The organism is Salinibacterium amurskyense, assembly GCF_002797685.1.
Taxonomy (GTDB): domain Bacteria; phylum Actinomycetota; class Actinomycetes; order Actinomycetales; family Microbacteriaceae; genus Rhodoglobus; species Rhodoglobus amurskyensis.
The window spans coordinates 1-114,233 of the sequence record NZ_PGFH01000002.1 but is presented as its reverse complement, the minus strand read 5'-3'; the positions used below and the strand labels follow the sequence as shown (position 1 = coordinate 114,233).

The 114,233-nt window shown below is 62.4% G+C and carries 114 protein-coding genes, 3 tRNA genes, 1 rRNA gene and 1 riboswitch (1 of these 119 running past the window's edge); of the genes, 48 read left to right on the top strand and 70 right to left on the bottom strand.

The genetic code is table 11. The annotated features are described in order from the left end of the window. The 11 genes from CLV85_RS09670 to CLV85_RS09620 form a co-directional block, all read right to left on the bottom strand. Positions 1–942, bottom strand: partial view of a polysaccharide pyruvyl transferase family protein gene (locus tag CLV85_RS09670; protein WP_100389430.1) — the 5' portion only. Its footprint begins 294 nt before the window's first position; only the first 942 of its 1,236 coding nucleotides appear in the window; its start codon is at positions 940–942; its stop codon lies off the left edge, out of view. Further along, positions 939–1,892: a glycosyltransferase family 2 protein gene (locus CLV85_RS09665; RefSeq protein WP_308430453.1), complete on the bottom strand. Its 954-nt coding sequence runs from the start codon at positions 1,890–1,892 to the stop codon at positions 939–941. Before CLV85_RS09665 ends, CLV85_RS09670 begins: the two co-directional genes overlap by 4 nt. 110 nt (positions 1,893–2,002) lie before the next feature. Next, positions 2,003–2,986 (bottom strand): lysylphosphatidylglycerol synthase domain-containing protein, encoded by a 984-nt coding sequence (locus CLV85_RS09660; protein WP_100389429.1) that lies wholly within the window; start codon positions 2,984–2,986, stop codon positions 2,003–2,005. Beyond that, positions 2,983–4,065, bottom strand: a complete 1,083-nt coding sequence (locus tag CLV85_RS09655) for a nitroreductase family protein (protein ID WP_100389428.1) — start codon at positions 4,063–4,065, stop codon at positions 2,983–2,985. The genes CLV85_RS09660 and CLV85_RS09655 overlap by 4 nt, the downstream gene beginning before the upstream one ends. A gap of 85 nt (positions 4,066–4,150) precedes the next feature. Next, positions 4,151–5,614 carry a hypothetical protein gene (locus CLV85_RS09650; RefSeq protein WP_100389427.1) on the bottom strand — a complete coding sequence of 488 codons (1,464 nt, stop codon included), beginning with the start codon at positions 5,612–5,614 and terminating at the stop codon, positions 4,151–4,153. Continuing rightward, positions 5,611–6,165: a hypothetical protein gene (locus CLV85_RS09645; RefSeq protein ID WP_147433365.1), complete on the bottom strand. Its 555-nt coding sequence runs from the start codon at positions 6,163–6,165 to the stop codon at positions 5,611–5,613. The genes CLV85_RS09650 and CLV85_RS09645 overlap by 4 nt, the downstream gene beginning before the upstream one ends. Before the next feature lie 31 nt (positions 6,166–6,196). After that, positions 6,197–7,999, bottom strand: coding sequence for a dipeptide ABC transporter ATP-binding protein (locus CLV85_RS09640; RefSeq protein WP_100389425.1), 1,803 nt, complete (start codon positions 7,997–7,999; stop codon positions 6,197–6,199). Next, entirely contained in the window at positions 7,996–8,793 is a 798-nt protein-coding gene (locus CLV85_RS09635; protein ID WP_100389424.1) for an ABC transporter permease, read from the bottom strand. The genes CLV85_RS09640 and CLV85_RS09635 overlap by 4 nt, the downstream gene beginning before the upstream one ends. Next, complete coding sequence (locus tag CLV85_RS09630) at positions 8,790–9,785, bottom strand: ABC transporter permease (RefSeq protein WP_147433364.1); 996 nt, start codon at positions 9,783–9,785, stop codon at positions 8,790–8,792. The genes CLV85_RS09635 and CLV85_RS09630 overlap by 4 nt, the downstream gene beginning before the upstream one ends. A 41-nt stretch (positions 9,786–9,826) precedes the next feature. Then, a complete protein-coding gene (locus tag CLV85_RS09625) occupies positions 9,827–11,413 on the bottom strand; it encodes an ABC transporter substrate-binding protein (RefSeq protein ID WP_100389422.1) in 1,587 nt (528 codons plus the stop codon). 143 nt (positions 11,414–11,556) lie between these two features. Beyond that, positions 11,557–12,789: a metal-dependent hydrolase family protein gene (locus CLV85_RS09620; RefSeq protein WP_157847490.1), complete on the bottom strand. Its 1,233-nt coding sequence runs from the start codon at positions 12,787–12,789 to the stop codon at positions 11,557–11,559. A gap of 158 nt (positions 12,790–12,947) precedes the next feature. Between CLV85_RS09620 and tdh the strand changes: the two genes are divergently transcribed. The 4 genes from tdh (at position 12,948) to CLV85_RS09600 (ending at position 17,118) form a co-directional block, all read left to right on the top strand. Then, positions 12,948–13,973 carry an L-threonine 3-dehydrogenase gene (gene tdh, locus CLV85_RS09615; RefSeq protein ID WP_100389420.1) on the top strand — a complete coding sequence of 342 codons (1,026 nt, stop codon included), beginning with the start codon at positions 12,948–12,950 and terminating at the stop codon, positions 13,971–13,973. A gap of 50 nt (positions 13,974–14,023) precedes the next feature. Then, positions 14,024–15,205 (top strand): glycine C-acetyltransferase, encoded by a 1,182-nt coding sequence (locus tag CLV85_RS09610; RefSeq protein WP_100389419.1) that lies wholly within the window; start codon positions 14,024–14,026, stop codon positions 15,203–15,205. A gap of 8 nt (positions 15,206–15,213) precedes the next feature. After that, positions 15,214–15,990 carry a GntR family transcriptional regulator gene (locus CLV85_RS09605; protein ID WP_100389418.1) on the top strand — a complete coding sequence of 259 codons (777 nt, stop codon included), beginning with the start codon at positions 15,214–15,216 and terminating at the stop codon, positions 15,988–15,990. A 96-nt stretch (positions 15,991–16,086) separates the two neighbouring features. Next, positions 16,087–17,118, top strand: a complete 1,032-nt coding sequence (locus CLV85_RS09600) for an NADPH:quinone reductase (protein WP_100389417.1) — start codon at positions 16,087–16,089, stop codon at positions 17,116–17,118. On the opposite strand, the gene CLV85_RS09595 is transcribed toward CLV85_RS09600, so the two are convergent. Beyond that, entirely contained in the window at positions 17,105–18,682 is a 1,578-nt protein-coding gene (locus tag CLV85_RS09595) for a hypothetical protein (protein ID WP_229820565.1), read from the bottom strand. The two genes, CLV85_RS09600 and CLV85_RS09595, sit on opposite strands and share 14 nt — an antisense overlap. Positions 18,683–18,776: 94 nt before the next feature. On the opposite strand from CLV85_RS09595, the gene CLV85_RS09590 reads away from it, so the two are divergent. Beyond that, on the top strand, positions 18,777–19,745 hold the full coding sequence (locus CLV85_RS09590) for an NAD-dependent epimerase/dehydratase family protein (protein ID WP_100389416.1): 969 nt from the start codon (positions 18,777–18,779) through the stop codon (positions 19,743–19,745). A 35-nt stretch (positions 19,746–19,780) separates the two neighbouring features. Here the strand turns inward: CLV85_RS09590 and CLV85_RS09585 are convergent, their stop codons facing one another. From CLV85_RS09585 to CLV85_RS09570, 4 genes are all read right to left on the bottom strand, one after another. Continuing rightward, complete coding sequence (locus CLV85_RS09585) at positions 19,781–21,748, bottom strand: glycoside hydrolase family 13 protein (protein WP_100389415.1); 1,968 nt, start codon at positions 21,746–21,748, stop codon at positions 19,781–19,783. Beyond that, positions 21,748–22,677: a sugar ABC transporter permease gene (locus CLV85_RS09580; RefSeq protein WP_100389414.1), complete on the bottom strand. Its 930-nt coding sequence runs from the start codon at positions 22,675–22,677 to the stop codon at positions 21,748–21,750. The genes CLV85_RS09585 and CLV85_RS09580 overlap by 1 nt, the downstream gene beginning before the upstream one ends. 1 nt (position 22,678) lies before the next feature. Next, a complete protein-coding gene (locus tag CLV85_RS09575) occupies positions 22,679–24,292 on the bottom strand; it encodes an ABC transporter permease subunit (RefSeq protein ID WP_100389413.1) in 1,614 nt (537 codons plus the stop codon). 98 nt (positions 24,293–24,390) lie between these two features. Next, positions 24,391–25,623 (bottom strand): sugar ABC transporter substrate-binding protein, encoded by a 1,233-nt coding sequence (locus CLV85_RS09570; protein WP_100389412.1) that lies wholly within the window; start codon positions 25,621–25,623, stop codon positions 24,391–24,393. Between the two features lie 179 nt (positions 25,624–25,802). On the opposite strand from CLV85_RS09570, the gene CLV85_RS09565 reads away from it, so the two are divergent. Together CLV85_RS09565 and CLV85_RS09560 are read left to right on the top strand one after the other, a co-directional pair. Continuing rightward, entirely contained in the window at positions 25,803–27,473 is a 1,671-nt protein-coding gene (locus CLV85_RS09565) for a glycoside hydrolase family 13 protein (protein ID WP_100389867.1), read from the top strand. A 110-nt stretch (positions 27,474–27,583) separates the two neighbouring features. Next, positions 27,584–28,600, top strand: a complete 1,017-nt coding sequence (locus tag CLV85_RS09560; RefSeq protein ID WP_100389411.1) for a LacI family DNA-binding transcriptional regulator — start codon at positions 27,584–27,586, stop codon at positions 28,598–28,600. Between the two features lie 45 nt (positions 28,601–28,645). On the opposite strand, the gene CLV85_RS09555 is transcribed toward CLV85_RS09560, so the two are convergent. Beyond that, complete coding sequence (locus tag CLV85_RS09555) at positions 28,646–29,251, bottom strand: TetR/AcrR family transcriptional regulator (protein ID WP_100389410.1); 606 nt, start codon at positions 29,249–29,251, stop codon at positions 28,646–28,648. A gap of 106 nt (positions 29,252–29,357) precedes the next feature. Here CLV85_RS09555 and CLV85_RS09550 point away from each other — a divergent pair, with 106 nt between their 5' ends. Both CLV85_RS09550 and CLV85_RS09545 read left to right on the top strand, forming a co-directional pair. Further along, positions 29,358–30,062, top strand: a complete 705-nt coding sequence (locus tag CLV85_RS09550) for a type 1 glutamine amidotransferase domain-containing protein (protein WP_100389409.1) — start codon at positions 29,358–29,360, stop codon at positions 30,060–30,062. Between the two features lie 52 nt (positions 30,063–30,114). Continuing rightward, positions 30,115–31,113, top strand: coding sequence for an NADP-dependent oxidoreductase (locus CLV85_RS09545; protein WP_100389408.1), 999 nt, complete (start codon positions 30,115–30,117; stop codon positions 31,111–31,113). A gap of 106 nt (positions 31,114–31,219) precedes the next feature. On the opposite strand, the gene CLV85_RS09540 is transcribed toward CLV85_RS09545, so the two are convergent. The 10 genes from CLV85_RS09540 to CLV85_RS09495 all read right to left on the bottom strand — a co-directional run bounded on the left by CLV85_RS09540 (position 31,220) and on the right by CLV85_RS09495 (position 39,167). Beyond that, complete coding sequence (locus CLV85_RS09540; protein ID WP_169925812.1) at positions 31,220–32,461, bottom strand: leucine-rich repeat protein; 1,242 nt, start codon at positions 32,459–32,461, stop codon at positions 31,220–31,222. Between the two features lie 154 nt (positions 32,462–32,615). Next, on the bottom strand, positions 32,616–33,419 hold the full coding sequence (gene heR, locus CLV85_RS09535) for a heliorhodopsin HeR (RefSeq protein WP_100389406.1): 804 nt from the start codon (positions 33,417–33,419) through the stop codon (positions 32,616–32,618). A 73-nt stretch (positions 33,420–33,492) separates the two neighbouring features. Continuing rightward, positions 33,493–34,059 carry a GNAT family N-acetyltransferase gene (locus CLV85_RS09530; protein WP_100389405.1) on the bottom strand — a complete coding sequence of 189 codons (567 nt, stop codon included), beginning with the start codon at positions 34,057–34,059 and terminating at the stop codon, positions 33,493–33,495. 168 nt (positions 34,060–34,227) lie between these two features. Further along, entirely contained in the window at positions 34,228–34,752 is a 525-nt protein-coding gene (locus CLV85_RS09525; RefSeq protein WP_211283032.1) for a GNAT family N-acetyltransferase, read from the bottom strand. 334 nt (positions 34,753–35,086) lie between these two features. Continuing rightward, positions 35,087–35,160 (bottom strand) — tRNA-Met (locus tag CLV85_RS09520). Positions 35,161–35,182: 22 nt separating this feature from the next. Next, positions 35,183–35,254: transfer RNA gene (locus tag CLV85_RS09515), tRNA-Thr, on the bottom strand. Positions 35,255–35,353: 99 nt separating this feature from the next. Next, positions 35,354–36,898, bottom strand: coding sequence for a peptidoglycan DD-metalloendopeptidase family protein (locus tag CLV85_RS09510; protein WP_205030368.1), 1,545 nt, complete (start codon positions 36,896–36,898; stop codon positions 35,354–35,356). 206 nt (positions 36,899–37,104) lie between these two features. Continuing rightward, on the bottom strand, positions 37,105–37,905 hold the full coding sequence (locus CLV85_RS09505) for an inositol monophosphatase family protein (RefSeq protein WP_100389403.1): 801 nt from the start codon (positions 37,903–37,905) through the stop codon (positions 37,105–37,107). A 9-nt stretch (positions 37,906–37,914) separates the two neighbouring features. Further along, entirely contained in the window at positions 37,915–39,027 is a 1,113-nt protein-coding gene (locus CLV85_RS09500; protein WP_205030367.1) for an ion transporter, read from the bottom strand. 55 nt (positions 39,028–39,082) lie between these two features. Beyond that, positions 39,083–39,167: transfer RNA gene (locus CLV85_RS09495), tRNA-Tyr, on the bottom strand. 134 nt (positions 39,168–39,301) lie between these two features. Between CLV85_RS09495 and CLV85_RS09490 the strand changes: the two genes are divergently transcribed. Beyond that, on the top strand, positions 39,302–39,790 hold the full coding sequence (locus tag CLV85_RS09490) for a YajQ family cyclic di-GMP-binding protein (protein WP_100389401.1): 489 nt from the start codon (positions 39,302–39,304) through the stop codon (positions 39,788–39,790). A gap of 60 nt (positions 39,791–39,850) precedes the next feature. Beyond that, positions 39,851–41,326, top strand: a complete 1,476-nt coding sequence (gene cls / locus CLV85_RS09485; protein ID WP_100389400.1) for a cardiolipin synthase — start codon at positions 39,851–39,853, stop codon at positions 41,324–41,326. A 71-nt stretch (positions 41,327–41,397) separates the two neighbouring features. On the opposite strand, the gene CLV85_RS09480 is transcribed toward cls, so the two are convergent. From CLV85_RS09480 to ubiE, 3 genes are read right to left on the bottom strand one after another with little or no spacing between them, the layout of a single operon-like run. Further along, positions 41,398–42,756: an FAD-dependent oxidoreductase gene (locus CLV85_RS09480; protein WP_100389399.1), complete on the bottom strand. Its 1,359-nt coding sequence runs from the start codon at positions 42,754–42,756 to the stop codon at positions 41,398–41,400. A 54-nt stretch (positions 42,757–42,810) separates the two neighbouring features. Continuing rightward, on the bottom strand, positions 42,811–43,887 hold the full coding sequence (locus tag CLV85_RS09475) for a polyprenyl synthetase family protein (protein WP_100389398.1): 1,077 nt from the start codon (positions 43,885–43,887) through the stop codon (positions 42,811–42,813). 27 nt (positions 43,888–43,914) lie between these two features. After that, positions 43,915–44,715 (bottom strand): bifunctional demethylmenaquinone methyltransferase/2-methoxy-6-polyprenyl-1,4-benzoquinol methylase UbiE, encoded by an 801-nt coding sequence (gene ubiE, locus CLV85_RS09470; RefSeq protein WP_229820567.1) that lies wholly within the window; start codon positions 44,713–44,715, stop codon positions 43,915–43,917. A 128-nt stretch (positions 44,716–44,843) separates the two neighbouring features. On the opposite strand from ubiE, the gene CLV85_RS09465 reads away from it, so the two are divergent. Then, positions 44,844–46,097 (top strand): isochorismate synthase, encoded by a 1,254-nt coding sequence (locus CLV85_RS09465; RefSeq protein WP_100389397.1) that lies wholly within the window; start codon positions 44,844–44,846, stop codon positions 46,095–46,097. 24 nt (positions 46,098–46,121) lie between these two features. Here CLV85_RS09465 and CLV85_RS09460 read toward each other — a convergent pair whose 3' ends face one another. From CLV85_RS09460 to CLV85_RS09445, 4 genes are all read right to left on the bottom strand, one after another. Next, entirely contained in the window at positions 46,122–46,766 is a 645-nt protein-coding gene (locus tag CLV85_RS09460; RefSeq protein ID WP_100389396.1) for an arsenate reductase ArsC, read from the bottom strand. A 127-nt stretch (positions 46,767–46,893) separates the two neighbouring features. Continuing rightward, on the bottom strand, positions 46,894–47,718 hold the full coding sequence (locus CLV85_RS09455; protein WP_100389395.1) for a PPK2 family polyphosphate kinase: 825 nt from the start codon (positions 47,716–47,718) through the stop codon (positions 46,894–46,896). A 45-nt stretch (positions 47,719–47,763) separates the two neighbouring features. Beyond that, the gene (gene menD, locus CLV85_RS09450; protein ID WP_100389394.1) at positions 47,764–49,482 is read right to left on the bottom strand and encodes a 2-succinyl-5-enolpyruvyl-6-hydroxy-3-cyclohexene-1-carboxylic-acid synthase; all 1,719 of its coding nucleotides are present in this window, start codon (positions 49,480–49,482) and stop codon (positions 47,764–47,766) included. After that, entirely contained in the window at positions 49,463–49,795 is a 333-nt protein-coding gene (locus CLV85_RS09445; RefSeq protein ID WP_100389393.1) for a PLD nuclease N-terminal domain-containing protein, read from the bottom strand. Before CLV85_RS09445 ends, menD begins: the two co-directional genes overlap by 20 nt. Positions 49,796–49,849: 54 nt before the next feature. Between CLV85_RS09445 and CLV85_RS09440 the strand changes: the two genes are divergently transcribed. After that, entirely contained in the window at positions 49,850–50,206 is a 357-nt protein-coding gene (locus CLV85_RS09440; RefSeq protein WP_100389392.1) for a DUF4229 domain-containing protein, read from the top strand. Here CLV85_RS09440 and CLV85_RS09435 read toward each other — a convergent pair. The 4 genes from CLV85_RS09435 to CLV85_RS09420 form a co-directional block, all read right to left on the bottom strand. After that, entirely contained in the window at positions 50,141–51,193 is a 1,053-nt protein-coding gene (locus tag CLV85_RS09435; RefSeq protein ID WP_100389391.1) for a 1,4-dihydroxy-2-naphthoate polyprenyltransferase, read from the bottom strand. The two genes, CLV85_RS09440 and CLV85_RS09435, sit on opposite strands and share 66 nt — an antisense overlap. Before the next feature lie 9 nt (positions 51,194–51,202). Then, positions 51,203–52,333, bottom strand: coding sequence for an AMP-binding protein (locus CLV85_RS09430; protein ID WP_100389390.1), 1,131 nt, complete (start codon positions 52,331–52,333; stop codon positions 51,203–51,205). A gap of 83 nt (positions 52,334–52,416) precedes the next feature. After that, positions 52,417–53,388: a 1,4-dihydroxy-2-naphthoyl-CoA synthase gene (locus tag CLV85_RS09425; protein WP_100389389.1), complete on the bottom strand. Its 972-nt coding sequence runs from the start codon at positions 53,386–53,388 to the stop codon at positions 52,417–52,419. Between the two features lie 81 nt (positions 53,389–53,469). After that, on the bottom strand, positions 53,470–53,895 hold the full coding sequence (locus CLV85_RS09420; RefSeq protein WP_100389388.1) for a 1,4-dihydroxy-6-naphthoate synthase: 426 nt from the start codon (positions 53,893–53,895) through the stop codon (positions 53,470–53,472). Positions 53,896–53,937: 42 nt separating this feature from the next. Here CLV85_RS09420 and CLV85_RS09415 point away from each other — a divergent pair, with 42 nt between their 5' ends. Both CLV85_RS09415 and CLV85_RS09410 read left to right on the top strand, forming a co-directional pair. Then, positions 53,938–54,930 carry an o-succinylbenzoate synthase gene (locus tag CLV85_RS09415; protein ID WP_100389387.1) on the top strand — a complete coding sequence of 331 codons (993 nt, stop codon included), beginning with the start codon at positions 53,938–53,940 and terminating at the stop codon, positions 54,928–54,930. A 66-nt stretch (positions 54,931–54,996) separates the two neighbouring features. Further along, a complete protein-coding gene (locus CLV85_RS09410; protein WP_100389386.1) occupies positions 54,997–55,611 on the top strand; it encodes a hypothetical protein in 615 nt (204 codons plus the stop codon). Between the two features lie 171 nt (positions 55,612–55,782). Here the strand turns inward: CLV85_RS09410 and ccsB are convergent, their stop codons facing one another. The 5 genes from ccsB to CLV85_RS09385 are packed head-to-tail and all read right to left on the bottom strand — an operon-like array spanning position 55,783 to position 60,392. After that, entirely contained in the window at positions 55,783–56,784 is a 1,002-nt protein-coding gene (ccsB, locus tag CLV85_RS09405; RefSeq protein ID WP_229820570.1) for a c-type cytochrome biogenesis protein CcsB, read from the bottom strand. Continuing rightward, positions 56,781–58,391, bottom strand: coding sequence for a cytochrome c biogenesis protein ResB (gene resB / locus CLV85_RS09400; RefSeq protein ID WP_169925811.1), 1,611 nt, complete (start codon positions 58,389–58,391; stop codon positions 56,781–56,783). The genes ccsB and resB overlap by 4 nt, the downstream gene beginning before the upstream one ends. A 34-nt stretch (positions 58,392–58,425) precedes the next feature. Beyond that, positions 58,426–59,169, bottom strand: a complete 744-nt coding sequence (locus CLV85_RS09395) for a cytochrome c biogenesis CcdA family protein (RefSeq protein WP_100389385.1) — start codon at positions 59,167–59,169, stop codon at positions 58,426–58,428. Continuing rightward, positions 59,170–59,760 (bottom strand): TlpA family protein disulfide reductase, encoded by a 591-nt coding sequence (locus tag CLV85_RS09390; protein WP_100389384.1) that lies wholly within the window; start codon positions 59,758–59,760, stop codon positions 59,170–59,172. It abuts the gene before it with no gap. Continuing rightward, the gene (locus CLV85_RS09385) at positions 59,757–60,392 is read right to left on the bottom strand and encodes a histidine phosphatase family protein (RefSeq protein WP_100389383.1); all 636 of its coding nucleotides are present in this window, start codon (positions 60,390–60,392) and stop codon (positions 59,757–59,759) included. Before CLV85_RS09385 ends, CLV85_RS09390 begins: the two co-directional genes overlap by 4 nt. A gap of 67 nt (positions 60,393–60,459) precedes the next feature. Here CLV85_RS09385 and aspS point away from each other — a divergent pair, with 67 nt between their 5' ends. After that, positions 60,460–61,788: an aspartate--tRNA(Asn) ligase gene (aspS, locus tag CLV85_RS09380; protein ID WP_100389382.1), complete on the top strand. Its 1,329-nt coding sequence runs from the start codon at positions 60,460–60,462 to the stop codon at positions 61,786–61,788. Between the two features lie 85 nt (positions 61,789–61,873). Next, a complete protein-coding gene (locus CLV85_RS09375) occupies positions 61,874–62,164 on the top strand; it encodes a hypothetical protein (protein ID WP_100389381.1) in 291 nt (96 codons plus the stop codon). A 5-nt stretch (positions 62,165–62,169) separates the two neighbouring features. Here the strand turns inward: CLV85_RS09375 and CLV85_RS09370 are convergent, their stop codons facing one another. The 3 genes from CLV85_RS09370 to CLV85_RS09360 all read right to left on the bottom strand — a co-directional run bounded on the left by CLV85_RS09370 (position 62,170) and on the right by CLV85_RS09360 (position 62,986). Beyond that, a complete protein-coding gene (locus CLV85_RS09370) occupies positions 62,170–62,349 on the bottom strand; it encodes a YegP family protein (RefSeq protein ID WP_100389380.1) in 180 nt (59 codons plus the stop codon). 77 nt (positions 62,350–62,426) lie between these two features. After that, the gene (locus CLV85_RS09365; protein WP_100389379.1) at positions 62,427–62,726 is read right to left on the bottom strand and encodes a Dabb family protein; all 300 of its coding nucleotides are present in this window, start codon (positions 62,724–62,726) and stop codon (positions 62,427–62,429) included. Next, the gene (locus CLV85_RS09360) at positions 62,723–62,986 is read right to left on the bottom strand and encodes a glutaredoxin family protein (RefSeq protein WP_229820571.1); all 264 of its coding nucleotides are present in this window, start codon (positions 62,984–62,986) and stop codon (positions 62,723–62,725) included. The genes CLV85_RS09365 and CLV85_RS09360 overlap by 4 nt, the downstream gene beginning before the upstream one ends. A gap of 18 nt (positions 62,987–63,004) precedes the next feature. On the opposite strand from CLV85_RS09360, the gene CLV85_RS09355 reads away from it, so the two are divergent. Further along, the gene (locus CLV85_RS09355; RefSeq protein ID WP_100389377.1) at positions 63,005–63,769 is read left to right on the top strand and encodes an HAD family hydrolase; all 765 of its coding nucleotides are present in this window, start codon (positions 63,005–63,007) and stop codon (positions 63,767–63,769) included. An 86-nt stretch (positions 63,770–63,855) separates the two neighbouring features. Here CLV85_RS09355 and CLV85_RS09350 read toward each other — a convergent pair whose 3' ends face one another. The 3 genes from CLV85_RS09350 to CLV85_RS09340 all read right to left on the bottom strand — a co-directional run bounded on the left by CLV85_RS09350 (position 63,856) and on the right by CLV85_RS09340 (position 64,938). Continuing rightward, positions 63,856–63,954, bottom strand: coding sequence for a 30S ribosomal protein bS22 (locus CLV85_RS09350; protein WP_003792170.1), 99 nt, complete (start codon positions 63,952–63,954; stop codon positions 63,856–63,858). Positions 63,955–64,092: 138 nt separating this feature from the next. Continuing rightward, a complete protein-coding gene (locus tag CLV85_RS09345; protein WP_100389376.1) occupies positions 64,093–64,287 on the bottom strand; it encodes a helix-turn-helix domain-containing protein in 195 nt (64 codons plus the stop codon). A 168-nt stretch (positions 64,288–64,455) separates the two neighbouring features. Continuing rightward, entirely contained in the window at positions 64,456–64,938 is a 483-nt protein-coding gene (locus tag CLV85_RS09340) for an ArsR/SmtB family transcription factor (RefSeq protein ID WP_100389375.1), read from the bottom strand. Between the two features lie 65 nt (positions 64,939–65,003). Between CLV85_RS09340 and CLV85_RS09335 the strand changes: the two genes are divergently transcribed. From CLV85_RS09335 to CLV85_RS09310, 6 genes are all read left to right on the top strand, one after another. Next, positions 65,004–66,443, top strand: a complete 1,440-nt coding sequence (locus tag CLV85_RS09335) for a TrkH family potassium uptake protein (RefSeq protein ID WP_100389374.1) — start codon at positions 65,004–65,006, stop codon at positions 66,441–66,443. Next, on the top strand, positions 66,436–67,107 hold the full coding sequence (locus CLV85_RS09330) for a potassium channel family protein (protein WP_100389373.1): 672 nt from the start codon (positions 66,436–66,438) through the stop codon (positions 67,105–67,107). Before CLV85_RS09335 ends, CLV85_RS09330 begins: the two co-directional genes overlap by 8 nt. Positions 67,108–67,157: 50 nt before the next feature. Then, positions 67,158–68,366, top strand: coding sequence for an ROK family transcriptional regulator (locus tag CLV85_RS09325; protein ID WP_100389372.1), 1,209 nt, complete (start codon positions 67,158–67,160; stop codon positions 68,364–68,366). Continuing rightward, positions 68,363–69,439 (top strand): ABC transporter substrate-binding protein, encoded by a 1,077-nt coding sequence (locus CLV85_RS09320; RefSeq protein WP_100389371.1) that lies wholly within the window; start codon positions 68,363–68,365, stop codon positions 69,437–69,439. The genes CLV85_RS09325 and CLV85_RS09320 overlap by 4 nt, the downstream gene beginning before the upstream one ends. 91 nt (positions 69,440–69,530) lie before the next feature. Beyond that, positions 69,531–70,355: an ATP-binding cassette domain-containing protein gene (locus CLV85_RS09315; RefSeq protein ID WP_100389370.1), complete on the top strand. Its 825-nt coding sequence runs from the start codon at positions 69,531–69,533 to the stop codon at positions 70,353–70,355. Further along, positions 70,352–71,599 (top strand): sugar ABC transporter permease, encoded by a 1,248-nt coding sequence (locus tag CLV85_RS09310; protein WP_100389369.1) that lies wholly within the window; start codon positions 70,352–70,354, stop codon positions 71,597–71,599. Before CLV85_RS09315 ends, CLV85_RS09310 begins: the two co-directional genes overlap by 4 nt. 43 nt (positions 71,600–71,642) lie before the next feature. Here CLV85_RS09310 and proC read toward each other — a convergent pair whose 3' ends face one another. Further along, on the bottom strand, positions 71,643–72,470 hold the full coding sequence (gene proC, locus CLV85_RS09305; RefSeq protein WP_100389368.1) for a pyrroline-5-carboxylate reductase: 828 nt from the start codon (positions 72,468–72,470) through the stop codon (positions 71,643–71,645). Positions 72,471–72,493: 23 nt separating this feature from the next. On the opposite strand from proC, the gene CLV85_RS09300 reads away from it, so the two are divergent. Together CLV85_RS09300 and CLV85_RS09295 are read left to right on the top strand one after the other, a co-directional pair. Beyond that, positions 72,494–73,456, top strand: a complete 963-nt coding sequence (locus CLV85_RS09300) for a cation diffusion facilitator family transporter (protein ID WP_100389367.1) — start codon at positions 72,494–72,496, stop codon at positions 73,454–73,456. Positions 73,457–73,471: 15 nt separating this feature from the next. Beyond that, a complete protein-coding gene (locus tag CLV85_RS09295) occupies positions 73,472–73,855 on the top strand; it encodes a hypothetical protein (RefSeq protein ID WP_100389366.1) in 384 nt (127 codons plus the stop codon). Positions 73,856–73,891: 36 nt separating this feature from the next. Here CLV85_RS09295 and CLV85_RS09290 read toward each other — a convergent pair whose 3' ends face one another. Further along, positions 73,892–74,344, bottom strand: coding sequence for a nucleoside deaminase (locus CLV85_RS09290; protein WP_373296762.1), 453 nt, complete (start codon positions 74,342–74,344; stop codon positions 73,892–73,894). Positions 74,345–74,387: 43 nt separating this feature from the next. Here CLV85_RS09290 and upp point away from each other — a divergent pair, with 43 nt between their 5' ends. Continuing rightward, on the top strand, positions 74,388–75,020 hold the full coding sequence (gene upp / locus CLV85_RS09285; RefSeq protein ID WP_100389364.1) for a uracil phosphoribosyltransferase: 633 nt from the start codon (positions 74,388–74,390) through the stop codon (positions 75,018–75,020). Between the two features lie 333 nt (positions 75,021–75,353). Next, positions 75,354–76,148, top strand: coding sequence for a winged helix-turn-helix domain-containing protein (locus tag CLV85_RS09280; RefSeq protein ID WP_100389363.1), 795 nt, complete (start codon positions 75,354–75,356; stop codon positions 76,146–76,148). 61 nt (positions 76,149–76,209) lie between these two features. Here the strand turns inward: CLV85_RS09280 and CLV85_RS09275 are convergent, their stop codons facing one another. Together CLV85_RS09275 and CLV85_RS09270 are read right to left on the bottom strand one after the other, a co-directional pair. Continuing rightward, complete coding sequence (locus tag CLV85_RS09275; protein WP_100389362.1) at positions 76,210–76,608, bottom strand: hypothetical protein; 399 nt, start codon at positions 76,606–76,608, stop codon at positions 76,210–76,212. Further along, a complete protein-coding gene (locus CLV85_RS09270; RefSeq protein ID WP_100389361.1) occupies positions 76,592–76,792 on the bottom strand; it encodes a helix-turn-helix transcriptional regulator in 201 nt (66 codons plus the stop codon). The genes CLV85_RS09275 and CLV85_RS09270 overlap by 17 nt, the downstream gene beginning before the upstream one ends. A gap of 97 nt (positions 76,793–76,889) precedes the next feature. Between CLV85_RS09270 and CLV85_RS09265 the strand changes: the two genes are divergently transcribed. Beyond that, positions 76,890–77,516, top strand: coding sequence for a pyridoxamine 5'-phosphate oxidase family protein (locus CLV85_RS09265; RefSeq protein WP_229820573.1), 627 nt, complete (start codon positions 76,890–76,892; stop codon positions 77,514–77,516). A 77-nt stretch (positions 77,517–77,593) separates the two neighbouring features. On the opposite strand, the gene CLV85_RS09260 is transcribed toward CLV85_RS09265, so the two are convergent. The 5 genes from CLV85_RS09260 to CLV85_RS09240 all read right to left on the bottom strand — a co-directional run bounded on the left by CLV85_RS09260 (position 77,594) and on the right by CLV85_RS09240 (position 82,035). Further along, entirely contained in the window at positions 77,594–78,286 is a 693-nt protein-coding gene (locus CLV85_RS09260) for a hypothetical protein (RefSeq protein ID WP_100389359.1), read from the bottom strand. 149 nt (positions 78,287–78,435) lie between these two features. Beyond that, positions 78,436–79,926, bottom strand: coding sequence for a PTS ascorbate transporter subunit IIC (locus tag CLV85_RS09255; RefSeq protein WP_100389358.1), 1,491 nt, complete (start codon positions 79,924–79,926; stop codon positions 78,436–78,438). A gap of 44 nt (positions 79,927–79,970) precedes the next feature. Further along, a complete protein-coding gene (locus CLV85_RS09250) occupies positions 79,971–80,246 on the bottom strand; it encodes a PTS sugar transporter subunit IIB (protein WP_100389357.1) in 276 nt (91 codons plus the stop codon). Between the two features lie 28 nt (positions 80,247–80,274). Beyond that, positions 80,275–80,727 carry a PTS sugar transporter subunit IIA gene (locus CLV85_RS09245; protein WP_100389356.1) on the bottom strand — a complete coding sequence of 151 codons (453 nt, stop codon included), beginning with the start codon at positions 80,725–80,727 and terminating at the stop codon, positions 80,275–80,277. 111 nt (positions 80,728–80,838) lie between these two features. Beyond that, positions 80,839–82,035, bottom strand: a complete 1,197-nt coding sequence (locus CLV85_RS09240; RefSeq protein ID WP_100389355.1) for an ROK family protein — start codon at positions 82,033–82,035, stop codon at positions 80,839–80,841. Between the two features lie 109 nt (positions 82,036–82,144). On the opposite strand from CLV85_RS09240, the gene CLV85_RS09235 reads away from it, so the two are divergent. The 7 genes from CLV85_RS09235 to CLV85_RS09205 all read left to right on the top strand — a co-directional run bounded on the left by CLV85_RS09235 (position 82,145) and on the right by CLV85_RS09205 (position 89,700). Continuing rightward, on the top strand, positions 82,145–84,175 hold the full coding sequence (locus tag CLV85_RS09235; protein WP_100389354.1) for a transketolase family protein: 2,031 nt from the start codon (positions 82,145–82,147) through the stop codon (positions 84,173–84,175). An 80-nt stretch (positions 84,176–84,255) separates the two neighbouring features. Next, positions 84,256–84,320: riboswitch (guanidine-III (ykkC-III) riboswitch) on the top strand. A gap of 9 nt (positions 84,321–84,329) precedes the next feature. After that, entirely contained in the window at positions 84,330–84,653 is a 324-nt protein-coding gene (locus CLV85_RS09230) for a DMT family transporter (protein ID WP_100389353.1), read from the top strand. Between the two features lie 163 nt (positions 84,654–84,816). Further along, a complete protein-coding gene (locus CLV85_RS09225) occupies positions 84,817–85,656 on the top strand; it encodes a hypothetical protein (protein WP_121626137.1) in 840 nt (279 codons plus the stop codon). 363 nt (positions 85,657–86,019) lie between these two features. Beyond that, the gene (locus CLV85_RS09220) at positions 86,020–86,475 is read left to right on the top strand and encodes a MepB family protein (RefSeq protein WP_100389862.1); all 456 of its coding nucleotides are present in this window, start codon (positions 86,020–86,022) and stop codon (positions 86,473–86,475) included. A 30-nt stretch (positions 86,476–86,505) separates the two neighbouring features. Continuing rightward, entirely contained in the window at positions 86,506–87,975 is a 1,470-nt protein-coding gene (locus CLV85_RS09215; protein WP_100389351.1) for a cryptochrome/photolyase family protein, read from the top strand. A gap of 334 nt (positions 87,976–88,309) precedes the next feature. Next, entirely contained in the window at positions 88,310–88,852 is a 543-nt protein-coding gene (locus tag CLV85_RS09210; protein WP_100389350.1) for a hypothetical protein, read from the top strand. A gap of 101 nt (positions 88,853–88,953) precedes the next feature. After that, a complete protein-coding gene (locus tag CLV85_RS09205; RefSeq protein ID WP_100389349.1) occupies positions 88,954–89,700 on the top strand; it encodes a metal-dependent transcriptional regulator in 747 nt (248 codons plus the stop codon). A 47-nt stretch (positions 89,701–89,747) separates the two neighbouring features. Here CLV85_RS09205 and CLV85_RS09200 read toward each other — a convergent pair whose 3' ends face one another. From CLV85_RS09200 to CLV85_RS09190, 3 genes are read right to left on the bottom strand one after another with little or no spacing between them, the layout of a single operon-like run. Beyond that, positions 89,748–90,620 carry a metal ABC transporter permease gene (locus CLV85_RS09200; RefSeq protein ID WP_100389348.1) on the bottom strand — a complete coding sequence of 291 codons (873 nt, stop codon included), beginning with the start codon at positions 90,618–90,620 and terminating at the stop codon, positions 89,748–89,750. Further along, on the bottom strand, positions 90,617–91,357 hold the full coding sequence (locus CLV85_RS09195) for a metal ABC transporter ATP-binding protein (protein WP_100389347.1): 741 nt from the start codon (positions 91,355–91,357) through the stop codon (positions 90,617–90,619). Before CLV85_RS09195 ends, CLV85_RS09200 begins: the two co-directional genes overlap by 4 nt. Then, on the bottom strand, positions 91,354–92,316 hold the full coding sequence (locus CLV85_RS09190) for a metal ABC transporter substrate-binding protein (protein ID WP_100389346.1): 963 nt from the start codon (positions 92,314–92,316) through the stop codon (positions 91,354–91,356). Before CLV85_RS09190 ends, CLV85_RS09195 begins: the two co-directional genes overlap by 4 nt. A 306-nt stretch (positions 92,317–92,622) precedes the next feature. Between CLV85_RS09190 and CLV85_RS13365 the strand changes: the two genes are divergently transcribed. Continuing rightward, positions 92,623–92,772, top strand: a complete 150-nt coding sequence (locus CLV85_RS13365; protein WP_157847489.1) for a hypothetical protein — start codon at positions 92,623–92,625, stop codon at positions 92,770–92,772. Between the two features lie 294 nt (positions 92,773–93,066). Here the strand turns inward: CLV85_RS13365 and CLV85_RS09185 are convergent, their stop codons facing one another. Further along, entirely contained in the window at positions 93,067–93,357 is a 291-nt protein-coding gene (locus CLV85_RS09185; protein ID WP_100389345.1) for a hypothetical protein, read from the bottom strand. A gap of 367 nt (positions 93,358–93,724) precedes the next feature. On the opposite strand from CLV85_RS09185, the gene CLV85_RS09180 reads away from it, so the two are divergent. Continuing rightward, entirely contained in the window at positions 93,725–95,092 is a 1,368-nt protein-coding gene (locus CLV85_RS09180; protein ID WP_100389344.1) for a flavin monoamine oxidase family protein, read from the top strand. A 28-nt stretch (positions 95,093–95,120) separates the two neighbouring features. Here the strand turns inward: CLV85_RS09180 and CLV85_RS09175 are convergent, their stop codons facing one another. Continuing rightward, a complete protein-coding gene (locus CLV85_RS09175) occupies positions 95,121–96,158 on the bottom strand; it encodes a LacI family DNA-binding transcriptional regulator (protein ID WP_100389343.1) in 1,038 nt (345 codons plus the stop codon). 134 nt (positions 96,159–96,292) lie between these two features. Between CLV85_RS09175 and CLV85_RS09170 the strand changes: the two genes are divergently transcribed. The 8 genes from CLV85_RS09170 (at position 96,293) to CLV85_RS13360 (ending at position 104,359) form a co-directional block, all read left to right on the top strand. Then, a complete protein-coding gene (locus CLV85_RS09170) occupies positions 96,293–97,927 on the top strand; it encodes an ABC transporter substrate-binding protein (RefSeq protein WP_100389342.1) in 1,635 nt (544 codons plus the stop codon). Between the two features lie 69 nt (positions 97,928–97,996). After that, complete coding sequence (locus tag CLV85_RS09165) at positions 97,997–98,938, top strand: ABC transporter permease (RefSeq protein WP_100389341.1); 942 nt, start codon at positions 97,997–97,999, stop codon at positions 98,936–98,938. Continuing rightward, positions 98,935–99,762 (top strand): ABC transporter permease, encoded by an 828-nt coding sequence (locus CLV85_RS09160; protein WP_100389340.1) that lies wholly within the window; start codon positions 98,935–98,937, stop codon positions 99,760–99,762. The genes CLV85_RS09165 and CLV85_RS09160 overlap by 4 nt, the downstream gene beginning before the upstream one ends. After that, positions 99,762–100,559: an ABC transporter ATP-binding protein gene (locus CLV85_RS09155; protein WP_100389339.1), complete on the top strand. Its 798-nt coding sequence runs from the start codon at positions 99,762–99,764 to the stop codon at positions 100,557–100,559. The genes CLV85_RS09160 and CLV85_RS09155 overlap by 1 nt, the downstream gene beginning before the upstream one ends. Then, positions 100,556–101,383, top strand: a complete 828-nt coding sequence (locus tag CLV85_RS09150; RefSeq protein ID WP_100389338.1) for an ABC transporter ATP-binding protein — start codon at positions 100,556–100,558, stop codon at positions 101,381–101,383. The genes CLV85_RS09155 and CLV85_RS09150 overlap by 4 nt, the downstream gene beginning before the upstream one ends. Further along, on the top strand, positions 101,380–102,456 hold the full coding sequence (locus CLV85_RS09145) for a C45 family autoproteolytic acyltransferase/hydrolase (RefSeq protein ID WP_100389337.1): 1,077 nt from the start codon (positions 101,380–101,382) through the stop codon (positions 102,454–102,456). Before CLV85_RS09150 ends, CLV85_RS09145 begins: the two co-directional genes overlap by 4 nt. 179 nt (positions 102,457–102,635) lie before the next feature. Beyond that, positions 102,636–104,219: a sodium-dependent transporter gene (locus CLV85_RS09140; protein WP_100389336.1), complete on the top strand. Its 1,584-nt coding sequence runs from the start codon at positions 102,636–102,638 to the stop codon at positions 104,217–104,219. Further along, complete coding sequence (locus CLV85_RS13360; protein WP_121626136.1) at positions 104,216–104,359, top strand: MetS family NSS transporter small subunit; 144 nt, start codon at positions 104,216–104,218, stop codon at positions 104,357–104,359. The genes CLV85_RS09140 and CLV85_RS13360 overlap by 4 nt, the downstream gene beginning before the upstream one ends. Positions 104,360–104,471: 112 nt before the next feature. On the opposite strand, the gene CLV85_RS09135 is transcribed toward CLV85_RS13360, so the two are convergent. From CLV85_RS09135 to CLV85_RS09115, 5 genes are all read right to left on the bottom strand, one after another. Then, the gene (locus CLV85_RS09135; protein ID WP_100389335.1) at positions 104,472–105,929 is read right to left on the bottom strand and encodes an SPFH domain-containing protein; all 1,458 of its coding nucleotides are present in this window, start codon (positions 105,927–105,929) and stop codon (positions 104,472–104,474) included. 47 nt (positions 105,930–105,976) lie between these two features. Next, a complete protein-coding gene (locus CLV85_RS09130; protein WP_100389334.1) occupies positions 105,977–107,437 on the bottom strand; it encodes an aminopeptidase P family protein in 1,461 nt (486 codons plus the stop codon). A gap of 111 nt (positions 107,438–107,548) precedes the next feature. Then, on the bottom strand, positions 107,549–108,703 hold the full coding sequence (locus CLV85_RS09125; RefSeq protein ID WP_147433363.1) for a HupE/UreJ family protein: 1,155 nt from the start codon (positions 108,701–108,703) through the stop codon (positions 107,549–107,551). Between the two features lie 4 nt (positions 108,704–108,707). Next, positions 108,708–109,784: a YHYH protein gene (locus tag CLV85_RS09120; RefSeq protein WP_100389332.1), complete on the bottom strand. Its 1,077-nt coding sequence runs from the start codon at positions 109,782–109,784 to the stop codon at positions 108,708–108,710. A 54-nt stretch (positions 109,785–109,838) separates the two neighbouring features. Continuing rightward, positions 109,839–110,906 carry a YHYH protein gene (locus tag CLV85_RS09115; protein WP_100389331.1) on the bottom strand — a complete coding sequence of 356 codons (1,068 nt, stop codon included), beginning with the start codon at positions 110,904–110,906 and terminating at the stop codon, positions 109,839–109,841. Between the two features lie 84 nt (positions 110,907–110,990). Between CLV85_RS09115 and CLV85_RS09110 the strand changes: the two genes are divergently transcribed. Together CLV85_RS09110 and CLV85_RS09105 are read left to right on the top strand one after the other, a co-directional pair. Then, the gene (locus CLV85_RS09110) at positions 110,991–111,695 is read left to right on the top strand and encodes a response regulator transcription factor (RefSeq protein WP_100389330.1); all 705 of its coding nucleotides are present in this window, start codon (positions 110,991–110,993) and stop codon (positions 111,693–111,695) included. After that, complete coding sequence (locus CLV85_RS09105) at positions 111,692–113,131, top strand: sensor histidine kinase (RefSeq protein ID WP_147433362.1); 1,440 nt, start codon at positions 111,692–111,694, stop codon at positions 113,129–113,131. Before CLV85_RS09110 ends, CLV85_RS09105 begins: the two co-directional genes overlap by 4 nt. 17 nt (positions 113,132–113,148) lie before the next feature. Here CLV85_RS09105 and CLV85_RS09100 read toward each other — a convergent pair whose 3' ends face one another. Together CLV85_RS09100 and rrf are read right to left on the bottom strand one after the other, a co-directional pair. Beyond that, positions 113,149–114,066, bottom strand: coding sequence for a class I SAM-dependent methyltransferase (locus CLV85_RS09100; protein ID WP_100389328.1), 918 nt, complete (start codon positions 114,064–114,066; stop codon positions 113,149–113,151). A gap of 83 nt (positions 114,067–114,149) precedes the next feature. Next, positions 114,150–114,233: ribosomal RNA gene (gene rrf, locus CLV85_RS09095) — 5S ribosomal RNA — on the bottom strand; the annotation flags it as partial.

The following is a 114,233-nucleotide window of genomic DNA, read 5'->3' as shown; positions in this document are numbered from 1 at the left end:
GAGATCGCATTCGCCGATGATGTAGCGAAGCTGCTGCGAAGGCAACTCTTTATCGATGAAGAGAAGGTTCTCGTTGGCGCCTACGCGTTCGAAAACTTCACGACACAGCGGCAAGTCGTTGTTGTGGGTCTTCGTGGAACCCTCGCGGGCGCTGTGTGGCAGGAGAACAACCTTGCGGCCAGACTCCAGCAAGTGCTTGACGAAGTCGGCTGTCTGCCCGATGTAGTCACCATCGCGAGCATCGACCTTCTTCTGCAGGACAACACTCGGCGACAAGCCAACGACGGTGCCCGACTCGAAGAACGACATGTCGAACTGCTTCGAAACCTCGTCACGCTCAGTGCCGTCGAGTTCCAACGAGAAAGCGTAATCGGCGCCCGCGAAGAGATTCGTGAGACCGAGACCCTCAGCGAACTCGTGCGTCTTAGCTCCGCGCGTGACAATCGTGTGCACCTTGGGCAAGAAGAAGCGTGCTGCCCGACGGTTGACCGGATTCGTGAACGGGCCGATAGCCTGCGCGCACTTGAACACGGGAGTCTTGACGAACATCGCCGGAAGAATGGATGCCACGTTGTAGAGCAAAAATTTCTCACGGCCATCGGTGAAGGTGATGCCACCCTGATCGAGAAGAACCTGCGACTTCGCCAAGGCGCCAATCGCCTTCGAGCGTTGGCGGAGCAACGGGCGAAGGGGCGGAAGGATGCGGTACAGCAGTGCCAGCGAGTTGATCGTCACGCCGAGCTGACGCGGCTGGGCCGCCACAATCTCGAGGTTCTCGTACACGTTCTGGGCGCGATCCTCTTCGGGATACATGCTGAGAAGAGTGAAACTAACACCGGGCACGCGCGGGCTCAGCGTTTGAATCGCACTTTCGAGCATCGCCGAAGCGCCTTTGTTGCCCGCGAGAGCGGAGCCAATGATGGTGATGTGGGGAGCGGTCATTTGTTCGACTGGCCCTTCAGTTTCATTGCCGTGTAGCCAGGACCAAACTCGATTCGCTTGGTGCGCTCCATCGAGTCTTCGAGCAAGATGCGATTGATCCGCATGAGGTCAGCGAGCAGGCCGAGCGCAAAGCTCAGCAGTCCGCCCACGAGTAGCGCTGCACCCAGAATGAGCGACTGAATGTGGTCGCCCGATGTGCCCGAGAGCCACAGGATCAAGTAGCGAACGAATGGAATCAGCGACGCGACCGTAAGCCCCGTGCCCAGCGGCAAGAAGAACGCCAGCGGGCGGAACATGAGATAGCTGCGGATGATCGCTCGAGCGGACTCTCCCACGTGTTGCCACATGGAGGAGAACAGTCGTGACTCGCGAGTCTTGGCATTCGTCTCGACGGGAACGCTCGCGAGACGCATGCGCTTGTGACCGGCCTGGATAATCGTTTCCATGCAGTAGCTGAACTCGGTAACGACATTGAGTCGCAACAGCGACTCACGCGAGTACGCTCGGAATCCGCTCGCTGCATCCGGAACGTCAGTGCCGGCGGCCATGTTGACAACGCGGCTACCGAAACGCTGAAGCAAACGCTTGAACGGCGAGAAGTGCGCAATGGTGGCCGTTTGGCGGTCACCGATCGCGATATCGGCAGAACCATTCATCAGCGGTGCGATGAGGTCGGGGATGCGATCTTGAGGGTACTGATTGTCACCATCAGTGTTGACGACGATGTCGGCACCCTGCGCAAGCGCGTAGCTCACCCCATCAGAGAAGGAACGAGCGAGCCCGCGGTTGCCCGAGTGGCGCACGAAGTGGGTGACGCCGTGCGCTTTCGCGACCTCAATAGTGCGGTCGGTCGAACCGTCGTCGATCACGAGGATGTGCAGTTCATCTACACCGGGGATCTCGCGAGGGATCGACTCGAGCACCATCGGAAGAGTCGTCTCTTCATTCAAGCAAGGAATTTGAACAAAAACTTTCACGAGAAAATCAGCTCCAGAAACGAAAAGGTTGCGGTGCAAACCTTAAATTGCGGTGGCGAACAAACAAAGTTGATGGGGGCACGTTAAGCACCCTGACTGAGCTTAGGCGGTTGGCGCTTGAGCCACAGAGTCAGCATTCCATAAAACAACGCAACAACGGCATCCGCAACAGTGCTGAGCAGTCGAGACAAGAGTGAGAGGATCACGGCCTGGGCCGGAGTCATGTATTGCAGGGCGAAGACGAAAATGACTGCTTCGCGCACACCCAGCCCGCTCGGAACGAATACCGCGAGAATGCCGATCGCGCCGGCAAGCACATAGGTTGCTGCCAAGGGAAGCCACGCGCTTGGCTCCACATTGAGGAAAGACAACGCCACGACGACGAAGCCCACGCCGTTAATGATGCGCGGGGCCACGAACGCAACAAGGTAGCCACTGACCGCTTTCGGCGGTAAGAAGTACTCTCGCGGAAGCTCCTGCTTGAGGATCCGCTTTGCTCCGAAGTTGAGCACCGGGTGGAAGAGCCGGCGATCGAGAACCATGAGCAGTGGAACGAGCGCCAGAATCGGCAGCAACACCGTGACGGGGTTGTCTTGGAAGATGACGAGGCCAACACTCACGAGCAAAATCGCGGCGCTGGGCACGATCGACGACACCTGAAGGAACACGTTCTCGTAGATAAACGAGATCACCATGATGCTGCGGCTAATGCCACGCTTCTTGCCCCAGATCACCTTGTTGAGCAACGAGCCGACTTGGCCGGGAACGTACTTGAGAAGCCAGGATGCGGAGTGCACCGCCATTGCTTCGCGCGGCGTGACCGTGGTCGCCGGACTGAGGCGATTGACGATGGCGCCCCACAGCAAACCAGAGACAGGAACCGCCACGGCAAAGAGAACCACCGCAAGAACCATGAGCCAGTTGAACTGCAGATTTTGCGCCTGAACCTCGGTCCAGTTGTCGGCGAGTGCTCGCCAGAATAGAACGGCCACCAAGGACAGCACCACGACGGTGAGTACCCAGCGCAGCAGGCGCTTACGCACGCCCGAGGAGGATGGCGAGGTCATCGCAACTGGTTGTACGAGCGGAACGTATCAAGTTCCTTCTTTTGCGAGTACGGCACCAGGCCATCCGGGTTGGCGTATCCCACAGCGATCAACATGATCACACGGTCGGTCACATCGAGACCAAGGGTCTTCTGCATCTTCGCTTCGAGCGGCTCGAAGTCTGGCCAGTTGATAACGCTGGAGCTGAGGCCCAGAGTCTCGAGGCCGTACATGAACGACATTGCCGCCAACGACGAATCAATGTAGATCGCGTGGCGGTCACGGGGGCTGAAGTAGCTCTCGAGCTTGCCGACAACAACGATGATGGTCGGGATGTTCTGGGCGTAGCCAGCAGCACCAAACGGCAGCCCCGCAACGGTCTTGACCATCTCCGGGTCATCGAAAACGCGGAACTCGTAGGGCAGACGATTGCAAGCAGTCGGCGCTTGACGACCAATGATGAGGGCCTTGTCGACCAGCTCGCGCGGTACAGCCTTCTGCTCGAACCAACGCACAGAACGACGCTGCATCGACAGCTCATGAAGCTGCTCGTAGCTGATGTCCGAGAGGTTCTTCTTTGCGTACGGCACCTTGTCCATCGTGGCGGGCGCGTAGGTGAGTTCGGAGAAACGCTTGCGTGCAGCATCCACGACAGGATCGGAGCTGGTGCTCACGCGGAAGTACTCGGTGAGCACGTTGTGGGCCCATTCGACTTCGCTAGTTTCGAGCGAGTTGGGGTCAGTAGAGCATTGGCGGGCGGCCAGCTCGTAGAACTCCACCGTCTCGGTGATGTAGTCGCGTGCGAAAACGTCGCGACGCGGCATCATGATGATGCCCTTTTCTAGACGGTGGATGTTGCGACGAAGCTCCACCCGTGAGGTGCGGTCTTGGTTCTTGTTGCGGTAGTAGTTGCGTCGCCCACGGAGCACTCCCGCTTGCTCACGGTTGAACGCCAGAAACGCGAACATGAAGAAGAAGTGCGCCAGGATTCGACTCGAGCCAAATGTCTCAAGGAATACGCGGTTGACGAGTTCGTAGGTCTTTCGAATCCACGTGATCGCCAACAGATTTGTCGCGATAGTTTTGAGCTTCTTGAGCAAGTTCTCTCCGCACTTCAGAACGTAAAAAGGCGTCGTGCCCGCTCAGCTGAGAGCAGGCGCGTCAACGCCGTAGTAACTATATCTGCTATGCCTCGTTAGCGACTGACGATGGCTTGGCGTGAGAAACCGCGGATGAGCGCCGCCACTGCCCCACGCCGAGCGCGATAAGCACATAGAACAAGGCGACCGGAACGAGCTGGATCCACATTCTGTTGAGCGAGTCGCCGTCGCCGACCCGGTAGGCCGCATCCCTCAAGTACGCCAGCAAAAAACCAAGCGGAACGAAACTGGTGAGCGGAAAGCGGAGATTCACGCTGTGTGGCACCGCAACGAACGAAGCGACGACCAGAAGCACTACGAGCAAAATTAGAGAGACTCCCCACGAACCCGCGCCCATCACGACGTTCTGGAACGTCGCGGAAAGACTCTCACGAAGAATCAAGGGTTCCCGAAGTGCCAGCACGATCAGCGCCACCCACAAGAGAACCTCGGCGAGAAGCAACAACACACGGCCGCGCTTCATCAGAAGGTTCCACCGAAGCAGCGGGATCGCCGCGAGCATCAGCACGCCGAAAGCCAACAACCCCCACACCGAGAATTCAACCGCCAACCCGTCGGCACGATACACAGCCGCCATAAACATCTGCCAGGCGATCGTCGCAGCACCCAGAACTGCAAGGAGGATCGACTTGTGGAGCAGGCTCACCGAGCGGTCAACGATCACCGGCAGAAGCACCAAGAACACCAAAATCGGTGACTCAGCGCGAACAAAAACAACCGCACCGATCGACAACGCCATCGCAGTGATGAGGGCCGGCTTGCTGACAGATTCAGTGGAGACGAGCATCCAGCCACCACCGACAATGACGAGCATCAGCAACGCAAAGAGAAGGTGCCCGTTGAGATAAAACGCATGAAAAACGAAACGGTTCATCGAGACGAGAAAGAGCGCTCCCCCGACGATGAGCAACAAGAGCGCACGCTTGTTGAGTCGCGTCGCCAACGACTCCCACAACATCCACGACAGCAAAGCCAACACCAGCACTGAGATCAACGGCGTGATCGACTGCACGTAGTACTCGCCGCCAAGGTTGGCCGCGGCGTGCAGCTCGGGAACACCAATGAGTCGTTTGGGCAGCAGGCCGCTCGTCGCAATAGTGATGCTGTTGTTCGCGATGAGTGAGCCGTTCAGGAGGTACTGCAGGCTGTCGTAGGACCAGGCAACTTGAGGCAAGGCGCGAAACAGTGCAACCGCGGCAACGACGCCGGCGACGATGATTCCCGCCCACAGCGGTCGCACCGGCAGCACTGCTCCACGGAATCGACGCCACGACCAGAGCGCGCTGGGAATCGCAGCGGTGAGGATCATCGTGAGCAACGGAGTGGTCGTGATCGGGGTCAGCACTTGGAGAGCACCGATGCAGAGGTACAGAGCTAGCCCGGCTACCGCGCCAAGGACGGGAACCCCTAGCCCACGCGCGCCAGCGACCTGGATGAGGGCAGAACCACCCAACACCATCGACAGCAGAAAGACGACTTCGAGAATCATTCGCTCAGCCCACCGTTCGGCAACAAGCAGCTATCGACGAAAACCAAAGCGTGATCTGTCTCGTCCATCAGATGACCGATGACGAGCTCGGAAGGGCCATCGTGGGAGCACTCGCCACGAATGTAGTGCCAATTCTCTTCACTGTGCCCGTGGCCAGACGCTAGCCCTGTAGTTGTCGCGTAGACCGCTGGGCTAGCGAGCAATTCGTCGAGGCTCGTGACGTCGGCTAGCGATTCAGAGGCAAGAGAGAAAGAGTCAGCCCTGCCGTAACCCATCACAACAAATTGCAGCAGAGGGAAGATTTCAGCGTCGTCCGCAGAGAGCTGGATAACGGCATCCGGCTGGTGCTCGGAGAGAGCCCAGTATGGTCCGTAAATGTTCTTGACCGCGGTATCTTGGCTCACAATCTCGACGATGTTAGAGCTGATATTGCGGTTCACCGCCTGATAGTTCTGCGGAGCGACGGAGTCGATCGATTGAAACTGCACGACGTTCGCAAGGATCGCAATCGCGAGCACGCCGACCAGCGTCATCCGTGCAGTACCCATCACCGGTTCAGTATATAGAGCGCATATCCGAGGGTTAGACCGCGCGCTGCCCGGGGATCGCCGCGAGCAGCTCGCGCGTGTACTCGTGCTGCGGGTTCGACATCACGTCGCCGGCGGTGCCCGCTTCGAGCACCTTTCCGAAGCGCATCACGGCAATGTGGTCAGAGATCTGGCGGATCACCCCGAGGTCATGCGAGATAAAGAGGTAGCTGAGCCCGAACTGAACCTGAAGGTCGACCAACAGTTGCAGAATTTGCTCTTGCACCGAGACATCCAGAGCGGAGACTGGCTCGTCGAGCACGATCAACTCGGGCCCGATGGCGAGTGAACGTGCGATGGCGACGCGCTGGCGCTGACCGCCCGACAACTCGGTAGGGCGCCGCTGGGCAAGCGAGGGGCTGAGGCTCACGTGCTCGAGCAGTTCGCGAGCGACTTCGGCGCGGTGGGTGCGGTCGCCCACCCGGAAGGCGCGCAGCGGCTCAGCAATGATCTTCTCGATCGACATTTTGGGGTCAAGCGAGCCGAAAGGGTTTTGATAAACAACCTGCACGCGGCGGCGCAGTTGGCGAAGTGCTTCGCCCGAGAGCGAAGTGACATCGGTGCCGTCGAAGGTCACGGTGCCCGAATCGGCCGAGGCAATACGAGCCGCAATGCGCGCGGTCGTCGTCTTGCCCGAACCCGACTCCCCCACGATCGAGAACGTCGATCCGCGCGGGACTACGAACGAGACATCGTCCACGGCGCGCAACACTTGCGAGCCACCACCCTGGCGGCGCAGAGCGAACGTCTTGACCAGGTTCGAGACTTCAAGAATGTTGGTGGCTTCAGCGGAATCCGCCCCGTTGCTGGCGGCGGAAGCAGCAACCCCGGATGCCGCGGCCAAGCCCGCAGGCTGCGCCCGGCGGGTGTGGGTGAATAGCTTTCCCGCGCTCGATTGTTGTTGTTCGCCGAGAGCCGTCAATGACGGGGTGAGGCGTCTGCTCGCCAACCCCGGAGCGGATTCCACGAGTTTCTTCGTGTACTCGTGGGTGGGCGACGAGAGAACTTGCTCGGTAGTGCCCTGTTCGACAATTTCGCCATTGCTCATGACGGCGACATAGTCGGCACGGTCGGCGGCGACGGCAAGGTCGTGGGTGACGAGAACGACGGAGGTGTTGTGGCGGCGCACGAGTTCGTCGATGTTGTCGAGCACGTGGCGTTGCACGGTTACGTCGAGGGCACTCGTCGGCTCGTCCGCAATAACGAGTTGGGGGTTGCAGGCCCACGCGATTCCGATGAGCACTCGCTGGCGCATGCCGCCCGACAGTTCGTGCGGAAACTGGGTGGCGCGAGCATCCGGATCGGGCAACCCGACCTCGTCGAGGATGCGCACGGCTTCCGTAGCGGCTGCTGCCTTGTCGAGTTTCAGGTGCAGGCGCAGCGCTTCGGCAATCTGATCGCCGACGCGCATGAGCGGGTTGAGTGACTTGCTGGGGTCTTGCGGAACGAAGCCAATACGACCACCACGAATGGAGCGCAGCTCGCGCTCCGACATCGGGCCGAGATCGCGCCCTTCGAACTCGATGGAGCCGCTGTCGATGCGACCACCGGATGCCAACCGCCGAATCAGCGCTTGCGAGGTCGTGCTTTTGCCCGAGCCCGATTCGCCCACAATCGCGACGATCTTGCCGCGCGGAACGACGAAGCTGATGCCGCGCACCGCCGCCACGGACCCCGAGCGGGTCGCGTAGGAGACGTAGAGGTCACGCACAACGAGAATGTTGTCGTCCGCGTCGCTGGTGGCTGCCGGCGCTTTCGCACCAGACCCTGCTTTCGCGCCAGAACCGTGCTCGATCATTCGTCGCCTCCGATCGCTCGCGCGACCCGGTTTACGGCAAGCACGACCACAAGAATTACGGCACCCGGAATGATGCTGAGGCCGGGGTTAGTTGCCACGTAGTCGCGGCCCGCCGAGACGAGTGCGCCCCACTCGGGAGCGGGCGGCGGAGCGCCGAAGCCCAAGAAGGTCAGAGCCGAAACCGAGAGAATCGCGGTGCCCATTTCGAGCGCCGCCATCGCGATCACGGGGCGGGCCGCGTTAGGCAGCACGTGCTGCACGAGAATCGCGGGCGAGCGAACGCCGAGCGTACGCGCCGCTTCGACATACTCTTCGCTGCGGATGCGCAGCACTTGCGAGCGCATCACTCGAGCGAAGCTGCCGGCGGCCCCGAGGCCAACACCGAGAGCGAGCGAGACGGGGCCGAAGCCGAGACTGGCAACGACGATCAGGGCGAGGAGAACTCCGGGAACGGCGATCAGCACATCCACGAAGCGCATGATGATGAAGTCGGTGCGACCGCCAACGAAGCCCGAGATGAGACCGACGACGGCGCCCACGACTACACCGACGACGACGGCGAGGGATGCCGAGAGCAGCGAGAGGGCAGCTCCATAAATAACGCGCGAGTAGAGATCGCGACCGAGGTTATCGGTGCCGAAGAGGTACTGAGCGCTCGGCGGCAGCAGGCGGTCGGTCGCGACGGACTCGAAGGGATCGTGGGTCGCCAGCAACTGAGGCGCTAGAGAAGCCACGATTGCCAAGGCAATAACGATGAGGCCCAGAACGAAGCCGGGCTTGCGCAGATTGGTCACTTCTTCGCCCCCAGTCGAGCGCGCGAGGGAACCCCGCCACCGATGCGCGTTCGCGGATCAATGAAGCCGTAGGCGACATCCACGAGCAGGTTGACGAGCGCATAGATCGCGCCCACCAGCAGTACGACGCCCTGGATGACATTGATGTCGCGAGCGAGCACGGCATTGACGGTCATGCGGCCGATTCCGTCTCGCGAGAAGACGGTCTCGACGACGGCGGTTCCGCCGGCCAAGTAGCCGATGAGCAAGCCGAGAATCGTAATGGAGGGCAGCAGTGCGTTCCGCAGCAAGTGCTTCGTGAAGATGCGGCGCGGAGGTACACCCTTCGCGACGGCCGTGAAGACATAGGGACTGTTCTGGGCTTCGAGCACGGCAGACGAGAAGACCTGGAAGAAGAGAGCGCCGACGGGCAGGGCGAGGGTGATCGCGGGCAGGATGGCGGCGTCGAAGCTGCGAGCGCCGGCCGAGGGTAGCCAGCCGAGAGTGAAAGCGAAGACGCTGATCAACAGCAGGCCGCTCAAGAAGGCGGGCACAGCGATCCCGAATGGTGGAATCTGCAGCAGCAGTTGACGTAGCCACGGCCATGGTGCGGCGTAGGCCAAGAAGGTGATGAGAACGGCGGAGGTGACGCCGAAGAGCAGCGCGAGCGAGGCGATCTGCACGCTGAAGGGGAAGGCTCGGGCGATCATCTCGGTTACGGGAACACCGGTCGAGATGGAGACGCCGAGGTCACCCCGAGCCGCCGCGATGAGGTGGCCGAAGTACTGCTGCCAGAGTGTTCCGTCGAGGCCGTACTGCACGCGCAAGGCGTCGAGCTCAGCGGGATCGATGACCGTTGATGCGCCGCCCTTTGCTGCAAGGGCGGCGATCAACGGGTCACCGGGCAGGAAATGGACCAGCACGAAAACGAGCGTGTAGGTAGCCACAACAACGAACAGGAACTGTCCGAGTTTGGGCAGCAAGTAGCCTGCCCAGGCTTTCACCTGTGTCACGACTGACGCTCTTTCATGCTGGTCACATCACCTAGTGAGAGTTATTCCGAGACGCTGACGTCGTACATGATCAGTCGCGACGACGAGTCGAAGGTCAGACCAGAAACGTTGGCGGTTGAGGCGTGCACCTGAGCGACTTCGAGAAGCGGGATCAGGTACGCACGGTCAATAATCATCTCCTGAATTTCGGCGATGAGTGCCGTGCGCTCGGTGGTGTCTGCCGTGCTGGCCTGCTCGGTGAGGAGCGATTCCAGTTCAGCGTCATCGATGATGGCCCACTTCGAGACGGCATCCTTCGAGAACGTGACCCGCAAAACGTCGGGGTCAGTGCGCGTAAGGCTAGCGCTCAAGAAGTCGTAGTCACCGGTCGCGATGGCTCCGAAGAAGTCTCCAGCGGTCACGATGTTTAGCTGCAGGTCAATGCCAGCCTTAGCGAGCTGAATCTGAGTTGCCTCAAGAACATCCTGGCCGTAGAAGGCGGTAACGCTCATGGTGAGTCGCTGGCCGTCCTTCTCGCGGATGCCGTCGGAGCCGACTACCCAACCGTTGTCGTCGAGCAACGCGGTGGCTGCATCGAGGTCGTAGGCCATGGCGTCTTCCTGGCTGCTGTAGCCAGGAGTAGCGGAGCTCAGCGCGCTCGACGCGGGCTGTGACTGCGACGAACCGGTGAGGGCGGTGATTTCTGCACGGTCGGTAGCGAGCAGCATTGCCTTACGCACGATCTCGTCGCTGACGACGGGACGCGTGGTGTTGGGCACGAGGCTCGTGGGCATTCCGGGGTTTCCGCGAGCGTAGATGTTGTAGTCCGCGGTGTCGAAGCGGGTCTCATCTACAGCAGGAAGATCCTGAATGATGTCGAATTCGCCGGTCTGGAGTCCACCGGTGCGCACGCCTGCCTCAGGCGTGATCGGGAACGTGACGGTGTCAACGAGTGCTTCACCGCTGTGGCCGCGAAGTTCGGATGCCCAGTCGTAACCGACACGCTTGGCGATCACGACGGAGTCGTTAGCCACGTAGGAGTCAATCGTGAAGGGACCAGTGCCGACGACAGTCTGGCAACGGTCTTCGGGGCTGAGCTCGGTGGTGGCGTCAGAAACGAGGCCGAGCGTGATGGTGCTTGCGCCCTGCAAGAACTGAGCGTTCGACGACTCGAAGTTCACGGTTACCGTGTTCTCGTCGACAGCGGTGCTGCCTTCGTAACCGGCGAGGTACTGCGAGGCGAGGGATGCGGTGGAACCCATCTCGAAGAGAGCGTCGAGGTTCTTGACCACGGTGTCTGCGGTCAGCGCGGTCTCATCGCTGAAGGTGACGTCATCGCGCAGTTCGAAAGTGAACTCGGTGAGGTCATCGTTGGTTTCCCAGCTCTCTGCGAGCCACGGCACCAGTTCGCCGGTTTCAGCATCCTGATCAATGAGCGAGTCAACAACCTGGCGGCCAATGTTGAGCGCGGTGGTGAGGGTGACCTGCTGAGGGTCGAGGCACACGGGGTCGCCCGTGACTGCCATCGTGATATCCGTCTTGGGCGAAGCGGCTGGCCCTGCCGCGCAAGAGGCCAACAGGCCCAGTGCGGCAAGCGCTCCGACCGGGGCAATGCCCCAGCGAAGTACTCGGTTTTTCGGGGAGTTCATACTCGGTCCTTTCAGTGCTGTCGACGCAACGTGGTGAGCGTTGCGGTGGTACTGCGGAATGTGATGCGGATGCTGGTGGTGCTGGTCATGCCGTGATGCGGTTACTACTGGAGGTAGTCGTACTGGTGACGCTGGTGACGCGATTACTGCGGGAGTTCTCCGAACACGACGACACCGCGCGAGACAACCGCGACGATGTTTTCGGTACGAAGCTGAGTGATGTCTTCCCACGGACGACCCTTGAGCACGACAAAGTCAGCGCCCCATCCGGCCGCGAGGGTTCCGACCTTGTCTGCCAGGCCGATTGCGTCGGCGGCATCCGAGGTCGCGGACTGCAGCGCACGTTCTGCGCTCCATCCAAACATCTCGGCCATCAGACGCACTTCTTCCATCTGATCGCCGAATTTCACGAAGATGCCATTGGCATCGGTGCCGAGCACGAAGCGCACTCCGGCGCGACCTGCGGCAGCAAAGTTGGTGTTGCGCTCGAGCACAACGGCCTGCGCCTTTTCTTGCGCTTCAGCCGAGACCGGGATGCGGGCTTCGGCAATCACGTCGTTGATCATGAGCGTGGGAGCCACCGAGATGTTGCGCTCGAGCAGTGTTGGCCATTGCTCCTCGGTGATGCCGGTGCCGTGTTCAAGGGAGTCGACTCCGGCATCCAAGGCAATCTGGTTGCCCTCGGTGGAGTGACTGTGCGCGGCAACCTTGAGGCCGAGAGCGTGAGCTTCGTCGAGGGTTGTCTCGATTTCGGCGGTGGTCTGATTGCGCCAGCCGACCTTGTCGCCGGTCGAAAGAACGCCGCCGCTGGTGAAGATCTTGATGCCGTCAACACCGGCGCGAGCGTATTCGCGCACAAGCTTGCGGCACTCGTCTGGGCTATCCGCGGTGGGCGTGCGGTGCGGGTAGTGCGGCGGGATGAAGAGATCGCCGTGGCCCGCCGTCATGCCTACGGGGCCGTGCACGAGAATGCGCGGGCCCTGCTGAATACCCTGATCGAAAGCGCGCTTGACGGCCAGTTGGCGACCGTCGCCGGCGAGATCGCGCAGCGTCGTGACGCCGTTGCGGGCAGCCTGATGGGCGTTTGCCGCGATATGGAAAACCTGTTCTTCCCACGGCGTCATGAGTGGCCACGAAACCCAGTCCACCTTGTCTGGTCCGGCATAGCCGCCGAGGTGAACGTGGGTGTCAATGAGGCCCGGAATCACGCTGTATTCGGATGCCGTGGTTGCGGCATCCGAGTCGGTGGCCGTGGCGTCGTTCACGGTTTCTACCGCGTCGATCCGGTCACCTGTCCAGCTGAGGGAACCAATGCCGTGCGCGGCCGTACCATCCCATAGCGATATTCCCTCGATGCGCTGGGATATTTCGGTCACGAATGGCTCCTTCAACTTATGATTTGTATGACGCTAGCAGAAGAGTCGCACTTGTAAACAAGTGGCGGTACCCTGAAACACAGCAGCGGACACGTCGAATGAGGTGCGCCACAAGCGCACACCACGCGCCATGTCGCGCCGCCTGAGAGGAATCAACGATGAAAGCCCTCTACAAGGACAAGGCCGGACCAGGCCTCGTATTGGCCGAACGCCCCGAACCAACGCCCGGTCGTGGCGAGGTAAAAATCAGGGTTGCCCGCACCGGGATTTGCGGCACTGACCTGCATATTGAATCGTGGGATGCGTGGGCCGCCGGCGCCATCAATGCACCGCTCATTCCCGGCCACGAGTTCTCAGGCCACGTTGTTGAGCTGGGCGAAGGAGTGACCTCGGTCGAGGTCGGTGCCCTCGTCTCCGGCGAAGGCCACGTCGTATGCGGCCACTGTCGCAACTGTCGCGCCGGCCGCCGCCACCTCTGCAAATTCACTTCAAGCATTGGTGTAAACCGCGACGGCGCCTTCGCCGAGTTCGTCGTGATTCCCGAACAGAACGTCTGGGCGCATCCACTCGACATCGACCCCGAGCTTGCCGCCATCTTCGACCCCCTCGGCAACGCCGTGCACACCGCACTCTCGTTTCCGATGGTCGGCGAAGACGTGCTCATCACGGGTGCCGGGCCAATCGGGCTTATGGCCGCGAAAGTTGCTCGCCACATTGGCGCCCGCCACATCGTGATGACCGACGTGAATGAAGAACGCCTGCAGCTCGCCCGCGACATGGGCGTCGACCTCGCGATCAACGTCTCGACGACCCGCATCGCTGAAGCGCAAGAACAGCTCGGCATGAAAGAGGGCTTCGACATCGGGCTCGAAATGAGCGGTCACCCCACCGCGCTTCCCGAGATGATCAGCAACATGAACCAGGGCGGCCGCATTGCGATGCTCGGCCTGCCCGCCGAACCCATCGGCATCGACTGGGCCACCGTCGTGACCCACATGATCACCATCAAGGGCATCTACGGCCGCGAAATGTTCGAGACCTGGTACGCCATGAACGCCATGGTGCACACCGGTTTGGATGTCTCTGCCGTGGTCACCGACCGCTTCCCCGCCGAACAGTGGGAAGAAGCGTTCGCGACCGCTCGCCGCGGAAACGGCGGCAAGGTCATCATCGACTGGTCGTAGCGCCCGTCGCTTTCGCCAGCGGCCCACCCCACAACTTTCAGGAGCACATCATGTACGGAACAGTTCGCGACCAACTCAACGACACCCTGAGCGAGATCCGCTCGGCTGGCCTTTACAAGACGGAGCGCCAGCTCGACACCGCGCAGTCAGCGCATGTGGAAGCGAGCGGAAAGCCCGTTCTCAACTTCTGCGCCAACAACTATCTCGGCCTCGCCAACCACCCGCGCCTCGTGGCCGCCGCTAAGAATGCCCTCGACGACTGGGGCTTCGGCATGGCGAGTGTGCGCTTTATCTGCGGCACTCAGACCCAGCACGTTGAGCTCGAGAACCGGCTTTCGGCGCTGCTGAGCATGGAGGCGACCATCCTCTTCCCCTCGTGCTTCGACGCCAACGGCGGCATCTTTGAGGTGCTGCTCGGTGCTGAGGATGCCGTGATTTCGGACGAGCTCAACCACGCCTCGATCATCGACGGCGTTCGCCTCTCGAAGGCGGCTCGCTACCGCTACAAGAACCGGGACATGGCCGACCTCGAAGCGCAGCTGATTGCCGCGAAGGATGCCCGCCGTCGCCTCATCGTCACCGACGGCGTCTTCTCGATGGACGGCTACCTCGCTCCCCTCGAAGCGATCTGCGACCTCGCCGAGCAGTACGACGCGATGGTCATGGTTGACGACTCGCACGCTGTCGGCTTCGTCGGCGAGACCGGAGCCGGAACGCCCGAGCACTGTGGCGTCTCCGACCGCGTCGACATCATCTCGGGCACGCTCGGCAAGGCGCTGGGCGGAGCATCCGGTGGTTACATCAGCGCTCACGCCGAGATCGTCGAGCTGCTGCGCCAGCGCGCACGGCCGTACCTGTTCTCGAACGCCGTTGCCCCCTCGGTGGTCGCCGGCTCCATCGAAGCCCTCAACCTCGTGGCCGAAGGGGCCGAGAGCCGCGCCAAGCTCAAGGCGAATGCGGAACAGTTCCGCAGCGGAATGGCCGAGGCCGGGTTCACGCTACTGCCGGGCGAGCATCCAATCATTCCGGTCATGTTTGCCGACGAACACGAAGCTGTTGCCATGGCGGATGCCCTGCTCACGCTCGGCGTCTACGTCATCGCTTTCTCGTACCCCGTGGTGCCGTTGGGCAAAGCTCGTATTCGCGTACAGTTGTCGGCTGGACACTCAAGCGAGGACATCAGCCGTTGCGTTGAGGCTTTTGTGGCCGCTCGAGAGTCGATCGCCGCATAGGAGCGCACATGGAAATTACGGTCCCCGAAGGCCGCATCGTCACCGGTTCGCTCACAGAAGACGAGCGAATTCTCAGTGGCGTGCTTCGTCATGTGCGGGAAGCGGCCCGCGACTCCAACTTTCTGCTGCCCGGCGAGCTCAAGCTTGCCGAGTGGTTGAACTGCAGCCGCCCGCAAGTTCGGGTGGCGCTCGCGCAGTTGGAGCGTCAGGGAATTGTGATTCGTAGCCAGGGTGCCGCGACCGTCGTTGACCCGGTGGCTCTGCGATTGAGCGCGCGCTTCGAGGCGAGTGTCTCGTATGGCGAAGTGCTCGCGCGCATGGGCTACACGCCCTCGGTTGAGGTGTTGACGGCCGAAATGATCGAGCTTCCCGCTGATCTCGCTCCGCTGCTTTCCCCCCTCAGCACCACCCGCGCCGTGAAGATCGTGCTGCGCTGGTTCGCCGACGACCAAGCCGCGATGGTCGCCGAATACACGATCCCGCTGCCCGCTGGCGAACACGACCCGATCAACCCCACCGACCCGGTTTACGAGTCGGCTAAGAAGCTCTGGGGCGAAGGAATCGCGTGGGAGATCGTGACCGCTGGCGTTGCTCTGCTCGACGACAAGTACGCCGATCTGCTGCAGCTCGACAAGGGCACTGAAGCCAAGATGTGGGAGACCATCGGCGTCACCCTCAGCGGCGAGCGCATCTTCTACGCCCTCGAACACCACCACCCCACCCTCGTGATGTACTCCTTCGTGCGCACCATGCGGGCACCGTGGAGTGCGATCCCCGGGCACTAGATTTTCTCGCGTGCCGCGGCGAACGCCAGCCGGAATTCGGATGCTGATCTTCTGAGTTTCGGAATTCTGCGGGGGCGCCGCCCTGTTGACCTAGGCATGAGAGCAATTGTTTACCGCGAGACCGGCGACCCCTCCGTACTTCAGTTGGTTGAGCGGCCCACGCTCGAACCCGGAACCGGAGAGGTGCGTGTGCGGATCGTCGTGAGCGGGGTGAACCCGACCGATTGGAAGTCACGGCGCGGTGCGGCATCCGGTCAGGCATTGCCTTTTGATGAGGTTGTTCCCGGCCAGGATGGTGCCGGCATCGTTGAAGCAGTTGGCGATGACGTGCAGCATGTCAGCGTTGGCGACCGCGTGTGGCTCGCCCTTGCGGCCTACCAGCGCTCGAACAGCGGCTCGAGCCAAGAGCAGGCTGTGCTGCCCGCCGAACGTGTTTTCGCGCTACCGGCGAGCGCGAGCTTTGACCAGGGCGCCACCATGGGGGTTCCCGCGATCACCGCGTATCGCGCGCTGACGGTAGCCGAAGACGGGCCCGACGAACTGCATCCGACCGCTCTCAGCGACAAGGTCGTACTCGTTGCCGGTGGAGCCGGTGCCGTCGGCCATGCCGCCATTCAGCTTGCTCGTTGGGCCGGTGCGACCGTGATCACGACCGTGAGCGGACCAACCAAAGCAGCGCTCGCTGTCGCCGCTGGCGCTCACCACGTTCTCACGTATACCGACGCCGACATTGTGGAGCAGATCCGCGCGATCGCTCCCGAAGGCGTCGATCAGATCGTTGAAGTCGCCCCCGCCCAGAATGCGGAACTCGACCTCGCGGTCATCCGCAACCGCGGCTCCATCTCTGTCTATGCCAACAACGGCGGCGACGAAGTGACGCTCAATGTTCGCCGCCACTTCGCCCTCAACGTGCGCTATCAGTTCGTGCTGCTCTACACCGTGGGCATTGACGCGATTCGTGCCGCGGGCGACACCATCAACATCGCACTCGCGGATGGTGCGCTCGGCATCGGCGAAGAGACCGGCCTGCCGCTACACCGCTTTTCGCTGGAGCAGACCGCGGATGCTCACGCTCTCGTCGAGAGCGGAGCCGTCGGCAAGGTGCTCATCGACGTTACGGTCGCGTAATGCTCGCCGGGCTGTAGTCGATGATCTGAAAGCGGCCGCAGTCGATCGTGGTCGAGGGCAGCTTTTCGGCTGCGACTGGAAGAGTGAATGGTGCGCTCTGATCGTCAACGATCAGAAACGACACCTCGCGCTGATCAAAATCTGAGCGATCGACCAACCACGCATAGTCCTGGAGGGCGAAATCGGTCTGGACGAGCTGAGCCGGGTCATCCACATGAGTCTTGACGGCGCGAACACTCCAGAACTGACCGGCACCTAACGCGCCTGATGTGTTCACCCAGTCCACCGCGCAAGCGAGCGAGGTGTCGTGCTCGGTTGCTCGTGGGGCGGCCGCCGGCAAGGCAAGCGCGAACAGGATGCCGCCGACTAGCGCGGGCACGGCAGCAGTAGCCAGCAGCCGTCGATACGAGTGTGGCGCGCGATTCGTGAGTCGGGCATCCGCAATCCAGACAATGAGCGCGAGCGGCGGAGCGAAGGCCCACAACTGCAGATAACGGGAGGCTTCGGTGCCCAGCAGAATGAAGCCAACCGTAATCGCGAGCGGGGCAAACCACGAATATGTGGCGACGACAGCGGATGCTGTCGCTCCGTGGCGCAGTGAACGCAGGGTTAGCCAGACGCCGAGGACGGTAAGGCCAACGACCAGAGCAACCGCGACAGCGCCACCCGGCGCAGAGAGTCGGTCGACCAGCAGCGCCCAGTGATAGCCGAAGGATGCCCACGAACGGCCCGGCCGAAAGTAATTATCTGGGTCGGCCACGATCCACGGCGCTAGCGGGATGCGCAGCAGGTAGCCGAATGCGGAACCGGCCACGAGGGAGATGAGTGTCCACTGCGCTGAGCGTGTCCAGCCTGCGCTCACGGCGACGACGACGATGATCACCACGAGGGGGGCCGTCGCCCAGGCCAGATAGAGCGGATTCGAGAAAGTTGAGAGCGCTGCGAGGGCGAATAGGCCGATAACGAGCGAGCGCTCCTGCGGGCAACCGCCGATTATGCGACGCGCAATGCCCACAGTGAGTAACGCGCCAAGATCGGTCGCGGCGTAGTAAGTCGTCATTGCCAGCAGTGACGCGAGTTCGGGGCTGTCGCGGCCACCGTTACCCTCGGTGAACGCTAAGACGCACACCACGGCGAACGCGGCAGTGGCACCGAGTGCTGCCCGCGAACTCTGAAGGATGGTGACGGCAGCGACACGAAAAACGAGGTAGAGCCCGACGAAGTTCAGGACGCCAGCCAGAAATTGTGATTCCTGCAGACTCCACCCGAGCAGCGAGAGAGCGATAAACGACACCGTCTCGGGCACGAAGAGCACCGCGGACATCGCCCAATCGCTCGCAGTACCCTCGAGAATGGAGCGCGAGACGAGCGGAACAATCATCGAGTCGCCGTCAAGAAAAATCAGCTCGCCCCGGCCTGATGTGCCAGCGAGAAAGGTGACGGCGAACAACGCGAGCCCGAGTGCTCCCAGCAGCCACAGTGCCTCCAGCGCCCAGCGACGCACGAAGAGTCGCAGCGCAGACGCGGTGATGGCGGCGAAACGCATCCGGCCCACTTTCTGCATCGAGCTCTCGTTAGCGTGCAGCCAAAAACCGCGCAACGCTCACCTTTACCTCAAAACGTAACACCTGCACTGCCGAATGCTGTTGCATAGGGCCATGCGACGCGTATTGATTCTTGGCGGAACCGGATGGCTGGGGCGATCAATTGCGCAGGCCGCAATGCAGTGTGGGGCCGACGTCACCTGCTTGGCGCGCGGAGAATCTGGTGCGGTGCCCAAAAGCGCTCGCCTCGTCCGCGCCGATCGCACACAGCCCGACGCCTACGACGATCTGGCGGGCGACTGGGATGCTGTTATCGAGGTCTCCCGGGATCCCGAGCAGGTGGAGTCAGCGCTACAGTCGCTAAGCTCGCGCGCTGAGCATTGGACGTTCGTCTCCACGGTGTCCGTCTACGAACGCAACGACGAACCGGATGCCGACGAGCGCGCACGAGTCATCGAGCCCACAGACATGGCCGACTATGCCCACGCAAAGGTCGCCGCGGAGAGAGCGAGCCGCCGCCACCGCGGCGAGCGCCTTCTCATCCCTCGCCCGGGGCTCATCGTGGGCCCCGGTGACCCCACCGACCGCTTCGGCTACTGGCCAGCACGACTCCACCGTGGTGGTCGCGTCCTCACCCCGACCCTTGCAGACCGCTGGGTGCAAGCGATCGACGTCGACGACCTTGCGAGGTGGGTAGTGCACGCCGGGCTTGAGGGGACTACCGGAACGATGAACGCCGTCGGCACTTCGGTTGCCTTCGACGAGTTCATGAAGCTAACCGCTGACGTTGCGGGCTTCACCGAGGGTTTCGAGCAGCGCGATGACGAGTGGCTCACCGACCACGAGATCAACTATTGGGCGGGACCACGTTCACTGCCCCTCTGGATTCCCGCAAACGACGCCGGCTTCCTGCAGCGGAACAACGCCCGCTACCGCGCCGCGGGCGGCACGCTACGGCCACTTCGCGACACCATTGCGCGCACTCTGAACGATGAACTCGCGCGAGGCCGAGATCGCCCACGCACCGCCGGGTTGAACGCGCACGACGAAGCACTCGCGCTCAGCTCTGACGCTCAGCGCTGACGACTAATTTCAGAGCGCTTCCCGCTTTCGCCCCGCTAGGCGCCGGGCAGCTCGATACCGGGGTGCTCGACGCCGGGCAGAGTCCAGATAGCGCAGGTGCGGGCGGCCGTCGAGAGCGTGAGCCCGGCGGCGGCGGATGCCAGAGTCGCTTCGCCGGAGAGGAACGCGGGGCTCGCACCATCCGCCCCCAGCTCAACGCCGAGAGCATTGGCTGGCAGAGTCACCGTCAGCGGCGAGCGTGCAACAACCACCAGGACGGTGGCGACGGCATCCTCGCGCACGAAGACGAGCGAGTCGTCCGCAACGTGCAACCAGCGCAGGCCGCCATGCGAGAGCGTGGGCAGGTCGCGCCGCAGTGCGATTAGCTGGCGATAAACGTCGAGCGTGGGCGCAACGGCGGCGTCGCTTTCGGTTCCCCACGGGATGGGCGTGCGCGACATTTCGCCGTCGTCGCCGCTGAGACCGAACTCGTCGCCCGCGAAGACGACGGGCACTCCCGGCAGCGTCACCGAGAGGGCTAGGGCGAGCGGCACGTTCTCGGCGGGCGCGTGGGTGCGGAACCGCGCAGTGTCGTGGGTGTCGAGCGCATTCATGTTGCCGAGCCGGATGCGCCACGGAATGCTGGCCGTGAACCGCACCGTCATCTCCGCGAAGTCTCGCGCACTGTAGTTCGGAATGCCGCCGATGGGCTGCCCGAAGAACCACGCCTCGCGGTCGATCGACCCATCCGCAGTGACGTGAGAGGTGTCACCGGGTTCGGTGAGCCAGCCCCACACGGGCCGCGTGAACGAGGGATACGTCATCGCCCCGTGCCAGGCATCGCCCTGCAGATCGCTCGCGGCATCGTTCGTCGACTCCGCCAGCAGCACCGTGTCAGGGTTCACGTCTTCCATGGTGCGACGGATGATCTGCCGCACCTCCTCGTTGAGATCCTCAGCGCCCATCCGGCCGGTCATATTCGCGACATCCACGCGCCAGCCATCGAAGTTGTAGGGCTCTTTCAGCCAGTGCGCGACCACCGAATCGTCGCCCTCGATGAAGCGGCGGCGCAGCTCGGTCGAGTTCCAGTTGAACTTCGGCAGGCTCGGCGTGCCCAACCAGCCCACGTACTCGGTGTGCTCAACGTTCGTGAAGTAGTAGAAGTCGCCCTCGGGCGCGTCCGGCTTACCGAGCGCGGCCTGGAACCATTCATGCGCAGAGCCCGAGTGATTCGTCGTGAGATCGCCGATGACCTTGAGGCCGCGAGCGTGAGCCTCGCCCACCAGACGGATCAGCGCTTCGCGCCCGCCCAACAGTTCATCGACATCCACGAAACTCGACGCGTCATAGCGATGGTTCGAACGGGCCGGAAAGATCGGCGTGAGATACAACATCGTGACACCGAGCGAGGTCAGGTGATCGAGGTGCTCGGTGATGCCGTCGAGGTCTCCCCCATAGAACTGCTTCGAGCGGCCGGGTAGCACCGGGTCAACCGGCTCGTCCCAGCGCGCAGCAATCGCCCACTCGGGCTTGGCGTGAGCATTGGCGGCGGATGACCGGGCAAAGCGATCGGGGAACACCTGGTACATCACCGTCTCCGCCAACCACTCGGGAGCAGCCGGAGTGGCGAGCAGCGCAAAGTCTTCGGAGTCAAGCGTTTCGATCGAGTGCAGACCGCTCTGGTTGAGCCACTCGGTGCGGCCAGCGTGGCCGCGGCCAGCGGGCGCTGCCTCTGCCTCAGAGGCCCCCGCCCCAGCCTCGTGAACGAGCAACCACCGATAACCATGTCGCGGATTCTCGACCACGATGTCGGCCTGCCACCAGTCCCAGCCGGCGGCGGTTCCGGTGAGGCGAGCATCCGTCCAGCGCGGTTCGTGGTCGGGATTCTCGCGCACGCGCACAGCCTTCAGCGGGCCGTAGCCGACCGGCACGCGAAGGCGCAGCGTGACGGTGTCGCCGATCGCGGGCGTCTGGGTAGAGACGTGCAGCGCTGAGCCATCGTGATGCGGGAGAAGGGCATCCATTACTTCACGCTTCCTGCGGTGAGACCACCGACGATGTACTTCTGCAGGAACAAAAACAGGGTCATCACGGGGATGGCCGCGAGCACGGCGCCGGCCGCAAAGATGCTCCAGTTTCGCGAGAACTCTTGCGACACGAACTGGTAAAGGCCAACCGCGAGGGTTTGCTTGTCGGGGTCGATCAGCACGATGCTCGCGATCACGAACTCACTCGTGGTTCCCACAAACGAGAGCAGACCGACGACCGCCAAGATCGGCGCAACGAGGCGCAGGATGATCGTGAAGAAGATGCGCGCATGACCCGCACCATCGATCTTCGCCGCCTCATCAATGGATGACGGAACCGTGTTGAAGAACCCGTACATCAGGTAGGTATTCACTCCGAGCGCGCCACCGAGGTAGACCATGATGAGCCCGATCTGGCTGTTGAGCCCGATCGCGGGGAAAATCTCGGAGATGCCGGAGAGCAGCAAGAAGATCGCGACGACCGCGAGAAGTTGCGGAAACATCTGCACGAGCAGCAGGGTGAGCAGACCGACGCGGCGGCCGATGAAACGCATGCGCGAAAACGCATATGCCGCGAGGGCGCCGAGGAAGACAGTGCCGAGTGACGAAATTCCGCCGATCAACAGGGTGTTACCGAACCACGCCGCGTAGGGCTGTTGGGGGCGGTTGAACAGATCGACGTAACTTTGAAAACTGAAGTTTGAGAACAGCGAGTTGGCCGTCACGAGCGTGCCGCCCGGGTTGAGCGAGGCGCTAAACACGTAAAGCAGCGGGAAGGCGGCGAAGATCGACATGGCGATACCCACGAGGTGACGCCAGCCGGTCTCGCGGAAGTAGCGCTTGAAGGGCCGCTTCGGGTGACCGACGACGGCGGCATCCGGGTCGATCACGGCATCCGGATTGTGCTGCTGAGTTGCTGTAGTCATCTCAGTTCAACTCCTCAAGCGATTTGGTGCGACGGAAACTGATGATCGAGATACCCGCCACCAGAATGAAGATGATGATCGCGAAGGCACTCGCCAAGCCGTAATCTCGGTTGGCTCCCACGAAGGCAACCTTGTAGACCATCGAAATCAGGATGTCCGTGGCGCCAACATTCACCCCCGCGGAGACATCGCGCGGCCCACCATTGGTGAGCATGTAGATGAGGTTGAAGTTGTTGAAGTTGAACGCAAACGACGAGATCAACAGCGGTGCGACTGAGACCAACAGGAGTGGCAACTTCACGAATCTGAAGATCGCCCAGGGCTTCGCGCCATCCACCGTCGCCGCTTCTGTGAGCTCTTCGGGAATCGCCTGCAGCGCGCCCGTCGTCACCAAGAACATGTAGGGGAAGCCCAGCCACAGGTTCACGAACAGAACCGAGCCCTTGGCCAGCCACTCGTTCGTGAGCCAGGGAACTTCGGCCCCGCCCAAGAGCACCGTGTTGATAAAGCCGAACTCCTGGTTCATCATTCCGGCCCAGACGAGCGCCGAGAGAAAGCCCGGGAAGGCGTACGGCAAGATCATGATGATCCGGTAGTACTTGCGGCTCTTCATCCGCTTGTCGTTGAACACGATCGCCAAGAACAACCCGAGCGCGAAGGTCGTGAACACCGAAAGGAAGGCAAACGCGAACGTCCACACCGTCACGCTAATCAGCGGACCACGGATGGATTCCTCACTGAATGCGCGAATGAAGTTGTCGAAGCCGACATCAATTTTCCATCCCGGCAGCAGCTCTTGGCCGGCATCCGAAGTGAAGGCACCCGTGCCGATATCGGAGTAGACGGTGCCGGAGTTCGTGTCACGCATCGTGCCCGCGGCCTCGTCGTACTCGAGCGAGGAGGTGTAGAGGAAGGCGCTCGACCCGTCTGGGGTGCGCAGCATTCCGTCGTTGGGGTCGTCGGTGAGGGGCACGCTGATGGCGGCGATCTCGGTTTGCTTCGCGATGATGTCTTGGAAGCCGAGCGAGGTGTAGCCGTTGAGCCCGACGGCGACTCCGCCCTCAAGCTGCGCGTTACGCACGTCTTCAAGGGGGCGCTCATTGCCACCGATGCTCACGCTGCCATCGGGTTCGGTAACGAGGAAGGAGATTTCGCCCAGCTGCTCAAGCACCGTCAGCTTGTAGCTGGGTGAATCCTCGACTCGGTTTTGAGACGAGAGCAACAGCGCGTTGACCGCATCTTCTTTGGTGGAGTTGTGCCCCGTGCCGTAGTTCGTAAAGGCGATGTAGCCCGAGTAGAGCAACACGAAAATCTGGAAGATCGCGAGAAAGATCAAGCCGGGTGCCAGGTACTTGGCGGGCAGCTTGCCGCGGGAGAAGTAGATCCAGTTGACGAGCAACGTCACAGCGGCGACAAGGCCGGCGACAAGCCACGATTCGCTGCGCACGAGCACAAAGAGCGCGTAGATCGCGATGGCGTCGACGACACCGAGGCCGAGGATCTTTGCGGCGACGACTTTCCAGCCACCGGAGGCGGCATCCGCAATTCTGGTTGCTCGTTTGGAGCGGGCTGACTGCCGGAGGGGTCCGGGGTCAGTCTGAGGGGAAGTCGTCACGAGGGTTCTCCGTTGAAGACGTGGGGTTCGCTTGTACGGCGAGAAAGTAAAGGGGGAAGGAAGTGGCCGCCCGCTTGCAGACGGACGGCCACCGTGCGCTATCCAGCGATAGCGGTTTGAATGTCGCCCGACATCTTCTGCCAAAGCGAAGTGGGGTCACCACCGTTGATGATGGCGGCTTCGGTTACGCCCCAGAACTCCCACACGGCTCCCATGGCGGGAATCGAGGGCATGGGTACGGCGTTCTCACCGACGGTGCCGAAGCCGGCAACGATCGGGTCAGCGCTAGCCGCTTCGAAGGATGCCGTGAGCGCCGGTGCGCGACCGCCGACTTCAAAGAGTGCGGTCTGCACTTCTTCGCTGCCCATGTAGTTCACGATGAACTCGTTCGCGGCGAGCGCGTTCTCGCTCTTGGCGCTGACGAAGAAGCCCTGCACGCCTACGAAGGGCTGAGCGTCTTCTCCACCGGCGGAGGGGATGGGGTCGATCGCCACGTCGATGCCTGCTTCGACGGCGGCGGGAACGTTCCACGGTCCGGTCAGGTAGAAGGGTGCCTCGCCTGCGACGAACTTCTCTTTGGCAAGGTCGCCAGTGATGTTCGTGTTGAGCACTCCTGCTGCACCCTGTTCCGCGAGCCAGGCAGCGAACTCGTCGCCGCCAGCGTTGCCGATTTCGAGCGCTTCAGCGTCGTAGCTTCCGTCAGCATCGGTGCCGAATACGGGAGCACCGAACGACGTCTGGAAGGGGTAGAGGTGGTACGGGTCGGCCGCTTCAGGGTCGAGGCCGACCAAGAAGGGGTACTCGGTTCCGGCAGCTTCGCCCATCGTGACCATCTCGTCGAAGGTCGCGGGGGTGCTGGGAGCGAGGGCGGTGTTGCGCACGAGCGCAATGTTCTCGATCGAGTACGGGACGCCGTAGACCTGGCCTTCGTAGCTCATCGCCGTGACGCCTACTGCTTGGAAGTCGTCAGCCTTGTCGCCAAGCTCAACGGGAGCGACGACACCGTTAGTGACGAACGTGCCGAGCCAGTCGTGGGCGCCGATCACAATATCGGGTCCCTTGCCGGTGGGCACTTGAGCGACGAACTGGTCGCGAATGTCACCGAACTCTTTTTGAACGAGCTTGACCTCGACTCCGGTTTCAGCGGTGAAGTCGGCCGCGGCGTCTTTCAGCACACTTGCTCGGTCGGCGTCGACCCAGACGGTGAGCGAGCCACCGTTTCCTGCGGCGCTATCGGTCGTGTCGGATGCTGCTGTGCATCCGGTCAAAACGAGGGATGCAGTAACGGTGAGCGCGCCTACGGCCCACAGTCCTCTCTTGGTCACCTTCATTGGTGGCTGCCTTTCGTCAGTGAAAGCATTGCAAACTGCAAGCGCTTCCATGTATACCTCTTATAGACAGCATTCAGCAAGCACCTCTTCCGAAAGTTTCGGTTGTTTTGGAGGAAGAATTGGGGAGAACAATGTGGAAGCGCTTAGATTCCGACGTCAATCGCGATAGTGTGGCGGCTATGACTTCCGTGCTCCCGCACACCGAATGGTGGCGTTCCGCAGTGATTTATCAGATCTACCCGCGGTCATTCGCCGACGCGAACTGTGACGGGATGGGCGATTTGCTCGGCATCCGCGACCGCCTCTCGGAGCTCGCTGAACTAGGCATCGACGCCGTCTGGCTCTCGCCGTTCTACACCTCGCCGCAGAAGGATGCCGGCTACGACGTCGCGGATTACTGCGACGTTGATCCCCTCTTCGGCACGCTCGACGACTTCGACTCGATGACGAGTCGCGCCCACGAATTGGGACTGCGCGTGATCGTTGACCTCGTGCCCAATCACTCCTCGAGCGAGCATCCGTGGTTCCAAGAAGCACTTGCTGCGGGCCCCGGCAGCCCCGAGCGCGATCGCTACATGTTCCGCGATGGTCTCGGCGAAAATGGCGAGCTGCCGCCCAACAACTGGCAGTCGGTGTTCGGCGGCGACGCGTGGACCCGCACCACCAACCCCGATGGCACGCCCGGCCAGTGGTACCTGCACCTCTTCGACAGCACCCAGCCCGACTTCAACTGGGAGAACCGCTGGGTTCGCGATCAGTTCGGCGACGTGTTGCGCTTCTGGCTCGATCGCGGCGTTGACGGTTTCCGGGTGGATGTCGCCCACGGCATGATCAAGGCTGACGGCCTTCCCGACTGGACTGCCCCGCTCGCGGGCGGCAGCATGGGCGGCGCCGGCACGACGGATGCCGAGATCGCCGCAGCCCGCGCGCCCTTCTGGGCACAAGACGGCGTTCACGAGATTTACCGTGAGTGGCGCGAGATTCTCAATAGCTACGAGGGTGAGCGCATCCTTGCCGCTGAAGCGTGGGTCGACCCGCTCACCGACATGGCCAAGTGGGTGCGCCCCGACGAAATGCACCAGGCCTTCAACTTCCCTTACCTCGAGACCCCGTGGGCTGCCGGCCCGCTGCGCTCCGTGATCGACGCGTCGATTAGCGCGTTCTCCGCGGTCGAAGCCCCCAGCACGTGGGTTCTCTCTAACCACGATGTTGTGCGCCATGCGTCGCGTCTCGCGCTGACCGCCGAAAACCCGCAGGGTCACGGCATCGGGCCTCGCTCGGCCGGGCTGCCGATTCCTGAACTCGGCCTTCGCCGTGCTCGTGCCGCGAGCGCGCTCATGCTTGCCCTTCCGGGCAGCGCGTATATCTACCAGGGAGAGGAACTCGGGCTGCCCGAGGTTATCGACCTCCCCGACGAGGCCCGCCAAGACCCCACCTGGTTCCGCACCAACGGTGAACGGTACGGTCGCGACGGGTGCCGCGTGCCGATTCCCTGGGAGGCTGCTTCGCCCTCGTACGGTTTCGGACCCTCGGATGCCGCGTGGTTGCCGCAACCCGCCGAATGGGCAACTCTCGCCCGCGATGTTCAACGCCACGACGACACCTCTACGCTCTCGATGTACCGTCACGCTCTCGCCCTTCGCCGCGCTCACGAGCTGGCCAGCGGTGAGCTCGAATGGCTCGAATCTGGCTCCGAAACAGTACTCGCTTTCCGCAGCGGCGATGTCGCCGTCTACGCCAATACGGGCGATACCGCAGTGCCGCTGCCCGCCGGTGACGTGCTGCTGGCAAGCGGTCCCCTCACCGATTCCGAGCTACCCGCCGACACCACCGTGTGGCTTCGGGCCTGAACCAGTAGAGCACCGAATAGCCGGGACTGGATGCCGGTCGCTAGAATCAGCAGCGGCGAGACCGCTCTGAGCGGCATCCGATCTCGTTCGCATCCAATGGAGGGCAACTGATGGCAAGCATCGAAGACGTTGCCCAGCGCGCGGGAGTCTCCACGGCGACGGTGTCGCGAGCGCTCAGCGGAAATGGTCCGGTCTCAGCGGCATCCCGTCTCAAGGTCGCCGAAGCCGCGGCGGCACTCGATTACGTTGTCTCGTCGAGTGCGTCGAGTCTGGCATCCGGGCGCACGAAAAATGTCGGCCTCATGGTGCCGTATCTCACACGCTGGTTCTTCACCTCGGTTGTTGAAGGCGCCCAGCAGGCCCTGATGCGCCACGGCTATGACGTGACTCTCTACAACCTCTCGGGCAGCGTTGCCGAGCGCGAAACAGTGTTCGACGAGTTCTTGCAGCGCAAGCGCATCGACGGCATCATCACGGTGTCGCTGAAGCTCTCCCCCGGCGAGGTCGAGCGGCTGCATGCCCTCGACAGGCCCGCCGTCGGTGTCGGTGGACCAATTGATGGCGTGCGAACCCTCACGCTGGATGACGACGCGGTATCGAGCCTCGCCACCGCCCACTTACTGGCCCTTGGTCACACCAAGATCGCCCACATCGGTGGTTCAGAAGACTTCGACCTTGAATTTCACATCCCGACGAATCGTCGCCGCGGTTACGAAGCGGCTTTGCGCGAAGCCGGTATCGAGCCTCGACCCGAGTATTTCGCTACGGCCGACTTCACCATTCAGGGTGGGTACCACGCTGCCAAGCAGCTTCTCGGCAATCCTTTGCACCGCCCGACCGCCATCTTTGCGTCCTCCGACGAGATGGCTATCGGCTGCATCCTGGCTGCCCGAGATCTCGGTCTCGTCGTACCCCGCGACATCTCGATCATGGGTATCGACGGCCACGAACTTTCCGAGTTTTTCGGGCTCACGACGGTTTCGCAGTCCCCGCAAGCGCAGGGCGAGCACGCGGTCGACATACTGATGAGCCTTCTCGTGCCGGGCAAGCACCCGGAGATTCCCGAGAACTCCCCGATCGACTACGAACTCATCGTACGTTCGAGCACGAGTCGGCCTCCGGAGTAGCGGCCGCTTCCCGCCGCAGACAGGGCGCCGCAGGATGCTTGCGCTCTAGCCGCGCGGCTCCACAAGGCGTTTCGCTGCCTGACGCACCGAAGCACACCGAGCCTCTTCGCTTTCTGCGTACTCGGGGCATCCGATGGAGCGCAGTTCTGCCGGCGCGCGCTCCCAGTTGCTCGCGACCGCGAGCAAGAGAGCAAGCAGTTCTTCTGGCTTCCACGAGGAATCAACAACGCCGCGTTCTTGAGCGTCAGCGATCACCTCGAGTTTGTGACGGTAGCCCTCGACGCGCCCTTCAGAGAAGGAGCCGAGGGTGGCCGCGTCGTGCAGCCAGGCCCACATGGCGACGCGTTCGGCCGAGGGATCGTTGACGAAGTAGTTGTGCAGTCGCACGGTGTATTCCACGAGATCGGCGTCGATCGGCACCGCGTGGGCGAGGCGGTCGAGACCCGTTTGCATGACGTGGTCGAAGAGCGCGTCTTTGTCGCCGAACCAGGCGTAGATGCGTTCCTTGCTGGCTTTTGCCGTTTCTGCGATGCGGTTAATGCGCGCACCGGCAACGCCGTACTCGGCGAATTCAGCCGCAGCTGCCTCCAGTACGCGCTGTTTTGTTTCACGGCCGCGGAGTTGATCACGCGGCATTTCTGTTGAAACCACCAAACACCTCCAAATCGAACCTGTTGGTTTGACTTAGCCTACACGCCGACATAATGTCGAACCAATTGGTTTGGTAAAGAACCAACGTCTTCGGTAAGGAGCTTTTATGACAAACGTACTTATGGTCCTCTCGGCCGCATCGCACTGGACGCTCGCCGATGGAACCCAGCACCCCACCGGTGTCTGGGCAGAAGAATTCCTCGAGCCGTACCGCATCTTCACCGAGGCTGGCTGGAAGGTTCAACTCGCGAGCCCCGCCGGTGTCGCCCCCACTTTTGACGCCGTCAGCCTCAGCGAGGGTGGCGTCGGTTCCGCCGAGCGCGTCGCAGAATTCGAATCACGCATCGCCGACCTGCAGCCCGTGCTGCAGCATCCACTTCGCTTGGATGCCGTCAACGCCGGTGACTACGACGTGATCTTCTACCCGGGTGGCCACGGCCCCATGGAAGACCTTGCGGTCGACGATGACTCCGGCCAGCTGATCGTGGAGGCCGTGAAGTCCAACACGACTCTCGGTGTGCTCTGCCACGCCCCCGCCGCCTTGCTCGCCGCCAACGATAAGAAGACCGGCGACTGGGTACTCAAGGGGCGCAAGATGACCGGCTTTGCCAACAGCGAAGAAGAAATCGGCGGCCTCGCCGACAAGGCCAAGTGGCTCGTCGAAACCCGCCTAGTTGAACTCGGTGCGGAATATTCGAAGGCCCCTGAGCCGTTCGCCTCCTACGTGGTTGTCGATGGTCAGCTCTACACCGGCCAGAACCCCGCGTCGTCTGTCGCGGTCGCTGAGCGCATCGTCGCTGACAAGTCGTAACGCCCCCCACTCTTTTCACTCTCACCACTTTTACAATTTCAAGGAGCATCACATGACCACCAGCATCCAATGGCAGCTCGCCTCTCGCCCCACGGGTGAGCCCACCACCGAAAACGTCGTCAAGGTCGAGATCGACCTTCCCGAGCTCGCTGAGGGCGAAGTTCGCGTTCGCAACTCGTTCCTCTCCGTCGACCCCTACATGCGTGGTCGCATGAACGAGGGCCGCTCGTACGTCGCTCCTTACAACCTCGGCGAGACCATGACCGGTGCCGCTGTTGGTGAAGTTATCGAGTCCACCGTCGAGGCCCTGCCCGTCGGTACGCTCGTTCAGCACCAACTCGGATGGCGCGACATTTCGCAGGGCCCCGCCGAGCAGTTCACGGCTCTGCCCAACGTTCCCGGCGTCTCGCCCTCCCTCTTCCTGAGCGTTCTCGGCCTCACCGGAATCACGGCCTGGACCGGCCTCACGCAGATCGCCCAGATCAAGGAAGGCGACACCGTCTTCGTTTCCGGTGCAGCCGGCGGAGTCGGAACCATGGTGGGCCAGATTGCTCGCCAGCTCGGCGCCGCGCGCGTCGTGGGTAGCGCAGGAACTGCCGAGAAGGTTGAACTTCTCACGAGCAAGTACGGCTACGACGCCGCGTTCAACTACAAGGATGGCGACATCGACGGCCAGCTCGCCGCCGCCGCACCCGACGGAATCGATGTCTACTTCGACAACGTCGGAGGCGACCACCTCTCCGCTGCGCTCGGCGCCTTCAACGATGGTGGCCGCGCCGCCATCTGCGGTGTCATGTCACTGATCAACGCCAAGGACAACGGCATCAAGAACAGCGCCAACATTGTCACCCGCGGCCTCACCATCAAGGGCTTCACGATGGGTGCCTACTTCCACCTCGCACCTCAGTTCGCTGAAGCAATGCAGGGATGGCTCGGCGCCGGCAAGATCGCTTACGACGAGACCATCACCGATGGCATCGACAACGCTCTGGATGCCTTCAACGGCCTCATGAAGGGCGCGAACGTCGGCAAGGCACTCGTTCGCATCTAGTCCCGTGTGGCTGCCGACCCGAACGGCGCACACTCTTCGCACTCCGGTGCGAACAAGAAATGCCCCGCAGCATCAGCTGCGGGGCATTTCGTATCTAACGCGTAAGTTAGGCCGTCCGTCGGCGCAGTACGATTCCTGCCGCGAGCAGAAGTGCCGAAAGTACACCGATCGGCAGAAGGGGAGCTGAACTGCCCGTTTCCGCGAGCATCGGCTCAGTATCCGCAGCAGCGACCGCAGCCCACCCAGCGAACAGTGCGGTGTTGGCCGTGATCGGCGTGGAGAAATCGGCGAGCGTCGACAGTGCAGCATCCGTGTACCAGCCAGAGAACGTGTAGCCGGATGCCGTGGGCTCAGCTGGGGCGGCAATGACGGTGCGGAACACTGCTTCTTTCGGTGCGATCGCGGCTCCACGGCCCGAGAGGTCAAACGTCACGACGGGGTTCGGCACGGCGTTGTAGCCCTGCCATGTGGGGGTGGTGAATCCTGCTGCGGCTGCAGGATCAGCGAACACACTGGAGTAGTGCACAACGATCGACGGTGATCCGCCCAAGGAGCCATCCGAACCTGCGGCAACGAATGCGGCGGGAGCGGCTCCGAGGAATACAACATCGGCCAGCGAACCATTGTCCGCAAATACCCGGCGCTCGATGTCTGTAACGGATGCCGGGATGGTAACGGTGGTGAGCTGGTTCTCGTAGAACGCATACTGCTTGATGTCGACAACGGAAGCGCCCAACGTCACCGACGTGAGGGAATTGTCACTGAACGCATACCTTTGGATCGTGGTGACAGAATCCGGAATCACCACCGTCTCGAGATCGTTGCCCTCAAACGCGTACTCTCCGATCGTTTCTACCGAATTGCCGATAGTCACGGTTGTCATTCCGTTGTAGTTGAAGGCCGAATTGCCGATAGACGTCACCGAGTTGGGGATCACTGCAGAATCTAAGTGGTTGGCTTCAAACGCGGAGTTGCCGATGACTTTTACACTGCTCGGAATAACGACCGACGTGAGCCCTTCATCCCTCATCGCGGTGTTGCCAATCGCAACCACGGGGTACGTCTCGCCCGCAAACGTGACTGACGAAGGGATTACGGCGTCGGTGCCGCCGCTTGCGGCTGTGGGATTGTAGGCGGTGACGGTTGCACCAGCGTCAGGGTCAAAGTCGTCGCCAGAAAATGTCATCCCGTCCTGAGTGAACAAGACCGGGAACGCGTAGGCCGGGGTCGCGGTGATAGCGGAACCAGCCGCAACCAGAGCAGACGCGACAAGAACTGCGGCGATTCGCCCCATCCTGTTCGCGGGCCGGTGGGCCATCGGCACGGGGCTAGAGGCAGCACTATTCATCATCAGATCCACAATCGGTTCGAGTCACACACCGGCGTTCGTAACATCCGGCGCAGAGCGTGAGTAGAACCGACCCGGCTAACCCTATTGGCCCAGCGCGGTCAGCGTCGTTTCGTGGCCAAGTGGTCTAGCGCGCTTGCGGATGCTCCGCCCCTCAACTCGTGAGTGCCGGGATGATCGCCCCCGAGAACACCTGCCAAGCAAGTGCAGTCTTCGCGACCAGGCTGAGCGTGATGTACGTGCGCTCCCCCTGCAAGTAACTCTTCCACTTACCGACTTGCTTGTATTGCAGCCACTGGTTGAGCGCGAACGTGTTGAAGAACACGAAGAGCGAAATCACGATGCCGACAACAAAGCTCGGGGCGGCAACTTCGTTCGCGCTTCCCGGGCGCAAGAAGTAAATGAGAATGAGAATCCACGGCACGACGCCGACCATCGATCCGAAAATGAAGGGCAGCATTCCGCCCGATCCTGGCTTCTCGTACTTTTCTTGTAGCGCGCCGAACAGAATCATCGCGGCGTTGACGGCGAAGACCGCGAAGAGTGCGGCGATATCGGTGACGCCGTTGATCGCGAGGATCAGCCAGATCATGATCGAGGAGCTGAGCGAGTACTCCGTCCAACGGAAGTAGTTACGACTCTCGAGAAGGCCGTTCTTGTAGCGCCCGAAGAACCACGGGCTCGAAACCAGAAAGTGAAAGAGCGCACTGAGCGCGAGGAAAGCCACAACACCGACGCCGATATTGACCTCGAAAACGGTCACCCGCTCAGGCGGAATGGGCGCCCCGGGAGGGCCCGCGAGGTAGTCCGCCGTGACGGCGAAGAGAACTTGAGTGCTGAGCATCGTGAGCACGATCGCGAATCCGATCGCCTGCAGCAGGTGCAGACTGCCCGCCACGACGTTGTAGATCCGTAGCCGATCTACTTGTTGTTCTGGAGAATAGGTCTTCTTTGACACGGGATATTCCCTTCGGCGGTGGGTGCCACGTTAGCACCGGCCTGTGAACCTGACGCTCTCCGGTGCCGACGGTCTACGGCGCCACTACGGCCAGCGGCCCATTCCTGCCGACGAAGACGGTGCGATCGGCTGTGCCCGGCAGCGGATGCAGCTTGAGCTTGTGAGCGAGCGCCACCGAGGCTGCGTTGGCCGGGTGCACCACCGCCACCAGCAGCAGAGCGTGGATGTGGGCTCGCGCGTAAGCGAGGAGAGGGCGCATCGCCTCGTACCCAATGCCTTGGCCTTGATGCGCGGGGTGAACAATCCAGCTCACCTCAAGACATCGTGTCATCGCCGTGAGGGAGCGCAATTGCAGGCTGACCTCGCCCACCAGTTCACCGTCACGCTCGATTGCCACGGCGAGTACGTCATCCACCCGGTGCAGTTGAGTCTGCCGCGTTCGTCGCTTCAGTTGCCGCAGCGCTGAGCGGCGAGTGCGTTGTGGCCACGCGGTGTATTCGCTCACTTGGGGGTTCGATTGCATCTCGTGCCACCGCTCGGCGTCCGCCATGCGGTGCGGGCGAAGCAGCAGGCGCTCGGTGTGCATGATCGGCACGCACAACGACAGTTCCAGGGTGGGCTGAGCGTCGTATCTGGGCATGAATTTACCGAACCGCTGTATCCGTCGAGTGCGTGTTTCTTCGTATTCACTGAATACTGACACAGCGACTGACACGAACTTGTCGCGGGGATTCCGGTTCTGTAAACAGGACGTAAATTACGGCGGATGCCGTTGGGCACGATTCAGCTAAGAATCGTGCGGGAGAGATTACTCTCGAAGGCTGCCCGCTACGAATGACAGTTCGTCGCCATCGCGGGACATCGCGCGGAACCCGAGGCGCTTCGCCAGAGCAATGGACGCTTGGTTGCTTTGGTCGATCACGGCAACGAGCCACTGAATCTTTGCCTCGTTGAAAGCAAACTCCATCATGGCCTCCGCCGCTTCGCGAGCGTAGCCCTGGCCGTAGGCATCCGGATGCAAGATCCAGCTGATCTCTGCGGTGCGGCTCGAGAGCGAGACGGAGCGAAGGTGGAGCGACACATCGCCAAGGAGTTGACCGTCCCGCTCAATTGCGAGCGCGAGGAAGTCGTTGGCCTGCAACAGTTTCACGTGCTTGGTGCGGTGAAGCAGGTGGGCATAGGACTCGGAGCGTGACCGTTCGGGCCACGAAGTGAACTTGTGAACATCGGGCGACGACTGGATTTCATACCAGCGTGCAGCGTCTTCGATGCGATGTGGGCGCAGAGTGAGACGGTCGGTGGCCAGCGTGGGCGCGTTGACAACTCGGTCCATTGAGGGACCGCGCACGAAGCGTGGGCGAAGGCTCAGCTTCATCAAGCGTTTTCCTCATTCAGTCGAAGGACGGGAGATCGTCGCGGGACCCTGCGGTATACCAATCGCGAGTCCATTTCGATAGAAAACCACAGTTTTCTATGAAACAACCAAGAGAACGCAGGACATCTGCTGGTGCGTCAAGTTCGTTGTTCGAAGTTGGCAGGTCTGCCAGAAACGACGCGCGACTCGACGGCGCGCATCGCGTGAGCATGAACGAGGGCGTCAGCCACCACACACGCGCACTGCCACTGGCGGCAAAGAAGGGACATCAGAATCCCGGAACAACAAACTGTAGCTGAGGCGGGATTCGAACCCGCGACCTCACGATTATGAGTCGTGCGCTCTCACCAACTGAGCTACTCAGCCACGTCATCCAAGTGGATGAACGAGCCCCCTATGGGAATCGGACCCATTACCTCTTCCTTACCAAGGAAGTGCTCTACCAATGAGCTAAGGGGGCACACAAAAGCGCAGAACGCGCGATTGGCACCGTAAGAGACTAGCACCCGTTAAGGGCCTCTAAGTACGCTTTTGGCCTAAAAGTGGCCGCGAATGAAGATTAGTTGACCGCATTCGCCGTGAGCCACGCGTAGGGGTCAACAGGAACATCATCCAGATGGATTTCGAAGTGCAAATGAGCACCATAAGCGATGCCAGTTTCGCCCACGAGTCCGATGAAATCGCCGGCCTTAATTTCTTGACCGACAACGATCGGGCTTGAGTCAGTGATCATGTGCGCATAAAGGCTGGTCACTTGCTGGCCGTTGATGGTGTGCGAAATCACCGCGTGGTAGCCGTAACCCGACCAGTCGGCTTGGATGAGCTCCACCGTGCCGTCTGCGACGGCATAGATCGGTGTTCCGGATGCTGCCGCAAAGTCGGTTCCCTTGTGGAAGCCGCTTGAGCGGTACCCGAATCCATCAGTGATCGGAATCGAATAGGGGAACGGCCACCGGATAGCGCCCGTCGTTGCGCGGTATTCGTAGTCCACGCCGGCGTACTTGAGGGCGAGCACTTCGGCGTACGAAATGACCTTGATGTTGTCGTGGGCAGCAACTTCGCTCTCGACGTCATCCGAGACAGCCAGCGACTGCGTGGTGCGCGGTGTGGCACTGAGCGCGGCCACGTCTGCTGCTGGCGCTCCTGCGGCGATGACGGCCGAATCTGCATTCATAAACACGTTTGAAGGAACGGAGACGCCAACCAGAATCGGGAAGGCAAACAGCATGGCCACCAACGAGAGGGCTTTGGATGCTGAGCGCTTGCCGCTTGAGCCCGACGAGCTGCTCGGGGCGAGCGCCTTGCGCGACACCCACACACGCTTCGACTTAACCGTGGAACCGCTCTTCTTGCGAGAACGCGGAGCCGTTGCCGCCGCGGCTTGCTTTGGAGTTCGAGCGGCCTTGGCAGCCTTGCCGGGCTTCGAGCGCTTACGCGAAGCGGGCGTCGCCACCGGAGCTTCGGCTGTCGTTGCGGCGGCGGCATCGTACGAGGACGCCACGAGAGTGGTGGGGGTGATTCCGAGAAGATCGAGGGGCTCGTCAGCTCGAATGCTCGTGGGTGCTGTATCGGGCACTGATTCGGTGGTTGGCGCGCTCACTGTTGCGATCGGAGCGGTGAAGAGTCGTTCAGAAACCGTCGGAGCGCCTGGGGCGGGCGGAACGACAGAAGCCGGGGCGGAAGTCGCTGCCACCGGAATAGCCGGCACCTCTACAGCGGCCTGCTTGTTGCGCATCGAGCGACGACTCGGCAGCGCGGCCGCAGTCACAGCCGAGCTGCTCGCAACGACCGCTGGTTCGACAACGGCGCGTTCAACGAGCTCAGCTTCAACAAGCTGCGCCGGGATGACGGTCGGTGCAACCTCGACCGCTACGGCCTCGGCAATCTCGGGCTCAGGGTTCGAACTCGAACTCGATGGGCTCGAGTGCGACGTGAACAGATCGGCGAGAACGGGAGCAACCGGCGCCTCCACCGGATGCTTCGAGCTCGACTTCTTGCGACTGCCTTGCTGCGCTTGACGCTCACGCTCGCGCAACTCTTTACGAGTGAGGGGAGGGTTCTCCCCTGTTCCCGGGTGCTGTGGGAATTGGGTGTCGCGGCTCATATACCGAGCCCTGGGTGGCGGGAGGAGAACGTCACTGCGGCGTAAGCGCTCGTCAGCAACATTCTTCTCCTCCACGCGATTCACCTGCTAGGTGTGAATGCATAATTCGGGTGATTGACCCACGCAGGTCGGGTTGCGCGGGTAACAGATTCATAAAGGCTAGCGTGCAAGTGGTCTAGTTGCCAGACCTTTTTTAAGTGGTCTACTTACGCGTTTAGCTGCTTCAATACTGCCTCAAGTTTCTGAGCAACGGCTGGTTCCGCAGCGAGGATAAAGTCCTTACCTTCCGCCTCGGTTCCACGCCCCTTCACGGTCGCCCCGGCCTCGCGGGCAATAAGCGCACCGGCCGCGTGATCCCACGGATTCAGGCTTCGCTCGAAGTACGCGTTGACTCGCCCCGAGGCCACCATGCAGAGGTCCAAGGATGCCGTTCCCATGCGGCGAATATCGCGCACCTGTGGGAGAAGGTCTGCAATTACTCGCCCCTGCTCCACGCGCAATTCCTGCAGGTACGCAAATCCCGTTGCGATGAGCGCTTCAGAGAGGTCTACTTCGTCAGCCACGTGCAGCGGTTGGCCGTTGAGGTGGGAACCACCGCCGAGCGTGCCCGTGTAGGTCTCCCCCGCGCCCAAGTTCACGACGGCACCGGCGAGCGCCTTCCACGATGAGGGTTCAGGCTCACCCTCAACGACGGCAATGCTGATCGCATAATGCGGGATGCCGTAGAGATAGTTCACAGTGCCATCGATCGGATCAACGACCCAGGTCAGTCCACTCGTGCCACGTTCTGCTCCGCTCTCCTCGCCCAGAAAACCGTCTTCGGGGCGAGCGTCGGCAAGGAGGGTGCGAATGAGCTGTTCGCTCTCGCGGTCGGCGTGAGTCACCACATCCACCGAGGAAGTTTTACGGTCGGCGACCGCGACTCCTCCTATGCGCCGTTGAGCAACAAGCTCGGCGGCTTGCGTTGCAACGCTGCGGGCGAGATCCAAGAGTTCGTCGTGAGGCATTACTCCAGCCTAGGCCGCACTCGTCGCGTACTCATGCGTTTCGAGTCTGGCTCGAAGCGCACGTGACAGCGCCAGCGCAGCCTCGTCTGCGGCGGCCCGCTCCTCGGGCGCTGTCTTCTGAGGCGTTCCGGCCACGAGAGCGAGGTCGGCGGCGAACAGCGTCTTCGCCCAGTCCGCGTGAGAAAGCTCGTGGCTGCCGGCGAGCGCGCTCTGCAACCGCAGCACGTCTTCCCGTAGGGCATCAGCGTTGTCGACTCCCCACATCCGCAGCACTTCTGGCCGGCTGTCAGCGGATGACGTCAGCCGCCCCAGGCTGCGAATCACATGAGCGAGCTCGTCGTTGTCGAGGTCGAGCGCGACGGGCGGGTCAACACGGTCAGCCTCGGCCTGCACTGCCTCTTCGCGTTCGATGCGCAGAGATTGCATGGTGTCGACAATTACGGCGATGAAGAGGTTGAGGGTGATGAAGGCGGCGATCAGGATGAAAGGCACGAAGAACAGCCACGCCATCGGCATCACTTCCATGATCGGGCGCACGATTCCCATCGACCAGCTCTCGAGCGTCATGATCTGGAACAGCGAGTACGTCGACTTGCCGATTGAGCCGAACCAGTCGGGGAACTGGTCTCCGAAGAGTTCCGTCGACATCACGGATGCCACGAAGAAGACGAGAGACATCAGCAGGGCGATGGCGCCGATACCGGGGAACGAGCGAAGCAGCGCTTCAACGACCATCCGCACCTGAGGAAGAAACTTGATGACGCGCAGGATGCGGAGCACTCGAAGTGCGCGAAGAACAGAAAGTGGTCCAGAACTGGGCACAAGCGCGATCGCCACCACGATGAAGTCGAACACCGACCAGCCGTCGGTGAAGAAACGCTTAGGGCCGTAAGCGACGAGCTTGAGAACGAGCTCGATCACGAAAACAACGAGCGCAATTGAGTCCAAGAAATGGAGCACGTCGTACGTCGTTGTGCCCTCGTCTGCTGTGGTTGCAAGGGCAATGATCACCGCATTGATCACAATGACCGCGAGAACGAAATTCTGAACGAGGGCGGAGTCGACAAACTGAGCGAGTCGGCTACGAAACGATGGACTCTCGGGTGGAGTAGTTGGATTCACGCGCCCATTATTCACGAAAGGCCCCGCACTGTGCGCGCGGGGCCTTTCGAATAAGTGGTGGCGAGTGAGGGATTCGAACCCCCGAATGCGAAGCAGTCTGATTTACAGTCAGATCCCTTTGGCCACTTGGGTAACTCGCCAAGACGCCTCCGGCCACATGTATTCATCTGACCGAACGCGCTGGACAAGGATACAAGGAATCTGAGCGCCGTGTGACCACTTCGGCAAAACTGGCCTGCAGGAGTTCTGGGCGTTGCCCGGGTAGCATGGGGATATGGCTGATTCTTCGTTTGACATTGTGAGCAAAGTTGACCAAATGGAGGCGGAAAACGCCGTCAACCAGGCGCAAAAGGAGCTTGCTCAGCGCTACGACTTCAAAGGCGTAGGCGCTTCGGTGGAGTGGACCGGCGAGAAGCTTCTTCTCAAGGCAAGTGCGGAAGAGCGCGTGAAAGCTGTTCTCGAGGTGCTCGAGGCCAAGTTCATCAAGCGCGGCATTTCGCTGCGCAGCCTCGACGCGGGTGAGCCCTTCCCCAGCGGCAAGGAATACCGCATCGAGATCAGCCTCAAGAACGGCATCTCGTCTGAAGACGCCAAGAAGATTTCCAAGATCATTCGCGACGAAGCTCCTAAGAGCGTCAAGTCACAGATTCAGGGCGATGAGCTGCGCGTGCAGTCGAAGAGCCGCGATGACCTGCAGTCGACGATGGCGCTGCTCAAGGGCAAAGATCTGGAAGTTGCTCTCCAGTTCGTGAACTTCCGCTAACAACTCTCCAGCATGGATGTTCCCCCGCTGAATCGCGGGGGAACTCGTTAGACTTCGCCCATGGACTTGGGCAGCATTGACTTCAGCTTTACGGCGATTCTCGCCACTGCTCTTGTCGTCATCGACTTTGCGATTCGCGTGCTGTCGATCATTTACGTTCCGCGCAATCGGCGACCGCAGACCGCCATGGCCTGGCTGCTCGCCATCTTCTTCATCCCGTACGTCGGCATCCTGCTGTTCCTGATTTTCGGCAGCCGCAAGCTCCCCAAGGGCCGCCGCGACAAGCAGTCGGAGATCAACCAGTTCATCGTCGAGTCGACGGAGGGCATGGATCAGGTCAAGCAAGATCAGCCTTGGCCCTCATGGCTTGAGCCCGTCGTCGAACTCAACCGCACTCTTGGCGCAATGCCGCTCGTCGGCGGCAACTCGGCAACGCTGCACTCTCACTACGAAGAGTCGCTCGACGCCATGACCGCCGAGGTCGACACAGCATCCCGCTTTGTGCACGTCGAGTTCTACATTCTTAGCCTCGACGACACCACTCGTCCATTCTTCGACGCGCTCGAACGGGCGGTGGAGCGCGGCGTTCGGGTGCGGGTGCTTCTCGACCACATCGCCTCGCTGCGGGCTCCGGGCTATCTCGCTACGATCCGTCACCTCAAAAAGATCGGTGTCGACTGGCGCGTCATGCTGCCGGTCCAACCTCTCAAGTGGAAGTTTCAGCGTCCCGACCTGCGCAACCACCGCAAGCTCCTCATTATCGACGGCAACGTTGCGTTCACCGGTTCGCAGAACATGGTCGATTCCTCGTACAACAAGCGCTCCAACCTCAAGCGCGGCCTCGAATGGAAAGACCTCATGGTGCGCTTCGAGGGCCCCATCGTTTCGGGAATCAACGCGCTCTTCATCACCGACTGGTACAGCGAGACGGATGAACTGCTCGTGCGAGAGGGAAGCCTCGCCCTGACTGCAGAATCCCCCGCCAGCCTCGACGCGCAGGTGGTGCCGAGCGGGCCGGGATTTGAGGGTGAGAACAACCTTCGACTGTTCAACTCCTTGCTCTACGCAGCCCAGAAGCGGGTCATCATCACGAGCCCCTATTTCGTGCCGGATGACTCCATGCTCTACGCCATCACAACGGCAGCCCAGAGCGGGCTCGACGTGCAGCTATTCGTCTCCGAGGTCGGCGACCAAGCCCTCGTTTATCACGCACAGCGCAGCTACTACGAGACGCTATTGAAGGCGGGAGTGAAGATCTGGCTGTTCCCGAAGCCGACCGTCTTGCACGCCAAGCACTTCACGATCGACGACCAGGTCGCCGTGATCGGTTCGAGCAACATGGACATGCGCTCGTTCAGCCTCAACCTCGAAATCTCCGTGATGGTTCGCGGTGCCGAATTTATTGCAGACATGCGCCAGCTCGAAGCCGAATACCGCAGTGTCAGCCGAGAACTCACTCTCGAAGAGTGGATGAAGCGCCCGCGGCGGTCAAAGGTGCTCGACAACCTTGCGCGCCTCACCGCCGCGGTTCAGTAGCCCTTCACTAACGGTGCGGCAGATACTGCTGCACCGCGAGTGTTGCGATAGCCCCGCTTGGAGCCTCCGCCCTACTCCGTGTCAGTGACTTTGGATGCCGCAAGCATTTCGTCGCGGTCAACTAGCTTGATGCGCGCACGGCCTTCAGCCTCGCCCAGAGCGATCTCGTGGGCATCCAGCGACTGCCACCCCTGCAGGTTCGTGTACTCGACGTCACGGCTCTTCAGGAGATCAACGATGGCCTGCTCGTCGGGGTTCTCGGGGCTCCACCAGTTGGCTTGGTCGTTCATGACGTGCTTGATGGTTTCCATCGCGTCAGACTTGGTGTGACCGATGAGTCCAACGGGACCGCGCTTGATCCAGCCCGTTGCGTACACGCCGTGAACCTGCTCGTCGTTGTCGTCAATGACCTGACCTTCACGGTTAGGAATGACTCCGCGGTTCTCATCGAACGGGATGCCGTCGAGCGGCGACCCGAAGTAACCAACAGCACGGTAGAGGCTCTGCACCGCAACCTCGCGGAACTCGCCGGTGCCGACGACTCCGCCCTGGCCGTCGGGCTTGGTGCGCTCGTACCGGAAGCCTTCAACACGGTCGGTGCCGAGCACCTCGACGGGGCCAGCATAGAAGTGCAAGTGCAGGCGACGCGAGGCGTTGCCCTTTTCTTCGCCGCGCCACTTCGTGAAGATGCGGTCGAGCACCATGATCTGCTTGTTCGACTCGATCGCGGCTTTCGATGCGTCGTCGTAGTCGAAGTCCTCTTCGTAAACGACCATGTCGACATCGTTGAGTTCGCCGAGTTCGCGTAGCTCGAGCGGCGTGAACTTCACCTGCATGGGTCCACGGCGGCCGAAGACGTGCACGTCGGTCACAGGGCTCGCTTTGAGGCCCTCGTAAACGTTGGCCGGAATCTCGGTCGGGAGCAGGTCATCCGCGTGCTTAGCGAGCATTCTGGCGACGTCGAGCGCGACGTTTCCGTTGCCGATTACGGCAGTCTCTTTCGCGTCGAGGGTCCACTCGCGCGGGTAGTCGGGGTGGCCGTCGTACCAGCTGACGAAGTCGGCGGCACCGTGGCTGCCCGGCAGATCGATTCCGGGGACCGGCAGCGGAGCATCCCGCACCGAACCGGTCGAGAAGATGACCGCGTTGTAGTGCTTCTTGAGGTCGTCAAGCGTGATGTCGCGCCCATAAGTGACGTTACCGAAAAGGCGGATGTTGCCGGTGTCGAGCACATCGCGCAGGGCGTTGACAATGCCCTTAATGCGCGGATGGTCGGGGGCAACGCCATAGCGTACGAGACCATACGGTGCAGGAAGCTGCTCGAAAAGGTCGATCGATACGTCGAACTGGCGCTCTGCCTTCAGCAGGATGTCAGCGGCGTAGATTCCGGCGGGGCCAGCACCAACAATGGCGAGTCGTAGCTTGCTCATCAGTTGTCGTTTCCGTTCATCTCGGTGCGCCCGGGGCGCGGGCGAGTGGGCGTACTAGTTGGAGCGTTCGACGATGCTTTCGGCAAAACGCGTCAGCGCTTTCTTGACCGAACCATCGGGCAGCGGCGCGAGGGCTTCAACAGCTTCGCGGCCCCAGCGACGGGCTTCGTCCAAAGTTTTCTTCGTCACGGCATGCTCGCGCAGGTCGGTGACCGCAGCATCAATAGCCGCTTCGTCGCCTTCGCCATAGAAGTTGGCGTTCACGTCGCGTTCGATGCGGGTAAGCAGCTCGGCGGCATCACTGTCGGTGAGGGCAAGCTCGCGCAGGTACAACAGTGGCAAGGTCGCAACACCGCTGCGCAGGTCGGTGCCAGCCTTCTTGCCCGTCTTGCCCGTCTCGGCCGAGAGATCAATGACGTCGTCAATGAGCTGGAATGCAACACCGATCTTCTCGCCAAAGTCGCGCACGGGAACCGTGTACTCCTTCGGCGCGTTCGAGAACATGACGCCAACCTCGGCCGCTGTCGCAATGAGGGAACCGGTCTTGTCAGCCAACACCTGCAGGTAGTGCTCCACGGGGTTCTCGTCGGGCTTCGGCCCCAGAGTTTCGTGAAGCTGCCCCAGGCAGAGGCGCTCAAAAGTGTTCGACTGCAGGATGAGCGCCTCGGAGCCCAAGCCTGCAATGAGCTTGCTCGCCCGCGCGAACAGCAGGTCGCCGGTGAGGATCGCGACCGAGTTGCCCCACACGTTCTGGGCGCTCGGAACGCCACGGCGCAACTGCGCCTCGTCCATAACGTCGTCGTGATAAAGCGAAGCGAGGTGAGTGATCTCTACGGCTTGAGCCGCCGTGACCACATCAGCGTTATTGCCGTCACCGAGCTGAGCGGTGAGCAGCGCGAGCACGGGGCGCACGCGCTTGCCGCCCGCTTCGAGCAGGTAGCGGCTCGTGGCATCCGCAATCTCGTCGGCAAAGCCCATGTGCGAGAGCAAACCCGCTTCGACCTCGTCAAGGCCCTTTTCAATTGCCGTCGCAAAACGACGCTCATCGCTTGAGGCGAAGAGTTTCTCCCCGAGCCCCAGAGAGGAGCTCAGAGTGTTGCTGCGACGAGCAGGCGGAACGCTCGGGTTCACTAATCGACCGGTTTCTTTTGCGAAGCGCTACGGCTTCGGTTTGACGTCTGAGTTGGTTTTTGCCGGCTTGATCGTCTTGATCGGACGAGTGGCATTTCCCTTGCGCTTGGCAACCGAAGCAAGCACGGTGGCGTCGACGGGCTTGTGCCCACGATGCATTGCCACGATGCCGGCGGTGAGGTTGCGGTACGCAACACGGGTGAAACCGGCAGCCCGGATCCACTGACTGAGCTCGCCCTGATCAGGCCACTCACGAATCGATTCCGCGAGGTAGGTATACGCCTCGGGGTTGGAGCTTGAGCGATCAGCAATGATCGGCATCACGCGATTGAGGTAGGTGAAGTACCCGGCGCGAACAATCGCGACGGGAGGCTTCGAGAATTCGGTGATCACCAAACGGCCACCGGGCTTGAGCACGCGGTACATCTCGGAGAGCGCCGCACGAGGGTCGTTGATGTTGCGCAGACCGAAGCTGATCGTGACCGCGTCGAACTCGTTGTCGCCGAACGGCAGCTGCTGAGCGTCGCCCTGGATGAACTCGATCTTCTTGTGGCGCTTGCGAGCCTGCTCGACCATGCCTGTGGAAAAGTCGAGGCCGACGACGCGAGCACCGTTACGGTGAAGAGCAGCAGAACTAGTGCCCGTTCCCGCCGCAATATCGAGGATGCGCTCCCCCGCTGCCGGCGCAACAGCACGCACCGTGGCGGCCCGCCACAGCAGTGCGTTTCCGGCCGAGAGCACGTTGTTCGTACGGTCGTAATGTTTTGCGACACCGTCGAACATTCCGGCTACGTCTTCCGGTCGCTTGTTCATGTCAGCCTTACCCACCCCTTTAGTCTAGGGCGCTCAGAGCCGATGCTCACTTTCTTGGCCGCAACTGACAGGTACTCTGATACTTGTGGGGCACAAAGGGGCTATAGAGCGGTCCGTACACGGGCAGAATCGGAGACAGAGCGATGGCTAGCACCCCCGACATCCTCAGCATTGTCACTCGGCCAACTGCAGCAGTGGATCGCCTCCTCGACTGGATCACTCCCCAGCACCCGATCGCCTTCGTGCGCGACGGCGAAGGTCTTGTGGGCATCGGTGAATTGCTGCGCCTCGAGTTCCGTGGTGCCGACCGCTTCACCGCCGCAGCAGCCGCGTGGAGCGAGCTCGCGCGCACCGCGATCGTGCACGACAGCGTCAAACGTCCGGGCACCGGCCTCGTCGCACTCGGCAGCTTCGCTTTCGCGGATTCCTCCGATTCCGTCAGCGTTCTCATCGTGCCGCGCATCGTTGTAGGCAGCCGCGACGGCATCCAATGGGTCACGACGATCACCACCGGCGAGACGAGCGGTTTGCCCGGCGCGTCCGATGGCCTCCCTGCTGGCCCTCACGAACCCGCCGGCGATCTCGTGCACGTTGACTTTGTGCCGGGCGAGATGAGCACCAAGAACTTCACCAAGACGGTGAAAGCTGCGCTGCGCGAAATCTCTCGGGGCTCCGCCGCCAAAATCGTGATCGCTCGCGACCAAAGCGCCGAACTGCCCGCCGACGCCGACCTGCGCTTGCCCATCACGTCGCTCGCTAATCGCTATCCCGACACCTTCACTTTCGCCGTCGATGGCCTCATCGGCTCAAGCCCCGAAACTCTCGTGCGCGTGCAGAACGGGGCCGTCAGCGCCCGCGTGCTCGCCGGCAGTGCCGCGCGCGGCGACGACCGCATCTCCGACGGGCGAGCCGCCGGAACCCTCATGAGCTCACCCAAAGATCAGAAGGAACATGCGCTCGCGCTGGCCAGCGTGATGGATGCCCTCGCCCCACTCAGCAGCGAACTGCACGCGGCATCCGAACCCTTTGCCTTGCAATTGCCCAACCTGTGGCACCTCGCGACTGACATTGAGGGACAACTCAGTCAGCGCTCCAGCGGGCTCGACCTCATTGGAATCTTGCACCCCACGGCTGCCGTCGCTGGCACGCCAACGCCTGACGCCATCCGGCTGATCGACGAGCTCGAAGGCTTCGACCGTGGCCGCTACGCCGGCCCGGTCGGCTGGGTGGATGCCAACGGCAACGGCGAGTGGGCCGTTGCGTTGCGCTGTGCCCAAGTCAGCGGCGCGCGCATTACCGCGTATGCCGGCGCCGGGATAGTCGCCGGCTCCGACGCCAAGAAGGAGCTCGCCGAGACGGAACTCAAGTTCCGCCCCATCGTGGAAGCGTTCGGCTAGAGCAGCAGAAACCAGCGTGTGGGGTTACGGGGCGATCTCCCGCAGCAGCTCCTCCACGTGGGCGCGGATCTCATCACGCACGCGACGAACGCCGCCAGCATCCAACTCGGCCGGATCGGTGAGTCGCCAATCGAGATAACGCTTGCCGGGATAGATCGGGCACGCGTCGCCACACCCCATGGTGATGACTACGTCGGCAGCACGCACGACGTCGTCGGTGAGGGGCTTCGGAAAGTCCTCCCCGAGGTCGAGGTCGACCTCGGCCATAGCTTCGACGACGCTCGCGAGAATCGCCCCTCCGGGCTCAGACCCTGCCGAGCGCACATGCACTCGATCCTTGCCGAGTTCACGCAACCAGGCTGCGGCCATCTGCGAGCGCCCCGAGTTCTGTACGCACACGAAGAGCACTTCCGGAACCGGCTTCGGAATGACCCCCTTGGCCTGCGCGAGAGCGGCGAGCCGATCGTGAGCAAAGCGGTAGGCCAAGCTCGGGAGATGAGTGGAGACCTTCGCCGTGCGCGCGAGCGAGGCGTACGACTCGAAGAGGGTGCGCTCGATGGTCTCTTCGCTCACCAACCCGGCGTACTGAGCTGCTAGTCGCTCCGCACTGCGGCGAAGCACGTTGTCGGGATCATTGAGGGGCAGTTGGCCCTCGAATGCTGGACGCATGGTTCCTCGTTTCGCTCGAACATTAAAAGCATAGATGGTTGTCTATGCTTTCACGTTGTTCGATAACGAGATTCACCCGCTGTTCATCGAGGGTCGCCGCGACGCACCGCAGCGCATCGCGCCGCACCTAGCTGTCGGCGAGACGCACTTTCTCGGCCTCCACGTCATAGTCGGCACTCGGCCACTGCGGGTCGATGCGCTCGAGAGCATCGAGGAGAAGCTGCTGAACCGCCCAGCGGGCGTACCACTTGTGGTTGGCCGGAATCACGTACCACGGCGCGCTTTCGGTTGTCGTGCGGCGCAGAGCGATCTCGTACGCCTCTTGGTATTCCGCCCAGAGCAGGCGCTCATCCACGTCACCCGGGTTGTACTTCCAGTGCTTCTCGGGGCGATCGAGTCGCTCTTGGAGCCGCTCTTTCTGCTCGTCGGCACTGATGTGCAGCATCACCTTGATGATGACCGTTCCGTTGGCCACGAGCTCTTCTTCGAACTTCTGGATGATGCCGTAGCGCTCTTCGACGGTCTCGGGCATGGAGAAGCCCCGCACTCGGTGAATCAGAACATCTTCGTAGTGCGAACGGTCGAAGACACCGATAAACCCTGCCTCGGGCAGTTCCTTGCGAATGCGCCAGAGAAAGTCGTGCGACTTCTCTTCATCCGTGGGCGCCTTGAACGCGTGAATCTGCACGCCCTGCGGGTCGACTCCTCCGATAACGTGACGAAGGATGCCGCCCTTACCCGCAGTATCCATGGCTTGCAGCACGAGCAAAACCCGGCGTTCGCCACCGAACTTGCTCTCGGCGAAGAGTCGCTCCTGAAGGGCGGCGAGTTTCTCGCCGTTCTTGGCTAAAGCCTTTTCGGCATCTTTCTTGTCGCCATCGAACTCGGGAGTGGATGACGGGTCGATGCCTGCAAGCTCGAAGTCGGCGGTGACTGGCGTGAGTGTGCTCATAGCTCAAGGCTACTCGCAGGCATTCAGTCCGACCCGTTGCCGGGGTCACTGCCGGGCGAGCGGAACCTCAATGATCGTTGGCTCGGGGTGAGCCGACAGCGCCTGATCGAGTTCGCCGCGGGTCGCCGCGAAAACGTAGCGCCAGCCGTAAGCCGCCGCGAGGGCTTCGATTGACGCATTCTGCTGGGTGAGCAGAACGCGGTCAAAGCTCTCGCCTGCCTGGCTCGCGACCTCGAGAACATCGAAGATGGTGCCGCCACCGTCGTTGCCGACGATCACTTGGATGCGCGGGCGAGGTTCTCCTGCGCCGAACATGAGAGCGCCCACATCGTGGAAGATGGCGAGGTCGCCGAGGAGCACGCGAGTGACTCCCTCGTTTCCCTTTTCGGCTTGGCTTGCGAGCGCAATACCGAGGCCCGTCGAAATGGTGCCGTCGATGCCGGCGAGCCCGCGGTTAGCGTGCACGGAAATCTTCTTGCCGGGAACAACGCGGTCCACTTCGCGAATCAGGCGTGAGGCACCGAGAACGAGGCGGTCGTGCGGCCACGTTGCACGCCACACGGCTTCCGCGAGCATCCGTCGGTCGACGGGAGTGCGCACAATCGCGAGTTCAGACTTGGCGTGGGTTCCAGCATCCGCATCAATATCGGGGGCAATGCTCTCGGTTTCGAGCAACTGGCGGCTCGTCGTTACCCAGCGCCCCAGCCAGGCGCGGTCGGCAGCTTCGCCCGAAACAGAAACCTCATCGACAAAGAGTCGCACGCAGCGGCCGGGGTTGTAGTCGTCTGCCGAGGGATGCCGCACGACGACAGTCTCGACGCCGCGACGCTGAATGAGCGCCGGAATTTCGCGGCTCAGAGTCGGATGCCCGAACACGATTACGCGTGCGACGCGATCGCCGAAGTTGGCCGTGTTCAACAGCTCGCGGTACGCCACGACGAGGTTGGGGCCAAAGTGGGCGCCGCTCGAAACCTCAGCGATGAGCGGTGCACCCAGCTCGCGAGCAACCTGCTCAGCCCGCGGGCCAGCGCCGGTTCCGGCCACCACCACGGTTGCCGGCGACGGGCTCAGCGCGAGCGTCGTGGGAGCGCCAGGCGACTGGTGCGTGGTGTTTTCCACCACGGGGTCGAGGTCACTAAAAAGATCGGGGAACACGGGCTCGCGGTGAGCCGCCGGTTCGGGGGCCACCTCGTTCTCGGTGGGATGCCAGACGAACGGCGCAGACAGCGGCTCGTCGAAAGACAGGTTGAGATGAACGGGGCCGTTGACCGCGGCGACTGCGTCGCGCGCGAGTTGGGCCGCGGCATCCATCTCGCCGGCAGCACCGGTCGGCGCCTCGACATCCCACGTCTGGTGAACAGCGGTGCCGAAAATTCCCGGCTGCTGAGTGGTCTGGTTCGAGCCAATGCCGCGCAGGGAATCCGGTCGGTCGGCGCTAATGATGATGAGCGGAACAGCAGAGTGATGCGCTTCGAGCACCGCCGGATGCAGGTTGGCTACCGCGGTGCCGGAGGTCGTGACGACCAAGACCGGCGATTGCGTTTCGACCGCGAGACCGAGAGCAAGGAAGGCTCCCACACGCTCGTCGATGCGCACGCGCAGTCGCAACAAGCCGTGCTTTTCGAACTCGGCAGCGGCAAGCGCAATAGCCTGCGAGCGCGAGCCGGGGCTCAGCACAATGTCTCGAACGCCGAGACGAACGAACTCTTCGAGAAGGGCTACCGAGAAATTGGTGGCCGGAGAGTTAGTTGGTCTTATCGTCATCGTCGAGATCTGCTAGTTCCTGTTCGAGGCGGCGAATGCGCTCATCCTGTTCTTCTTTGGCGCGCATGTTGCGCAAGAAATCGGGGTCATCGTCAGGCGCAACGGTGCGCGGACGACCAGAGCTAGAACTACGTGCCTTACCGAGCATGAACCAGAGCACTACGCCAATGACGGGCAAGAGCAGGATCACGATAATCCAGAGCGCCTTGGGCAATGCGCGCACGCGGCTGCGATCAGTCAGAGCCACATCCACAATGGAGAACACGTCGACCGCAACGAGTGCGAAGGCGAGAACGACCAATAGACGAGTCATGCCACCATTCTACGCTCGCAGGCTGCGCGCGGGATGCGAGCCTAGACTGATGCCGTGAAACCTTGGATTGCCTACACGCTGCTCCGCCTCGGAGTGTTCGCTGCTGCGTTCACTCTTCTCATGATTGCGGACACTGAGCCATGGCTCGCCGCCGTCATTGCGACAGTGCTCGGGTTCGCCGTTTCCTATGTCTTTTTTGGCAAGCTTCGGGATGCTGTTGCTCTCGATTTTGCCGCTCGTCGCGAAGGCCCGAGCCACGATCCCGATCGTGATGCCGAAGATGCCGAGGCCGACTTCGACTCTGCCGCCGAGCCTGTTGCTGACGACAACGCTCGCGAGTCTTCGCTAGAAGGCGATAGCCAGAGCGAGACCGATGCCGAACAGCAGAGCAGTGAGCCCCGTCAGCTTTAGCGCCAAGATCAGTTCGGCCGGTGTCTTGCCGGTGAGCACGATCACGCAGGCCGGGAGTGCTGCCAGCAGCACGAAGTACACGAGGTAGGCGTTGAAGTAGAGCAGGGTGTAGACGCCCAGAATGCCGAACGGTACGAGCATCGCGACGACGTAGAAGATTCGCGACGGCAGATTGCCCATTCGAACAGCCAGCGTGCGCTTGCCCGCGATCTTGTCTTGAGCGATATCCCGGATGTTGTTGACCATGAGCGTCGCGACCGCGAACAGCCCCACGGCGACGGCGGCCAGCCACGACTCTAGGTTCACGGTATCCGCGAGCACGTAGGTGGTTCCCGCCGTGGCAACGAGGCCGAAGAAGATGAAGACAAAGATCTCGCCGAGGCCGAGATAACCGTACGGGCGCTTGCCGCCGGTGTAGAAGTAGGCGGCGACGATCGCGGCCGCTCCCACCGCAAGTAGCCACCAGTGCTCGCTGCGCACGACAATGATGAGCCCTGCAACAGCGGCAATGCCGAACCAGACGAACGCGACCGTGATGACGGTGCGCGGGCGAGCGGCACCCGAGGCGGTGAGCCGACGAGGACCAACGCGGTGATCATCCGTTCCCCGCACTCCGTCGGAGTAGTCGTTGGCGAAGTTCACACCGATCTGCAGCGAGACCGCGACCACGAGGCAGAGCAGGGCGCGCAGCCAGTGCCAACCAGCACCGTCTTCTTCATGCGGCAGCACATAGGCGGCAGCGGTGCCGAGCGCTACGGGAGCAAAAGCGAGGGGAAGCGTCTGGATGCGAGCGCCGCTGATCCAGTCGCGTGCCGTTGCCTTGGCAATCTTGGGTGCTTTCGGCGGGCGCCCACCGGGGCGGCCACTCTTGTTCTTTCCGGCGCCGGCATTCTTGTTGGCGTTCTTGCCCGCCGCCGAACTCGACTTCGAGCCCGCCTTCGGCGAGACGGTCTTCGGATCGATGCGTTGCTGTTTGGGAGAGGCCACGGAGGGATTCTACTTAAGCACGACTGACGCTAAGGCGAGTTTGTCGGGTTTTCCCGTCGAAAGCATAGGAATCTCATCGATCAGGATGACGCGAGCGGGAGCCGCTGCCGTCGAAGACAGCTGGGCAGCGACCGACTGGCGCAGCACATCCAGCTCGATGGCTGTCGTCGTGATGACGACGGGAGCTTCGCCCCACTCTGGATGCGGAGCCGCCACCACTACCGCGGCACTCTGCCCGGGAAGCGCCCGAACAGCGGTCTCCACCTCGGCGAGGGAAACCTTCACCCCGCCCGAAATGATCATGTCGTCGGCGCGGCCGCGAACCCTCAGCACGCCGTCCACGACCTCCCCGACATCGTCGGTGCGGTACCAGCGCACGCCCTCGTGCAGGCGGAACGAGAAGGCGCTGCGGCGCGGATCGTCGAGGTAGCCCTCAGCGAGCATCGGCCCCGAAAGTTCGATGCGGTCATCCACGAGTCGTAGGCCCACACCGGGCAGCGGTTTACCGTCCCAGACAGCACCACCGCTGGTCTCGCTTGACCCATACGTCGTCGAGACGGCGAGGCCGCGAGCGCGAGCCGCCGCCAGCAGAGCGATCGGTGTCGACTGGCCGCCGACCAAAATCCGAGTGAAACGAGAGAGGGCCGCGACAGCTTCATCCGACTCGAGCAGTCGCGAGAGTTGTACGGGCACGAGCGAGACAAAGCGACGCTCGGCAGTGAGTTCGGCCGCAGCAGCCACGAAGGTCTCCGCCGTGAACCCCTTCGGAGGCATGAGTGCGGGTTCGGTGCCGGCAAAGTACGAGCGCGCCATCACGTTGATGCCCGCGATGTAGTGCGCCGGAACGGCCAGCAGCCACTGGCCAGGCCCACCCAGAAGTTCGTCGGATGCCGCAGCACTCGCCTTCAACGCCGCAGCACTGAGCATCACGCGCTTGGGGCGGCCGGTCGATCCGCTCGTTTCCACAATGACCGCAACGTTCGCGGGCACGGTCTCGGGTAGGCCAGAGGGGGAGGTCGGGTGCGGCAAAATCGCGGCTCCCGATCCATCGAGTGCTGGCTTCAGCGCCGCCCACACCTTGCGGGGATCGCGGGCGTCAACAGACCAGAGTTCTCGGGTCGGAGTGTTTTCAGCGGTCACGGGTAAACCTCTCTGCGTTGAGTTGTCGGTGCGTTAGAACTGCGGGAGCACTAGCGGCTCGGGGCTTTAGTACAGAAGGAGCGTTAGTACTGCCAGGGGAAGGGCGACCAGTCGGGTTCGCGCTTCTGCAGGAATGAGTCGCGGCCTTCCACAGCCTCATCGGTGCCGTACGCCAGGCGGGTGGCTTCGCCGGCGAAGACCTGCTGGCCCACAAGACCGTCGTCGACAGCGTTGAGGGCGAATTTGACCATGCGGATGGCGGTGGGCGACTTGGTCATGATCGTGGTCGCCCAGTCGTAGGCCGTGGCTTCGAGCTCGGCGTGGGGCACGGAGGCGTTGATCGCTCCCGCGTCGAGGGCGCGCTGCGCGTCGTACTCGCGGGCAAGGAAGAACACCTCGCGGGCAAACTTTTGGCCGACCTGGCGGGCGAAGTAGGCGCTGCCGTAGCCGGCGTCGAACGACCCGACGTCGACATCCGTCTGCTTGAAGCGGGCGTGCTCGGTGCTGGCAATCGTGAGGTCACAGACCACATGAAGCGAGTGCCCTCCCCCGGCAGCCCAGCCCGGAACGACGGCGATAACGACCTTGGGCATGAAGCGGATGAGGCGCTGCACTTCAAGAATGTGCAGGCGGCCGGCTGCGGCACGGCGCTTGCCCGCGGCTGCAGCAGCTTCGGCCTCGGCTTCCGCTTCGGAGAGCCCTGCAGCGGCGGTGGGGTTTGTGGCGCCCTCTTGGCCTTCGTATTCATAGCCAGCCCGGCCACGGATGCGCTGGTCGCCGCCGGAGCAGAACGCCCAGCCGCCATCCTTCTCGCTCGGCCCGTTGCCGGTGAGGAGAACGACACCGATGCGCGGGTTCTGGCGCACGTCATCCAGAGTTTGGTACAGCTCGTCGACGGTGTGCGGCCGGAAGGCGTTGCGCACTTCAGGGCGGTCGAACGCGATGCGGGCAATCGTGCCCGTTACATCGTGGTGATAGGTGATGTCGGTGAGGTCATCAAACCCGGCGACTGATCGCCACAACTTCTCGTCAAAGATTTCGGAAACAGGCGCCATGGCTCCACCATAACCATCGCGGCGCCGAGCGGGCTGATGCCGAACCGTTGGGGCCGAGCTTCTCTTCTCCGCCGAGAGCCGTTAGCGGTCGAAGAACCGAAAGACGGTAAGCACGATGAGTGGATTGGCCAGCACTGCGAGCGCAAGACCGAACGCCGCCCAGCGCCGCTGCAGACCAAGAATGAGCGAGATCACTGCGGTAATCGCCGCCGAAATCGAGGTGATGATCGTGGCGTAAGCGAGCGCCGTGCCGGTGGGGTAATCGCCTCCTGCCGAGACGATCATGGCGACGATGAAGAGCACGAGTGTTGCAAAGCCCAGCGCCGCGGCGATGAATCCAACCCAGCGTGGTCGCGGGCGACGCGCTACTGGAGTCTCTTCGGGTTCGACGGTCTCGTCTGACTCGCCATCAACGGGCGCATCAGTTTCTTCGTCATCGACAACGCCGACGACGTAATACGGCACGACTTTGGTCGCAACGCGCTCGATATCACCCGGATTAGTCACGCAATTACCCTAACTGACAGTGGAACTTGTCAGACTGGGAACATGTTCCCTTCAGTGAACGAAATTCTTGACACCGCCCATGTCGTGTCGTTGCCCATGACGTCGCGCTTTCGCGGCATCGATCAGCGTGAAGCTCTGCTCTTTCGCGGCCCGCAGGGGTGGAGCGAGTTCTCCCCCTTCGTTGAGTACGACGACGCCGAAGCGACCCCGTGGCTCGTGGCCGCGATCGACTACGCCTTCAACGAGCAGCCGCCGCTCGTGCGCGATCACGTGTGGGTCAATGCCACCGTGCCTGCTGTACCCGCCGACCTCGTCGAGGCGGTGCTCGAGCGCTTCCACGGTTGCCGCACCGCGAAAGTGAAAGTCGCCGAGCCTGGCCAGACCTTGGCGGATGACATTGCTCGCGTCGCCGAAGTGCGTCGCGTGATGGGCCCGGCGGGTCGCATTCGCGTCGATGCCAACGGCGCGTGGACAGTGGATGAGGCCGAGCGCGCCGTGCACGCCTTCGCCGAATTCGACCTCGAGTACGTCGAACAGCCCTGTGCCACCGTGGAAGAACTGGGCGAGCTGCGCACCCGCATCAAGTACATGGGAATCCCGGTCGCCGCAGACGAAAGTGTGCGCAAAGCCGCCGACCCACTCGCTGTGGCGAGAGCGGGTGCCGCCGACCTGCTGGTGATCAAGGCTCAGCCGCTGGGTGGCATCTCTCGCGCACTGGCGATCGTCAACGATGCCGGGCTGCCCGTCATCGTTTCCAGCGCCTTAGAGACCTCGGTGGGCCTCGCAATGGGCGCGCACCTCGCCGCCGCCATCGAGCCCCTCGACTATGACTGCGGACTTGCCACGGCATCCCTACTCGCCGCTGACGTGACGGCCTCTCCCCTGCGGGCCCGCGATGGCCAGCTCGAAGTGCGCCGCGTTGATGCCGACGAAGCGCTGCTCACGCGGTGGGCCGCCAATCCCGAACGAACGCAGTGGTGGCTCGACCGCCTGACGCGCTGTCACGAACTAGGTAAAAACTACTCACAGCAGTAGCGAGGCCGCTCAGTAGGCTGGCTCCGTTGGTCGCCACCGAGGGCGGTCTGGTTTCGAGGAGTACAGATGTCTACTGAGTTGCGCCGCCTGCGTGCACTAGCCGCCGTCAGCGTTCTCAGCTTGGGCGCGTTGACCGCGTGCAGTGCGCCCGCGGATTCTGAAGAGCCCGTGGCTTCGGAGACGGATGCCTCGGCTCCTGCTGAGCCCGAAGAAGAGATGGTGAGCGGCCCCGAGTGCCTTATCGGCGATTGGTACATTGCCGAAGACCAGATGCAGGGCTTCTACAGCGCCGTCAGCGGCACCACCGAGGGACTCAACATCAGCGTGGAGGGCGGAACAGGGCTCTCGTTCACCGACACGACGTACACCTACACGCCCGACTTCACGATCCTTCTTGAGGTGGCTGGCAGCGAAGGCGTTGGCTCGATTACTGGCGCTATTGACGGCGATTACGAAGCAAGCGACACCGTCATCACCACTTCGCACGACGAGAGCGATATTGCAATGACGGTAACTGTTGGCGGGGTCAGCGTTGACGGCACCGACCTCACCGAGGGATTCCTCAATAGCGCCCCGATCAACTCGGCGCCCTACGAGTGCGGCACCGATGGCCCGATCATCCAATTCTCGACGGGCGACGACAGCCCGACGGTGGCCATGCAGCTGACTCCCGCCAGCTAGGCTCGACAACCCTGAGCCGCTTTCGGCTCTCCCAAGCAAACGCTGGGGTGCTGCTCGGTGCGGCCCCAGCGTTTTTCTTTGCCTCGGCGATGTGGGTAGCGGCTGCGGCTGCCGTTGCGGCGCCGCAGCTCCAGCCGAAGCCGTAGCCGAGGCCGAAGTTGCAAATACTGTTTACAGGCCTGAGTAGGCGTGAAGTCCCTTGAAGAAGAGGTTCACGACCGTGAAGTTGAAGACGATCGCGAGGAAGCCGACGATCGCGAGCCACGCTGAACGCGAGCCGCGCCAGCCGCGAGTTGCCCGGGCATGAATGTAACCGGCGTAGAGGGTCCAGATGATGAAGGTCCAGACCTCTTTCGTGTCCCAGCCCCAGTAACGGCCCCACGCACGCTCAGCCCAGACAGCGCCGGCGATAAGCGTGAAGGTCCACATGACAAAGCCGACAACCGTAAGGCGGTACGCCAAGGTTTCGAGGCGGTCAGCAGCGGGCAAGGTGTCGAGGAAGCGCAGCTTGAGCGCCTTGCCGGCTTCGCGGCGTGCTTGCATGAGCTGCACGATCGAGAGGCTGGCAGCGAGGGCAAAGAACCCCGTACTGAGACTGGCGACGAACACGTGGATGACCAGCCAGGCCGACTGCAGCGCAGGCGGCAGGGGTACGACATCCACGTAGAAGCTGGAGGTGCCAACGCCCAAGGCGATCAGCACGAAGCCCGTGATAAACGAACCGAGGAAGCGCAGGTCTTGCCAGAACTGAACGATGAGAAAGACACCGACGATAAGCGCGGTGGCGGTGAGCGTGAATTCGAACATGTTGGCCCACGGCACACGGTTTGCAGCAACGCCGCGGAAGATGACCGCACCGACGTGCAGCACCCAGGCGAGCACCGTCATCGCCATCGCGAGCTTGAGTGACTTGGGCGAGTGCGCGACAATCTTCGACTCGGATGCCCCTGCCGTCGTCAGGGTGTCGGTGCCGCCCACACTGGAGCCGTTCACCATCACGCTGGCCTGCTGGGCGGATGCCGAAGCAAGACCGGTCGCACGCGCTGCGGAAGCGTCGCTCGACTCTGCCGAACGGCGCGCCAAGTCGACAGCAAACATCACGAACGCAAGGGTGTAGATCGCCATCGCTGAATAGACCGCAATCAGCGAATACGACACGAAGGTCTCAGTCACGAATCCACCCTAACCCCGAGTTGCTGGGAATGTTTCTCGGCAAAGTCTGTGACCGCAGCTTCGAGGTTGGGGTCATCGCCGCGAGCCAGTGCGGCGTACTCGATTGTTGTGGTTCCCGAAGCGTCGGTGCGGGCTGAAACCCACATGCGGCGACGCGGCACAAAGAGGCTGGTGATGAGTCCGGCGAAGAGCAAGACGGAGAACAAGAGCACGGGCAGTTGCGAGGGGTCGTGGTGAACATCGAGCGACACGAAGCGCGGGATGCTCGTCAACTCGACGCTGCCGAGGTCGTTGGGCAGCTCGAGCCGATCGCCGGGAGTCAACCGCAGTGTTTCTGCCTCGGAGGTGCGCCCCGCTACTTGCTCAAGAGAGTCGGTGTTGAGCGCATAGGCGTTGGAGCCTTGGCCGTTGTCGAGGCCGAGATCGCCCTCGTACACCTCCAACGTGAGCACGGGTGAGATGAGGTCGGGATAGACAGACGCGAGCGCTCCCGAGCTGAGAGTGCCGGTGGTCGGGTAAAGAAAACCGAGCATTCCGATTTGCTGGTCGAGACCATCCGGAATTTTGATGACGCACGTGCTGCCGAGGTTGGCATCGAACGGAAGGCACGGCGTTGGTTGCGACCAGATGACCTTCTCATCGGCGTCACGCACGGTGAGCACGGGCGCATAGCCATTACCGAGGAGGTACAGGTTAGTTCCGCTGAGGCTGAGCGGCTCGTTGACCTTGATTTGCGACTGCTGCGGTTCTTCGCCACGCACGGTGGTTGTGACGTTGGCCGTGAAGTCGATCGCTTGACCGATCGCTTGGCGGTTGTTCTGCTCGTACACGGGCTCGAACGAGTCCAGCGCGACGGTATACGGATCGAGCGCCTCATCCGTGAAGAAGCGGCCTGGGTTGAACGAGTCGTAGCTGGCGAGCGAATTGCTAAAGGCGTAGCCCTCGACAACAACGCGCTGGCCGGTGTAGCCGAAGCCACCACCGATTCCAACCGTGACCAGAACGCCCACGAGCGCGGCGTGGAACACGAGGTTTCCGGTTTCGCGCAGGTAGCCGCGTTCGGCGCTGACCGAGTCACCGTAGAGCTCGGTGCGGTAGCGCTGCGAGCGCAGCAGTCGGCGGGCGGAGGCGATGGTCGTGTCGACATCCGCTTCGGTGGTGCGCGTCGTGAAGCCCTGCAGGCGCGAGAGTCGAGCGGGGGTTTTGGGCGGGCTGGCACGCAGAGCATCGAAGTGGTGCTTGGTGCGCGGCAGCACACAGCCGATCAACGAGATGAAGAGCAACAGGTAGATCGACGAGAACCACACCGAGGTATAGGTGTTGAAAACTTGGAAGAAATCGAGCACCGCAGCGGTGTCGGGGTAGTTGGTGCGGTATGCGATAACGCCGTTGGGGTCCGAGGTGATCTGCGGAACAAGCGAGCCCGGGATCGCCGCGACAGCCAGCAGCAACAGCAGGAACAGCGCGGTGCGCATGCTCGTGAGCTGACGCCAGAAGAACCGCGCGTAGCCCGCGAGATTCAGTCGCGGTTGCTGAACTTTGCTTTGCGGTGCGGGCGCCGGAGCATCCATGTGGTCGCTCGGACGCGTTGCATCGCCCTCAGTCATCGAGTTATCCGCGGCCGAGTCGCCGTTCGTTGGATCAGAGGAGTGTGTCGAAGCCACCGATTACCGCTCCCAAACTTGTCACGATTGCACGCCACACGCCGGTGACCATGAGGAGACCGATCAGTACGAGCAGTGCTCCACCAATCAGGTTAATAAGACGAATGTGACGGCGCATCCACGCCACCGATCCGGTCGCCCAGTTGAGGCCGAGGGCCACCAAGAGGAACGGGATGCCGAGACCGAGACTGTAAGCAACACCGACGATAGCGGCCCGGCCGGGGTCGCCACCATCCAAAACCATGCTGCCGACAGCGATGAGAGTGGGGCCAACGCACGGAGTCCAGCCGAGGGCGAAGACGACGCCGAGCAGCGGTGCACCCGCGAGGCCGGTTGCGACCTTGAACTTCGGCTTGATCGTGCGCTGCGCGAAAGTGACTTGCCCGATGAACACGACACCCATCACGATCACGAGAGCACCGGCGATGCGGGTGATCAGGTCGAGCCAGGGCCGCAGCAAAAGGCCAGCTGTGCCGAAGAGCACGGTGAACGCCACAAACACCACGGTGAAGCCCAGAATGAATAGGCCGACGCCAAGGACAAGGCGCTTCGTGCTGCCTTTTTCCTCGTTGCTAGTGAAGCCGCCGATGTAGCCGAGGTAGCCCGGAACGAGCGGGAGAACGCAAGGCGACGCGAACGAAACGAGGCCCGCGAGCAGCGCGATCGGAATCGCGATAAGAAGGTTGCCGCCGAGAATGAGCTCGCCGACGGGATTAGACACTTACTGTTCCTCGGCGATGACAGAGTCGATCATCGCTGCGAGGATGCTCGGGTCACGCACGAGGCCGCTGATGCGGGCGGCGACGCGACCCTCGCGGTCCACCACGAGAGTGGTCGGCACCGCGTTGGGAGGCACGGAGCCGGCAAACGCCAACTGCACGCCCGCGGTCGTGGCATCCACGACAGAGGGGTAAGGGATGCCGAACTCGTCGGCGAAGGTAAGGGAGGTCTCCGCGGTATCTAAGACGTTGACGCCCAAGAACGGAACCTCGGTGTACTCCTCGCTGAGCTGAGCGAGGTCGGGAGCTTCGAGGCGGCACGGCGGGCAGCTGGAGTACCAGAAATTGACCACGTACACCGAGCCAGCGAAGTCGCTGCTGGATACTGTATCGCCGGTGTCGAGAGTGGCGTCGTACGTGATGGGTTCGTCGCGATTGTCGGCGGGGATCTCTACGGTCGAACCGTCGCCCGAAATGTAGCCTTCCTCCGAACCGTTCTGGTATTGCTCGGCAAGGGACTCGTTCGCGCTGGAACACGAAACCGTCGTGAGTGCGGCGAACGCCACAACAACGGCGATGAGACGGCGGTTCACACTGCTCCTAGATCGATGGATGCTGCGAGCAATTCTCCCGCAGGTTCCTGATAGTCAACCTCGACGAAATGGTCACCCTCGCGAGCGAGCGTCGTGACGCTCGACAGCGTGCAGCGACGGTTGCGAGGGTCGTGCGCCAAGCGCATCTTTTTGACGGAACGAGCGACCATCACGATAGGCAACTGGTGGCTGACCATGATCACTTCGCCACCCTCGGCAGCGGCCCACGCGTCATCGATAGCGGCGAGCATGCGCGCTTCGATGCTCACGTACGCCTCGCCCCAACTGGGCTTGAGCGGGTTGACGAGGTGCGGCCAGGCCCGCGGCTGCGTGAGAACCTTCGGAAATTGCAGGCGACCGCCCTCGAACCAGTTAGCCGGCTCGATGATGCGTTCTTCGGTCGTGATGGGCAATCCGTAGCGTTCCGACCACGGTTGCGCCGACTCTTGCGCGCGCTGCAGAGGGCTCGCGTAGAGCGCCGTGAGCGGCCGATCGGCGAAGCTTGCGGCGGCGACATCCGCCATCGTGTGACCGAGTTCACTGAGGTGATACCCGGGAAGACGGCCATAGAGAATGCGGTCTGGATTGTGCACTTCACCATGGCGGACGAGATGGATGAGGTCTGCTGGCACGGTATTCAGTCTACGTTGGCAGCCCTGCCGCACTTTCTCTCGCGTTATCCCTTGTAAACTCGGCGCTGTGACTACACGCACCCTTATTAAGAACTTGGCCGCCGCAAGCGATGGAGAGACCTCCGTTTCAGGTTGGGTCGACACTGTTCGAGATCAAAAGAAGGTGCAGTTCGTCGTACTGCGCGATGAGTCGGGTGCGGTGCAGCTTGTTCACCCCCGCTCGTTCAACGAAGACGGCACCCCGGCCGAGGACCCCCTCGCCGAGATCATCTCGGGGCTCGCTCAGGGCACCTTCCTCACCGCGAGCGGTGAGTTGAAGCACGACGAGCGCGTGAAACTCGGCGGCGTTGAAATCAAGCTTGCCGCTATCGAGATCGCCGCTGAGGCCATCCCCGAGACGCCGATTGCGGAAGACACCAGCGTTGACAAGCGCATGGACTGGCGCTTCCTCGACCTTCGTGTACCGCGCAACAACCTGATCTTCCGCATCCAGACCACGCTCGAGCACGCGTGGCGCACCTACTGGGTCGAGAACGACTTCATCGAGGTTCACACCCCCAAGCTCATGGCCAGCGCGAGCGAATCGAAGGCTGAGCTGTTCGAGGTCGACTACTTCGACACCAAGGCTTACTTGGCGCAAAGCCCCCAGTTCTTCAAGCAGATGGCTCAGTCCGCCGGCTTCGGCAAGATCTTCGAGATCGCCCCGAGCTTCCGTGCCGACCCCAGCTTCACCTCGCGTCACGCCACCGAGTTCACGATGGTTGACAGCGAGATCAGCTGGATCTCGAGCCACGAAGACGTCATGAACTTGCACGAAGAGCTCATGGTTGCCGGCTTCCAGGCTGTTAAAGACAAGCACGGCGACGAGATCGAGAAGCTGTTCGGCATCGAGATGACGGTGCCTACTCGCCCGTTCCCCCGCATCCCGCTGGCTGAGGCCAAGCAGATCGTCAGCGACCGTGGCTACACCGTGCCGCGCGCCGACGCCGACATGGACCCGGAGGGTGAGCGCCAGATCGCCGCGTACGTGAAAGAAACGTTCGATCACGACTTCGTGTTCTTGACCGACTACGCCGCCAGCATCCGCCCGTTTTACCACATGCGTCACGCGGATGATGCAGGTCTCACGAACAGCTACGACCTCGTGTTCAACGGCGTCGAGATTTCCACTGGCGCCCAGCGTGAGCACCGCGTTGACGTGTTGGAGGCGCAGATTCGCGACAAGGGAATGGACCCGGAGGAGCTCGACTTCTACCTCGATTTCTTCCGCTACGGCGTACCGCCGCACGGTGGATTCGGCATGGGCCTCGGTCGCGTACTGATGCTGCTGCTCGGGCTACCGAACCTGCGCGAAGCAACCTACCTGTTCCGCGGACCAACCCGCCTCACTCCGTAGCCGCCCTGTGGAGCTCGCGAGGGCCTCACAGTTCAACACACCGAACCCATAGCCAGCGCATAGCTCACTAAGGCAGGATGACGTCATGTCAAAGAAAATTGATGCTGCACTCAAGGATCTCAAGAAGGCACTCAACAAACACGCCGAGATAGTGGGCAGTTCTGCTGTTTCGCTCAAGAAGGCGCAGCGAGCAAGTGCGAAGGTGGCTGCGGCCGCAACCGCTTACGCCGAAGTTGTGCACTCCAAGAGCGGCATGGGAAACCCATTCGACGACATGCTCCAGCCGGGTCTCGACAGCGGAACGCTCGCGTCGCTAGCCGCTGAACGGGACTCGATCAAGAATCACATGACCGGCCCGATCAGCGTCAGCAAGTAGTTGTTCTAGGTCAGGTCTTCGATGCTGGCCCCGCCAGCGCTCTTGATGACTGACTCGACGGCGCTCTTGGCGGAGGCCTTCGCGACGTAGTTCTCGCTCACCGCGAGAGTTTGACCGTTGCTGGCAACGATGCGCCAGAAGAACGGCTGCGATTCACTTTTACCTTTGACGATTTGAAACTTCATCGTTTCCTCTTTCGATCCTCGTTTCGGCACCGCACCACAGCGCGGCCAGTGCCCCACAGCCTAGTGGGGTCGAATTTCTAGAATTCGAAGTCGACGCAGACGCGGTCGCGAGTGTGTGCTCCCACGATCGCCGCTGGACCGTCGTGCAGCGGGTGTGTTCCGTACGCAACGAGCGCCTCGGGCGATGTGTGCTCAGAGATGAGCACGACGTCCCAGTTCTTCTCAACGCTGCCCGCATCGTGGCGCACGATCAGGCTTTCGAGACCCTCGATCTGACCGGCTAGGGGCTCAAGGGCGGCGGCCATGGCATCCACAGCAGCCTTCTGTCCTTCGGGATCTTCAGCGATGAGCTTCCACATAACAACGTGACGGATCATTCGGTTTCCTCCAGTAGTGCGGCGCTCAAGCGCTGCGGTTCGACACGCCAAATGGTGTGTACGCGGTCGTTGATGAGCACCACGGGAATCTCATCCCAATACTGGGCGTGAAGCGCTTCGTCATCCAGAATCGACTGCTCAATGAGCTCGACCGAGCACTCTGCGGGCAGTTCCGCGATGACAGCATTAATCGTTTCGCGGGCGTCATCGCAGAGATGACAACCCGGTTTTCCAATTAATGTGAGACGTTTCGTGGGCACGGTCTTAGAATAATGCGAATGCACGAGGTAACGGCGCCCCCATCGAGCCATAACGCGGTTGTGGCTTTCTTCGACGTGGACAACACGCTGATGCGCGGCGCGAGTGCTTACTACCTCAGCAAGGAAGCGTGGCGACGAGGAATCGTGGGCTGGCGAGACATTGCGCGCTTCGCCTGGCACCAGTTTCGTTTCGTAGCGGTCGGTGAAAACCACAAGCACATGATGAACGCCCGCGAGCGCGCTCTCGAGATTGTGGGCGGCCACTCGATGCAGACGCTCATTGAGCTTGCCGAGACAATCTACGAACGCGACATTCTGCCGAACCTGTGGCCCGAGACCGTCGACCTCGCTAAGGAGCACCTCGCGAAAGGCCACGAAGTGTGGCTCATCACCGCAACGCCTCAGTTTGTGGCGCAAGTAATTGCCGAGCGCCTGGGCCTCACCGGAGCGCTGGGCACGCGCGTGCGCGCCGAAGACGGCCTTCTCACGGGCGAACTCGAGGGCCACGTGCTTCACGGCCCCGAAAAAGCCACTGTTGCCACAGAGCTCGCTGAGCGCGTGGGAGCCGACCTGGCAGAGTGCTGGGCATATTCAGACTCCAGCAACGACATCCCGCTGCTGAGCGCCGTCGGCAATCGTGTTGCCGTGAATGCGGATGTCAAGCTCACCCACCATGCACAAACAATGGGGTGGCAAATCATGCCCCTCAACCGCGCCGGCCTCAAAGAGGCGCGCAAACGCGTGAAGCGGCAAGCCAAGAGCGTTCGAAAAAGCTCCCGTTAACCTCAAACACCCGATCGTTCAGATGAACGCTCGGGTGTTTGAGCTGTGACCGTCTAGAAAGACGGTCACCTAGTCATTGGGACTAGTTACTTCTTGTTGCGACGCTGGTGGCGAGTCTTACGAAGCAGCTTGCGGTGCTTCTTCTTTGCCATACGCTTGCGACGCTTTTTGATGACTGAACCCATAGGAACCTCACTGATTTCTGAACGAACCGACCCGGTCCGATTCAGAACCGCGGAAAGACATACCGGAAGAGTTTACCGCACCGGGCGGGTTTTAAAGTCTCGGTGAACTGGGAACCAACCCAGAGCGAACGTTTGCCGCTAACCGACCTCAGAAATTGGGGGTGCAACAGCAGTTGCTACAGCCGATTCCGGGATGCGGAACGAGCGACCGAAGCGAACGGCAGGCAGTTCACCAGAGTGAACGAGTCGATACACGGTCATGTTCGAAACACGCATCATGTCCGCCACCTCAGCGACGGTGAGAAAGCGCATCTCAGAAAGATCCCGCGACATCGGACCAGCCCCTTTGGTTTGGCTACCGCGCGATTTTCACCAACTGCGCAGCGCCCTCAATAACTAAACGACGCACCCAGCATGTGACTGGAGTGCTAATCGGTAAGAATAGAGGCTGGTGTGACTCGCTGTCCACCCCTAATAACGCCTACGCGGCGCGCCTGAGGGCTAATCCTTGCCGAAGATGCGAGAGCGCACGGTGCCCGGGAGGTGCTTAGCGGCCTCCGTGACATCGTGCAGCGCGGAGCGAGCCTGGTGCGTGCGCTCGGCGACACGGCGACCGAAGTTGTCTCCGACATCCGCCCCCGACCAGGCAGCGAACGCGCCGGTCGATTCGCGAAGCTCGTCGTCGAAGTCGTCGTGGAAGTCCGCGCTCAAGAACGGGATCAACCAGTCTTCGACCTCTTCGAGAGGAGACGAGTCGAGGCGGTAATAGCGGTGCTGGCCGTCTTCACGCACCGACACCAACCCGTGGTCGCGCAGCACCTTCAGATGCTTGGATACGGTCGGTTGGCTCAAATCGAGCTTCTCGACAATCTCACTTACGCTGAGCTCGCCACTCGGAGATTCCGAGGCGATGTACTGCTCAAGCAGTACCGTCAAAAGGCTACGCCGGGTTGAATCGGCTACTACGTCAAAGATGTCGGCCATGAGAGACAGGGTACCGGGGCTTGCTGAGGAGTACCATTGCCTCCTGTGCGTGGGGAGATAATTAGATGAGTTCTTGGGCACCCATGCGTGCACACCCTCGTGAACGCAGCCTCCTTGCTCGCATTCGCGATGTGATCGATCGTTTCGCCGCTGCCACTCCCGCGCGTTTCGCGATCGCCATCTTCTCCGCACTCGTTGTCGTTCTGACCACGCTGCTCGTACTGCCCATCTCGGCTCGCGACGGTCAAGCCACTCCCCTCGTTGACGCCCTATTTACCGCTGTCTCTGCCATTTGTGTCACCGGGCTCACGACCGTCGACATGGCAACGCACTGGTCCGCCTTCGGAAATACGGCGATCCTGATCGGCCTGCAGGTGGGCGGTATCGGCGTCCTCACCCTCGCGAGCATGCTGGGCCTTGTGGTCTCACGCCGGCTCGGCTTGCGCCAGCGCCTCATCGCCGCGAGCGACACCAACCCCTCGCGCATCCACGTCGGCCCCGTCTCCGAGTCTCAAGCCATCCGCCTCGGTGAAATCGGCGGACTGCTGGCTACCGTCGCCATCAGCGCTCTCGCGATCGAGTTCGTTCTCGCCCTCGTGATCATCCCCCGCTTGCTGGTCGAAGGGTTCGACGTGTGGCCCGCCATCTGGCAGGGCTTCTACTTCGCAGCATCCGCCTTCACCAACACCGGCTTCGTTCCTGCGGCAAGCGGCATGGAAGCATTCGCGCAAGACCCGTGGATGCTCGGCGCGATCGGAACTGGCGTGTTCCTCGGCAGCCTCGGCTTTCCGGTGATCTTCGCGGTAGTTCGTAACCTCAAGGACGGCGCGCGTCTCTCGGTTCACGCTCGCCTCACCCTCTTCACCACGGTGTTATTGATCTTTATCGGGGCACTGGCCGTGCTGGTGCTCGAGTGGAACAACACCAACACCATCGGTGGGCAGAGTCTGATTTCTCGGCCCCTGACATCCACTTTCTTGTCGACCATGACGCGCTCGGGTGGATTCTCCACGATCGACATCGATGAGCTCAACGGGTCGACTCTGCTCGTTTTCGACATGCTGATGTTCGTCGGTGGCGGTTCTGCCTCGACCGCCGGCGGGATCAAAGTCACGACCCTGGCCGTGCTGTTCTTGGCCGCGCTGGCAGAAGCGCGCGGTGACAACGACATGCACGCCTTCGAGCGCCGCATCCCGACCGACGTGCTTCGCTTGGCCGTCAGCGTGACGCTGTGGGGAGCAACGATTGTCGCGGTGTCGACGATCGCGATTCTGCAAATCACGAAAGAGCCGCTCGACAGGGTGCTCTTTGACGTCATTTCAGCCTTTGCCACCTGTGGGCTCTCTACCGGCCTTACCGAGTCGCTGCCCGATAGCGGCAAGTACATCCTTGCCGCCACAATGTGGGCCGGACGAGTGGGAACAGTTACTCTGGCGGCAGCCCTTGCGGCCAGTCAGCGCCGTCAATTGTTCACGAGAGCAGAAGAGAGGCCCATCGTTGGTTGACAAGATTCCGCACAATGCGCCGGTCCTAGTGATCGGACTCGGCCGCTTCGGAGCGGCAACCGCCGGTCAGCTGCAGCGCCTCGACCGCGAAGTTCTCGCCGTCGATGCCGACCTCAGCCTCGTGCAGAAGTGGTCGGAGCGCGTCACTCACGCCGTGCAGACCGACGCCCGCAGCCTGGATGCTCTTCAGCAGATCGGCGCGCAGGACTTCTCCATCGCGGTGGTCGCCGTCGGTTCCTCGATCGAAGCAAGCGTGCTCATCACCGCCAACCTCGTTGACCTCAAGATTCCCCAGATTTGGGCCAAGGCCATCAGCCGATCGCACGGCAAGATCTTGAACCGCATCGGCGCCAACCACGTGATCTACCCCGAAGCCGAAGCCGGCGAGCGCGTAGCTCACTTGGTATCGGGCCGGATGATCGACTTCATCGAGTTCGATGATGACTTCGCCATCGTGAAGATGTATCCCCCGAAGCCCATCCGCGGCCTGCCGTTGAGCGAGTCGCAAGTGCGCCGCAAGTACGGCATCACCGTGGTCGGTGTGAAGTCTCCGGGCAAGGAATTCACCTACGCAACGCCCGAGACCGTGATCTCCAACCACGACCTCGTGATCGTCAGCGGCAATTCCGAAGACATCGAAAAGTTTGCGACTCTCGCAACCTAGCCCCGTTCGTGGACTGATCTGCGGCCGCCCGCTACCTGTATCTTGATTCCGTGAGCAAAAAACGGGCGACCCCGGGGTCGCAGACTTCGCTCCGCGAAGCTAACCGCGCTCGCATCATCGACGCGGTGAAGCACCATGGTGGCCTCACGCAGATCGAACTGGCCGGTGTCACCGGGCTCTCCCCCGCCACCGTCTCCAACATTGTGAAAGAGCTCGTCACTGCTGGCGTGCTCGCCACAACAATGAGCACGCGCAGCGGTCGACGCGCCCATCAAGTCACTCTTGCTCGCGCACTCGGTCTGGTGGTTGGCGTGCATTTCTCCGAGCGCCACATGCGAGTAGCGCTTTCGGACGTCGCCCACACGGTTGTCGCCGAACATCACATGCCGCTCGCGAAAGACCATCGCGCCGACAACGAACTCAACCGTGCTGCCCAGCTCATCACCGACATGCTCGAGTCTGTCGATGCCACCCATGACGAGATTCTGGCGGTGGGACTCGCGATGCCCGCTCCGATGGATGCCGCGACGGGCATCATCTCGCGCACCGGGATCATGCGCGGCTGGGACGGTGTTCCGGTCGCGGAATCACTCGGCATCCGCCTGAACAGCCCGGTGTACGTTGACAACAACGCCAATCTGGGGGCGCTGGCCGAGTTCCGCTCGGGTGCCCTGCGCGGCAAGCCCAACTCGCTCTATGTGAGCATCGACGACGGTATCGGTGCCGGCCTCATCCTCAACGGTGCAGTATTCCGTGGCCATCACGGCGCAGCCGGCGAATTTGGGCATATGGTGCTCGATGAAGACGGTGCCCTGTGCCGGTGTGGCAATCGCGGATGCCTCGAAACTCTCGCCGGCGGTCAAGCCATCGTCGAGTCGGTGCGCACGGGCCGTCGCGGTCTCAAGCTGCACGATGTTGTGGTGCGGGCAATCGCCGGGGATAGCGCGTGCATCCGGGCCATCGCCGACGCGGGACGCCACCTCGGCATCGCCGCGGGCAACCTCAGCAATGTCTTCGACCCCGAACGCATCGCGGTCGGCGGCGAACTCTCGCAGGCGGGCGAGCTCCTACTCGGCCCCATGCGCCACGCGATGGAACGCTCGGTGATCGTGGGTTCGGGGCAGGCCGCCGACCTCGTACAGAGCCAACTCGGGCCGCGCAGCGAACTGCTGGGCTCAATTGCGTTCGCAATTGACCAACTCTCCATCGGATCCGGAACCACTCTCTCGGCAGACACCTCGGACTCGGACGACTCATGATCCGCACCCGCTCGCGCCTGCTGCGCGTGATCGCCTCCGCCGTGCTCGTGATGCTCGCCCTGAGCGGCTGCGGGCTCGTGATGCCGAACACTGGCTCAGATGGGTCGCGCACGATTGCCCTGCTGCTGCCCGAATCGAAGACGGCGCGCTACGAGGCGTACGATCGCCCGTTCTTTGAGGCGAAGGTGGCCGAACTGTGCCCCGAGTGCGACGTGATTTATGCCAACGCCGACCAAGACCCGGCCAAGCAACAGCAGCAGGCAGAATCGGCTTTTGCTCAAGGCATTAGCGTGCTCGTGCTCGACCCCGTCGACTCCTCGGCAGCAGTGACAATCGTGGCCACTGCTCAGTCGTACAAGGTGCCCGTGATCTCATACGACCGCCTGATCGGCAGCCCCGAGCTAGCCTTTTGGGTGTCCTTCGACAACGAGAAAGTCGGCGCACTGCAGGGCAAGGCCCTCGTCGAACGCCTCGCCGACCAGGGCCTGTCGTCTGGCAACATCGTGATGATCAACGGTTCCCCCACCGACAACAACTCACGACTCTTCAAGCGCGGCGCCCACAACGTGATCGACGGCAGCGCCTTCACCGTCGTCGCCGAGTTCGACACCCCCGACTGGAGTCCCGACAAAGCCCAAGAGTGGATGGCGAGCCAAGTCACGCAGTACGGCGACAGCCTGGTGGGGGTCTACGCCGCCAACGACGCCACGGCCGGCGGAGCGATCGCAGCGCTCAAAGCGGGCGGAGTGACCCCGCTGCCTCCCGTCACGGGCCAGGATGCCGAACTCACCGCGATTCAGCGCATCGTGAGCGGCGACCAGTACATGACCATCTACAAGGACCTCAAGCGTGAGGCCGAGATTGCGGCCACCCACGCGGTTGCTCTCCTCAACGGCGAACAGTTGATCGGTCAGAGCCCCGAGACCAACGGCATCCCGACCACGTTGCTGACGCCCGTGATCGTGACAATCGACAACATCATGGAGACCGTAGTGGCCGACGGTTTTTACACGGTCGAGCAAATTTGCACGGCGGAGTATGCGGCTGCGTGTGCGGCGGCGGGGATTCAATGATGATCCACGGCAGCGCCAGTGAACACTCGCCCACACGCACCCCCACACCCACACCCACACCCACGCATGAACTCAAGGAAGAGAGCATCTTATGACCGAGGTCACCCCGGCCAGTTCAGACGATGAACCGATCCTGTCGCTGCGCGGAATCAGCAAGCAGTTTGGCGCCATCAACGCCCTAAACGACGTGTCGCTCGACATCTACCCCGGCGAGGTTGTTGCGATCGTGGGCGACAACGGTGCGGGAAAGTCGACGCTCGTGAAGGTACTGGCGGGCGTGCATCCGGCCAGCTCGGGCACTATTACGTACCGCGGTGACGAAGTGTCGCTGGCGAACCCCACCGACGCCCGCGACCTCGGTATCGCCACGGTGTTTCAAGACTTAGCCCTCTGCGACAACCTCGACGTTGTCTCCAACCTGTTCTTGGGGCGCGAGTTGGGCCGCAGTGCTCTCGATGAAGTTGAGATGGAACAGCAGACGTGGGCGCTGCTCCGTCAGTTGTCCGCCAAGATTCCGTCGGTGCGCACTCCGGTCGCGGGTCTCTCGGGCGGGCAGCGGCAGACCGTTGCCATTGCGCGCTCGCTCATCGGTAACCCGTCGATTGTGGTGTTGGATGAGCCCACCGCCGCCCTCGGCGTTGCGCAGACTGCTGAGGTGCTGAACCTTATTGAGCACCTCCGCGAGCGCGGTCACGGCATTGTGCTCGTGAGCCACAACATGGCGGACGTGCAGGCTGTCGCCGACCGCGTGGTCGTGCTGCGACTCGGTCGCAACAATGGCGACTTCGCCGTCGCCGACGTGACTTACGAAGACATCATCGCGGCGATCACCGGCGCCACCGATAATGCTGTGAGCCGGCGGGCCGGGATGACCGGGGCGACGTTTACTCGCGTGAAGGAGGGACTCAGCTCATGAGCACTTCTGAGAACCGCCCGCCAACGAACAACACGCCTGCCGTTGACCTTCCGCCCGCTACGGGAATCGCCGAGTCCTGGGCGGCGTTCCGCTCGCGGGTGCGCGGTGGCGACCTCGGAGCTATTCCCGTCGTGGTCGGCCTTGCGCTCATCTGGACGATCTTCCAGATTCTGAACCCAACCTTTTTGTCGAGCGCCAACCTCGTGAACCTCGCCATGCAGTCAGCCGCCTTGGGCACGATTGCCCTCGGTGTCGTGCTCGTTCTGTTGCTCGCCCAGATCGACCTCTCGGTTGGCTCGCTCTCCGGCCTCGCCGCCGCGATTCTCGCTGTCACCTTCACCCAACTGGGCTGGCCGCTCATCGCTGCCATCGCTGCGGCGCTCGCCGCTGGCGCGATCTTCGGATGGTTTTATGGCTTCTTACTGACGCGCTTCGGCGTTCCGAGTTTCGTCATCACTCTCGCCGGCCTTCTCGGTGTTCTCGGCCTGCAGCTCTGGGTACTGGGCAAGCTCGGCTCGATCAACATCCCCTTCGATTCGTGGATCGTGCAATTCGCCCAGCTCATGTTCTTGCCCGCGTGGCTCTCGTACGTGCTCGCCGGAGTCGCGACGCTCGCCTACGTGGGCGCCCATCTCTCGCTCGCGAATCGTCGCAGCCGCGCGGGGCTGTTGCCCGAGTCACGAACCGCGATCCTGCTCCGCGGCGCCCTGATGATCGTCGCCCTACTCTTCGGTGCGTGGTACCTCAATACCGATCGCGGCATCGGGCTCATGTTCCTGCTCTTCATCGTGCTCGTGATCGCGATGGACTTCGCGCTCAAGCGCACGCGCTGGGGGCGCTCCATCTATGCGGTCGGCGGCAACGTCGAAGCAGCCCGGCGTGCCGGCATCCGCGTTGATCGGGTCTACATTTCTGTCTTCATGGTCAGCGCGACGCTCGCCGCACTCGGTGGCATCTTGGCGGCATCACGCCTGGCCGCCGCCAACCAGAGCAGTGGTGGCGGAGACACGAACCTCACCGCCATCGCGGCAGCCGTCATCGGCGGTGCCAGCCTCTTCGGCGGTCGCGGAAGTGCGTGGTCGGCCCTGCTGGGAATCGTCGTCATTCAATCGATCTCAAGTGGCCTCACGCTACTCAGCCTCGACTCCTCGGTGCGCTACATGGTCACGGGCGCAGTGCTGCTGCTCGCCGTGATCATCGATTCGATGTCACGACGCTCGCGCGCGCTGCACGGCCGCTTCTAAACGCACCCGTGCCCGCTCGCGGTCGCTTGTGGAAGTAGCTGCGCTAGCCCGCAGCGAGCTCCTTGGCGCGAGCCAGAGCCGCAGCGGTAGCGCGGTCGAAGATCGCCTTGAGGTCGGCGGCCTGCAGTTGCTCCACAGCGCGCTCGGTCGTTCCCTTGGGGCTCGTAACCTGCTTACGCAGTTGCGCCGGAGAGCTGTCGGATGACGCCAGCAGAGCAAGAGAACCCTCGAACGTTCCCGCCACCAACGTCAGTGCCTGCTCGGGCGTGAACCCCATGTCTTCGGCGGTGCGAGCGAACTCTTCGAGAATCAAGAACACGTAGGCGGGGCCGGATCCCGAGATGGTGCTGAGCGCATCAATCTGAGATTCGGGAGTTTCAATGACAGTGCCGACTGTCTCGAACACGGCGCGACCAATCGCGAGGTCATCTTCGGTGGCGCGCGACCCAGCACTCACCCCCGTCACGGCCTTACCGACGATGGCGGGAGTGTTGGGCATGGCCCGCAACACGACGTTGTCGACGATGGCTTCCATCCGCGCCGTCGTGACACCAGCGGCAACGCTGATGACGATCGCATCGGGTTCCAAGAAAGGCTTGAGCTCGGCGAGAGTGTCGGGGATCATCGCGGGCTTCACGCCCAACATGACGACCTTGGCGCCCTTCACGGCGCGAGCATTGCCATCCGGAGTATTCTCCAAGGCAAACGATTCGACACCGTCCGAGCGCACCGCGGCAGCCTTCGCTTCCGTGCGGTTCGTGACGCGGATGCCCCCACTGACGGTCACTGAAGGGTCAAGTAAACCCGACAGGATGGCACCTCCCATTGATCCGGCGCCGACAATTGCAATGCTAGGAAGGGAAGTAGTCACGTGAACATCCTAGGATTGATCGCATGAGCGCGTCAGGCGGAACCAAAGCAATCCTCGCGGCGATGGCGGCGAACGGCGGAATTGCCGTGACCAAATTCATTGCCTTCTTGATTTCGGGGTCCAGTTCGATGCTCGCGGAGAGCGTGCACTCCGTTGCAGACACCAGCAATCAGGCCCTCCTGCTGCTCGGTGGCAAGCAAGCGAAGAAGCATGCGGATGCCGAGCATCCGTTCGGTTACGGCCGCGAGCGCTACGTCTACGCCTTCGTCGTTTCGATCATCCTGTTCTCCGTCGGTGGCGTGTTCTCGCTCTACGAGGGCATTCACAAGCTGCAAGATCCCCACCCGCTTGAGCAAGCCTGGCTGCCCATCACGGTGCTGCTCATCGCGATTGTGCTCGAAGGTTTCTCGCTGCGCACCGCCGTGAAAGAGTCGAACCTCGTGCGCGGTAAGCAGAGCTGGATTTCGTTTGTCCGTCACGCGAAAGCTCCCGAGCTTCCCGTAGTGCTGCTCGAAGACGTTGCCGCTGAAATCGGTCTCGTGCTCGCCCTCTTCGGCGTCGGTCTCACGGTCATTACGGGCGACTCAACCTGGGATGCCATCGGCACGATCGCCATCGGTATTCTGCTGATCATCGTCGCGATCATCCTCGGTATCGAGACCAAGAGTTTGCTCGTGGGCGAAGGCGCGACGGTGAAGCAGCGCAACACCATCCGCGACGCCATCAACGCGCACCCCGACGTTCGCTCGCTCATCCACATGAAGACGCTCTACCTCGGCCCCGAAGAGCTCATGGTCGCCGCCAAGGTCGACTTCGGCGCTCAGACCCGACTGGTGGATGTTGCTGCCAGCATCGATAGCGTGGAGAAAGAGATCCGCGAGGCCGAGCCCATGGCCCGCGTTATTTACATCGAACCCGACGTCTACCGCCGCCCACCCGAAGCCGCTCCGCCCACGGACACCATCGTCATCGTGGGCAACGACTAAGAAAGATCGCTTTTCATGGAAACCCTTGACCTCGTTCGGTCCCTGCTGCTCATTACTCACATCCTCGGACTCGCGCTGATTCTGGGATCGTTCTTCTTGCAGATGCGTCGCAAGAAGAGCTTCGAGTTCGGCACCATGCTGATCGGTGCAATTACTCAGCTCGTCACGGGTCTCGCCCTTGTCGGCGTTCTGCAGGCCAGCGACGCCGACGTGAACAACGCGAAGATTGCAGTGAAGACGGCCTTTGCCGTTGTTGTACTCGTCGCCGTGTTGGTTGCTCGAGCGCGCCAGGCCAAGGCTCTGGCGAATGGCGGCAACGAGAAGGCGGCGCTACCGTTCCTGCATCTTGCGGGCATGGGCGCGCTCATCAACGTATTCGTTGCGGTGCTCTGGCACTAGGTAACTAGCAACAAGCGCCTCGCGAGCGAGCGGGCGCTAGCGTCGGGCTTCGAAAAAGTCCGTCAGCAGCGCAGCACATTCAGCCTCTTGGATGCCCGCCACAACCTCGACCTTGTGCGGAAGCCGGCGGTCACGCAGCAAATCGTTAACGCTGCCTGATGCGCCGGCTTTTTCGTCCCACGCCCCAAACACCACGCGCGGGATGCGCGCCTGCAGAATCGCGCCAGCACACATCGTGCACGGCTCCAGTGTGACCACGAGAGTCATGGAGTCGAGCCGCCACGAACCGGTGGCCGCGGCAGCTGCTCGGATTGCCACTACCTCGGCGTGCGCCGTGGGGTCGCCCGTGAGCTCCCGCTCATTGCGCCCGATGGAGACGAGATTGTCGTTCTGATCGAAGACCAGAGCAGCGACCGGAACGTCGGCAGAATCGGCCGTGAGCATGGCCTCAGCGATGGCCCGTGTCATCCATTGATCGAACTTTGTCACGATCGGTTCTCCAAGTGGTCCGTACCTCAAGTAGATTTAGCCTATGCGAGTTCACGTTGCCGACCACCCGCTCATCACGCACAAGCTCACCGTGCTGCGCGACAAGAACACCGCCGCCCCCACTTTCCGGGCGCTAACGGAAGAGCTCGTCACGCTTTTGGCGTACGAAGCCACCCGTTCAGTGCGCGTTGAAGAGGTCGACATCGAGACCCCCGTCACCGCGACGAAGGGTGTGGCCATCAGCTCGCCCAAGCCGCTCGTCGTGCCGATTCTTCGTGCCGGTCTCGGAATGCTCGAAGGAATGGTCAAGCTCGTTCCCACTGCCGAAGTTGGATTCTTGGGCATGGTGCGCAACGAAGAAACTCTGCAGCCCGACACCTACGCCGAGCGTCTGCCCGACGACCTCTCGAACCGCCAGTGCTTCGTACTCGACCCCATGCTCGCTACCGGTGGCTCGCTCATCGCGGCTATTCAGTACCTGCTTGACCGCGGTGCTACCGACGTCACGGCTGTCTGCATCCTCGGCGCCCCCGAAGGCCTTGCTGCGCTCGAGAAGGCCATGGGCGACCAAGATGTCACGATCGTGCTCGGAGCACTCGATGAGCGCCTCAACGAGAACGGCTACATCGTTCCCGGTCTCGGCGACGCCGGCGACCGCCTGTACGGCCTCGTCTAGCCGCACATTTTTCGCGCGCGTAACTTGACAGACGCGCGCTGCATGAAACATAGTTGCAGTCATGACCGTACACACTCGCGACCTGACCGCCCCCGTGGCTTCCAGGACCGCTGGCGCACTGCTTTCGAGCACCGTGCCGGCAAGCGCGATGCTGTGTTGTCGAATGTGTGCCTAGTAGGCCAACCTTGAGCCGGGCGTTCTCACCAGAATGAACGCCCCCAGATCTTCGTCCTCATAACGGCGACTTTCTGACTTGACACACCTGTTTTATTTCGAAGGATCACACCCTCATCATCAGAGGCCCTTCACCCTTATCCAAGGATTTCTGGACCCATGTCAATTGCAACAATCGAACGTACCCCTCGCACCTCTTTCGCTCCCGCGGCTCCCGCTCACAGCGCACCGCACGCAGCACCGCGCACCACGCGCGAACTGTCGCTCGCTGTGCAGCCTGCGCGGGACACCCGCCCAGCCGCAGCACCGGCTCCGGCCGCACCGACCGAAGCGCCGCACCTGCGCGCTGTTCCTCAGGGAACTGAAGCCCGCGGCTTTGTGCTTTACGTCGGCATCGACGAGCTGAAGGCCGCCGCTGCTGGCACCGACCTGAGCGCTATTGTGGAGCAGCTCAAGCAGCTCACGCAGCAGCTCGTGCCGAACTCCGAAACTCACGCCGCCGTGGCGCTCGCCCCCGTCGGCGCTGGTGGACGCGATGTTGACGTCGTGCGCCTCGCCCTGCAGGATCCTTCTGCTCTTGCCAAGCACCGCCAAGTTGAAGAGCCCGAGGAGAAGCCCGCGAGCGGCGTAGTCGTTGACCTCTCCCGCAAGCGCGTGCTCATCGATGACTCCCCCGCAGCCCTCACCTACAAAGAGTTCGAGTTGCTGCAGTTCCTTATCTTGCGCGAATCGCAGACCATCGACCGCGCCCAGCTCATCGCGACGCTCTGGTCGGCCGAAGATGACGAGGCTCCCAACGAGCGCACCATCGACGTTCACATCCGTCGCCTGCGTTCCAAGCTCGGAGCGTACGAAGATGTTGTTCGTACTGTTCGTGGCATTGGCTACCGCTACGACCGTCATCCGGATGTCTCGGTACGCTTCGCCTCGACGCCCAGCCCGGACTTCATCTAGGAGCGCGCGCACCCCGCTGGAGGCGCTTCAAGAGTCTGGATGCGGCGAGCCCTGCGGCAGGTTAGCCGCGCTTTGCCGCGACCGAGTTAGCGATACCCCACACGGCGCAGAGCACGAGCACTTGGGCCGAAGCGAGCAACACCAGGTGTTGGAACACCGCCGCGAGCACGAACTCTACGATGGCAAGAACGAGCGCGACGACTCCCACAACGGCGAAACCGCTCTTTGCGAGAAGGCGGTCGCGTTCGTCACGGTATTCGATGGCGTTGAGCCGAGTGACGTCGCTCGCTTTCTGACCCCGCGCATACACGGCACTGACGAAGATGAACACGGCCGCGGCGAGCAACAGCGCCATCTCGAACCAGTTGGCGAAGAGCCCCGTGACAACCGCGCCGGCGAGCAGAAGGCCCAACAGCACCACGTTGATCGTCGAAACTTTGAAACTAGTCGTTGTCTTCAATGTGAAACACTTCCTCAATCGTCGACCCAAAGAACCGGGCAAGCCGCACCGCGAGAATCAGGGATGGGTCGTAACGCCCCGTCTCGATTGCATTAATGGTCTGGCGAGAAACGCCTAGCGCTGCGCCCAAGGCCGCTTGGGAAAGCCCTGCGGCCTGACGTCTGTCTCTTACTTCAGATTCCATGTGACAAGCATGCTTTACATATCTGTGATGTGTCAAGTGCGCTTGTCATATCGTCGTTCGGCCCGCAGACCGCGATCCCGCATGCCACACTGGCGGGATGACAAGGACTGATGCCACCCGGATGCCCGAGAAGATGTCGCGCGATCGCGCCGCCCTCGACGCACTTCTCGACTCGGAGATCGTCGGGAACGTCGCCTACGTTCATGACGACGGCACCCCCGGAGTTCTGCCGACCGCAGTTGCACGCCTCGGGGATGAGCTGATCGTGCACGGCTCCAGTGGCTCACGCTGGATGCGGCTCGTTTCTGGTGCGCCAGTCGCGATCTCGGTCACTGCCGTCGGTGGCATCGTGGTCGCCCGCTCCGCCTTCGAGTCGTCGTTGGTTTACAGCAGCGCCGTACTGTTTGGATCATTTCGGGTGCTCGAGGGCGAGGAAAAGTCCGCCGCCGTCAATGCCATCACCGAGAAGCTGATCCCCGGCCGCCTGGCCGAGGTGCGCCCGAACAGCAAGAAAGAACTCGCAGCGACGCTCGTGCTGGCGCTGCCGATCGCGGAATGGTCGTTGCGCACCTCCGACGGCTGGCCCGATGACACCGACGCCGATATCGCGGGCGAGGCGTGGGGCGGGCAAGTGCGGTTCGGAGCTCGAGCCGTTGAGATTGTTGCCACGCCTGACCTGCGCTCCGGCATCCGCGTGCCTGATTCTGTGCGGGCATTCGAGTAAGCCGTTTCGCGGGCTCGTCGAAGGGCGCCATCTCAAGCGCGCGAGCCAGGTCGCCGCGGAATCGTCGAACTGCCGGACTAGTTGACGCTCCACAGCGCGCGAGCCAAAGAGATGCTCGCAATAGACGCGAGCATGACAGCGAAATCGACGATCGCCCACCGCAGGAGCGGTGTGCGCTTCCATCCGCACCACGCCCACGCCGTGAGGCCGACAAGGGCGACCCCGAGCGCGTTCAGCCAGATCACGATTGTGGAGAAAGCAAGAAAGTCCGAACTCAGGGTGTGCTGGCTGATTTCAGCAATCCACCAGCTGTGGGAGCCAGACGAAAGACCGTCTATCGCGGCGAACCCAGCAACGTAGCAGAGAACGATGAAGGCACAGCCCGCGTACGCGAACACGATGAAACCCAGCACTTGCTGCCGCATCTGTTGAGGCGTGAGGTGGTCGAGGCCGGCCACGTCAATCGCCGCCCTTCTTCGCCAGCGTCGCACGATCAGCACGTTAACGACCGCCAGCGCGACCGCGATGACGACTACCAGGAGTGGTCCAGCATCCCCGAGAAAAAGAGCGGCCGCGTAAAGTGCGACGCCGAGCGTGAGCACTATCGCGAGCGCCAAGGGCCCAAGAAAAAGAAGAAGCAGAGCTCCCAGCATCCAGAGAGTGACGCGGAAATCATCCGGAAAATAGACAGCGACAGCGGCGAAGAGCCCCGCACCGACGACGTAGCCAATCTGGACTGGCCTCGCATCGACGAACGAATTAATTCTCACCAACTGAGCATTGCTGACTAATTGAGCGAGCGCTAGCCCTCTAATGGGTGTTGAGCGTGCAGGCGGCGTTCTGCCAGCGCGAAACAGAAAGGGCGCCATCCCCCGTGGGATGACGCCCGACCAAGGCACCCGATGCCTGGTTCTGTGAGTTAGACCTTTGCTGCTGCCTTCTCAGCGTCAGCCTTTTCAGTCTCGCTGGCGAGCCATGCGTCCCTCTTAGCGCCAGGCAGCCAGCCCTTGTTGACGACACGAATCTGGAAAATGGATGCCGCCACCACGAGTACGACGGCAATAAGAATCGTGAGCACGACTCCCACTGCCGGCACTCCACTGAGCAGGCTGACACCGATCAGGGTTCCGAACCAACCGAAGTCTGCATCGCCAAACGTGCTGTTCGCGAAGCCGAGCTCACCGAGAACGAGGAGCAGGATGGCGGGAAGGATCGTGATGAGAACACCGTTGACGAAGCCACCGACGACGGCACCCATGCGACCACCGGTTGCGTTGCCGTAGACACCGGCGCCACCACCCGTGAAGAAGTGGGGAACCATGCCGGGGAGGATGAGCGCGAGGCCGAAGACCGGTCCGAGCCATGTTGCCAGCAGCGCGAGCGAGATGAGTCCGCCGAGGAACGATGCGAGGAATCCGATGAGTACAGCGTTAGCTGCGAAGGGGAAGACCAGCGGGATGTCGAGCGCCGGCTTGGCTCCGGGAACTACCTTTTCGGCGATGCCCTGGAAGGCGGGAACGAGTTCACCGAGGATGGTGCGCACACCGTAGAGGATGATCGCGACACCGACACCGAACTGCAGAGCCTGAGCGAACGCAGCCATGATGTACGCGCCGTTGTCAGCAGCACCGAAGACGTCGAGCGCTTCCTGCTGCGGCAGGGCGATGAGGCCCCACACGGCGAAGACCAGGTAGATGAGAACCATCGAGATGGCGGTAGCAACCATGGAGTCGCGCAAGAACTTGAGGCCCTGCGGGAAGTTGATCTTCTCCGTGGAGTGGCTCTTTTGACCCGTTGCCTGACCAGCGGCACCTGCGGCGATGTAGCCGAGGGTTCCGAAGTGTCCGATAGCGATCGTGTCGTCACCGGTGATCTTCTTTGTCCACGGGTGAGCGAACGCCGGCATCACGACCATGATCACACCGAGCAGCAGCGCTCCGATGAGAACGACGAGCCAGTTGAGGTCGGGGCCGAAACCAACAGAGAGCACCACGCTGAGAAGCAGCGCCATGAACACCATGTGGTGACCCGTGAGGAACACGTACTTGAGCGGTGTGAACCGAGCAAGCGCGAGCATCACGATGAAACCGAGGGTGAGCACGTAGGCGCTGGTGGCGCCGTACTCCACCGAGGCAAGAGCCGTGATGACCTCGTTGGTCGGGATAACGCCCTGCGCGCCCGTGACCAGAAGGATGAGGTTGCCGAGCGGAGTTAGCGAACCGACGACGACTCCGGCACCGGCGCCCAGGATCAGGAAGCCGAGTGCCGCCTTAAGACCGCCACCGATAACGGCTCCGGCTGGCCGCTTGAGGGCGATGAGCCCGACCGCGGTGATGATGCCGACGAGATATGCCGGCACATTGAGGATCTGTTGTCCGATGAAATTCAGGACTACAACAAGCCACTCCATTGTGTTCTCCCTTGTATTGGTTAGTTAGTCGAGAAGGCGGTGCACTATTCGGGTAGCGCGGCCTTGAGCTTGGTGGTGATCTCTTCGAGATCAAAGAAGTTGTCGATGATGATGACTTCGGCGCTGACATCTCCGATTTCCGGAGCGAGTTCTTCAGAGGTCAGCACGATCTGGGCGTCTCGCGACATTCCGCGCGCGACTCCGATGTCAGCTGCCTCCACCTCGGCGTCGACCCCGAGCGTGCGAAGCACCTTTTCCGCGTTCATTTTGAGGAGAACCGAGGTGCCGATTCCCATTCCACAAACCGCAACGATCTTCATGAGTGTGCCTTTCGATTTCGAGAGTGATTTACTGCGTGTTCTCTCGGATGATTGCCCGGAGTTGTTCTGGATCGGTCGCCTCAAGGAGGCGGTCGAGATCGCCGCTGAGAACGCCAGCGAGATTCGACATGGTGGCGAGGTGGGAATCGTGGTCGGTGGCCGCTAAGCCCACAACCAGTCGAACGGGATCGTTTGCGGCGTGGCCGAATTCGATCGGCTCTGTCAGGCTTACCCAGCTGATCCCCGTCTTCACCACAGCGGGTGATGGCCGCGAGTGCGCGAGAGCGATTCCCGGCGCGATCACGATGTAGGGGCCAAGGTCCTCCACCGCGCGAATCATTTCGGCGGTGTACTCGTCAGTCGTCGAGCCAGTGGCGGTGAGAGCAGCGCCCGCGAGCCGCACGGCACCACGCCAGTCGCTCGCCTCAGCACCGAGGACAATCGCGTCATCGCTGAGTTCGTCTGCCAAGGTCGCGCTCACTGCATCCTGCTCTCTCGCTCGTCCGTTGAGCTTTCACCGTGAGTGAATGCTCTGGGCGATTGCGAGCCTAGCGCCAAAGAGGGACTTATGTCTACGAGTAACCCTAAGTGGCTACTTCTCGCCATAGTGGGCGAGAGAAGCGCCATTCTCACGGGTGAGGCGACTGATGCGATCCGCCTCGAACAGCGCATCTTGCACGATGAGGGATGCCCCAATCACGCCAGCCTGATGACCCAGCTTGGCCGGAATCACCACCAGGTCGCGCCGCGAGAACGCCGTTGCGTTCTGCAGCAATCGCTCCCGGATGGGCTCAAGAAAGACGTCGCCCGCGTGCGCGATATTGCCGCCGACCACGACGGCGGAAGGATTCAAGAGCGCCACGGGGTCGACGAGTGAATCCGCGATGTGCTCCCCCGCTGCCTTCAATAGGGCTGCGACACCCTCATGCCCAGAGTTGCTGAGCGCCACGATGTCGGCACTCGTGCGCACAGCAGCGCCACTCACCAACAATTCGCGCGCGATCGCCCGACCGCTGGCCACCGTATCGAGACAGCCAACGCGACCACACAGACACTCATCGTCGCCGCCGGAGGGCGAGTGGGCCAGATCGCCGGCCCCACCACGACCGCCGTGATAGACCCGACCATTGAGCACGAGACCACAACCGATGCCCATTCCCACCTTCAGAACGATGGCGTCGTCGTATTCCGGCCAGCCCAAGCGATGCTCGCCCACCGCGAGAATGTTGACGTCGCGATCGACGGCGAAGACCGCACGGTAATCGTCGGGGAAGTAGTCCTTGACCACGACATCCGCCCACTGGGCATTGATCTGCGGCGAGGCGATGCGGCCACTGGCCGAGTCAACCGGGCCGGGAACGCCGACGCCGATTCCGCGCACGTCGGCGCGAGACTTGCCGAGCTGAGCGAGCATGTGGTCGAAGACCTGGCAGCTCCAGTCAAAGATGTCGTTGGGGCCGTGACCGAGCCCGATGTCTGCTTCGTCTTCGAGCAGGATCGTGGAAACAAGGTCGGTGATGGCGAGCCGAGAGTGCGAGCCGCCGATATCCATCGCGAGCAGCAGGCCAGCGTCTTTGTTGACGACGAACTCTTCGGGCGGGCGCCCACCACGCGAATCGGATTGGCCGGCGCTGACGATAATCGCGGCGTTCAGCAGCTCGTCGAGGCGACGAGCGAGAGTGATGCGCGACCAGCCGAGCTGGGAGATGAGATCGGTGCGCGTTGTGGCCTGACCCGAACGGATGAGGTCGAGCACGACGCCGGAACCGGTGGAGATCACGTGCGCCATAGCTTTGTCCTCCGCATTGTGACCAGCCTTCAAGGAAGTCTACTTCGTGACTGAGCGGATCTTTCCGCTCGCATTGACTTTAGTACACAAGTAGACCAAAGTGTCAGGTATGTCAGATACCGGCCTCCCTTTCTCAGGTAACGTCACTCCCGCCGAAGCGGATTCGCTGCGCGCCGCGATCGCCATTCCCGCCCACGTCGTGCAGGCGAAGGGGCACGGCCACGGCGGAACCGCCATGGCACTGGCACCCCTCGCCCACGTGCTCTACCAGCGGATTCTGCGCCACAACCCCGGCAACCCTGACTGGCTGGGCCGTGACCGCCTCGTGCTTTCCGCCGGCCACGCGAGCCTGCTGCTCTACGTGCAGTTATTCCTGACGGGCTACGGGCTTGAGCTCGACGAGTTGGCCAAGAGCCGCACCCTCGATAGCCGCACCCCCGGGCATCCGGAGCTCGGGCACACCCCCGGCGTTGAAATGAGCACCGGCCCGCTCGGGCAAGGAGTCGCCTCGGCCGTGGGCATGGCGCTGGCCGCCCGCCGCGAGCGCGCACTTTTCGCCCCCGATAGCGAAATTCTCAACCCCACGATCTGGGCCATTGCGGGTGACGGCTGCATGCAAGAGGGCGTGAGCGGTGAAGCCTCAAGCTTGGCGGGCACCCTCGGCCTCGACAACCTTGTCGTGATCTGGGACGACAACAACGTCACCATTGACTCCACCGGCGAGGCGGCCTTCAGCGAAGACGTTCGCGCTCGCTACGCCGCCTACGGCTGGCGAGTTCTCGAGATCAACGACGCGAGCAACCTCGACCAGATCGAAGCGGTGCTCACTGAGGCGCAGTCTCGCGATGGCCGCCCCACGTTCGTGGCCGTGCGCAGCGTGATCGGCGCCCCCTCGGCCGCTTTCTCGGGAAAGCCCGCCGCCCACTCCGGAGGCTTTGGCGACGACGAAGTTGCCGCCATCAAGACGTCACTTGGTTTCGCTGCGGATGCTCCGCTCAACGACCTCGTCACCGATGACGCCCTCGGCTTCAGCCGCGGCGCTCTCGCCCGAGGCCAGGCCCTCGAAGAAGAGTGGAACGGTTCCGTCGCGTGCTGGAAGGCAGCACACCCCGACGCGGCGAGCGCCTGGCACGCCTTCCGCAATCCGGATGCCGCCGCAGCCCTCAGCGCGCTGAACGGCATTGAGGTTCCCGCCGTCGGGACCCCGTCTGCCACTCGCAAGCTCAACAGCGTCGCCATCAAAGCCCTGCAGAACGTCTCCTCCCTCTGGGGTGGATCAGCCGACCTCGCAGGGTCGACCGGGGTGGAGGTGCCCGGCTCCGCCGTGACCGCGAGTAACCCCGGCGGCGAATTCATCCGCTTTGGGATTCGTGAGCACGCCATGGCGGCGATACTCAACGGCGTCGCGATTCAAGGGCCATGGCGACCGTTTGCGTCGACCTACCTTGTGTTCAGCGATTACATGCGACCGAGCATCCGCCTCGCTGCCCTGATGCAATTGCCGGTGATCTATGTCTTCACGCACGACAGCGTTGCTGTCGGCGAGGATGGGCCAACGCATCAACCGGTTGAGCAAGTTGCGTCGCTGCGCACCCTGCCCGGGCTAGATGTGGTGCGCCCCGCGGATGCCGCTGAAGTGGTTTCGGTATGGAAACGCCTGATCGCGCAGCCCGCAGGCCCCACGGCTCTCGTGTTTTCACGCCAGGACGTTCCCGTTCTTGCCGCCCGCGATGACTTGGATGCCAAAGTCGCCCACGGCGGTTATGTTGCGTGGCAGAGCGGCGAGGGCCTCGATCTCGCACTCATCGCCACCGGCAGCGAGGTTGCTCTTGCCGTTGAGGCAGCGGAAGCACTCGCCGCGGATGGCGTTGCTGCCCGCGTGATTTCGATGCCGAGCGTGGAATGGTTTGCGGCGAGCGCTGCTGCCTATCGCGAGTCGGTGCTGCCGGCGGCGATCACCGCCCGTGTTGCCGTCGAGGCAGGACGCGGAGATGGCTGGTACCGCTGGGTCGGCCTCAACGGCGAAGTGGTGAGCGTGGAAGAGTTCGGCGAATCCGGATCGGGCGCCGAGGTCATGGCTCGCCGCGGCATCACGCTCGAGGCCGTGCTCGACGCTGCGCGGCGCACGCTCGGGCGCTAGAGGGCTAGGCGCGGACGAATTACGCAGCTGAGCAACCGCCCACAGCCCTGCCAAGCCGCGCCCACTTTGCTACGCTGAACGAGTAGCCGCAATCGACGGCTCCCGACGACGGATCAGTACCGGGTATGCGACAAGACTGGCCAAGGAGACTGTTGTGTACTGGCTTATTCTGATTCTTTCTGGCGTGCTCGAAGCCGTGTGGGCTACCGCCCTCGGCAAGTCGGAGGGCTTCACGAAGCTCTGGCCGACCGTCGTCTTCGGCGTCGCGATTCTCGCGAGTATGGGTGGCCTCGGCTACGCGATGCGCGAGATTCCCATCGGCACCGCCTACGCCATCTGGGTAGGAATCGGCGCCGCACTGACCGTGGCCTACGCCATGATCTTCGGCGGCGAACCCGTCTCGTGGGTCAAGATTCTGCTGCTCATGGGCCTCGTCGGCTGCATCGTCGGGCTCAAGCTCGTCGACTCGGCGCACTAGGGGCTGCGAGCGGCGCGAACTCCCTGCCGCGCTCATAGCGCCGAAACGATGGTGAGCATCGGAACCGGATGTGCCATCCACCCCTTCTGGGGTAGCCGCCGGGGTGCCTCCGGCTGCAAGAATTGAGTGATGCTCGCGCGGGGGTGCGAGTCGAGGGGAATCGATGAAGCAAGCTGGACCACGGGATTGGTCGCCGCCCGAAAACAACACCTATCGTCCGGCAGATAGCTACCGTTACTCGTCGAATCGATCGACGACCACTTTCGCCCCGCGGAAGTTGGTGCGCAATGGGCCTGGACGACTCTCACTGGTCTTCGGCATCGTCGCTGCCGGGCTTGCCCTGTTCCCCATCGCTTCGGCGGGAGCAGGGAACGGATACATTGCGTCCACGGTGGGAATCACCGCGATCGCCTACGGCTTCTACGCCCTCAGACTTCGCCACTACCGGGAGGCCACCGCCCGGCTAAGTCCGATCATTGGCATCCTTCTGGGAGCTTTCGGAACGCTTCTCATGACCGCACTTGTCGCCAACTTCTATCTCAACGGGTCGGCCCTCAACTCTCCCCTGACATTTCAGGTCGCGCAGACAGAATTCACGTTTGATTCGGAAGGCTTAGCCCTGTCGACGCCCGCCGAAAGCGCGGCTACGGGCAGGACTGGCCAGACCACCGAGATCATCACGCCAGCGCCGGTCGCCGCGCCTGCGTCCTTCGCATCCGCCGACGAAGAGCGGATGGCGCTCATTCAACATCTTGGCACCGTGCAGTTCGTGCTGAAGCAGATCGCGCCGCAGAGCAAGCCCGCCAGCCTCAGCCTTGCCACCCCCGGCGGCACCCTCTCGACACCGGACGGCCACGCGCTCACGATCTTGCCCGAAGGCACCGTGGTCAACTATGCCCTCTCGGCAGATGGCTCCAATTACGTCATGACGCTTAAGGGTGCAACCTTTGGCAGCATGGTGCAGCTCGACACCGCGGTCGGCCAGATCGTGGCACTGAACTAGCTTTCCTGCCGGGGCGAGCGGCACATCGAGCGGCAGCCGAATGTCGCTGCTCATCTGCGCGGAACGCATGCGATTTCGGCCTGTTTTGCCCAGAAACGCAGGGGGTAGACAGACTTTTCTGGAAATTTCCCAAAAATAACGGAACGGTAACTAGACAGCGTTATCTTTCCGTTATACATTCATAGAGCAGAAGTTGTTTGCTGTGGCAGCTACTGCGGAATGTGATTGCAGGACACTCTTGGTGCAAAGGGAGAGGGTCGGTTTCATGCCTCTGAAACCGGCCCTCGAACTATTTAACCGGTGCGCAACTTCTTGGGAAAGCACGGCCTAGGCTGGCACGACCACCGAATCGAACGGACGACCGTGACCATCGCCCCGCTGCATCCGGATGTAGCCCGCGCCATCCATGCTCTCGGTGACGTACTGCCCGAGCACGATCAGCTCGTGGCCGAGCCCGACAACGCCGAGTACGGGGCCGTCACCACGCTTCCTGCTGCAACCCGGTTTCGGGTCGCAAAACTCACCCCCACTAAGCCGGGTTTTTTCGTCACCGTTTGGCGGCGAGACACTGACGGCACCACGCAACCATTCCCCAGCGACGATGGCACCCAGCACCTCGTTGTCGTCACCCGCGACAGCAACGGCTTCGGCGCCTTCATCTTTCCGCTCAGCGTCCTGATCGTCCGCGGCATCGTTTCGGATGGCGGCCGCGGCGGCAAGCGCGGATTTCGCGTGTACCCACCCTGGGCTGATACCCGCAATCGTCAAGCCCAGAACACCCAGCGCTGGCAGTGTGAGCATTTTCACCCGTTCAGCTAAATAGTCAGCCTCCAATCGTAGAGTTGAGCCGTGAGCGGAAACCAGAATCAGCCCTCCATCGTGTGGCTGCGCAACGACCTGCGACTAGCCGACAACCCTGCGCTAACGGCGGCCGCGAGCGAAGGCCGACCGCTTGTTGTCGTCTACATTCATGATGAAACCGGCGACGGCATCCGCCCGCTTGGTGCAGCAAGCAAGTGGTGGCTGCATCACAGCCTCACTGCTCTGGATGCCGCCCTACAGAATCTAGGCGGCCAACTGACTCTGCGTCACGGCCCGGCCGCGCAGGTGCTGCCGGCGCTCGTGGACGAGCTCGGCGCCGCCTCGGTGCACTGGAACCGTCGCTACACGGCCGCCCGCGATATCGACGCGGGCCTCAAAACGAGCCTGCGCGAGCAGGGGCTCACGGTCGAAAGTCATCAGGGCAATCTGCTGAACGAGCCGTGGCACATCCGCAATGGGCAGGGCGAGCCGTACAAGGTTTTCACTCCGTATTGGCGTGCGGCACAAGATCGTCCGGTGCGGGATGCACTGCCGGCGCCGACCGAGGGTGAGCTGAGCTGGCCCGCCGACTCCCCTGCGAGCGACGACCTCGCCGACTGGGATCTGCTGCCCACCCGCCCCGACTGGGCCGAAGGACTGCGCGAGACCTGGACTCCCGGCGAAGACGGCGCCCACGCTCGCCTTGAGAGTTTCGTCGCCGAACGCCTCGCCGACTATCACCGCCGCGACGAACCTGCCGTGGACGCCACGAGTGGGCTCAGCCCGCACCTGCGGTTCGGCGAGATCAGCCCCACCCAGATCTGGAACCGGCTGCGCGGCAACGGTAGCGGAGCTGGCAACGACAGCGACTCCGGCAGCGGCAACGGCTCCGCCGACGTGCCCGCCGCCGCCCGCAAGAACGTCGCCAAGTTCCTCAGCGAAATCGGTTGGCGCGAATTCTCCACCGCCCTGCTTTTCGACAACCCGCGCCTCGCGACCGACAGCTACCGCCCCGCCTACAACGCGTTCCCCTGGGGCTACACCGTCGACCAACTCGGTGCCGTGGACGAACCCGCGGGAGTCAGCGAAGTCGACGCGTGGCGCCGCGGCCGCACCGGCATCCCCCTCGTCGATGCTGGGATGCGTGAGCTCTGGCACACCGGCACGATGCACAACCGCGTGCGCATGGTCGTCGCGAGCTTCCTCATCAAGAACCTACTCATCGACTGGCGAGCCGGCGAACAGTGGTTCTGGGACACCCTCGTTGACGCCGACGAGGCCAGCAACCCCGCCAACTGGCAGTGGGTTGCCGGATCCGGTGCGGATGCCGCCCCGTACTTCCGGGTGTTCAACCCGGTCTTGCAGCAGAAAAAGTTCGACCCCACGGGCGACTACGTCTCGTATTGGATTCCCGAACTCGGTACCGACGCGTATCCCGAGCCCATCGTGGATCTCGCCGAAACCCGCCGCGAAGCCCTCGAGGCGTACACGGCAGTGAAAGCTGCAGCGGCCGAATAAGGACTCCCCGCGGTCGGCGTGGCAGGCTCACCGCAGCCACACGGCGGCCGTCCTTGGCGCGCCCGGCGAACCCGAATAGCCCGCTGGATGCAGCACTGGGCAGTTCGCCAGACTCCACTCAGTTGACTGCCAGCTTCTGACTTCTGCCCCAGAAACATACGGATCCGAGGCCCCCGACACCCCGCATCCGCAGCCCAGATTGCCCGATTTCACACTTTTTCGAAATGACCCCCAAACCGGTCACAGTCTCGCTCCGGAGTACTCATTGCGGCTCGGGAAAGCCTCGAGACGCAGGGCCTCTACGGAGGCTGACAACGTAAGAAGGAGTTCAGTTATGAACGCATTCACGAATAAGACCACGCTCGGCGCGACCGCTACCGCAGTAGCCCTGATCGCTGTGGGAGCCGCTGCTCCCGCCATGGCCGCCACCGGTGACAGCTACACCTCCACGAAGTCATACTCCTACTCCTCGCCCAAGCAGACCGACATCCCCGTCGTCGTCGCACCCGAGGTCGGCGACGTTGACCTTCTGGGTGGAGACATCCTCGGCGGCGGCATCCTCAACGGTGACCTCCTCAACGGCAACGCTGTTGCTTCCGGCAACGAGGTCAACGCACCCGTGGCATCCGGTAACGACACTGCAGTCGGCAACGTGAGCGACTCCGCGAACGTGTCTGACGTAGCGAACGACGCCAACGTCTCTGACGTTGTAGATAACGCCACTCAGGTAACCGACGTTGTAGACAACGCGACCGACGTGGTCACCGACGTGACTGACGTAGTGGACGTTGACGACATCCTCGACGGTGTTATCGACACCGACGACCTCATCGGTGGCATCACCGGTGACCTTGGTCTCGACGGAATGTTCAACTAACTTTCTTCACTCGTTTGCCCCCGCCTGATGTTCTCCGGGCGGGGGCAAACGCCTTTAACTACGTCTACCCGTACTTGAATCTTCGGCTTTAGACTGGGCGCATGTCGGTCACAGAGCTCTCGGTCAGCACCCAGAACTATCTGAAGACCGTGTGGAGTCTTTCCGAATGGTCAGATGCCCCCGTCACCGCCACCGTGATCGCTGAACGCACCGGCTACACGCTTTCGAGCGTCTCGGATGCCGTGCGTCGCCTCACCGATCAAGGCTTCCTCGATCATGCTCGCTACGGTTCCATCGCCCTCACCGACGTGGGTCGCGCCCACGCCGTGGCGATGGTTCGCCGCCACCGCCTCATCGAATCGTTTCTCGTGAGCGTGCTCGGCTACGGCTGGGACCAAGTGCACGACGAAGCCGAAAACCTTGAGCACGCTGTTTCTGACTTCATGGTCGAACGCATCGATGAGTTTCTCGAACACCCCACCCGCGACCCGCACGGCGACCCCATCCCCAGCGCCGACGGCGTGATCACAATCCCGGATGCCGTGCAGCTCTCCCGCATCGCCCCCGGCAGCACTGTCATCGTCGAACGCATCTCTGACGACGACCCCGAGCTGCTCAAGTTCTTCGAAGAGCGCGGCATCGTGTTCGAAGCGACCCTCAGCGTGAATGCCGGGGCGCCGTATTCGGATGCGCTTGAGGTTGTTGTGGTCGGTGACGCCGGCGGCGCGAGCGGTGAGGCGCGGGGCGAGGCGAATGACGGTGCAGTGCGCCAATCCGCTGTGCCGATTAGCTTGGGCCGGAGCGCGACCGACGCACTCTACGTATCGGGCGGCACCCTCACGGAATGACCTGAGGCGCACCGCGCGGGTTCTGCGCGCAGGCGGTGTCTTCGCGCTTACTGGGCGGCGAGCATCCGCTGCCGCTTCATCGCACCGAGTCGCTTGCCGATCACGCCCTGCGTGGGGCTGAACAGGTAAACGAGCGCGAAGATGCAGCCCTCGACGAGCACGATCATGCCGCCGGATGCCGTGTCGAGGTAGTAGCTGAGGTACAGCCCGGTGATGGCCGCGAGCGCCGACATTACCGGGGCGATCACGAGCATGCGCGAGAAGCGATCGGTGAGTAGGTACGCGGTGGCGCCGGGGATGATGAGCAGCGCCACGACGAGAACGACGCCGACGGCCTGGAGCGCGACGACCGCGGTAAGGGCGAGGAGCCCGAGGAGGGCAGCGCCGAGCACCTTGGGGTTGAGGCCGATCGCGTGGGCGTGGGTGGCGTCGAAGGCGTAGAGGGTGAAGTCGCGGCGCTTCACGAGCAGGATCGTGAGCGTGATCGCGCCGAGGATGAGCACTTGCGCGAGGTCGGCCCAGGAGACTCCGAGGAGGTTGCCGAAGATAATGTGGTTGAGGTCGGTCTGCGAGGGCGTGACGGAGATGAGCACGATTCCGAGCGCGAACAGGGTGGTGAAGACGATGCCGATCGCGGCATCCTCTTTGATGCGGCTCGTGTTTCGCACGATGCCGATGAGGGCGACGGCAAGGAAGCCGAAGATGACAGCACCGAGTGCGAAGGGCGCGCCCACGACGTAGGCGAGCACGACACCCGGGAGCACCGCATGCGAGACGGCGTCGCCCATGAGCGACCAGCCGATGAGGACCAGCCAGCACGACAGCACCGCGCACACGATTGCCGCGGTCACACTCGTGGCGAGCGCCCGCACCATGAAGTCGTAGCTCAGGGGTTCGAGAAGGAAGTCGAGAGGGTTCATTCTGCGTCTCCCACCGTGACATCGAGGCCAAAGGCCCGCGCAAGGTTTTCGGGCTTCAGCACCTCGGCGGGAGTGGATTGCAGCAGTACCGTGCGCATCAGCAAGATCGCTTCGTCGGCGAGTTTCGGCAGCGCATTGAGGTCGTGGGTCGAGACGAGAACCGTGGCGCCCTCGGCGGCGAGCTCGCGCAAGAGTTTCGTGATCGTTCCCTCGGAGCGCTTGTCGACCCCGGCAAAGGGCTCGTCGAGAAGCAGGATCGTCGCGCCCTGGGCGATGCCGCGCGCCACAAATGCGCGCTTCTTCTGGCCGCCCGAGAGTTGGCCAATTTGGCGGTCAGCGAGGTCGGTGAGCTCTACGCGGGCGAGGGCCTCCGCGACGGCAGCCTTATCAGCGGCCTTTGGGCGGCGGGCAATACCCATGTGCCCGTAGCGGCCCATCATCACGACGTCGCGCACGGAGAGCGGGAACGCCCAGTCGACGTCTTCGCTCTGCGGAACGTAGCCGACCGCTCCGGCCTTGCGCGCGAGCGCGGGCTGCTGACCGGCCAACGTGACGGTTCCGTGGTCGGGGCGCAGCATCCCGGTAATGGTCTTGAAGAGCGTGGACTTTCCCGAACCATTCATGCCGATGAGGCCGTAGATGCGGCCCGGCGCGAGGCTGAGGCTCACGTTGTCGAGCGCGAGCACATCGCCGTAATGAACGGTGACGTTGCGCACTTCGATGGCAGGCGCGCTCACTGGGATGCTCCGGTCAGCCCGGCGATGATGATGTCGGCATCGTGGCGCAGCAGCTCGAGGTACGTGGGCACCGGGCCGCCTTCCTCCGAGAGCGAGTCGACGTAGAGGGTTCCGCCGAAGCTAGCGTCGGTTGCTTCGACAACCTGCTGCATCGCGCGGTCGGAGACAGTGGATTCGCAGAACACCGCGGGCACGTCGTTGGCACGCACGAACTCAATAACGGATGCGATCTGGCGCGGCGTCGACTGCTGCTCGGCGTTGACCGCCCACAGGTATTGCTCGGTCAGGCCGGAGTCGCGCGCGAGGTACGAGAACGCTCCTTCGCAGGTGACGAGCGCCCGCTGCGTTGCGGGAAGTTCGGCCAGTTCTGCGGTGAGCTCATCATGCACAAGCTGCAACTCCGCCTTGTACGCCTCAGCATTCGCGGCGTAGTCGGCAGCGTTTTCGGGGTCGAGCTCAGCGAACGCGGCCTCCATATTGTCGACGTAGATCTGCGCATTGAGCGGGCTCATCCACGCGTGCGGATTGGGCAGCCCCTCATAGGCATCTTCGGCAATGTTGATGGTGTCGACACCGTCAGAAACGACAACGTGCGGCACGTCGAGACCATCGACGAACTGCGCGAACCACGCTTCAAGGTTGAGCCCATTGTCGAGAATCAGGTCAGCTTCGGCCGCCTTGGCGATGTCGCCGGGCGTGGGTTCATAGCCGTGGATCTCGGCCCCCACCTTCGTGATCGATTCCACCCGCAGGTTGTCGCCGGCCACGTTCTCGGCGATATCGGCGAGCACCGTAAAGGTCGTGAGCACGACGGGGCGGTCGTCGTTCGGGTCAGTCGTTGCGCCCGCTTCCGAAGCCGCCATGCAGCCAGCAAGACCGAGCAGAAGAGCGGATGCCGCAGCAGCAATCAGCGCCGTGCGCACAGCGTGCGTGCGACCTGTTGCGGCTCTCGTTCCCATGTTCTGATCCTATGTTGGGAGAGCCTCGTTAGGAAACTACGTCAAGACGTAGTTCCTCGAAAATGCGGTGAACCAGCAAGAGTTGCGATTCTTTCGTGGCCTCAAGTGCACGCACGATCTTCCGGTGCATGAGTTCGCCGAGATGGTCGCCCCGAAGCTTCTGGGTGAGTGGCCGAAGCGTGTGCGACGACATCAGCGCGTTCGGCGCTCCGCTTGTGACACCGTTGGAACTCCGGGATGCGGAGGGGAGCATTGCAGTCGAACTGCGTTGCCGAATACAGTTGAGGTCACCAGAAGGGACCAACGATGTTCACACGGTTTCTCAATGTGATGGGTCGGGTCGCTAAGCGCCTGGCATTCGTGTTTACCCAGTTAGGCGGAGCGGCCAACGGTGGCCGAAGCGCGGATCCCAGCGCTCGCGCACTCTACGAAGACCGCGAAGACTACCGACCGTAACAGGTTCCCCTTACGGACCGTCGTGGTCACGAACCGTCCACGTGGGGTCCACCCCAAACCGACGTCAAGGTCAGCCGAACCCAACACCGCGTTGCTGCTGTGACCTCATGACCGACAGCGCTAGCGCGCCCACACGGGTGGCCGCACCTTCACCGAACGCTCCGGCGACGTCGCCACCGACCGCGGAGCATCCTGGATTCACGGCGTTGGGGCGGACCAAAAAGAACGACGCCCAACGCGGCCCGAGCTAGGTGTCGCTTGGTCGCCTCACTGAGTCACACGAAGGCGACTCGCCTATGGCTGCTGGTAGAAGCTCAAAGGTGCGCCGACTGCATCGCATTCGACAGCGAGGGCCGTCGTCGCTTCTCCCAACGCTGACGCGTCCCCCACGGTTGGTTCGGCACCGTCGGCGGCCAGCTCCGTAATTGCCGAACGCAGGTCGTCGACTTGGCTGCTCAAAAGGGCGTCCTTGTGCAAGATTCCGAGGATCGGGAAGCCGTCGGCAATAGTGGCAATCATGTAGTCGAACGATTCCCTATTCAACTCGCCGGCCTCATACCCCGAGACCACGCCGTATACCGTCATGAGTTCGATTGAGAGTGAATGGCACAGCCCAACGTTGCCGTCCTCCGCTGAGGTTGACGCTGCGCTTGACGAAGATTCGGTGGGCGATGGCGGCTCGACTTGGGTGCACGCAGAAACAGATATCAGCATTCCGGCACACAGGGCCGCAGGCAGCAAACGTCTCATGATATTCCTCCAACAAGTTGCGGCTTCAGCGAACCGTGGAAGCAGGTGCGCAGATGTTGTGTATCCCAGACACGGGCTCACCACACCGAGATGCACTGAAATCAATGATCTCTCACATTTTGCTGACCTGTCTACTCTCTCAGCTTGAGACTGACGCGGTTTCGGGAAACCGAACCCGGCGCCACATTGCTATTGTGACCTCATGACCGACTTCGCTAGCGCGCCCACCGCCGACCCGGCTGCGACAACCTTCGACACGATCGTCGTCGGCGCCGGAGTCTCCGGACTCACGGCGGCACGCTTTCTCGCCCAATCGGGCCAACGCGTGCTCGTGCTCGAAGCCCGCGACCGCACGGGCGGCCGCACCTTCACCGAACGCTCCGGCGACGTCGCCACCGACCGCGGAGCATCCTGGATTCACGGCATCGACGACAACCCCCTCACCGCTATCGTCAACGCCTTCGGCATGCGCACGGCCGAGTTCACGGTTGGCAGCTACCAACCCACAGGTCGCCCCATCGCCTATTACAGCCCCACCGGCGAGCGCCTCAGCGACGACGCTGTCGCCCAGTTCGCGGATGACGTACGCACCTTCGACGCCCATCTTGCGACGGCGGTGCAGGCGTCCACTCTCGGCTCGTCGTATGAGCAGGCAATGGACGCCGCGCTTTCCGCCCTCGGCTGGAACCCCGATCGGGCGGAGCGCGTGCGCGAGTTCGTGCTGCACCGCTCCGAGGAGCAGTACGGCGTGCACGCCGGGTTGCTCGATGCGCACGGTCTCGACGATGACACTGTTGAGGGCGACGAGGTGGTGTTCCCCGACGGTTACGACGAGCTGGCAAGCAATCTCGCGCAGGGACTCGACGTGCGTCTCGAGCATGTGGTCACCGGCATCCGCTGGTCGAAGCAGGGTGCAACGGTGTCGACCGCGCAGGGCGATTTCACGGCAGACCGAGTGGTCGTGACAGTTCCGATTGGGGTGCTCAAGAGCGGCGATCTCACATTCGAGCCGGCGCTGCCCGAATGGCTCACTCACGCCATCGACGGCTTCGAGATGAACAATTTCGAGAAGGTTTTTCTGCGCTTTCCCACTCGATTCTGGGATGAGAGCGTCTACGCGATTCGCCAACAGGGCGAGGCGGGCAAGTGGTGGCACTCCTGGTACGACCTCACCGACCTGCACGGCGTTCCCACCCTGCTCACGTTCGCGGCCGGCCCTAGCGCTATCGAGGCGCGCGAGTGGAGCGATGAGCAGATCAGCTCGTCGGTTCTCGATGCTCTGCGCGGGCTCTACGGCGAGCGCGTCGAGCACCCCGACCAAGTGCTCGTGACGCGCTGGCAAGACGACCCCTACTCGTACGGGTCGTACGCGTACATGCGCCCGGGATCCACGCCCGACGACCACGACCTGATGGCCACGCCGGTCGAGAACGTGCTGCACTTTGCGGGCGAAGCAACGTGGACGGATGACCCAGCCACCGTCACCGCGGCTCTACGCTCCGGTCACCGCGCGGCCGAAAACATTCTCGGGGTCGCACTCCCCTTTGACGCCCTCACCGCTGCGCTCTAACACTGCGCTCTAACCCAGCAGCGCAGCCCTAACCCCGTCGGGTCGACGCCCGGTCTCGAATGTCGTATTCGATCTCGGGCGGCGCCGGCTGGTCGTCTTCGGCGGCTTCAAGAAGCGCCACGAGGTACGCGACGGCGGCCTTCGCGGTCGCTTCCGGCGCGAGGTCAACCGAGGTAATCGGCGGGGTGCTGTTGCGGGTCTGTTCGGAGTCGGAGCCGGCAACGATCATCACGTCATCCGGAATCCGGCAGCCCGCGGCTTGCAGGCCGGCTTGGATGCCGGCCGCATGCCGCCCCGTGAGGCAATAGATCGCATCCGGCAGCGGCGCATCCGAGGCCAGCAGTTGGTCGGCGATCTCACGACCGCCCTCTTCGCCCAGTCGCTCGTCTTGGTTGTAGACGATCGGCGATTGGTCGTTCTCGGCAGCCCACTCGCGGTACGAATTCTCGCTGTCGGCGTTCCACGAGTTGTCGTCGGTTCCCGTGACGAGAGCGATGCGCTTGGCCCCACGTTCGTGCAGATGCGCGATGACGCTATCGACGTTGCGCAGCGTGCCGCCGCCAAGCCAGGCGGTGAAGTCGGGTCGCTCAACATCGCGCCCCACCGCAACAAGTGGGATCGCGTTTCGGGTGAGCAAATCGATCACCGGGTCGCCCGCGAGCGGGTCAGAAATGATGAAGCCGTCGGCCGCGAGCGCGATGCCGGGGGCGTTGCCGGCGGTGGGGTCGCGCATGAGCACAAGACCGTAACCGCAGTCCAAAGCTTCTACCGCTGCAGCGCCGGCGAACCGCAGAAAGTAGTCGACACCTTCGGGTTGATACGAGCCGAGAGTATCGAGCGGGCGGATGACGAGGCCGAGCAATCCGAGCCGGTTGCTGCGCAGCCCGCGAGCGATGGCATCCGCGCTATACCCCAGCTCGGCGGCGACCTCGATCACGCGTTGGCGCGTGGCTTTCGCGACCACTCCTTTGCCGTTGAGGGAGTGCGAAACCGTGGTGATGGAGACCCCGGCGTGCCTCGCCACATCGTGGATGGTTGATCGTCGACGTCCTCGCGCAGTACTCACTCTGGCAGGTTAGCGCTCATTTCCGGAATGTAAAACGTTTTGGCAATATCTCCCCCAAAACGTTTTGGTCGACTAGGTTTTCACACACATCAAGCGTCTTAGCGTTCAGGTTCTATCTACCTAGGAGCAATTCAATGAAGAAACAAGCAATAGCGATCGGCAGCATTCTTGCCATCGCGCTCACCGGCTGTGCCGCAGGCACCAGCAGCGACACCTCATCCAGCATCGACACCGACGACCTTCTCACTACGACTCCCGCGGCAACCGGCGAGCTCGATCTGGTGACCTGGAACCTCCCGTTCGGTGAGCCAGCGTCGATCGACCCGATCAAGTCGTTCAACTATCCCGAGAACACCGTGGTGGCCAACCTGTGTGAGGGCCTCATGCAGTTGCAGCCCGACTTCTCGATTGAGCCGGGGCTGGCCGAAAAGGTCGACACCCCCGATGACCTCACCTACATCTACACAATCCGCCAGGGCGTCGAGTTCTGGGATGGCGCCGAAATGACCGCCGACGACGTCGTGTTCAGCTTGGGTCGCCACGCGGATGCCAACGAAGGCAGCTATTGGGCCGGCGGCCTCATCAGCAACATCGCTTCGATCGAAAAGACGGATGACTGGGAAGTCACCGTCACACTCACGGAACCTGACGCCACTTTCAACTCCTACATGGTCACTCCCGCGGGAACCATCGTGCAGCAAGCGCACCGCGAAGCGGCCGGCGACAGCTACGGAAACCCCACCGGGCAGGTCATGTGCACCGGCCCTTACTCGGTAGGCGAATGGGATCAGGGTCAGTCGATCTCGCTCATCAAGAACGAAAACTACTGGAACACCGCCAAGCAGGCTAAGACCACTCAGGTCGACATCAACTTCATCGTTGACTCCGCCTCGATCGCTACCGCGCTCGACACCGGCGCCATCGACGGTTCGTACGATGTGCCGCTCGGAGCGCTGCCGACACTGGAGAATTCCGAAGCCGGAACGCTCTACCTCGGCAACTCGCTTCAGCTCGTCGCCATCATCGGCACCGGAAACGGCGCCTTTGCTGACCCCGCTGTTCGCCAGGCTCTCATGATGGCCACCGACCGGGATGCCATCGCCGCAACGGTCTTCGAGGGCACGGCTACCGCCTCCCGCTCGCTCGTACCCAACAACGGCTGGGCTTACGGCGACAGCGAGTTCACGGCAGGTCGCGATGACCTCGCCGAAACCGCGATCGACATCGAAGGAGCCAAGAAGGTTCTCGAGAGTGCCACGGTTGACATCACTCAGCCGATCTCGATTGTGTACCCCTCGGAGCGCACCTACTACGCCGACATCATTTCGGAAATCGCCAACGGTGCTCGCGAAATCGGGCTCACGGTTGAACCCGAAGGTGTTCCCAGCGCGCAGTTCGGCGCGTTCTTCTCCGACCCCGCCGCACGTGAAGGTCACGACGCCTTCGTCACCTACAACTACATGGATGTGCCTGACCCGCTCTCGTTCCTCCGTGCCATTGTCGGCAGCGACGGTTCGCAGAACTACAGCGAATACAGCAACCCCGAGATCGACTCGCTCCTGAGCGAAGCCGCAGCAGCCACCGACGAAAGCGAGCGCGCACTGCTCGTCAACCAGGTTCAGGAAGCTGCCATGGAAGACCTTCCGTGGATCCCGATCGTTGACCCCGCCGTTCGACTCTTCATGGCGGATGGCGTAACGGGTGCTCCGGCATCGTTCGTCTACCTGTACTACCCCTGGGCTGCCGACCTCGGCGCTTCGGGCGAATAATCCACGCTCGGGGGCTGCCGCTTCGGCTGGCAGCCCCCGGGTTTCATCCCCACGGAAGTAGACACTGCAGTGACTTTCATCCTTCGACGACTGGCGGCCCTCATCGGGGTCCTCATAGCCTCCAGCTTTCTTGTTTTCGCCGCCATGTATGCGGCGCCGGGCAGCCCGGAGAACTTTCTGGTTCAAGGGCGAACCGTTAGTCCCGACGTGCTCGCCGCTATTCGCGCCCAGTACTCTCTCGATGATCCGTTCCTCGTTCGTTTCTGGAACTGGCTGATCAACGTTCTTCAGGGCGACTTCGGCCGCTCGCTCGCCAATCAGCAGGATGTCGGAGATCTGCTCGCTGGCCGTCTGCCGACCACGCTCATGCTGGTCTCGCTTGCCGCCATCATCATCGTCGTGTTGGGTGTCGGTCTCGGCATCCTCGCCGGTACCAAGGGTGGAATCGTCGACAAGGTAGTGCTGCTCGGCTCCAACCTCGGCTTCGCCATCCCCACCTTCTTCGCCGCCCTCATCCTGATGAGCATCTTCAGCGTCGGCCTTGGCTGGTTCCCGGTCTTTGGTTCGGGTGACGGTTTCTTCGACCGCATCTGGCACCTCTCCCTCCCTGCTCTCGCGCTCGCTCTGCCGTCGTCGGCGGTCGTGGCGCGCATCACTCGCACGTCCATTCGCGAAGAGCGCGACTCCGAACATTCGGTCATGGCACGAGCTCGCGGCGTAGCGGAAGGTCTCGTGATGCGCCGCCACGTCATCCGCAACTCGATGCTGCCGGTCAGCACGATTGTCGGCGTTCACATCGCGGGCCTCATTGCCGGCTCGTTCGTCGTCGAATACGCCTTCACGCTCGATGGCATCGGAACCCTTCTCGTCAACGCGGTGCAGCGTAAAGACTTCGCGGTTGTTCAAGCCATCGCGATTGTGCTTGTTGCCGCCTTCGGTGTGATCAACCTTCTGGTTGACCTCCTTTATGCCTCCATCGATCCGCGAGTGAAAGTGCAGCAGACCCGATGAAACAATTCGCTGAACGAATGGGCACGCTGGGCCTCATCGCCTGCGGAATCATCCTCGTGGTGGTTCTGGGTGCGCTCCTCGCCCCCATCATTGCCCCCTACGATCCGACCATCGGATCGGTCACCCAGCGCTACCAGGGCATGTCTGCCGAGCACTGGTTTGGCACCGACCAAGCCGGCCGCGACATCTTCTCGCGCCTGGTGTGGGGAGCTCGCTCCAGCTTGACCGGGCCGCTCATCGTGGTGGTCATCACCGCCATTTTCGGCACCACTATCGCGCTCACCGCGGTCTGGTTCGGCGGCTTCGTTGACTCGGCGCTCAGCCGCGTTCTCGACCTGCTCTTCGCCTTTCCGAACCTGCTGCTCGCGATGCTCGCGATTGCGGTCTTCGGCCCGAGCCTCACCACCGCAGCGCTCGCTCTTGCCGTCGCGTACATCCCGTACTCGGCGCGAGTAGTGCGCAGCATGGCGATGCGCGAACGCAACTTGCCGTACATCCGCTCGCCTGAACTGCAGGGAATCCCCGGCGCCGTCATCACGGTGCGGCACCTGCTACCCAACGTTGCCCCGCTCATCGTTACGGGCGCCACGATCAACTTTGGTTTCGCCATGATCGAGCTCGCCGCACTGTCGTTCCTCGGCTTGGGTGTTCAACCACCCGAAGCTGACTGGGGGCTCATGGTGTCGAACGGCCAACAATCGCTGCTCAACGGCTACCCCGCTGAGAGCGTGCTCGCTGGCCTCAGCATCGTCATCACCGTCGCCGCTGTAGGTTATGTCGGCGAACGACTCGGCGGCCGTGCCGCCGCAGGGAGGAAAGCCTGATGCTCGATATCACCACCCTCTCGCTCACCATTGGCCCCGACCGCCAGATTCTGCGCGACGTCTCCCTCTCCGTTGCGGCGGGCGAAGCTGTCGGCCTCGTTGGCGAATCGGGCAGCGGTAAGTCGATGACACTACGCTCGATTCTGCAGATCGAACCCACCGGCTCCGAAGTCACCGGTTCCATCACTCTCGACGACGTCGACGTTCGCGCCCTTCGCGGCGAAGAATTGCGACGGATGCGGGCCAACGATGTGTCGATGATCGCCCAGAATCCGCACGCGGTTCTCAACCCCGTACTGCCCGTTGAGCGCTACCTCATTGAGGGAATGCACGACGCTCAGGGCCAGCCCACTCGCACCGCGAGGCTGCGGGCCGGCGAACTGCTCGAGCAGGTCGGCATTGACGCCGTCGATCGCGTGCTGCGTTCCTACCCCCACCAGTTGTCGGGCGGGATGCTGCAGCGCGTCGTCATTGCCGGCGCGATTGCCGGCAAGCCGCGACTCATGCTCGCCGACGAACCCACCACCGCCCTCGACGTCACCACGCAAGCCGAAGTGATGGCGATCCTCGACGAATGCCGCCACGAACTCGGCATGGCCATGCTCTTCGTCACCCACGACCTCGACCTCGCCGCCGCAGTGTGCGACCGGATCGCCGTCATGAAAGATGGCGAAATTGTGGAAATCGGATTGCCCGAGCAGCTTCGTGACAACCCCCAGCATCCGTACACGCGCACGCTGATGGAATCACGCCCCGCAGGAATCACCTGGACTTTGGAAGGCGACACCACACCATGACCACACCAGGAATCATCGTCACCAACCTAACCAAGACGTTCCCCACCGGGCCCAAGAAGCGGATGACGGCGCTCGATGCCGTCTCCCTCACGATCGACCAAGGCTCGTGCCTCGCCGTCGTGGGCGAATCCGGTTCGGGCAAGACAACCCTCGCGCGCATCATCGTCGGGCTCGAAACACCCGACTCCGGCGAGGTGGCCGTCAACGGTGAACCCGTGGCAGCGCGCGCGAATCGCAAGGAGCTTCGGCGCCGAGCCCGTGACATCCAGATGGTGTTTCAAGATCCGCAAAGCTCGCTGAACCGTCGCCTGCCCGTTCGCGTGGCCGTCGACGAAGTTCTGCGAGCGCACTCCAAGCTCAGCGGAGCTGCTCGCCGCGAACGCTGCGCCGAACTGTTCACTCTGGTCGGCCTCGAGACACGGTTCTTGGATGCCCTGCCGAGCGAACTTTCCGGTGGCCAGAAACAGCGCGTTGCTATCGCTCGCGCGCTGGCCGCGAACCCCGCCGTCATCGTGCTCGATGAGTCGGTCGCGGCTCTCGATGTGACGGTGCAAGCGCAGATCTTGGAGCTCTTGGCTGAGTTGCGCATCTCGCAGGGCCTCACCTATCTCTTCATCACTCACGACCTTTCGGTCGTGCAGATGATCGCCGACCAGGTGGTGGTGATGCGCAAGGGAGCCATCGTTGAGCGCGGAACGACCACCGAGGTACTGACCGCACCCCAGCATCCGTACACCCGCCTGTTGCTTGCCTGCGCTCCGCGCCCAGGCTGGAAGCCGCAACGCGGAATGATCGCCAAGCTTCGAGAAGAGATCGCTTCATGACCGGCACGACACCCACCATCATCCGCATTGATTCGGCAGATGCTTTTCACCGCGGCCTCTCACGCGGACTCGCGACCGCCGACGCTCTGCGCCAGGGAATCGAGATTTACCTCGACCTCTTTGAGACGTCGGGCATCAGCCGCGCCGATGTGCAGAAGCATGGTGAGCAGGCTGTTGTTGCGACCGCCGAGTGGAGTGCCGATCTCGCGAACGAGATGCGCGGTGTTGCCGAAGGCAGCAAGATTCCGCTGTGGAAGATCGCAGCGCTCAATGCGCGTACCGAGATCTTGTCGCGCTCGGTCGGCGCGAAGCCTGGTGAATGCTCCACCATCGTGAACGCCGCCGGCAACCCGGTGAGCGCTCAGACGTGGGACTGGCACGAAGAGCTCTCCGCGTTCTGGCACCTGCACGAAGTCTCGGGCACTCCCCGCAACTTTGTGGGCCTCACGGAGCACGGCATCCTCAGCAAGATCGGCATCAACGATGCCGGCGTCGGGATCATGCTCAACATCCTCGGCCACACCTCTGACCGCCCGGATGGCGTGCCCGTTCATCTGGTCGGCGCCCGCGTGCTTGCCGAAGCATCCACTCTCGCCGAGGCCGTGGAGATTCTGCGCACGGCCCCGGTCAGCACCTCAAGTGCGATCACGGTCGTCAGCCCCGAGGGTGCCGTGATTGTGGAGCTGAACCCCGAAGGCGCTGCCGTGCTGCAGCCCTCCGATGGCGTACTGCTGCACACCAACCACTTCTTGGATCCCGTGCTCAGCACCGGCGAAAAGCTCGGCCTGTACGACCCCGACACTCAAGCGCGCTACGACGTGCTCGTCGAACGGGTCGCCGCAAAGCCGCTACCGGAGGTGGCGCTCGACCTTATTCCGTACATGCTGTCGGAGCCCGGCGATGCCGCTCAACTGTGCTGCGTGCCGGCTCCCGGTTCCGTGTTCGGCGACCGCTGGGCCACGCTCGCCACCGTGACGCTGGATGCCGTTGCCCGCACCATGACCGTCTCGGCCGGTTCGCCAAAGGATGTCGGCACCGCAACGACCGTGCGATTGGTGGCGGCGAGCGCCTAACTTTCAGACTGCTGGCCCACCACTATTCGCGCAGACGCCGCCTTCCTGCCGCCGTCACATGTCGCCATCTGGCACCCCACGGTGTTAACGTGAGAACACTCCTTCGGGGGTAGCGGGTCGCTATTTCGGGGCGGCCCCAGCGACGGTCATTCGGGTGACCATCACGCAGAGGAGCAACTGTGTCAGCGCAACAGCATTCGGGAGCACACGGAACGGTCGCCTCACGGCCTCGTGAGCAGTGGTCGGGCCAGCTGGGTTTCATCCTGTCGGCCATCGGCTCCGCCGTGGGTCTCGGCAACATTTGGCGCTTCCCCGGTGTCGCCTACGAGAACGGCGGCGGGGCATTCCTGATTCCGTACCTGATCGCACTGGTCACGGCCGGCATCCCGATTCTCTTTCTTGACTATGCGATCGGGCACCGTTTTCGCGGTTCAGCACCGACCGCCTTCCGTCGCCTCGGCGGCAAGGCGGGCAAGTGGCTAGAGTCGCTTGGCTGGTTCCAAGTCTGGATCTGCATCGTCATCGCCGTCTACTACGCCGCCGTCGTCGCGTGGGCCGCCAGCTACTTCACCTTCAGCTTTGACCTGCGTTGGGGTGACGACCCTGCCGGGTTCTTCATCACGGAGTTCTTGCAACGTTCAGACCCCGGTTTTAGCGCGCAGTTCGTGCCTGCCGTGCTCATCCCCCTCGTGCTCGTGTGGGTTGCGGTGCTCGCCGTTCTCGGGTCCGGCATTGCCAAGGGCGTACAGCGCGCCAACGTGATCTTCTTGCCGCTGCTCGTCGTGGCCTTCCTCATCCTCGTGGTTCGCGCTCTGTTCCTCGATGGCGCGATGACCGGGTTGGATGCTCTCTTCACTCCTGACTTCTCCGCCCTGAGCGACCCCGGCGTGTGGATCGCGGCCTACAGCCAGATCTTCTTCTCGCTGTCGATCGCGTTCGGCATCATGATCACGTACTCCTCGTACCGCAGCCGCAAGGCAAACGTCACGGCGCCCGCTCTCGTTGTTGCGTTCGCCAATTCGTCGTTCGAGATCATTGCCGGCATTGGTGTCTTCGCGACGCTCGGCTTCTTTGCGTTCCAACAGGGCGTCGGTGTCGACGAGCTCGAGGGGCTCACCGGCGTCGGTCTCTCGTTCATCACGTTCCCCGCGATCGTCTCGCAAATGCCCGGCGGGCCACTCTTCGGGGCACTGTTCTTCGGCTCGCTTGTGATGGCCGGGTTCACCTCGCTGTTGTCAGTACTGCAGGTCGTGTCATCCGCGTTCCAAGACAAGTTCGGCATTACCGCCCGCCAGGCATCGCTGCGGGTCGGCTTAGTGCTGGCCATTGTTTCGGTACTGCTGTTCTCGACCACCACCGGTTTGATTACGCTCGACACCGTCGACCAGTGGGCCAACAACGTTGGAATCGTCGGTGCGGCAATTGCGGCGACAATCCTCGTGATCTGGGTCTTCCGCAAGGGGCCAGAGTTGGCCGGCCACCTCAACGCCGTCTCCACCTTCAAGGTCGGGCGAATCTGGCAGCTTCTCGTCGGAATTCTGGCGCCCGCCGTGCTGCTCTACATGCTCATCCAACGCATCATCGTGCTCGTCACGGAAGGCTACGAGGGCTACCCGCTCTGGTACCTCGCGATTGCGGGTTGGGGCACCATCGCGGTGATCCTGATCGGCGCGATCACCATGACCGCCTTGCGCTGGAAGCACGATCCGGATGACTTCACCCCGTGGCCTAGCGCCCAAGCATTGAAGGAGCTCAAGAAATGAGCGGCATCGCCATCACGTTCTTCATCATCGCCGCCGTGCTCGTGTGGGGCGGCCTCATCGCGAGCATCGTCTTCCTCGCCCGCAAGCCCCAGCTCGACGTATATCCCGAGGGCTCAGAACTCGTGAGCGACGACGACTAGCGCTCGAGGCGCGACTGGCACGCGCCCCCGTCGCCCCTAACGGCAAAAACAACGATGGCCGGGAATCCGTGAGGATGCCCGGCCATTGCCGTTCTAGTTGAGGTGCGAAACGCTACTCAGCCGTGTCGCCCTCGGTAGCGGCCGGAACCGACTGAGGTGCCGCATTCGCGACGGTGTTTGCTGCCTGCGCGAGCGTGGCGCCGCGAGTGCTGTCGTTCGACTCTCCACGAGCGCCTTCACCAACAGCCTGACCAACGGTGCGGCCCTGGATGATCGACGCGAGGTCAAGGCCGGTTGCAGCCTTGATCGACTCGAACGTTCCACGCAGCGCAACAGCACTTTCGGTGCCGACGGTGTCTCCACCGCTGGCTCCGCTGCCGCCGATAACGGTGACAGAACCGATCTGGCCGTAACCCTTGGCCCACTGCTCCATAACCTGCGGCAGGGTTTCGAGGGCGCGCTGAGCGAGAAGCGCGTCTTGGTGCTTGGCGAGAGCCGCGGCTTCAGCTTCGATGCTCGCAGCTTTTGCTTCACCGGCAAGGCGGGTGGCATCCGCGTCGGCAGCGGCGCGAACGCGCACTGCTTCAGCTTCGACGGCGGCGATCTGAGCCTGAGCTTCTGCACCCTTGACGAGACGGTAAGCGTCGGAGTCGGCATCCTTCTGCGCCTTGTACAGGTTGGCGTCAGCAAGACGCTTCACGTCAGCGTCGAGCTCCGCCTGACGGTTCTCAGCACGCTGCTGTAGAACGCCCTGCTCGGCACGGGCACGAGCGAGAGCTTCGGCCTGCTCGGCTTCAGCGTTAGCCTTACCGACCTCGGCCTTGGAGTCTGCGGTGTTCTTGTCGAGCGCGGTCTGCTCGATCAGGTTCGCCTCGGCAACGGTGATGTTGCGCTTGGAGATTTCGCGGTTTGCGTCGGCAGTAGCCAACTCAGCTTCGCGACGCTTCGACTCGATCTGCGGGGTTCCGAGCGACTGGATGTAGCCAACCTTGTCGCCGATGCCCTTGATCTGGAAGGAGTCAAGAATGAGGCCCTGCTCGGCAAGCTCAGTTGAGACATCCGTTGCGATCTGGTCAGAGAACTTCTTGCGCTCACGCATGAGTTCAACAACAGACAGCGTGGCAACAACACCACGAAGAGCACCTTCGAGCTGCTCTGTCGTGAACTGCTCGATGGCCTGGTCTTGCGAGGCGAAACGCTCAGCAGCGCGACGAACCAGCATCGGGTCCGAACCGATCTTCACGATCGCAACCGCTTCAACCTGCAACGTCACGTTGTCGGCCGACTGCGCTTCAGCGGTCATCGATACCTGACGCGAACGCAGCGAGATTGTCTCGTGGCGCTGCGTGATCGGGTTGACCAACGCCTTGCCGTTGACGATAACCGTGACGGCGGAGTCTTTACCCGAGGAGTCCTTTTGCGAACGTCCCGAAACGACGAGAGCCTCGTCGGCTCGGGCGACCTTGAACCAGGCGCGAGCGATCAGCAACATGACCAAGAAAAGTACAACAAGGATGACCACCCCGATTCCGATGAGGAGGACGAGTCCGCCAGTGGCGAAGATTTCCATGTATGCACCTTTCAAAAAAATGAGCGATCTCTCCCCATTGTCCTTGGTTAGAGGCCGCGCATCCACCCTTCAATGCCATCCGCCGTGATTGGCAGTGCTTCGGAGAGAACTTCGTGGCCGGTCGGGGTGACCATCACGTTGTCTTCGATGCGCACGCCGAGGCCCCGCAGCTCGGGTGGCACCGTGTTATCCCACTCGTGGAAGTACAGTCCGGGCTCGACAGCCATGACCATTCCAGGCACGAGTTCGCCGCTCTGGTAGGCGGAATAGCTCGACTGTGCGCAGTCGTGAACATCGAGGCCGAGGTGGTGACCGATGCCGCAGACAATGTAGCGGCGGTGGTGCTGGCCCTGCGGGCTCAACGCTTCGTCGACCGAGACGGGAAGCATGCCCCAGTCGTGCAGACCGGTCGCAATCACTTCGAGCGCCGCGAGATGAAAGTCGCTGAAGATCTTGCCGGGGCCAACCGCCGCGAGCCCCGCACGGTGCGCCTTCTCAACCAGGTCGTGCGCTTGGCGCTGGGCGGGCGAGAACGTTCCGGATGCCGGAAGCGTGCGCGTGACATCCGCCGTATATAAGGAGCGGGCTTCCACTCCCATGTCGAGCAGCACGGCAGCGTCGGGATTCACGGGGCCGTCGCAGCGCACCCAGTGCAGCACGGGTGCATTCTTTCCGCTGCCGACGATCGTCGTGTACCCGGTGCTATTGCCGACGGTGCGCGCGTACCGGTCGAAGGTGCCCTGCAACCAGCGTTCGCCGCCGAACTCGATGGCTTGCGGAATCTCGCGAGCGACCGCCTTGAAGCCCTCGATGGTGTGATTCACGGCACCGCGCAGTTCGGCGATTTCCCACTCGTCTTTGATCATGCGGATTTCCGAGAGCACCCGACCAAGATCGTGCGAGACCGGGATGTCGCGCAACAGCGAACGGGCGCCGTGCAGCGATCCCGTCAGCGCGATATCGCTCGCGCGGGCCAAAGCCGCATCGAGTTCCGAGAGCGGACGCGTCTCAATCTGCAGCGCGGCAGTCCACTCGGGCATCCCGGGGGCGGAGCCGACCCAGAGTTCACCGTGGGCGGCATCCGCAAAGAAGTCTGCCTCACCGGGATATGCCGGAGCGGGAATAAAGAGCGTCGCGTCGTGGCCGCCGGCTGTGGGGCTCATCACGAGCACGGCGTCTTCGGCCGAGCATCCGCTCAACCAGAAGAAATTGCTGTCGGGGCGGAACCCGTAATAGTTGTCGTTCACGCGCACGGGCGCGACGCCGCCGACCACCACGATCGTGCGGCCGGCAAACGCGGGGCTCAACCGCTCGCGGTGCGCTGCCGTGGCCGCGGCGATGCCCGGCACGGTGTCGGGCGTGCGATCGGGAGTAGCCCACCCGGTTTCCATGTACTCGATGAACCCGGTTGCGTTGCGCAAGTGCGGCAAGCGCGGGTCGCCACGATCAGGGTGCGGCACTGACGCTGCCGGAGCGGTGTGCGGGTGGGAGTCAGAAGTCGAGTGCATGGCGCAGCCTTTCGAAGCAGAGAACTGGCTGTCGGCGGTGCGCCCGGCGACAGAAGTTGTGTCTCCATTTTACGTCCACCACTATGGCGGCGGGCCGCGACAGATTGACGCTTAGAGCGGCAGCACCCGCGTAATCGTCCAGAACAACCCCATGATTCCGATGGCGACACAGACGATGATTCGCAGGATCTCGAACCGTTTCGGCACCCAGCGCATCAGCAGCAGGGCGACGGCGAGCACGATCAGCACCACGACGGTCTGAGCGATATCGATGCCGAGGTTGAAGGTGATAAGCGCGATCACATGATCTGAGGTGACGAGGCCCAGGCTCGACAGGCTCGAGGCGAAGCCGAGCCCATGAACGAGGCCTACGACGCCGGCGATCCACCAGCGGTACTCTGCGGCTTTGCGGCGCAGGGCGAGCACGGCGGCGGCCACAATCGAGAGCGCAATGAGCGGCTCAACGACACCGGCAGGAATGTTCACGAGACCGAAGTAGGCGAGGCACAGACTAATGGCGTGCCCGAGGGTGAACGCGGTTACGAGCTTCACTGCTGGCCACCAGACGGCGCGGCCTTTTTTCACTCCGACGACGCCGAGAGCAAGCACGATCAAGAAGAGAAGGTGGTCGGGGCCGAACTGGATGTGGTCGATGCCCTGCATAAGAAAGGATGTGGCAGTGGCCCAGGTGCCGAGAGCGAAGGAGACAACGCCGTCGTCGCTCAGGTGTCCCAGAATCGCGCTGTCGGCATCCGAGAACAGGATGGCGTTGCTGGGCGACGTGAACGACCACGACACCGTCAGTTCGTTGAGGTCGCCCTCAAACTCAGAAGACGCGAACGCGACTCCAACATATTCGGATGCCTCGAGCTCGCTGTCGGTGCTGCTGTCGGTGTTGCGAAACGACAGCCCAGCCCCGATGATCGAGAGCTCTTCGCCGTTGACCGCGAGGGTGACGTTGTCGCGCAACGTCTCCACGAGAGTCGCGGCGACCGTGGCTTCTTGCTCACTCAGTTCGGTGGCATCGATCAGTCCGTCACCGTTGGTGTCTTCGAGACCCAGTTCGGCGAATTCAACGAGCCCGGTACCGACTGCCCGCCCTTGATCGACGGTCAGCGTGAGCGCTTCGCTCGTACCGTCATGGGCCCACGCTGCTGTTGGCACAATCACGGCAACAACTGTTGCGGCAAGCACCGCCAGCGCGATGAGTCTCGCTCGAAGCGAGAGCCCACCGCGCTGGGGTGCCGCGGTTGCTAAATGGTGCAACTAACTACTCGTCTCGTCCAGGCTGGCCACCGGCGGGCGGTCCACCCGCGGGTGCACCATTGCCGCCACCGCTACCGTTCGGCAAGGAAATTCCTTCGCCATCCGGGCTCGTGAGGTTGCCGGTCGCGCTGGCTCCCACGCGGCAGACGGGCAGGTTGGGCGAGTCGGTGCTGAGGTGGTAGTGGTAGACCTCACCGAATTCTTCAGTGTCGGAGACGTGTCCACCACACTCATCGAGGTCGGTGGGTACTGCGCCGTCCTCTTCCGAGCCGTAGATCACGTAGCCGTCATAGGAGAATGCGACGGCAGCTTCGTTGTCTTGCTCGATCGCGCACGATACGTTCGCGCCCGCGGCATCCAAGTTCGACTGGATCGACTCGGCACCGAAGTGCCAGTGGTAGTACCCCGAGGGGTCAATGTGGCCACCGCAGGCATCAAGTGCTGGCAGTCCGCCGGTGTCTCCCACCGAGGGAGCATCGCCGAAGATCGTCACGCCGTCAAAGGCGAGGCCGACCTGCGAGATCGTCGACAGATCCGTGGCTTCATCGAGAAGCTCGGGAGTCGTCGGGATCAGCACCTGCAGGTGGTAGCTGTCATCCGGCGTGGCCTGCAGGCAGGAGTTCTCTGTCGTCGATGACGACGGAGCTCCGCCCGCAGGGTCCACGATCGTCACGTCGCCGTTCTCGTCTGCAAACTCATATCCCTGAGCCGACATGAGATCCCAGAAGTCCTCATCGAGCGCATACAGCCCGGGGTCTTCGCCGTCCCACACCCAAATACCGCCGACATCCGATGTCGTCGCCGGGCAGTACGGTCCGTCAGAATCAACGGCCGTCGACAGGCTGTCCACCTCGAATTGGTAGCAGGTTGTCTCGCTGCCATTTTCGAGGGTGCAGTCCACCGTGATGGGGTCTGCGGTGAGCGCCCCGTCAGCGAACAGTGCGGCAACCTCAACGTCGGTGGCCGACGTTGCTGAGCTGCTGCTGTCGCCGTCGGTTGCGGTGTCAGCCGAAGCGCAGGCGCTGGCCAGCAACACCAGACAGGCCAATGGCACGAGCACGAGCCGAGCGGATGTAGTCACGATAGTTCTCCTGAGGTTTCAGTCAGAGATGATCAGTTGCAGTCGCAGTGAGGGCTACTCGTTGGGTTCTGCCGGAGGCCCACCTGCGGGCGGCCCACCAGCCGGAGCGCCGCCGGCGGCGTCGTCACTGGCTACTGTTTGGCCAACGAGGCACTGGATGACCTGGTTCTTTTCAGCAGAGTTCGCGTGGTAGTGGTATCCGAGTTCTTCGGTCGAGTGACCGTTGCAGTCGTCGAGTTCTACGTTCGCGAGTTCTTCTTCGCTGTAGGGGCTGTGCACGGCGTAGCCGTCCATGGCGTAACCGAAGATTGCGGTCTCGCCGTCAGTGGCTTCACCGTTCTCGGAGCATCCGGTTGCACCGTGCAGGTGGTAGCCCTCGAAGGGGTTGAAGTGTCCACCGCAGTCGTCGAATGAGGCGATCGTGTAGGCGCCGAGGATGGCGTCAACGGGAGCGGACTCGGCGATGACCACGCCGTCAAGCGTGATGCCCTGGTTGCCCTGCGGTGCCGCTGAAGCGTCAGCAGCGACGGGGGTCGTGGGGATCAGCACGGTCGACTCAATCGGCTCACCGTTGTCGAGGAAGTCGTAGCTACCCTCGATGCAGTAGTTCTGGTACTCGGGGTCGACATCCGGTCGCGCAGCGGCTTCGAAAGCCTCAGCGGTATCGGTGACGTAGACGTTGCCGTCTTCGTCGTACATGTGCCAACCGTCGTCGCCGTAGGTCTCGGCGAGGTTCGCGATGAACTCCCCATCGAGGTCGTAGACAGCTTCGCCGTCGAACCAGATGCCAGCGTCGTCAGCTGAAGTAGAAGTCGTGTCGGGGCAGAAGGGCCCGATCTCATGATCAGTGGGGTAGCCCGAGATCGTGATCTCGTAACAGGTCGTTTCGGCTCCACCATTGAGAGTGCAGTCAACGGTTGCAGGGTCGCCAACAATGGCGCCATCGACAAAGAGGTCGAGGTCGAGACCCGCGGCAACGGCAGTCGTGGCATCGTCGGTTGAGGTCGAGCTGGTGGTGTCAGCTGAAGCGCACGCAGCCAGCGCGAGGGCTGACAGGACGAGCACGCCCGCGAACAGCGGGGGACGTTTGAGGCGGATGTCGCGCCGTACAGTTGTGTTCATAGTGACACCCTCAGCGCGGTTGCTGTGGTCACGCTGTGGAATTCGCCACAACTTTGGCACAGTTTTTCTTGCTAGATTCGGCGAGTGTCGAACACACCGCAGTCTCCCGCCCACCGCATCCTCGTCGCCGAGGATAGCGAGGCTATTAGCGATGTCGTCACCACCGCCTTGAGCTTTCAGGGGCATGCTGTCACGAGCGTCGCCGATGGCCATCAGGCGCTCACCTCGGCGCTCGCCCAGCCCGCTGATCTCATCGTTCTCGACGTCATGCTCCCCGGCATCGATGGCCTCGAAGTGTGCCGCCGCCTGCGCGCGACCGGGTCAACAACCCCCATCCTGTTTCTCACTGCGCTGGCAGAACCCGAAGATCGCATCCGCGGCTTTGCTACGGGCGGCGACGACTATCTGACCAAACCGTTCACCGTCGACGAGCTGGTGTTTCGCGTTGCGGCCATCTTGCGTCGCACCAACCCCACCGCGGCACCCTCGATGCTGCAGGTTGGCTCGCTTACTCTTGATCTCGCCGGCCATCAAGCACGTCGTGCCGGAAAACCTGTCGATCTCTCGGCCACCGAGTTTCGCCTCCTTCACTACTTGATGAGCAATCGCGGGGTCGTGCTTTCGAAGGCCCAAATTCTGCTTGAGGTCTGGCAAGACGACTTCACCGGCAGTGAGAATGTTGTCGAGTTGTACATCGGGTATCTTCGCCGAAAACTCGACGACGGGCATCCGCCACTTATACATACTCGTCGCGGCATAGGTTATGTTCTGCGCGAGGATGCTCCGTGAGGCGCCTCTCTCTGCGGTGGATGCTGCTGCTCCCCGTTCTTGCGACAATCCTGGTCGGATTCCTCGCCTTCGCCGTCGCTGTGGATGTCAGTGAACGCTCGCTTCGCCTAGCCGAAGTGGATGCCGAACTCGCCCGTGCCGAAGTATCCAACCTTCCGCCGCCCGCCGTTGACGCGCCCGAGCCCTCTGGCGTTCGCCCGGCACCCGATGCGGAGACCGAGCAGCCGCCTACTTCCGGAGTGGATGACTCGACCCTTCCAGTTCAGTTCACTATCTCGCTCGACGGCACCCTGCTCGACAATCAGGGAATCACGCACCCCTTCACTGCAGAAGACCTCACGTACTTCGGCGCCGTGACGTCGAGCGCCACCGTGACGGTCGATAACTACCGCGTACTCCTCTCGCCGAGTCCGGAAGGTGTCGTACGCATCACCGCACTATCGCTCGACACCTACAACGCGGCTCTCGCCAGCCTGCGCGGCACCCTCGTCGCCGGCGGTGTCACGATCGCTCTGCTCGAAGCGGCAATGGCGTGGTTCTTGGCCCGCCAGATTGCTCGCCCGATCGCTGGAGTCGCTCGCAGCGTCACGCGCATTGCCGATGGCGAGCTAGAGATCCCCATCGTTCCGGCAGGCGGATCCCGTGAGATCGCCGAACTGACCACCGACATTGATCGCATGGTGAACCGCCTGCGCGACGCTCTAGCCGAACGCGAGCAGTCCGCCGCCGATGCCACTCGTGCCCGGGATGACATGCGTCGTCTGCTTGCGGATGTCGCTCACGAGATCCGCACCCCACTAACCGCCCTGAAGGGTTACAGCGACCTCTACGCGCAAGACATGCTGTCCACTCCCGGAGCACTCGACCGGGCGATGTCCCGTGTCGGCGACGAGAGCATCCGCCTCAACGTGCTGGTCAACTCGATGTTGCAACTCGTGCGGGACGGCAAGCCGCTCGAGATTCAACATGAACGCGTAGACCTTGTCACCGTGGCAGAAAATGTCATCGACGACCTGCGGGTCGCGTTCCCCTCCCGCGCCATCGACGCCGACCTCACCGCCATCTCCCACGCTTCGTTGGCGGGCAACGCGGCCCAGTTGCATCAGGCACTGCTCAACCTGGGCGCGAACGCGTGCCGCCACACCCCCGACGACACTGCAGTCTCTTTCATGGCGAGCCTCACCGAGGCCGAAGCCATAGTCAGCATCGTGGATTATGGCCCCGGCATCCCTGAAGACGAACGCGACAAGATCTTCCAGCCCTTCTATCGCTCAGACCCGTCTCGCGTACGGAGCAGTCACGACGGCGCCGGTCTCGGGCTCGCCGTCACTCTGGAGATCGCGATCCAGCATCACGGCTCGGTGCAATTGCGGCCTACCCCCGGAGGCGGTGCGACCTTCGCGCTGCACCTCCCCCTCGCCCCCGTAGCGCCCTGACGACCTAAGCGCTGACGCTACTTGCTCGGCGCAACACCGAATCCGAACACAGCCGTCGTGGAGTACGAAACCGGTTCTCCTTCGTCGTCAGCGAGCCACTTTGCGAGATCCTTCAGAAAGCTAGATCGATCATCCGCGGGGAGAAGAGCAAGTTCCGCAGCAAATGGCGTCCCGGTGATCCCGCGAGCTTCAGCCGCCGCCGAGTCCCAACGAACCGTGAGCTTCTCGTCGTGAGCACTAACCTCCCGGAACCCGCCGTCCTTCAGCGCTGACTCCACCGAGAGCGCTGTCATCGAGAGTGCGCCGCTGGCCATAATTCGCGCAAAAGGTGACTCCGGCATCCGGCTCAGCATGAACTCGGCATACCGGTCAAAGGGGTAGAGCGGAGCGCCGAGAGCCCAGACGGCGACCGCGACAGTTCCCGCCGGCCGCAGCACACGCAACACTTCTTGAGCCACCGCCACGCGATCGGGCATGAAGGGTAAGCCTTGATGACAGAAGGCGACATCCACGGATGAGTCCGGCAGGTCGATTGCGGTGGCCGAGCACACGAGAGTTTCTATTGCCGCGCCCGACCCGCTCGGCTGAGCCTCGGTCAATGCAGCCAGCATCGGGCCGCTGATGTCGCAGGCGATCACTCTGCCCGCTTGCCCGACGGCGGATGCTGCGGCGCGCGTCACTGCACCGGTGCCGGCTGCCACGTCGAACACCGTCTGCCCGCGCTCCAGGTCTACTGAACTTACAAGGAGCTGCGCCCACGGGTCGAAAAGATAGGGCTGAAGGTACCGGCGGTAATTTTCCGCGATGGCCTGCTGGGCAAACGAGCCTTGATCCTGGACACTCACGACGCACCGCCGGTCTAAAGAGTTGTGACACAGAGGTTCGCGTTGAACCACACGATGAATGTAGTCCTGAGTGACGCGTGCAGGAAGCATCGGCGACAAACTCACGGTTTGGCGGGTGGGTGGTTAACGCAAAAAAGCCACACCCCGAAGGGTGTGGCTTTCTCACAATTTAAGTCCGGCGGTGTCCTACTCTCCCACAAGGTCCCCCTTGCAGTACCATCGGCGCAGAGAGTCTTAGCTTCCGGGTTCGGAATGTA

Coding starts and splice junctions, on each gene's coding strand:
- CLV85_RS09300 (WP_100389367.1), top strand. CDS start 72,494: ATGAGCGCGTCAGGCGGAACCAAAGCAATCCTCGCGGCGATGGCGGCG.
- CLV85_RS09415 (WP_100389387.1), top strand. CDS start 53,938: ATGTTCCCTTCAGTGAACGAAATTCTTGACACCGCCCATGTCGTGTCG.
- CLV85_RS09200 (WP_100389348.1), bottom strand. CDS start 90,620: ATGAACCCTCTCGACTTCCTTCTCGAACCCCTGAGCTACGACTTCATG.
- CLV85_RS09370 (WP_100389380.1), bottom strand. CDS start 62,349: ATGAAGTTTCAAATCGTCAAAGGTAAAAGTGAATCGCAGCCGTTCTTC.
- CLV85_RS09190 (WP_100389346.1), bottom strand. CDS start 92,316: ATGGGAACGAGAGCCGCAACAGGTCGCACGCACGCTGTGCGCACGGCG.
- CLV85_RS09250 (WP_100389357.1), bottom strand. CDS start 80,246: ATGAAGATCGTTGCGGTTTGTGGAATGGGAATCGGCACCTCGGTTCTC.
- CLV85_RS09595 (WP_229820565.1), bottom strand. CDS start 18,682: ATGCAGAAAGTGGGCCGGATGCGTTTCGCCGCCATCACCGCGTCTGCG.
- CLV85_RS09135 (WP_100389335.1), bottom strand. CDS start 105,929: ATGGAAATCTTCGCCACTGGCGGACTCGTCCTCCTCATCGGAATCGGG.
- tdh (WP_100389420.1), top strand. CDS start 12,948: ATGAAAGCCCTCTACAAGGACAAGGCCGGACCAGGCCTCGTATTGGCC.
- CLV85_RS09145 (WP_100389337.1), top strand. CDS start 101,380: ATGACCGGCACGACACCCACCATCATCCGCATTGATTCGGCAGATGCT.
- CLV85_RS09185 (WP_100389345.1), bottom strand. CDS start 93,357: ATGACGGTATACGGCGTGGTCTCGGGGTATGAGGCCGGCGAGTTGAAT.
- CLV85_RS09375 (WP_100389381.1), top strand. CDS start 61,874: ATGTCAAAGAAAATTGATGCTGCACTCAAGGATCTCAAGAAGGCACTC.
- CLV85_RS09510 (WP_205030368.1), bottom strand. CDS start 36,898: ATGAGCCGCGACACCCAATTCCCACAGCACCCGGGAACAGGGGAGAAC.
- CLV85_RS13365 (WP_157847489.1), top strand. CDS start 92,623: ATGTTCACACGGTTTCTCAATGTGATGGGTCGGGTCGCTAAGCGCCTG.
- CLV85_RS09550 (WP_100389409.1), top strand. CDS start 29,358: ATGACAAACGTACTTATGGTCCTCTCGGCCGCATCGCACTGGACGCTC.
- CLV85_RS09340 (WP_100389375.1), bottom strand. CDS start 64,938: ATGGCCGACATCTTTGACGTAGTAGCCGATTCAACCCGGCGTAGCCTT.
- upp (WP_100389364.1), top strand. CDS start 74,388: ATGCGAGTTCACGTTGCCGACCACCCGCTCATCACGCACAAGCTCACC.
- CLV85_RS09210 (WP_100389350.1), top strand. CDS start 88,310: ATGAACGCATTCACGAATAAGACCACGCTCGGCGCGACCGCTACCGCA.
- CLV85_RS09115 (WP_100389331.1), bottom strand. CDS start 110,906: ATGAACACAACTGTACGGCGCGACATCCGCCTCAAACGTCCCCCGCTG.
- CLV85_RS09310 (WP_100389369.1), top strand. CDS start 70,352: ATGAGCACTTCTGAGAACCGCCCGCCAACGAACAACACGCCTGCCGTT.
- CLV85_RS09610 (WP_100389419.1), top strand. CDS start 14,024: ATGTACGGAACAGTTCGCGACCAACTCAACGACACCCTGAGCGAGATC.
- CLV85_RS09540 (WP_169925812.1), bottom strand. CDS start 32,461: ATGAATAGTGCTGCCTCTAGCCCCGTGCCGATGGCCCACCGGCCCGCG.
- CLV85_RS09425 (WP_100389389.1), bottom strand. CDS start 53,388: ATGGCGCCTGTTTCCGAAATCTTTGACGAGAAGTTGTGGCGATCAGTC.
- CLV85_RS09570 (WP_100389412.1), bottom strand. CDS start 25,623: ATGAAGGTGACCAAGAGAGGACTGTGGGCCGTAGGCGCGCTCACCGTT.
- CLV85_RS09565 (WP_100389867.1), top strand. CDS start 25,803: ATGACTTCCGTGCTCCCGCACACCGAATGGTGGCGTTCCGCAGTGATT.
- menD (WP_100389394.1), bottom strand. CDS start 49,482: ATGACGATAAGACCAACTAACTCTCCGGCCACCAATTTCTCGGTAGCC.
- CLV85_RS09315 (WP_100389370.1), top strand. CDS start 69,531: ATGACCGAGGTCACCCCGGCCAGTTCAGACGATGAACCGATCCTGTCG.
- CLV85_RS09155 (WP_100389339.1), top strand. CDS start 99,762: ATGCTCGATATCACCACCCTCTCGCTCACCATTGGCCCCGACCGCCAG.
- CLV85_RS09530 (WP_100389405.1), bottom strand. CDS start 34,059: ATGCCCAGATACGACGCTCAGCCCACCCTGGAACTGTCGTTGTGCGTG.
- CLV85_RS09350 (WP_003792170.1), bottom strand. CDS start 63,954: ATGGGTTCAGTCATCAAAAAGCGTCGCAAGCGTATGGCAAAGAAGAAG.
- CLV85_RS09355 (WP_100389377.1), top strand. CDS start 63,005: ATGCACGAGGTAACGGCGCCCCCATCGAGCCATAACGCGGTTGTGGCT.
- CLV85_RS09660 (WP_100389429.1), bottom strand. CDS start 2,986: ATGACCTCGCCATCCTCCTCGGGCGTGCGTAAGCGCCTGCTGCGCTGG.
- CLV85_RS09525 (WP_211283032.1), bottom strand. CDS start 34,752: ATGGACCGAGTTGTCAACGCGCCCACGCTGGCCACCGACCGTCTCACT.
- CLV85_RS09585 (WP_100389415.1), bottom strand. CDS start 21,748: ATGGATGCCCTTCTCCCGCATCACGATGGCTCAGCGCTGCACGTCTCT.
- CLV85_RS09320 (WP_100389371.1), top strand. CDS start 68,363: ATGATCCGCACCCGCTCGCGCCTGCTGCGCGTGATCGCCTCCGCCGTG.
- CLV85_RS09130 (WP_100389334.1), bottom strand. CDS start 107,437: ATGCACTCGACTTCTGACTCCCACCCGCACACCGCTCCGGCAGCGTCA.
- CLV85_RS09100 (WP_100389328.1), bottom strand. CDS start 114,066: ATGCTTCCTGCACGCGTCACTCAGGACTACATTCATCGTGTGGTTCAA.
- CLV85_RS09605 (WP_100389418.1), top strand. CDS start 15,214: ATGGAAATTACGGTCCCCGAAGGCCGCATCGTCACCGGTTCGCTCACA.
- CLV85_RS09280 (WP_100389363.1), top strand. CDS start 75,354: ATGTCAATTGCAACAATCGAACGTACCCCTCGCACCTCTTTCGCTCCC.
- CLV85_RS09560 (WP_100389411.1), top strand. CDS start 27,584: ATGGCAAGCATCGAAGACGTTGCCCAGCGCGCGGGAGTCTCCACGGCG.
- CLV85_RS09650 (WP_100389427.1), bottom strand. CDS start 5,614: ATGATTCTCGAAGTCGTCTTTCTGCTGTCGATGGTGTTGGGTGGTTCT.
- CLV85_RS09505 (WP_100389403.1), bottom strand. CDS start 37,905: ATGCCTCACGACGAACTCTTGGATCTCGCCCGCAGCGTTGCAACGCAA.
- CLV85_RS09480 (WP_100389399.1), bottom strand. CDS start 42,756: ATGAGCAAGCTACGACTCGCCATTGTTGGTGCTGGCCCCGCCGGAATC.
- CLV85_RS09580 (WP_100389414.1), bottom strand. CDS start 22,677: ATGACTACAGCAACTCAGCAGCACAATCCGGATGCCGTGATCGACCCG.
- CLV85_RS09235 (WP_100389354.1), top strand. CDS start 82,145: ATGTCAGATACCGGCCTCCCTTTCTCAGGTAACGTCACTCCCGCCGAA.
- CLV85_RS09410 (WP_100389386.1), top strand. CDS start 54,997: ATGTCTACTGAGTTGCGCCGCCTGCGTGCACTAGCCGCCGTCAGCGTT.
- CLV85_RS09150 (WP_100389338.1), top strand. CDS start 100,556: ATGACCACACCAGGAATCATCGTCACCAACCTAACCAAGACGTTCCCC.
- CLV85_RS09460 (WP_100389396.1), bottom strand. CDS start 46,766: ATGCGTCCAGCATTCGAGGGCCAACTGCCCCTCAATGATCCCGACAAC.
- CLV85_RS09270 (WP_100389361.1), bottom strand. CDS start 76,792: ATGGAATCTGAAGTAAGAGACAGACGTCAGGCCGCAGGGCTTTCCCAA.
- CLV85_RS09295 (WP_100389366.1), top strand. CDS start 73,472: ATGGAAACCCTTGACCTCGTTCGGTCCCTGCTGCTCATTACTCACATC.
- CLV85_RS09445 (WP_100389393.1), bottom strand. CDS start 49,795: ATGACTCGTCTATTGGTCGTTCTCGCCTTCGCACTCGTTGCGGTCGAC.
- CLV85_RS09600 (WP_100389417.1), top strand. CDS start 16,087: ATGAGAGCAATTGTTTACCGCGAGACCGGCGACCCCTCCGTACTTCAG.
- CLV85_RS09545 (WP_100389408.1), top strand. CDS start 30,115: ATGACCACCAGCATCCAATGGCAGCTCGCCTCTCGCCCCACGGGTGAG.
- CLV85_RS09335 (WP_100389374.1), top strand. CDS start 65,004: ATGAGTTCTTGGGCACCCATGCGTGCACACCCTCGTGAACGCAGCCTC.
- CLV85_RS09170 (WP_100389342.1), top strand. CDS start 96,293: ATGAAGAAACAAGCAATAGCGATCGGCAGCATTCTTGCCATCGCGCTC.
- cls (WP_100389400.1), top strand. CDS start 39,851: ATGGACTTGGGCAGCATTGACTTCAGCTTTACGGCGATTCTCGCCACT.
- CLV85_RS09590 (WP_100389416.1), top strand. CDS start 18,777: ATGCGACGCGTATTGATTCTTGGCGGAACCGGATGGCTGGGGCGATCA.
- CLV85_RS09365 (WP_100389379.1), bottom strand. CDS start 62,726: ATGATCCGTCACGTTGTTATGTGGAAGCTCATCGCTGAAGATCCCGAA.
- CLV85_RS09225 (WP_121626137.1), top strand. CDS start 84,817: ATGAAGCAAGCTGGACCACGGGATTGGTCGCCGCCCGAAAACAACACC.
- CLV85_RS09265 (WP_229820573.1), top strand. CDS start 76,890: ATGACAAGGACTGATGCCACCCGGATGCCCGAGAAGATGTCGCGCGAT.
- CLV85_RS09240 (WP_100389355.1), bottom strand. CDS start 82,035: ATGGCGCACGTGATCTCCACCGGTTCCGGCGTCGTGCTCGACCTCATC.
- CLV85_RS09345 (WP_100389376.1), bottom strand. CDS start 64,287: ATGTCGCGGGATCTTTCTGAGATGCGCTTTCTCACCGTCGCTGAGGTG.
- CLV85_RS09205 (WP_100389349.1), top strand. CDS start 88,954: ATGTCGGTCACAGAGCTCTCGGTCAGCACCCAGAACTATCTGAAGACC.
- CLV85_RS09160 (WP_100389340.1), top strand. CDS start 98,935: ATGAAACAATTCGCTGAACGAATGGGCACGCTGGGCCTCATCGCCTGC.
- CLV85_RS09490 (WP_100389401.1), top strand. CDS start 39,302: ATGGCTGATTCTTCGTTTGACATTGTGAGCAAAGTTGACCAAATGGAG.
- CLV85_RS09640 (WP_100389425.1), bottom strand. CDS start 7,999: ATGATCGAGCACGGTTCTGGCGCGAAAGCAGGGTCTGGTGCGAAAGCG.
- CLV85_RS09180 (WP_100389344.1), top strand. CDS start 93,725: ATGACCGACTTCGCTAGCGCGCCCACCGCCGACCCGGCTGCGACAACC.
- CLV85_RS09465 (WP_100389397.1), top strand. CDS start 44,844: ATGGCTAGCACCCCCGACATCCTCAGCATTGTCACTCGGCCAACTGCA.
- CLV85_RS09255 (WP_100389358.1), bottom strand. CDS start 79,926: ATGGAGTGGCTTGTTGTAGTCCTGAATTTCATCGGACAACAGATCCTC.
- CLV85_RS09625 (WP_100389422.1), bottom strand. CDS start 11,413: ATGAACTCCCCGAAAAACCGAGTACTTCGCTGGGGCATTGCCCCGGTC.
- CLV85_RS13360 (WP_121626136.1), top strand. CDS start 104,216: ATGAGCGGCATCGCCATCACGTTCTTCATCATCGCCGCCGTGCTCGTG.
- resB (WP_169925811.1), bottom strand. CDS start 58,391: ATGACTGAGGGCGATGCAACGCGTCCGAGCGACCACATGGATGCTCCG.
- CLV85_RS09455 (WP_100389395.1), bottom strand. CDS start 47,718: ATGAGCACACTCACGCCAGTCACCGCCGACTTCGAGCTTGCAGGCATC.